This window comes from Burkholderia sp. ABCPW 111 (assembly GCF_000773065.1).
GTDB classification, from domain to species: Bacteria; Pseudomonadota; Gammaproteobacteria; order Burkholderiales; family Burkholderiaceae; genus Burkholderia; species Burkholderia savannae.
Genome location: NZ_JPWT01000001.1, coordinates 115,343 through 230,685, shown reverse-complemented (window position 1 = coordinate 230,685; position 115,343 = coordinate 115,343). Strand labels below are relative to the sequence as shown.

Annotated in this window: 84 protein-coding genes, 2 pseudogenes and 3 riboswitches (2 of these 89 running past the window's edge); of the genes and pseudogenes, 54 read left to right on the top strand and 32 right to left on the bottom strand. The window is 71.0% G+C overall.

From position 1 onward, the window contains the following. From X946_RS00860 to X946_RS00815, 10 genes are all read left to right on the top strand, one after another. Positions 1–713: the 3' portion of an AAA family ATPase gene (locus X946_RS00860; protein WP_038743095.1), read on the top strand. 523 nt of this gene lie to the left of the window's left edge; only the last 713 of its 1,236 coding nucleotides appear in the window; its start codon lies off the left edge, out of view; the stop codon is at positions 711–713. After that, entirely contained in the window at positions 713–2,296 is a 1,584-nt protein-coding gene (locus tag X946_RS00855) for a CpaF family protein (RefSeq protein WP_038743327.1), read from the top strand. Before X946_RS00860 ends, X946_RS00855 begins: the two co-directional genes overlap by 1 nt. Next, the gene (locus tag X946_RS00850; RefSeq protein WP_038743094.1) at positions 2,293–3,279 is read left to right on the top strand and encodes a type II secretion system F family protein; all 987 of its coding nucleotides are present in this window, start codon (positions 2,293–2,295) and stop codon (positions 3,277–3,279) included. The genes X946_RS00855 and X946_RS00850 overlap by 4 nt, the downstream gene beginning before the upstream one ends. Next, a complete protein-coding gene (locus X946_RS00845) occupies positions 3,276–4,223 on the top strand; it encodes a type II secretion system F family protein (protein WP_038743093.1) in 948 nt (315 codons plus the stop codon). The genes X946_RS00850 and X946_RS00845 overlap by 4 nt, the downstream gene beginning before the upstream one ends. Then, positions 4,220–5,332 (top strand): tetratricopeptide repeat protein, encoded by a 1,113-nt coding sequence (locus X946_RS00840; protein WP_038743092.1) that lies wholly within the window; start codon positions 4,220–4,222, stop codon positions 5,330–5,332. Before X946_RS00845 ends, X946_RS00840 begins: the two co-directional genes overlap by 4 nt. Beyond that, positions 5,329–5,757 carry a TadE/TadG family type IV pilus assembly protein gene (locus X946_RS00835; protein WP_038743091.1) on the top strand — a complete coding sequence of 143 codons (429 nt, stop codon included), beginning with the start codon at positions 5,329–5,331 and terminating at the stop codon, positions 5,755–5,757. The genes X946_RS00840 and X946_RS00835 overlap by 4 nt, the downstream gene beginning before the upstream one ends. Continuing rightward, the gene (locus X946_RS00830) at positions 5,750–6,778 is read left to right on the top strand and encodes a pilus assembly protein TadG-related protein (protein ID WP_038743090.1); all 1,029 of its coding nucleotides are present in this window, start codon (positions 5,750–5,752) and stop codon (positions 6,776–6,778) included. Before X946_RS00835 ends, X946_RS00830 begins: the two co-directional genes overlap by 8 nt. Positions 6,779–7,064: 286 nt before the next feature. Next, positions 7,065–7,880: an ABC transporter substrate-binding protein gene (locus X946_RS00825; protein WP_038743089.1), complete on the top strand. Its 816-nt coding sequence runs from the start codon at positions 7,065–7,067 to the stop codon at positions 7,878–7,880. Between the two features lie 216 nt (positions 7,881–8,096). Beyond that, entirely contained in the window at positions 8,097–8,822 is a 726-nt protein-coding gene (locus X946_RS00820; protein WP_038743326.1) for an amino acid ABC transporter permease, read from the top strand. Between the two features lie 2 nt (positions 8,823–8,824). Beyond that, positions 8,825–9,568, top strand: coding sequence for an amino acid ABC transporter permease (locus X946_RS00815; RefSeq protein ID WP_038743088.1), 744 nt, complete (start codon positions 8,825–8,827; stop codon positions 9,566–9,568). 394 nt (positions 9,569–9,962) lie between these two features. Here the strand turns inward: X946_RS00815 and X946_RS00810 are convergent, their stop codons facing one another. Further along, positions 9,963–11,321 carry a M23 family metallopeptidase gene (locus tag X946_RS00810; RefSeq protein WP_038743087.1) on the bottom strand — a complete coding sequence of 453 codons (1,359 nt, stop codon included), beginning with the start codon at positions 11,319–11,321 and terminating at the stop codon, positions 9,963–9,965. 320 nt (positions 11,322–11,641) lie between these two features. Then, entirely contained in the window at positions 11,642–12,301 is a 660-nt protein-coding gene (locus tag X946_RS00805; protein ID WP_038743086.1) for a TetR family transcriptional regulator, read from the bottom strand. 149 nt (positions 12,302–12,450) lie between these two features. Between X946_RS00805 and X946_RS00800 the strand changes: the two genes are divergently transcribed. The 7 genes from X946_RS00800 (at position 12,451) to X946_RS00765 (ending at position 24,884) form a co-directional block, all read left to right on the top strand. Continuing rightward, positions 12,451–13,650, top strand: coding sequence for a MexX/AxyX family multidrug efflux RND transporter periplasmic adaptor subunit (locus tag X946_RS00800; RefSeq protein WP_038743085.1), 1,200 nt, complete (start codon positions 12,451–12,453; stop codon positions 13,648–13,650). Positions 13,651–13,666: 16 nt separating this feature from the next. Next, entirely contained in the window at positions 13,667–16,798 is a 3,132-nt protein-coding gene (locus tag X946_RS00795; protein ID WP_038743084.1) for a multidrug efflux RND transporter permease subunit, read from the top strand. 5 nt (positions 16,799–16,803) lie between these two features. Further along, a complete protein-coding gene (locus tag X946_RS00790; protein WP_038743324.1) occupies positions 16,804–18,402 on the top strand; it encodes an efflux transporter outer membrane subunit in 1,599 nt (532 codons plus the stop codon). Between the two features lie 1,521 nt (positions 18,403–19,923). Further along, complete coding sequence (locus tag X946_RS00780) at positions 19,924–20,436, top strand: fimbrial protein (RefSeq protein ID WP_038743082.1); 513 nt, start codon at positions 19,924–19,926, stop codon at positions 20,434–20,436. Positions 20,437–20,585: 149 nt separating this feature from the next. Beyond that, complete coding sequence (locus X946_RS00775; RefSeq protein ID WP_197419479.1) at positions 20,586–23,027, top strand: fimbria/pilus outer membrane usher protein; 2,442 nt, start codon at positions 20,586–20,588, stop codon at positions 23,025–23,027. A gap of 85 nt (positions 23,028–23,112) precedes the next feature. Next, on the top strand, positions 23,113–23,862 hold the full coding sequence (locus X946_RS00770; protein WP_038743080.1) for a fimbrial biogenesis chaperone: 750 nt from the start codon (positions 23,113–23,115) through the stop codon (positions 23,860–23,862). Then, positions 23,859–24,884 (top strand): fimbrial protein, encoded by a 1,026-nt coding sequence (locus X946_RS00765; protein ID WP_038743079.1) that lies wholly within the window; start codon positions 23,859–23,861, stop codon positions 24,882–24,884. The genes X946_RS00770 and X946_RS00765 overlap by 4 nt, the downstream gene beginning before the upstream one ends. 36 nt (positions 24,885–24,920) lie before the next feature. Here the strand turns inward: X946_RS00765 and X946_RS00760 are convergent, their stop codons facing one another. The 4 genes from X946_RS00760 to capA all read right to left on the bottom strand — a co-directional run bounded on the left by X946_RS00760 (position 24,921) and on the right by capA (position 29,435). Further along, positions 24,921–26,675, bottom strand: a complete 1,755-nt coding sequence (locus X946_RS00760; RefSeq protein ID WP_038743078.1) for an ATP-binding cassette domain-containing protein — start codon at positions 26,673–26,675, stop codon at positions 24,921–24,923. A gap of 160 nt (positions 26,676–26,835) precedes the next feature. Further along, complete coding sequence (locus X946_RS00755; RefSeq protein WP_038743077.1) at positions 26,836–28,584, bottom strand: lasso peptide isopeptide bond-forming cyclase; 1,749 nt, start codon at positions 28,582–28,584, stop codon at positions 26,836–26,838. Continuing rightward, positions 28,520–29,239, bottom strand: a complete 720-nt coding sequence (locus X946_RS00750) for a lasso peptide biosynthesis B2 protein (protein ID WP_038743076.1) — start codon at positions 29,237–29,239, stop codon at positions 28,520–28,522. The genes X946_RS00755 and X946_RS00750 overlap by 65 nt, the downstream gene beginning before the upstream one ends. A gap of 52 nt (positions 29,240–29,291) precedes the next feature. Then, on the bottom strand, positions 29,292–29,435 hold the full coding sequence (capA, locus tag X946_RS32940) for a capistruin family lasso peptide (protein WP_145986771.1): 144 nt from the start codon (positions 29,433–29,435) through the stop codon (positions 29,292–29,294). 573 nt (positions 29,436–30,008) lie between these two features. On the opposite strand from capA, the gene X946_RS00745 reads away from it, so the two are divergent. The 7 genes from X946_RS00745 to X946_RS00710 all read left to right on the top strand — a co-directional run bounded on the left by X946_RS00745 (position 30,009) and on the right by X946_RS00710 (position 38,482). Continuing rightward, on the top strand, positions 30,009–30,998 hold the full coding sequence (locus X946_RS00745; protein ID WP_038743075.1) for an AraC family transcriptional regulator: 990 nt from the start codon (positions 30,009–30,011) through the stop codon (positions 30,996–30,998). 99 nt (positions 30,999–31,097) lie between these two features. After that, positions 31,098–32,048: a substrate-binding domain-containing protein gene (locus X946_RS00740; protein ID WP_038743074.1), complete on the top strand. Its 951-nt coding sequence runs from the start codon at positions 31,098–31,100 to the stop codon at positions 32,046–32,048. Next, a complete protein-coding gene (locus X946_RS00735) occupies positions 32,042–33,703 on the top strand; it encodes a sugar ABC transporter ATP-binding protein (RefSeq protein WP_442854582.1) in 1,662 nt (553 codons plus the stop codon). The genes X946_RS00740 and X946_RS00735 overlap by 7 nt, the downstream gene beginning before the upstream one ends. Further along, complete coding sequence (locus tag X946_RS00730; protein ID WP_038743073.1) at positions 33,696–34,739, top strand: ABC transporter permease; 1,044 nt, start codon at positions 33,696–33,698, stop codon at positions 34,737–34,739. Before X946_RS00735 ends, X946_RS00730 begins: the two co-directional genes overlap by 8 nt. Positions 34,740–35,070: 331 nt before the next feature. Then, positions 35,071–36,162 carry an alcohol dehydrogenase catalytic domain-containing protein gene (locus tag X946_RS00720; RefSeq protein ID WP_038743071.1) on the top strand — a complete coding sequence of 364 codons (1,092 nt, stop codon included), beginning with the start codon at positions 35,071–35,073 and terminating at the stop codon, positions 36,160–36,162. Positions 36,163–36,194: 32 nt separating this feature from the next. Then, positions 36,195–37,739, top strand: coding sequence for an FGGY-family carbohydrate kinase (locus X946_RS00715; RefSeq protein ID WP_038743070.1), 1,545 nt, complete (start codon positions 36,195–36,197; stop codon positions 37,737–37,739). Beyond that, positions 37,736–38,482, top strand: a complete 747-nt coding sequence (locus X946_RS00710) for an SDR family oxidoreductase (RefSeq protein WP_038743069.1) — start codon at positions 37,736–37,738, stop codon at positions 38,480–38,482. Before X946_RS00715 ends, X946_RS00710 begins: the two co-directional genes overlap by 4 nt. 138 nt (positions 38,483–38,620) lie before the next feature. On the opposite strand, the gene X946_RS00705 is transcribed toward X946_RS00710, so the two are convergent. Continuing rightward, entirely contained in the window at positions 38,621–39,268 is a 648-nt protein-coding gene (locus tag X946_RS00705; protein ID WP_038743068.1) for an aspartate/glutamate racemase family protein, read from the bottom strand. 201 nt (positions 39,269–39,469) lie between these two features. On the opposite strand from X946_RS00705, the gene X946_RS00700 reads away from it, so the two are divergent. The 7 genes from X946_RS00700 to X946_RS00670 all read left to right on the top strand — a co-directional run bounded on the left by X946_RS00700 (position 39,470) and on the right by X946_RS00670 (position 46,519). Further along, complete coding sequence (locus tag X946_RS00700) at positions 39,470–40,117, top strand: RNA polymerase factor sigma-70 (protein ID WP_038743067.1); 648 nt, start codon at positions 39,470–39,472, stop codon at positions 40,115–40,117. An 87-nt stretch (positions 40,118–40,204) separates the two neighbouring features. Continuing rightward, positions 40,205–40,447, top strand: a complete 243-nt coding sequence (locus X946_RS00695) for an MbtH family protein (protein WP_038743066.1) — start codon at positions 40,205–40,207, stop codon at positions 40,445–40,447. 40 nt (positions 40,448–40,487) lie between these two features. Continuing rightward, positions 40,488–41,504, top strand: coding sequence for a TauD/TfdA family dioxygenase (locus X946_RS00690; RefSeq protein WP_038743065.1), 1,017 nt, complete (start codon positions 40,488–40,490; stop codon positions 41,502–41,504). Between the two features lie 14 nt (positions 41,505–41,518). Beyond that, complete coding sequence (locus X946_RS00685; RefSeq protein ID WP_038743064.1) at positions 41,519–42,466, top strand: ABC transporter ATP-binding protein; 948 nt, start codon at positions 41,519–41,521, stop codon at positions 42,464–42,466. Then, positions 42,463–44,574: a Fe(3+)-hydroxamate ABC transporter permease FhuB gene (gene fhuB, locus X946_RS00680; RefSeq protein ID WP_038743063.1), complete on the top strand. Its 2,112-nt coding sequence runs from the start codon at positions 42,463–42,465 to the stop codon at positions 44,572–44,574. Before X946_RS00685 ends, fhuB begins: the two co-directional genes overlap by 4 nt. After that, complete coding sequence (gene fhuF / locus X946_RS00675) at positions 44,571–45,377, top strand: siderophore-iron reductase FhuF (protein ID WP_038743062.1); 807 nt, start codon at positions 44,571–44,573, stop codon at positions 45,375–45,377. The genes fhuB and fhuF overlap by 4 nt, the downstream gene beginning before the upstream one ends. 56 nt (positions 45,378–45,433) lie before the next feature. After that, positions 45,434–46,519: an ABC transporter substrate-binding protein gene (locus X946_RS00670; RefSeq protein ID WP_081989266.1), complete on the top strand. Its 1,086-nt coding sequence runs from the start codon at positions 45,434–45,436 to the stop codon at positions 46,517–46,519. 312 nt (positions 46,520–46,831) lie between these two features. Here the strand turns inward: X946_RS00670 and X946_RS00665 are convergent, their stop codons facing one another. After that, a complete protein-coding gene (locus X946_RS00665; protein WP_038743060.1) occupies positions 46,832–48,589 on the bottom strand; it encodes a cyclic peptide export ABC transporter in 1,758 nt (585 codons plus the stop codon). A gap of 393 nt (positions 48,590–48,982) precedes the next feature. Between X946_RS00665 and X946_RS00660 the strand changes: the two genes are divergently transcribed. The 8 genes and pseudogenes from X946_RS00660 (at position 48,983) to X946_RS00630 (ending at position 71,260) form a co-directional block, all read left to right on the top strand. Next, positions 48,983–58,924 carry a non-ribosomal peptide synthetase gene (locus X946_RS00660; protein WP_038743059.1) on the top strand — a complete coding sequence of 3,314 codons (9,942 nt, stop codon included), beginning with the start codon at positions 48,983–48,985 and terminating at the stop codon, positions 58,922–58,924. 9 nt (positions 58,925–58,933) lie between these two features. After that, a pseudogene (locus X946_RS00655) lies at positions 58,934–63,887 on the top strand (amino acid adenylation domain-containing protein); the annotation flags it as partial. A 92-nt stretch (positions 63,888–63,979) separates the two neighbouring features. Then, positions 63,980–64,252 (top strand): annotated as a pseudogene (locus X946_RS36785) (phosphopantetheine-binding protein); the annotation flags it as partial. A 125-nt stretch (positions 64,253–64,377) separates the two neighbouring features. Continuing rightward, entirely contained in the window at positions 64,378–65,799 is a 1,422-nt protein-coding gene (locus X946_RS00650; protein WP_038743057.1) for a lysine N(6)-hydroxylase/L-ornithine N(5)-oxygenase family protein, read from the top strand. 46 nt (positions 65,800–65,845) lie between these two features. Continuing rightward, positions 65,846–68,062: a TonB-dependent siderophore receptor gene (locus X946_RS00645; protein ID WP_038743056.1), complete on the top strand. Its 2,217-nt coding sequence runs from the start codon at positions 65,846–65,848 to the stop codon at positions 68,060–68,062. A 64-nt stretch (positions 68,063–68,126) separates the two neighbouring features. Then, positions 68,127–68,966: a formyltransferase family protein gene (locus tag X946_RS00640; protein WP_038743055.1), complete on the top strand. Its 840-nt coding sequence runs from the start codon at positions 68,127–68,129 to the stop codon at positions 68,964–68,966. A gap of 291 nt (positions 68,967–69,257) precedes the next feature. Next, positions 69,258–69,950 carry a class I SAM-dependent methyltransferase gene (locus X946_RS00635; protein ID WP_052144962.1) on the top strand — a complete coding sequence of 231 codons (693 nt, stop codon included), beginning with the start codon at positions 69,258–69,260 and terminating at the stop codon, positions 69,948–69,950. Then, on the top strand, positions 69,947–71,260 hold the full coding sequence (locus X946_RS00630; protein ID WP_038743054.1) for a galactosyl transferase GMA12/MNN10 domain protein: 1,314 nt from the start codon (positions 69,947–69,949) through the stop codon (positions 71,258–71,260). The genes X946_RS00635 and X946_RS00630 overlap by 4 nt, the downstream gene beginning before the upstream one ends. 225 nt (positions 71,261–71,485) lie before the next feature. On the opposite strand, the gene X946_RS00625 is transcribed toward X946_RS00630, so the two are convergent. The 3 genes from X946_RS00625 to X946_RS00615 are packed head-to-tail and all read right to left on the bottom strand — an operon-like array spanning position 71,486 to position 74,102. Continuing rightward, entirely contained in the window at positions 71,486–73,033 is a 1,548-nt protein-coding gene (locus X946_RS00625; RefSeq protein ID WP_038743053.1) for a cobyrinate a,c-diamide synthase, read from the bottom strand. A gap of 4 nt (positions 73,034–73,037) precedes the next feature. Continuing rightward, the gene (gene cobO / locus X946_RS00620) at positions 73,038–73,640 is read right to left on the bottom strand and encodes a cob(I)yrinic acid a,c-diamide adenosyltransferase (protein WP_038743052.1); all 603 of its coding nucleotides are present in this window, start codon (positions 73,638–73,640) and stop codon (positions 73,038–73,040) included. A 51-nt stretch (positions 73,641–73,691) separates the two neighbouring features. Then, a complete protein-coding gene (locus tag X946_RS00615; protein WP_038743051.1) occupies positions 73,692–74,102 on the bottom strand; it encodes a cobalamin biosynthesis protein in 411 nt (136 codons plus the stop codon). Positions 74,103–74,267: 165 nt separating this feature from the next. After that, a riboswitch (cobalamin riboswitch) is annotated at positions 74,268–74,500 on the bottom strand. A gap of 500 nt (positions 74,501–75,000) precedes the next feature. Continuing rightward, positions 75,001–75,260, top strand: a riboswitch (cobalamin riboswitch). Between the two features lie 350 nt (positions 75,261–75,610). On the opposite strand from X946_RS00615, the gene X946_RS00605 reads away from it, so the two are divergent. From X946_RS00605 to X946_RS00580, 6 genes are all read left to right on the top strand, one after another. Further along, the gene (locus tag X946_RS00605) at positions 75,611–76,672 is read left to right on the top strand and encodes a HoxN/HupN/NixA family nickel/cobalt transporter (protein WP_038743049.1); all 1,062 of its coding nucleotides are present in this window, start codon (positions 75,611–75,613) and stop codon (positions 76,670–76,672) included. 65 nt (positions 76,673–76,737) lie between these two features. Then, complete coding sequence (gene cobW, locus X946_RS00600) at positions 76,738–77,811, top strand: cobalamin biosynthesis protein CobW (RefSeq protein WP_038743048.1); 1,074 nt, start codon at positions 76,738–76,740, stop codon at positions 77,809–77,811. Between the two features lie 24 nt (positions 77,812–77,835). Then, a complete protein-coding gene (gene cobN / locus X946_RS00595) occupies positions 77,836–82,101 on the top strand; it encodes a cobaltochelatase subunit CobN (RefSeq protein ID WP_038743047.1) in 4,266 nt (1,421 codons plus the stop codon). A 208-nt stretch (positions 82,102–82,309) separates the two neighbouring features. Then, entirely contained in the window at positions 82,310–83,548 is a 1,239-nt protein-coding gene (locus X946_RS00590) for an ATP-binding protein (protein WP_038743319.1), read from the top strand. Positions 83,549–83,619: 71 nt separating this feature from the next. After that, on the top strand, positions 83,620–84,234 hold the full coding sequence (locus X946_RS00585; RefSeq protein WP_038743045.1) for a vWA domain-containing protein: 615 nt from the start codon (positions 83,620–83,622) through the stop codon (positions 84,232–84,234). Positions 84,235–84,371: 137 nt separating this feature from the next. Then, positions 84,372–85,058 carry an alpha/beta hydrolase gene (locus X946_RS00580; RefSeq protein ID WP_038743043.1) on the top strand — a complete coding sequence of 229 codons (687 nt, stop codon included), beginning with the start codon at positions 84,372–84,374 and terminating at the stop codon, positions 85,056–85,058. A 403-nt stretch (positions 85,059–85,461) separates the two neighbouring features. Here X946_RS00580 and X946_RS00570 read toward each other — a convergent pair whose 3' ends face one another. Further along, positions 85,462–85,716: a hypothetical protein gene (locus X946_RS00570; protein ID WP_038743039.1), complete on the bottom strand. Its 255-nt coding sequence runs from the start codon at positions 85,714–85,716 to the stop codon at positions 85,462–85,464. Here X946_RS00570 and X946_RS36520 point away from each other — a divergent pair. After that, the gene (locus tag X946_RS36520) at positions 85,715–85,849 is read left to right on the top strand and encodes a hypothetical protein (RefSeq protein WP_257789108.1); all 135 of its coding nucleotides are present in this window, start codon (positions 85,715–85,717) and stop codon (positions 85,847–85,849) included. The genes X946_RS00570 and X946_RS36520 overlap by 2 nt on opposite strands. A 335-nt stretch (positions 85,850–86,184) precedes the next feature. Here the strand turns inward: X946_RS36520 and X946_RS00565 are convergent, their stop codons facing one another. Next, the gene (locus X946_RS00565) at positions 86,185–87,546 is read right to left on the bottom strand and encodes a chitinase (RefSeq protein ID WP_038743037.1); all 1,362 of its coding nucleotides are present in this window, start codon (positions 87,544–87,546) and stop codon (positions 86,185–86,187) included. On the opposite strand from X946_RS00565, the gene X946_RS35575 reads away from it, so the two are divergent. Continuing rightward, positions 87,533–87,673 (top strand): hypothetical protein, encoded by a 141-nt coding sequence (locus X946_RS35575; protein WP_162836166.1) that lies wholly within the window; start codon positions 87,533–87,535, stop codon positions 87,671–87,673. The genes X946_RS00565 and X946_RS35575 overlap by 14 nt on opposite strands. Positions 87,674–87,848: 175 nt before the next feature. Here the strand turns inward: X946_RS35575 and cobJ are convergent, their stop codons facing one another. The 4 genes from cobJ to cobG are packed head-to-tail and all read right to left on the bottom strand — an operon-like array spanning position 87,849 to position 92,440. Beyond that, positions 87,849–89,678, bottom strand: coding sequence for a precorrin-3B C(17)-methyltransferase (gene cobJ, locus X946_RS00560; RefSeq protein ID WP_038743035.1), 1,830 nt, complete (start codon positions 89,676–89,678; stop codon positions 87,849–87,851). After that, complete coding sequence (locus X946_RS00555; protein ID WP_038743034.1) at positions 89,675–90,409, bottom strand: precorrin-2 C(20)-methyltransferase; 735 nt, start codon at positions 90,407–90,409, stop codon at positions 89,675–89,677. Before X946_RS00555 ends, cobJ begins: the two co-directional genes overlap by 4 nt. Further along, the gene (locus X946_RS00550) at positions 90,406–91,032 is read right to left on the bottom strand and encodes a precorrin-8X methylmutase (protein ID WP_038743032.1); all 627 of its coding nucleotides are present in this window, start codon (positions 91,030–91,032) and stop codon (positions 90,406–90,408) included. Before X946_RS00550 ends, X946_RS00555 begins: the two co-directional genes overlap by 4 nt. Next, positions 91,025–92,440 carry a precorrin-3B synthase gene (gene cobG, locus X946_RS00545; protein ID WP_038743030.1) on the bottom strand — a complete coding sequence of 472 codons (1,416 nt, stop codon included), beginning with the start codon at positions 92,438–92,440 and terminating at the stop codon, positions 91,025–91,027. Before cobG ends, X946_RS00550 begins: the two co-directional genes overlap by 8 nt. A 108-nt stretch (positions 92,441–92,548) precedes the next feature. Further along, a riboswitch (cobalamin riboswitch) is annotated at positions 92,549–92,756 on the bottom strand. A gap of 85 nt (positions 92,757–92,841) precedes the next feature. Between cobG and X946_RS00540 the strand changes: the two genes are divergently transcribed. From X946_RS00540 to cobM, 4 genes are all read left to right on the top strand, one after another. Continuing rightward, on the top strand, positions 92,842–94,077 hold the full coding sequence (locus tag X946_RS00540; RefSeq protein WP_038743028.1) for a bifunctional cobalt-precorrin-7 (C(5))-methyltransferase/cobalt-precorrin-6B (C(15))-methyltransferase: 1,236 nt from the start codon (positions 92,842–92,844) through the stop codon (positions 94,075–94,077). Next, on the top strand, positions 94,077–95,168 hold the full coding sequence (locus X946_RS00535; RefSeq protein WP_081989241.1) for a cobalt-precorrin-5B (C(1))-methyltransferase: 1,092 nt from the start codon (positions 94,077–94,079) through the stop codon (positions 95,166–95,168). Before X946_RS00540 ends, X946_RS00535 begins: the two co-directional genes overlap by 1 nt. Then, the gene (locus X946_RS00530; RefSeq protein WP_038743022.1) at positions 95,165–95,908 is read left to right on the top strand and encodes a cobalt-precorrin-6A reductase; all 744 of its coding nucleotides are present in this window, start codon (positions 95,165–95,167) and stop codon (positions 95,906–95,908) included. The genes X946_RS00535 and X946_RS00530 overlap by 4 nt, the downstream gene beginning before the upstream one ends. Positions 95,909–96,205: 297 nt before the next feature. Next, complete coding sequence (gene cobM, locus X946_RS00525; RefSeq protein ID WP_038743020.1) at positions 96,206–96,931, top strand: precorrin-4 C(11)-methyltransferase; 726 nt, start codon at positions 96,206–96,208, stop codon at positions 96,929–96,931. Positions 96,932–97,279: 348 nt separating this feature from the next. Here the strand turns inward: cobM and X946_RS00520 are convergent, their stop codons facing one another. The 3 genes from X946_RS00520 to X946_RS00505 all read right to left on the bottom strand — a co-directional run bounded on the left by X946_RS00520 (position 97,280) and on the right by X946_RS00505 (position 100,664). Further along, positions 97,280–98,845, bottom strand: a complete 1,566-nt coding sequence (locus tag X946_RS00520; protein ID WP_038743018.1) for a glycoside hydrolase family 10 protein — start codon at positions 98,843–98,845, stop codon at positions 97,280–97,282. Then, positions 98,842–99,153 carry a hypothetical protein gene (locus X946_RS32925; RefSeq protein WP_145986770.1) on the bottom strand — a complete coding sequence of 104 codons (312 nt, stop codon included), beginning with the start codon at positions 99,151–99,153 and terminating at the stop codon, positions 98,842–98,844. Before X946_RS32925 ends, X946_RS00520 begins: the two co-directional genes overlap by 4 nt. Before the next feature lie 338 nt (positions 99,154–99,491). Next, positions 99,492–100,664, bottom strand: a complete 1,173-nt coding sequence (locus tag X946_RS00505) for an MFS transporter (protein WP_038743013.1) — start codon at positions 100,662–100,664, stop codon at positions 99,492–99,494. A gap of 123 nt (positions 100,665–100,787) precedes the next feature. Between X946_RS00505 and X946_RS00500 the strand changes: the two genes are divergently transcribed. Next, positions 100,788–101,279 (top strand): MarR family winged helix-turn-helix transcriptional regulator, encoded by a 492-nt coding sequence (locus X946_RS00500; protein ID WP_038743011.1) that lies wholly within the window; start codon positions 100,788–100,790, stop codon positions 101,277–101,279. A 487-nt stretch (positions 101,280–101,766) separates the two neighbouring features. Here the strand turns inward: X946_RS00500 and X946_RS00495 are convergent, their stop codons facing one another. Both X946_RS00495 and X946_RS00490 read right to left on the bottom strand, forming a co-directional pair. Further along, positions 101,767–102,471, bottom strand: a complete 705-nt coding sequence (locus X946_RS00495) for a glutathione S-transferase C-terminal domain-containing protein (RefSeq protein WP_038743008.1) — start codon at positions 102,469–102,471, stop codon at positions 101,767–101,769. Positions 102,472–102,763: 292 nt separating this feature from the next. Continuing rightward, complete coding sequence (locus tag X946_RS00490) at positions 102,764–103,684, bottom strand: LysR family transcriptional regulator (RefSeq protein WP_038743007.1); 921 nt, start codon at positions 103,682–103,684, stop codon at positions 102,764–102,766. Between the two features lie 97 nt (positions 103,685–103,781). Between X946_RS00490 and X946_RS00485 the strand changes: the two genes are divergently transcribed. Both X946_RS00485 and X946_RS00480 read left to right on the top strand, forming a co-directional pair. Beyond that, positions 103,782–104,231, top strand: a complete 450-nt coding sequence (locus X946_RS00485) for a GlcG/HbpS family heme-binding protein (RefSeq protein WP_038743005.1) — start codon at positions 103,782–103,784, stop codon at positions 104,229–104,231. After that, a complete protein-coding gene (locus X946_RS00480) occupies positions 104,228–105,022 on the top strand; it encodes an SDR family oxidoreductase (protein ID WP_038743003.1) in 795 nt (264 codons plus the stop codon). The genes X946_RS00485 and X946_RS00480 overlap by 4 nt, the downstream gene beginning before the upstream one ends. Before the next feature lie 225 nt (positions 105,023–105,247). Here the strand turns inward: X946_RS00480 and arcC are convergent, their stop codons facing one another. The 10 genes from arcC to osmF form a co-directional block, all read right to left on the bottom strand. Further along, complete coding sequence (arcC, locus tag X946_RS00475) at positions 105,248–106,186, bottom strand: carbamate kinase (RefSeq protein ID WP_038743001.1); 939 nt, start codon at positions 106,184–106,186, stop codon at positions 105,248–105,250. 76 nt (positions 106,187–106,262) lie between these two features. Then, positions 106,263–107,273: an ornithine carbamoyltransferase gene (locus X946_RS00470; RefSeq protein WP_038742999.1), complete on the bottom strand. Its 1,011-nt coding sequence runs from the start codon at positions 107,271–107,273 to the stop codon at positions 106,263–106,265. Between the two features lie 66 nt (positions 107,274–107,339). Then, positions 107,340–108,596, bottom strand: coding sequence for an arginine deiminase (gene arcA / locus X946_RS00465; protein WP_038742997.1), 1,257 nt, complete (start codon positions 108,594–108,596; stop codon positions 107,340–107,342). Positions 108,597–108,613: 17 nt separating this feature from the next. Continuing rightward, positions 108,614–110,068: an arginine-ornithine antiporter gene (gene arcD, locus X946_RS00460; RefSeq protein ID WP_052144961.1), complete on the bottom strand. Its 1,455-nt coding sequence runs from the start codon at positions 110,066–110,068 to the stop codon at positions 108,614–108,616. Positions 110,069–110,225: 157 nt separating this feature from the next. After that, on the bottom strand, positions 110,226–110,558 hold the full coding sequence (locus X946_RS00455; protein ID WP_038743315.1) for an RNA-binding protein: 333 nt from the start codon (positions 110,556–110,558) through the stop codon (positions 110,226–110,228). A 219-nt stretch (positions 110,559–110,777) separates the two neighbouring features. Further along, positions 110,778–111,116 (bottom strand): hypothetical protein, encoded by a 339-nt coding sequence (locus X946_RS32920; protein ID WP_152611592.1) that lies wholly within the window; start codon positions 111,114–111,116, stop codon positions 110,778–110,780. 422 nt (positions 111,117–111,538) lie between these two features. After that, complete coding sequence (locus tag X946_RS00445; protein WP_038742993.1) at positions 111,539–112,366, bottom strand: ABC transporter permease; 828 nt, start codon at positions 112,364–112,366, stop codon at positions 111,539–111,541. After that, positions 112,363–113,325 (bottom strand): ABC transporter ATP-binding protein, encoded by a 963-nt coding sequence (locus tag X946_RS00440; protein ID WP_038742991.1) that lies wholly within the window; start codon positions 113,323–113,325, stop codon positions 112,363–112,365. Before X946_RS00440 ends, X946_RS00445 begins: the two co-directional genes overlap by 4 nt. Beyond that, complete coding sequence (locus X946_RS00435; protein WP_038742988.1) at positions 113,322–114,542, bottom strand: ABC transporter permease; 1,221 nt, start codon at positions 114,540–114,542, stop codon at positions 113,322–113,324. The genes X946_RS00440 and X946_RS00435 overlap by 4 nt, the downstream gene beginning before the upstream one ends. Next, positions 114,539–115,343, bottom strand: partial view of a glycine betaine ABC transporter substrate-binding protein OsmF gene (osmF, locus tag X946_RS00430; RefSeq protein WP_038742985.1) — the 3' portion only. Its footprint extends 140 nt past the window's final position; 805 of the gene's 945 nt are visible here — the last part of the coding sequence; the start codon falls outside the window, past its right edge; its stop codon occupies positions 114,539–114,541. Before osmF ends, X946_RS00435 begins: the two co-directional genes overlap by 4 nt.

The following is a 115,343-nucleotide window of genomic DNA, read 5'->3' as shown; positions in this document are numbered from 1 at the left end:
TCGCGGAGCGCACGCGCCGCCGCGTCGCGTATGTCGATCTCGACTGCCACGGCGGCGCGGCGTGCTCGATGTTCGGCGTCGTCAGCAACCAGGGGCTCGTCGAGCTGCTGCAGAATCCGCAGCGGCTCGATGCGCAACTGATCAACCAGGCGATGGTCGCGCAGAGCGACCGGCTGTTCGTGCTGTCGGCCGAGCTGCCGTACGACAGCGAGCCGCCGCTGCGCGCGGGCGCGATCGCGGGGCTCGTCGGCGCGCTCAGGCATCAGTTCCATTACGTGCTGCTCGACCTGCCGGAACGCGCGGGGCGGCTCGTCGACGACGCGCTCGCCGCGTGCGCGAACGTCTACATCGTCGCCGACCGCTCGGTGCATGCGGCGCGCGAGGCGGCCCGGCTGTTGCGCCATGCGGAGGCCCGCGACGGCGGCGCGCACGCGTCGCTGATTCTCAACAACGCGCAGCAACCGGTGCGCGGTCGCGTCGAGGCGGCCGATTTCGCGCGCGCGGTCGGGCGCGCGTCGATGCTCGAGCTGCCGTACGAGCCGCAGACGCTCGCCGTCGCGGAGAACCTCGGCGCGGCGCTCGACGCGGCGCGCGGCGGTGCGTTCGCGGCCGGCATCGTCGCGCTCGCGCAAGGGCTGACGGGCGCGGATGCGGCGCCCGCCGAACGCCGGCCGTGGTACGCGCGGCTCGCCGGCGCGCGCGGGAGGCGGTGATGTTCGGCCGGCGCGTTTCGTCTTCGTTCGTTCCCGGCGCGGGCCGCGACGCGCGCGAGTTCGCGGACGCCGCCGCGCCCGGCGCCTGGGCCGACGCGACGACGGCCGACGCCGGCGGCCGGTCGCACGCACAAGACGAGGCCCGCGCGCCGCGCGCGAATTCGCCCGCCGACGCGCGGCAGGGAAGCGGCGCGCCGCCCGCGGCCCCGCCTGCGCCGCGTGACGATCGCGGCAATGCCGGCAATGTCGACCATCGCGACCATCGCGACGATCACGACGATCACGACGATCGCGACGGTCACGCGCAAGACCGCCACGAGGCGCTGATCCGCTCGGAGACGTTCAAGACGATCCGCGCGGTCGTGTTCTCGTCGATGAACATGTCGGCCGCGCTGATGATGTCGCGCGCGGAGGTGCGCGAAGGCATCGAGCAGACGGCCGCCGACGTGATCGCGCGCGAGCGCCTCACCGTGACGCTCGCCGAGCAGGCGCTCATCGTCGACGAGATCCTCAACGACATGTTCGGCGTCGGCCCGATCGAGCCGCTCCTCGCGGACGAGCGCGTGACCGACATTCTCGTGAACGGGCCCGATCAGGTGTACGTCGAGCGCGCGGGCAAGCTCGAGCTCACGCCGCTCAAGTTTCGCGACAACGCACACGTGATCAACGTCGCGCAGCGCATCGCCGCGGCGGTCGGGCGGCGCGTCGACGAGAGCAGCCCGATGGTCGACGCGCGGCTCGCGGACGGCAGCCGCGTGAACGTCGTGCTGCCGCCGATCGCGATTCGCGGCGCGTCGATCTCGATCCGCAAGTTCGCGAAGCGCAACATCACGCTCGCGCGGATGGCGCAGCAGGGCAACCTGTCGCAGCCGATGGTCGAGGTGCTGAAGATCGCGAGCGCGTGCCGCCTCAACATCGTGATCTCGGGCGGAACGGGCTCGGGCAAGACGACGCTGCTCAACGCGCTGTCGCACTTCATCGATTCGCACGAGCGCATCGTGACGATCGAGGACGCGGCCGAGCTGCAGTTGCAGCAGCCGCACGTCGTGAGCCTCGAGACCCGCCCGGAAAACAGCGAGGGGCTGGGCGGCGTGTCGCAGCGCGATCTCGTGCGCAACGCGCTGCGCATGCGCCCCGACCGGATCATCCTCGGCGAGACGCGCGGCCCCGAGGCGTTCGACGTGCTGCAGGCGATGAACACGGGCCACGACGGCTCGATGACGACGATCCACGCGAACACGCCGCGCGACGCGATCACGCGCCTCGAAAGCATGGTGATGATGGCCAACGGCAACCTGCCGCTCATGTCGATCCGCCGCCAGATCGCGAGCGCGGTGCACATGATCCTGCAGATCGAGCGGATGCGCGACGGCGTGCGGCGCGTCACGCGCGTGACCGAGATCGCCGGGATGGAGGGCGACGTCGTGATCACGCAGGATCTGTTCGCGTTCCGCTACGACGCGAGCGCGTTCCAGGAGCAGGTGCACGGCATGTTCGAATCGTCGTCGCTGCGTCCGGCGTTCGCGCAGCGCGCCGCGTATTACGGGCTCGAGGGCGCGCTGCTCGGCGCGTTGCAGCCGTGAGCGCGGCGGACGTCGTCGCCGTCGGCGCGTTCTTCGCGATCGTCGTCGCGGGCTTCATCGCGCGCGCGCTGCGCGATCTCGCGCGCCGGCGGCCCGCCGCGCGCGTGCGCTCGCGCGTCGACGCGCTGCGCGATCCGCGCGCAGCGGCGCGGCCCGCGCAGGCGGCGCGCGTCGGCTTGCAGCTGTTCACCCGCACCCACGGCGACGGCGATGACGGCGTGTTGCGCGCGTGGCTGCGCGCGCGCGGCGAGCGCGTGCGCACCGCGGCGGGCAGCGGCGGCATGCGCGCGATCGCGATCGCGGCCGCGCTCGCGGCGCTCGCCGGCTTCATCGGCGCGTCGCTCGCGGGCGCCGCGCCGTGGCTGCGCGTCGCGATCGCGGCGTCGCTCGCGGCCGGCGCGGCGCGCGCCGTCTACCGAATCCTGATCGCGCGCTTCAAGCAGCGTTTCCTCGCGGTGTTTCCGGACACGCTCGATCTCATCATCCGCGCGGTGCGCGCGGGCATTCCGGTCGCGCAGGCGATCGGCACCGCGGGCCGCGAAAGCGAGGAGCCCGTGCGCGCGACGTTCCGCGCGATGGGCGATGCGCTGCACGTCGGCGCGGATCTGAAGGATGTGCTCGAGCGGCAGGCCGAGCGCCTGCAGCTCGCCGACTTTTCGTTCTTCGGCGTGTGCCTCGTGCTGCAGCGCGAGACGGGCGGCAACCTGACGGAGACGCTCGAGAACCTGTCCGGCATCATCCGCACGCGCCGCGACATCCGGATGAAGACGCGCGCGCTGACGGCGGAAGGGCGCATCGCGAGCAAGATCATCGCGGCCGTGCCGTTCGCGATCGCCGCGTTCCTGTTCGTCGTCAATCGGCCGTACGTCGCATTGCTGTTCGACACGCGCGCGGGGCACAAGATGCTGATCCTCGCCGCCGTGCTGCTCACGATCGGTCTCGCGATGATTCGCAAGATCGCCAACCTGGATACGTCGCGATGAACCCCGCCGCGCTGTCGATCGCCGTCCTCGTTGCGCTCGCCGCCGCCGCGGCGCTGCTCGCGTGGCTGCTCGCGCGCGACGTCGCGATGCGCAGGCGCGTCGCGCAGCGCGCGCGCTCGAGCGCCGCGCGCGCGTCGGCCGTCTACGCGAGCGCCGGCGACGGCGCGCGCAGCGTGCCGCGGCGCGTCGCGCAACGGGTCGCGTCGCTCGGCGAGCGCGTGCCCGTCGTCGATGCGACGCAGCGGATGAAGCTCGCCGCGCGGCTCGCGAACGCGGGGTTTCGCGAACGCCGCGCGGTGTCGGTGATGGCGGGGCTCAAGCTCGTCGTCGGCGCGAGCGCGGGGCTCGCCGCGCTCGTCGTCGGCGCGCACGTGCCGCGCGTCGGCGACTACTTCGTGCTGCGCGCGCTGATGATGGCGGGCGCGTTCGTGATCGGCATGATGCTGCCCGAGCATGCGCTCGGCTTCGCGGTTGCGCGCCGCCAGAAGACGATCGCCGCGTATCTGCCCGACGCGCTCGATCTGCTCGTGATCTGCACGAACGCGGGCAACAGCCTCGCGGTCGCGGTGCGGCGCGTCGCATCCGAGCTGAAGGCGATCTGCCCGCCGCTCGCCGACGAATTCTCGGTTTGCGCGGACGAGCTGCAGATCGGCGGCGACGCGGCGTTCGCGCTCAACGCGATGGCCGCGCGGATCGGCCTGCCGTCGATGCGCGCGCTCGTGACGACGCTCGTGCAGTCGCAGCAGTACGGCACGCCGATCACGCAGTCGCTGCGGATGCTGTCGCGCACGGAGCGCGCGATGCAGATGATCGCGCTCGAGGAAAAGGCGGCGAAGCTCGCGCCGAAGATGACGCTGCCGATGATGCTGTTCGTGATGCCGACCGTCGCATTGATCGCGGCGGGGCCGGCGGTGATTCGACTGATAGCGGTGTTCCACAAATGAACGAGCGACATTTCGACGACGCATGCGATCGCGCATGCACGGCGCCGCGCATCGGGCGCGGACGGCACGGAAAGCGTGGGGAGCTTGAGGGGCCTGAGGGGACTAAGGGGCGCGGCGCGCACATGGGGCGCGCGGGCCGCATCCGCCGCGCGATGCCGCTCGTGCTCTTTTGCGCGGCGCTGCTCGCGGGCTGCGCGAGCCATGGCGCGTTACAGCCGCGGCCGCTGATGTCGCAGCGCGGCACGCTCGGCGACAGCGATCTGACGGTCGCCGAGAGCGCGCTCGCGGCCGGCAACACGGAGCTCGCGGCGACGCTCTTCGAGCGCGCGCTGAAGGCCGACCCGCGTTCGCTGCCCGCGCAGGTCGGGCTCGGCGACGCGATGTACCAGACGGGCGACTTCGCGCGCGCCGGCGTGCTGTACGCGGGTGCCGCCGCAGCCGCGCCGGACGATCCGCGCGCGCAGCTCGGCTTGGCGCGCGTCGCGCTGCGCGAGCGCCGTCTCGACGACGCGCTCGCGCGCTACGCGAAGCTCCACGGCGCGCATCCGGAGAACATCGCGGCAGCCGCCGGCCTCGGCACGGTGCTGGATCTGCAGGGGCGGCACGACGACGCGCAGCGCGTCTATCGCGCGACGCTCGCGCGCCATCCGGACGCGCAGGCGCTCAGGACCGATCTCGGCCTGTCGCTCGTGCTCGCGAATCGCGCGCGCGAAGGCGCGAACGTGCTGCTCGACGTCGCGGGGCTGCCGAACGCGCCCGCGCAGGCGCGCGAGGATCTCGCACTCGCGTACGGGATGCTCGGCAACGACGCGGCCGCGAAGCGCATTCTCGTTCACGATTTGCCGGCGGCGTCGGCGGAGGACAACTTGCGCTTCTATCGCAACGTGCGCGAGCGGCGCGCGGCAGCCGCGACGACCGGGGCTACGGGGGCTACAGGGGCTACGGGGGCTACAGCGGCAGGCACAGACGCGGCGGCGACAGCGGCGACCGGCGAAGCCGGCGCGACCGCCGCTGCGCGGGCGACCGGCGGCGCCCGCGCAAACGGCGCGGCTGCCGACGCAGTCGCCGACGCCGGGCGCGCGCCCGTTCGCGCGGAGGCCGTCAAATGACACGCGTGGCCCGCCTCGCGCACGACGAGCGCGGCGTGGTGTCGCTCGAATTCGTGCTGGCGTTTCCGTTCATGATGCTCGTGCTGTTCGGCATCGTCGACACGAGCCTGCTTCTCTGCGACAAGGCGGTGATCACCAACGCGAGCCGCGAGGCCGCGCGCGCGGGCGTCGTCGTGCGCGTGCCGCAGCTGGCCGCGGCCGACATCGAGAACGTCGCGCTGTCGTACGCGCAAGGCAGTCTCGTGAGCGGCGGCACGGTCGGCGCGCCCGTCGTCGCCGTCGACCAGTCGGCCGGCACGTCGCCCGGCAGCCCGCTGAAAGTGACCGTGAGCTACACGTATCAGGGCCTCGTGCTCGGCTCGGCGCTGAGCTCGCTGACGGGCCCGATCACGCTGACGGCCGTGACGGTGATGAACTATGAATGAGCGTCGCGCCGCCGCGCGCCGCCGCGAGCGCGGTTCCGTCGTGCTGTGGTTCCTGCTGTTCCTGCCGGTGCTGCTGCTCTTCGGCGCGTTCGCGATCGACTTGCCGCGCGTCGCCGCCGCGCGCAACGAACTGCAGAACGCGGCGGACGCGGCCGCGCTCGCCGGCGCCGCGTCGCTCTCGTCGAGCCCGGGCGCGCCCGCATGGGCCGCCGCCGCGAGCGCGGCGAGCGCGGCGCTGCCGCTGAACGCCGCCGACGGCGCGACGCTGTCGGTCGGCGTCGTGCAGACGGGCTACTGGAACCTGACGGGCACGCCCGCCGGCCTCGAGCCCACGACGCTCGTGCCCGGCGCGTACGACGCGCCGGCCGTGCAGACGACCGTCACGCGCGCGGCGGACCAGAACGGCGGGCCGCTCGCGCTGCTGATGGGCGGCTTCCTCGGCCTCGTCGGCACGCCCGCCGCGGCGACGGCGGTCGCGGTCGCCGCAGCGCCGTCGACGGTCGGCGCGGGCGGACTCTTTCCGATGGTCATCGACCGGTGCGTGCTCGATCAGTACTGGAACGCGCAGACGGGCGCGCCGAGCGTCGATCCGACGACGGGCGCGCCGTACGAGTTCCAGGTCGGCAACGGCCAGACATACGGCGGCACCTGCTATGCCGGGCAGTGGACGTCGTTTCTCGTCAACGCGAACGACGTGCCGACCGTTCGCGCACTGATGGCGAACGGCAATCCGACGCCGCTTTCGATCGGCGACGCCATCTGGATCGAGCCCGGCGTGAAGACCGCGCTCTATTACGACGTGCCGGTCGGCGCGACGGTCGTCGTGCCGGTGGCCACGCAGATCAGCAGCAAGACTTACGTGCCCGTCGTCGCGTTCGCCGCGTTCCACATCGACGCGTCGGACGGCGCGAACATCAAGGCGGTGACCGGCCACTTCGTCGGCGGCTACCGGATTCCGGCGAGCGCGGGCGGCGTCGGGCCCGCGTACGGCGCGTACGTCGCGCCGCGTCTCGCGTATTGAGCGCGGCGCGGGCCGGCCCGCGGATTGGTGCGCGGGTGGGCGCGCGGATTGGCGTGATCGAGCGGCCACGCCTGTCGCCGCGCCGCGCGGGCCCGGCGCGAACGCGCCGCCTCGGATGTCGCGTGCGCATGCGATAGCACGAAAACTGCTGAGTTCAGCAGCATTTCTTGGTTCGAAAATGGTGCATGCACTGATACGGTGACGAACTCGCAGCGCGTCGCGCTGCGTCGCTCATCCGGCCGGACGCGTCGCGCCGGCACCTTCCTAGAACAAGAGAAACGCGCCAATGAAACTCAAGCCACTCGCTACCTGGCTCATCGGTTTGTCGCTCGTCGCCGCGCATGCGGCCGCGCACGCGGACCGTCTCGACGACATCAAGAAAGCCGGCGTGCTGCGCGTCGCGACGTTCGACAGCAACCCGCCGTTCGGCTTCGTCGATCCGAAGACGAACCGGATCGTCGGCCTCGACGTCGACTACGCGCAGGCGCTCGCCGACAAGCTCGGCGTCAAGCTGAAACTGCAGCCGACCAATCCCGCGAATCGCATTCCGTTCCTGACGTCGGGCAAGGTCGATCTCGTGCTCGCGAACTTCACGATCACCGACGAGCGCGCGAAGCAGGTCGACTTCAGCATTCCGTATTTCGCGTCGGGCCAGCAGTTCCTCGCGAAGAAGGGCGCGCTGAAATCGGCCGACCAGTTGAGCAGCCTGCGCATCGGCGCGGACAAGGGCACGACGAACGAAGTCACGCTGCGCGAGAAGTATCCGAAGGCGACGATCGTCGCGTACGACGACACGCCGTTCGCGTTCGCCGCGCTGCGCGCGGGCAACGTGCAGGCGATCACGCAGGACGGCCCGAAGCTGATCGGCCTGCTCGCGAACGTGCCGGACAAGCAGAACTATGAGATTCCGGCGTTTACGATCTCGAACGACTACATGGGCGTCGGCGTGCCGAAGGGCGAGACGCGGCTCGTCGCGTTCGTCAACGGCGCGCTGAAGGACCTCGAGGCGAACGGTCGCGCGGGCCGGATCTACGACGCATGGTTCGGGCCGGGCACGAAGACGCCGCTCACGCGGATCTTCAAGATCGGCGACAAGAGCTGAGCGCGCGCGCGATCCGCGCCCGACGCTCTCGCGCGCGAAGCCGGGCGTGCGCAAGACGCGCGCATCCGGCGTCGCGCGGAGCCCGGCGCGGGCCGCATGCAAACCGCACGCGGCCCGCAATCGAATCGTGCATGATCCGTGCGCGATCGCGCGCGGCCGGCGCCTCACCCGACACGCAACATGCGGCCGCCTCGCCGGCGGCCCGAAGCAGACAAGATGGACGCCTGGCTCGCTCCGAAGTATCTGATGTGGTTGTGGCAGGGTTTCCTGCTGACGCTCGGCCTGTCGCTCGCGGCGGCGGTCACGGCGACGTTCGCGGGCTTCGCGCTCGCGATCGCGCGGCATGCGAGGCGCGCGTGGCCGCGGCGCGCGGCGGCCGCTTACGTCGTCGCGTTTCGCAACACGCCGCTCGTCGTGCAATTGCTGTTCTGGTATTTCGGCGTCGCGTCGCTGCTGCCGGAGCCGCTGATGGCCTGGCTGAACGCGCGCCACGCGATCGCGGCGGGCGGCGTGGAGCTGCGTTGGCCGTCGTTCGAATTCGTCGCCGGCTGGGTCGGCCTCAGTTGCTACACGAGCGCGTTCGTCGCCGAGGAGTTTCATGCGGGGCTGCGCGGCGTGCCCGCCGGGCAGTATCACGCGGCGAGCGCGCTCGGCCTTTCGCCGCTGCAGACGTTGCGCTTCGTCGTGCTGCCGCAGGCGGTGCGAATCGCGCTGCCGCCGCTCTTCGGGCAATACATGAACCTCATCAAGAACTCGTCGCTGACGATGGCGATCGGCGTCGCCGAGCTGTCGTACGCGTCGCGGCAGGTCGAGACCGAGACCTTCCGGACGTTCGCCGCGTTCGGCGTGTCGACCGTGCTGTACGTCGCGGCGATCGCGGCCGTCGAAGCGTTCGCGCAGTGGATGGTCCGGCGTCGCGATCGCACGTTCACGGGGCGCTGACGATGGATCTGTCGATACTCGCGAACAATCTGCCGTACCTGCTCGTCGGCGCGTTTCCGGACGGCCCGCTCGGCGGCGCGGCGCTGTCGCTCGCGCTCGCGCTCGCATCGGCGCTCGCGTCGGCCGTGCTCGGCGTCGCGGGGGGCGTCGCGCTCGCGCTCGCGACGGGCGCGCTGCGCGGCGTGCTCGTCGTCGTGATCGGCTTTTTCCGCGCGATTCCGGTGCTGATGCTGATTTTCTGGACGTACTTCCTGCTGCCCGTGTTGCTGCACGCCGACGTGCCGGGGCTCGCGGCCGTCGTGTGCGCGCTGTCGCTCGTCGGCGGTGCATATCTCGCGCACTCGGTGCACGCGGGCATTCGCGCGGCGGGCGACGGGCAGTGGCAGGCGGGGCTGTCGCTCGGGCTCACGCGCTGGCAAACGGTGCGCCACGTGCTGCTGCCGCAGGCGGCGCAGATCATGACGCCGTCGTTCGTCAACCAGTGGGTGTCGCTCGTGAAGGACACGTCGCTCGCCTACATCGTCGGCGTGCCGGAGCTGTCGTTCGTCGCGACGCAGGTCAACAACCGGCTGATGGTGTATCCCGCGCAGATCTTCCTGTTCGTCGGCGTCATCTATCTGATTCTCTGCACCGCGCTCGACGTCGCGGCGACGTGGCTGCTCGCGCGCAACCGGCGCGCTTCGCCGCGCGGCGGCGAAGCGCCGCATGCGGGCGCCGCGCAGCCGGCATCGAGCGGGCCGAGGTAGCGTCGCGGCTGCGCCGCAGCTCGACGAAAGGCGCGGGAGGGCAGGGGCGCGTCGTCTTGGCGAGCGGCGCGATGGAGCTCGACGCATGCACGTATGCATCCATTCGACCCATTCGACGCATTCGACCCATTCGACCCATTCGACCCATTCGACCCATTCGACGCATTCGACGCGCGCGGCGTGTCCGGCGTAGGCGCCGCCAGCGACGCATCGAGCTCGATGCGTCGACATCGACGGCGCGTGCGACGCCCACGACGCCGGTCACGGCGACGCATGCGCCTGGCGACGAGCTTTTCGCGGCGGCCGCGAGGCGTAGCCGAATGCGTCGCGTCGCGCCGCGCGAATCGAGATCCCGCGTGCCGGCGCACGCGGGGTTTTGCACGCTACCGCATCGTCACGACGACGCGTAATGCGTGTTGAAGATCGCGCGCAGCGTCGACGAATCGGTCGCGAACTCGGCCCACAGCGGCGCGTCGATCTGCGCGAAGCCGAGCGGCCGCGCGTCGCTCGACGCGAGCCGGAAGCGCGCCTCGCTCGCGACGCGGCGGAACGCGTCGAGCTGCATCGCCGACAGCGTGTTCTGCGCGTCGGCGAGCGCGACGAGCGGATCGACCGGCTGATTGTCGACGCGCACCTCGAAGTGCAGATGCGGGCCCGTCGCCGCGCCCGTCGCGCCGACCGCGCCGATTCGCTGGCCCTGCGCGACCGTCATCCCGGCCTCGAGCCCCGGCGCGAACGCCGACAGGTGCGCGTAGTAGGTCGACGTGCGATCCGGATGATCGATCACGACGTACTTGCCGTAGCCGCCCGGATCGTAGCCGACGAACGACACGACGCCCGCCGACGCGGCGTTCACGCGCGTACCGGCCGGCGCGGCGAGATCGACGCCCGTGTGCATCTGCAGGATGTGCGACAACGGATGGATGCGCTCGCCGAAGTACGAGCTGATGCGCGTGCTGACGACGGGTATCGTGAGCGCGGGCGCGTCGAGCGGCGCGCCGTCGAACGCGTAGTACGCGCCGCTCGCCGCGCCGGGCGCCTTGAACCAGACCGCGCCGAAGCGGCGGCCCGCGACGCGCAGCTCGAGCGCCGTCACGCGCGGCTTGGCCGATGCGGGGTCGAACGCGATCCGGTAGCGGTCGCCCGGCTGCGCGTTCGCGTGCGACTGCACGCGGTCGGCGATCAGGTCGCCGATCTGTATCCGCACTTCGGGCGGGATGTCGATCCGATTGAGGGTGTCGGCGAGCGACTGCTCGATCGGCCCGGCGCGCACGCCGCTGTCGATCGGCGCGAGCACCGAATCGGCGAGCGAGAACGCGCGGCTGCCGTAGCCGAGCAGCTCGTTGCGGTGCTCGGCGAGCGGCGCGAAGAGGCCGGGCGGCGCTTGGCCGGGCATCGGGGCGGCGGCCGACGCAGCGGTTTGCGCGGCGAGCGTTCGCAGCGGCGCGTCGGGCGGGCTTTGCTCGCCGATCACGCGTTCGAGCTCGCCCGTGACGAAGCGCTGCGCGCTCGGAAACGGCGCGTCGGCGAACACGCGCTGCGGCGCGCGCGCGGCGTTCGCGGTCGACGAATCGGGCGGCTTCGACACGGCGGGCAGCGCCGCGAGACCGAACGCGATCAGCGCGCCGAGCGCGCTCGCCGTGGGCAGCTTGCGTCTGAGCGATCGGGCAGAGGCGGCTTGCGCCGGCGATCCGGCGACGGACGCGGGATCGTCGGAAGAAACGAAAACGGTATGCGCGATTGGCTTGGCCAAGGGTGTCCACATCCTTGAAAAAGGCAGTTCGAACGAAAGGGTGTGGGCGGCGGCTGCGGCGAGGCACGCGTCGGGGCGGGCCGGCAGCGCCAGGGCGTTCAACGCAGCGGGGCGCGATCACGACCGGACCGCGCCCCGCTGCGCGCCGCTCGGCCCAACGACGCGGACCATGTCCGCTCCGAACGGCGATTCGAATTCCGAGGGTTCAAACCCATATGAAGAATCGACACCAGCTAGAGTGACCGCCGCGCGCGCGCAATTGTTCCGCAGTCTTGACGACTTTATAAAGGGGCCCGACTGTCGATGCGCGGCATGCACGCTCAGCGCGCGGCCGTGCGCGCCATGCAATCTTCGGCGACGCGCAGCGCGGGCGACACGCGCAGCGCGTCGACGCCCGCGTCGAGCATCGCTTCGGCATCGTCCCAGCGGTCGCCGCGCAGCCGCGTCGTCCAGATCATCGAGCCGAAGATGCCTTCGAGCAGCGACAGCAAATAGACGCCCGCGAGATGCACGTCGAGCGACGCGTCGAGTTCGCCCGCGCCGACCGCGCGGCGCAGCAGCGCCTTCGTGATCCGCAGCGCCTGCAATTCGTAGAGCGCGCGCCGGCGCAGCAGCGGCGCATTTTCCTCGCTCTGCTCGCACTTCATGTAGAGGATCTCGAGCACGCGCTGCATCGAGCCCGGCTCGCCGCATTGATGCAGGTAGTGCGACGCGGCGAAGCGCAGCGTCGCGAGCGCGGGCCGCTCGTCGGACAGCTCGAAGCCCTCGACCGCGCGCGAGAACGCGCGGTCGCACATCGCGACGCACACCTCGGTCTTGCCTTTGAAGTGCCCGTAGACGGCGCCGCGCGACATCCCGGCCGCCTCCGCGATGTCGGCCATCGCGGTCTGGCCGACGCCTTTCTCGAGCAGCACGAGCTCGGCGGCGTCGAGGATTCGGTTCTTCGTGTTCAACGATTCTTCGCGCGTCTTGCGGGCCATGTGGGTCGATTCTCCCTTTCTTTCGATTGTTTGTCGCTTTATTACGACATCCTATCAAGCGACATTATTTAATCAGTCGTGACTGATTATAATCGATCGCCCTGACCGGCCCCGATTTGTCCCGGGCCGAGCGAATCGCGAGGAAAACAATGACATACGAATGGGCACGCACGCGTCGCAGGTGGGCGGCGCTCGCCGCCGCGGCGTTCATCGCGGCCGGCTGCGGCAAGCGCGAAAGCGGCGACGAGGCAGCCGCGCCGCGCGAGGCGAGCGTCGTCACGGTGAAGAAGACGTCGGTGCCGCTCACGGTCGAATTGCCGGGCCGGCTCGACGCATACCGGCAGGCGGAGGTGCGCGCGCGCGTCGCGGGCATCGTGACCGCGCGCACGTATGAAGAAGGGCAGGAAGTGAAGCGCGGCGCGGTGCTCTTCAAGATCGATCCCGCGCCGTTCAAGGCGGCGCGCGACGCGGCCGCGGGCGCGCTCGACAAGGCGCAGGCCGCGCATCTCGCGGCGCTCGACAAGCGCCGCCGCTACGACGAGCTCGTGCGCGACCGCGCGGTGAGCGAGCGCGACCACACCGAGGCGCTCGCCGACGAGCGGCAGGCGAAGGCCGCCGTCGCGTCGGCGCGCGCGGAGCTCGCGCGCGCGCAGCTCGAGCTCGACTACGCGACCGTCACGTCGCCGATCGACGGCCGCGCGCGCCGCGCGCTCGTCACGGAAGGCGCGCTCGTCGGCCAGGATCAGGCGACGCCGCTCACGACCGTCGAGCAGCTCGATCCGATCTACGTGAACTTCTCGCAGCCGGCCGCCGACGTGGAATCGCTGCGGCGCGCGGTGAGGAGCGGGCGCGCGGCGGGCATCGCGCAGCGCGACGTCGAGGTGACGCTCGTGCGCCCGGACGGCAGCGCGTATGCGCGCAAGGGCAAGCTGCTGTTCGCGGATCTCGCGGTCGATCCGTCCACCGACACGGTGGCGATGCGCGCGCTCTTCCCGAATCCGGAGCGCGAGCTGCTGCCGGGCGCGTACGTGCGGATCACGCTCGATCGCGCGATCGCGCGCGACGCGATCCTCGTGCCGCGCGACGCGCTCCTGCGCGCGGCCGACAGCGCGACCGTCAAGGTGGTCGGCGACAACGGAAAGATACGCGACGTGACGGTCGAGGCCGAGCAGATGAAAGGCCGCGACTGGATCGTCACGCGCGGGCTCGCGGGCGGCGAGCGCGTCGTCGTCGACGACGCCGCGCAATTCGAAGCAGGCGCGACCGTGAAGGCGGTCGAGCGCGGCGCGCCCGCGCAACCGGCGTCGCAGCCGGCCGCGGCGGGCGCGCCCGCGAAGCGCCAAACCTGACAAGCACGACACGATCATGGCTCGTTTCTTCATCGATCGCCCGGTGTTCGCCTGGGTGATCTCGCTATTCATCATGATGGGCGGCGTCTTCGCGATCCGCGCGCTGCCCGTCGCGCAGTATCCGGACATCGCGCCGCCCGTCGTCAGCATTTACGCGACATATCCGGGCGCGTCCGCGCAGGTCGTCGAGGAATCGGTCACGGCCGTGATCGAGCGCGAGATGAACGGCGTGCCCGGCCTGCTGTATACGTCGGCGACGAGCAGCGCCGGCCAGGCGTCGCTGTACCTCACGTTCAAGCAGGGCGTGAGCGCCGATCTCGCGGCCGTCGACGTGCAGAACCGCCTGAAGACCGTCGAGGCGCGGCTGCCCGAGCCCGTGCGGCGCGACGGCATCTCGGTCGAGAAGGCGGCCGACAACATCCAGCTCGTCGTGTCGCTCACGTCGGAGGACGGGCGGCTGTCGGCGGTGCAGCTCGGCGAATACGCGTCGGCGAACGTCGTGCAGGCGCTGCGGCGCGTCGACGGCGTCGGCAAGGTGCAGTTCTGGGGCGCCGAATACGCGATGCGGATCTGGCCGGACCCGGTCAAGATGGCGGCGCTGAACCTGACGGCGTCGGACATCGCGGCCGCCGTGCGCGCGCACAACGCGCGCGTGACGATCGGCGACATCGGCCGCAGCGCGGTGCCCGACAGCGCGCCGATCGCGGCGACCGTGCTCGCCGACGCGCCGCTCGCGACGCCCGACGCGTTCGGCGCGATCGCGCTGCGCGCGCGCGCCGACGGCTCGACGCTCTTCCTGCGCGACGTCGCGCGCGTCGAGTTCGGCGGCAACGACTACAACTATCCGTCGTTCGTGAACGGCAAGACGGCGACCGGCATGGGCATCAAGCTCGCGCCGGGCTCGAACGCGGTCGCGACCGAGAAGCGCATCCGCGCGACGATGGACGAGCTGTCGACGTTCTTCCCGCCGGGCGTCAAGTATCAGATTCCGTACGAGACGTCGTCGTTCGTGCGCGTGTCGATGAGCAAGGTCGTGACGACGCTCGTCGAGGCGGGCGTGCTCGTGTTCGCGGTGATGTTCCTCTTCATGCAGAACCTGCGCGCGACGCTGATTCCGACGCTCGTCGTGCCCGTCGCGCTTCTCGGCACGTTCGGCGCGATGCTCGCCGCGGGCTTCTCGATCAACGTGCTGACGATGTTCGGGATGGTGCTCGCGATCGGCATCCTCGTCGACGACGCGATCGTCGTCGTCGAGAACGTCGAGCGGCTGATGGTCGAGGAAAAGCTGCCGCCGTACGAGGCGACCGTGAAGGCGATGAAGCAGATCAGCGGCGCGATCGTCGGGATCACCGTCGTGCTGACGTCGGTGTTCGTGCCGATGGCGTTCTTCGGCGGCGCGGTCGGCAACATCTACCGGCAGTTCGCGCTCGCGCTGGCGGTGTCGATCGGCTTCTCGGCGTTTCTCGCGCTGTCGCTCACGCCGGCGCTCTGCGCGACGCTGCTCAAGCCGGTGGCCGACGACCATCACGACAAGGGCGGCTTCTTCGGCTGGTTCAACCGCTTCGTCGCGCGCTCGACCGGCCGCTACACGCGGCGCGTCGGGCAGGTGCTCGAGCGCCCGCTGCGCTGGCTCGTCGTCTATGGCGCGCTGACGGCGCTCGCGGCGCTGCTGATCACGAAGCTGCCGACCGCGTTCCTGCCGGACGAGGACCAGGGCAATTTCATGGTGATGGTGGTGCGCCCGCAGGGCACGCCGCTCGCGGAGACGATGCAGAGCGTGCGGCGCGTCGAGGAATACGTGCGCGGCGAGGAGCCGAGCGCGTACACGTTCGCGCTCGGCGGCTTCAACCTGTACGGCGAGGGGCCGAACGGCGGGATGATCTTCGTCACGCTGAAGGACTGGAAGGAGCGCAAGCGCGCGCACGACCAGGTGCAGGCGATCGTCGCGCGGATCAACGAACGCTTCGCGGGCACGCCGAACACGACGGTGTTCGCGATGAATTCGCCCGCGTTGCCCGACCTCGGCTCGACGGGCGGCTTCGATTTCCGCTTGCAGGATCGCGGCGGGCTCGGCTACGCGGCGCTCGCCGCCGCGCGCGAGAAGCTGCTCGCCGACGGGCGCAAGAACCCCGTGCTCGCCGATCTGATGTTCGCCGGCACGCAGGACGCGCCGCAGTTGAAGCTCGACATCGATCGCGCGAAGGCGTCGGCGCTCGGCGTGTCGATGGACGAGATCAACGCGACGCTCGCGGTGATGTTCGGCTCCGACTACATCGGCGATTTCATGCACGGCGCGCAGGTGCGCCGCGTGATCGTGCAGGCCGACGGGCCGCACCGGCTCGATCCCGATGACGTGACGAAGCTGCGCGTGCGCAACGCACGCGGCGAGATGGTGCCGCTCGCGGCGTTCGCGACGCTGCAATGGACGATGGGCCCGCCGCAGCTGACGCGCTACAACGGCTTCCCGTCGTTTACGATCAACGGCTCGGCGGCGGCCGGGCACAGCAGCGGCGAGGCGATGGCGGCGATCGAGCGGATCGCGTCGGCGCTGCCCGCGGGCGTCGGCTATGCGTGGTCCGGGCAGTCGTACGAGGAGCGGCTGTCGGGCGCGCAGGCGCCGATGCTGTTCGCGCTGTCGGTGCTCGTCGTGTTTCTCGCGCTCGCGGCGCTGTACGAGAGCTGGTCGATTCCGTTCGCGGTGATGCTCGTCGTGCCGCTCGGCGTGATCGGCGCGGTGGCGGGCGTCACGCTGCGCGCAATGCCGAACGACATCTATTTCAAGGTGGGGCTGATCGCGACGATCGGGTTGTCCGCGAAGAACGCGATCCTGATCGTCGAGGTCGCGAAGGATCTGGTCGCGCAGGGGCGCTCGCTCGCCGACGCGGCGCTCGAAGCGGCGCGGCTGCGGCTGCGCCCGATCGTGATGACGTCGCTCGCGTTCGGCGTGGGCGTGCTGCCGCTCGCGTTCGCGACGGGCGCCGCGTCCGGCGCGCAGGTCGCGATCGGCACGGGCGTGCTCGGCGGCGTGATCAGCGCGACGCTGTTCGCGATCTTCCTCGTCCCGCTCTTTTTCGTGTGCGTCGGCCGCGTGTTCGACGTGAGCCCGCGCCGCCGCGGCGGCGCGAATGCGGCCCTGGAGATCAAGTGAAAGCGATGATGACACCTCTGTCCGTGCGAAACGGATCATGCCGTTCGGGGCGGCCGGGCGCGCCTCGGGCGTGGCCGATCGCGCTCGCGGCGGCGCTCGTCGCGGGCTGCACGCTCGCGCCGCGCTACGAGCGGCCGGCCGCGCCCGTGCCGGCGAGCTATGCGCGAACGGACGCGGCGGCGTCGCGCGATGCGGCGGCATCGGCGGCATCGGCGGCCGACGGCGGCGCGCGCGGCATGCCCGGCGCGCGTGACGCGGCGAACGCGAGCGGCGCGCACGAGCTGCATGAGCTGCAAGAGGTACACGACACGCACGACACGCGCCTCGACGACTGGCGCGCGTACTTCACCGATCCGTCGCTGCGCACGCTGATCGACGCGGCGCTCGCGAACAATCGCGACCTGCGGATCGCGACGCTGCGCATTCAGGAAGCGCGCGGCCTGTACGGCGTCGCGCGCGCGGACCGGCTGCCGTCGATCGACGGCAATCTCGGCTACGAGCGCACGCGCCAGTACGATCCGGTGCTGCGCGAGAGCGCGACGAGCACGCTGTATCGCGCGGGCGTCGGCGTGAGCGCGTTCGAGATCGATCTGTTCGGCCGCGTGAAGAGCCTGTCCGACGCGGCGCTCGCCGAATACTTCGCGACGGCCGAAGGGCGGCGCGCGGCGCACATCAGCCTGATCGCCGAGGTCGCGTCCGCTTACGTGGCCGAGCGCGCGCTCGTCGATCAACTGGCGCTCGCCGAGCGCACGCTCGCCGCGCGCGACGCGACGTACGCGCTCACGCAGCGCCGCTACGCGGCCGGCACGAGCACGGCGATCGAGCTGCGCACGGCCGAGATGCTCGTCGCGTCGGCGCGCGCGTCGAAGGCGGCGCTCGAGCGCGAGCATACGCAGGCGACGAGCGCGCTGAAGCTGCTCGCGGGCGATTTCACGACGACGTTGCCCGCCGGCGCGCCCGCGCTCGACGAGTTCGCCGTCGCGCCGGTGTCGCCGGGGCTGCCGTCGGATCTGCTCGAACAGCGGCCGGACATCCGGCAGGCCGAGCAGCGGCTCGTTGCGGCGAACGCGAACATCGGCGCCGCGCGCGCGGCGTTCTTCCCGCGCATCACGCTTACCACCGACGCCGGTTCGGTCAGCGATGCGTTCTCGGGGCTCTTCTCGGCCGGCTCGAGCGTGTGGACGTTCGCGCCGCGACTCACGCTGCCGATCTTCGCGGGCGGGCGCAATCGTGCGAACCTCGACGTCGCCGACGCGCGCAAGGACATCGCGGTGGCCGACTACGAGAAGACGATCCAGACGGCGTTTCGCGAAGTCGCCGACGCGCTCGCGGCCCGCGATCAGATCGATGCGCAGCTCGCCGCGCAGCAGGCGGCGTACGGCGCGGACGCCGAGCGGCTGCGGCTCGCGCAGCGGCGCTACGGCAGCGGCGTCGCGAGCTATCTCGAACTGCTCGACGCGCAGCGCAGCACGTTCGAATCCGGGCAGGAGCTGATTCGCCTGAAGCAGCTGCGGCTCACGAACGCGATCGCGCTGTATCGCGCGCTCGGCGGCGGCTGGTCGCGCGCCGCGTGCGGTGGCGGGGACATCTGTCCGCAAGCCTGAGCTAGCGTTCGAGCTGATCGGGCGCGCCGCGTGGCCTCGGCATGCGTGCCCGTCGGCTCAGGTAGTGCGCCGTGCGTGGCGTTGGCGCGTCGCAGCGTCGGATTCGTTGCGCGCCGGTGCGCCGCTTCTGGTTCGCTGAGCGCGAGGGCCGATCGTCCGGCCGTTGTGACGCTCGGCACGTCGATACGGAGGTCGATACGCACGTCGATACGCAGATTCGGCGCGGCAAGCGCCGCTAGTCGACCCGCGCGCGTCGCCGCGCGCGTGAATTCGCGAAGCATTCCCGCGACGCCGAACGCGTCGCTTCGCATCCGCGCCGCGGTTTTCAATTCTCGTCTTGTTGCCTCGCTGATTCCGCGTGGGCGACGCGCGCCCGCGAAATCCTATCCACTGCCTGCGCATTGCGCATCATCGCCCGGCTAACGGGCGCTCTCGCGCGTTAGCCGGGCCGGCCGCGTCGGCCGTGCGCGATCCGCATATTGGCGGCCTTCGCGATGCGCAACACGCGATGCGCACCCGTCGGCGAGCCGCACCGTTGCCGCTCGGCATCGTCGGCGAAGCGCCCGGCGCTCGCGCTCGGCGGGCGATCCGGCCGCTTCGCTTTCCGTTTCGCTTCCCGCTTTCCGCTTCGCTTCGCACGTCGCTTCCCATTGCACGCGTGACGCCGTTCGAACGTGCGTCGGCCGATCGTCTCGATCGGGGTAGCTCGCGCCAGCGCGCCGCCATCTCGCAACCCCGCGCGGCGCTCGATCGATTCGGGGCCCGCCGGCGCGTTGCGGATCGCATCCGGCAGCCGCCGAATCGCCGAATTGCCCCGATCCGCACGGCGGGGGAGGGCCGCCCCCGAGCGAATTCCACGGTCTTTTCGTTCGGCGACATCGGCAAACGTTTGAGCACGCGCACTCTCAATCGGCAAACGATTGCAAATGAATTAAGTCGCGAATCGACTTATCTCATAAATACAAATGTGCAATTTAATTGTCAAATAAATTCAAATTCATGAATATTGAAATGATTGCATAAAATGAAAACATGTGAGCCGTGAGATTTCATGGATTCGCAAACGATTGCGTCAATAATTTTTAATGAGATTGATATCTCATAATTGATTGAAAGGAATTTTTTGACGTTGCGATTTGACAACTCTTACAGAAAAGTCAAAAAGCAAACGTCTCTTCGGCACCTCGGGGCGGATCTGTCAGTGGCCTTCCAAACCTACGTCGACATGCCAGAGAAAAGCCAATATTTCCAATTAAAACAATGCATTAACATCAAACAATCGGTGTCGCCGCTTGGCGTAAAAGTGCGGCAAATCGCCGCATTTCAGAAATTCTCCGGCGCCACGAGCAAATCGTTTGTAAGGCAATGATCTGACAATGATTTACAAAGTACTTTCCAAATCATATTGATAATTCGGCCCGTCGCGACGAACCAGGCCAACGCATTGCGGCGCATTTCCTTGCATTGCGAACACGTCCGACAAATCGTCAAAACCTCATTAGTCACGTTACGGAATCAGCCATGAAAAAAGCACTCCTGTCCGCCGTCGCCTTCGCCGCCCTGTCCACGTCGGCGTTCGCCGCCGGCAACGGCATCATCAACTTCACGGGCGAGATCGTCGCGGGCGCATGCGGCATCGACGCGGGCTCGGTGGATCAGACCGTGCGTCTCGGCTTCGTCCCGACCAACAAGTTCAAGGCGGCGGGCGACAAGTCGACTCCGCAGAACTTCGACATCAACCTCGTCGACTGCGACACGAGCGTCGCGAAGAACGCGTACTTCACGTTCACGGGCACGTCGAACGCGACGCAGCCGAAGCTGATCGCCACTGTCGGCTCGGCGAAGAACGTCGGCATCCGCCTGCAATCGGCGTCGGGCGAAGATCTCGACAACGGCGTGGAGCAGAAGGGCCCGCTCGTGCTGAGCAACGGCACGAGCGTCGCGCGCTTCTCCGCGATGTACGAAGCGACCGCCGCGAGCGTCACGCCGGGCACGGCCGACGGCGTCGCGAATTTCACCGTCCGCTACCAGTAAGCCCGCGCGGCTCGACGAGCCGCCCAGCGAGGAAAGGGCGCGCGCCCCTTCCTCGCGCGAATCCTTCTCGCATTCCCGTTTTCCCCGCGATCCCCATCCCGTTACGGTTTCAGTCAGTCGGCGTGCGAATCAGACTTTTCTTCCTCTGCGTGTCCATGCTGGTCGCCGGCAGCCATGCCCGGGCGACGGAGTTCAATTCGTCGTTCCTGAGCATCGACGGCAAGAACGAAGTCGACCTGTCGCAGTTCGCGCAGGCGGACTACACGCTGCCGGGCACCTATCTGCTCGACGTGCAGGTGAACGACGTGTTCTACGGCCTGCGGCAGATCGAATTCGTCGGCGAGCGCGAAGGGGCGGGCGCGCGCGCGTGCATCACGCCCGAGCTCGTCGCGCAGTTCGGCCTGAAGAAGTCGCTCGTCAACGACATGCCGCGCGTGATGGGCGGGCGCTGCGCGGATCTTTCCGCGATCGAGGGCGTGACGATCCGCTACCAGAAGGGCGAAGGGCGCCTGAAAATCACGATTCCGCAAGCGGCGCTCGAATTCACCGACACGTCGTACCTGCCGCCCGAGCGCTGGAGCGACGGCGTGAGCGGCGCGATGCTCGACTATCGCGTGCTCGCGAACGCGAACCACGCGTTCGGCGGCGGCGCGCAGCAGAACAACTCGGTGCAGGCGTACGGCACGATCGGCGCGAACTGGGGCGCGTGGCGCTTTCGCGGCGACTATCAGGCGCAGACGAACGCGGGCGGCTCCGTCTACGCGGACCGCGCGTTCCGCTTCAACCAGCTCTACGCGTACCGCGCGCTGCCGTCGATCCAGTCGACGCTGTCGTTCGGCGAGATCTACGTCGATTCGGACATCTTCAGCACGTTCTCGATGTCGGGCGTTGCGCTGAAGAGCGACGACCGGATGCTGCCGCCGTCGATGCGCGGCTACGCGCCGCTCGTCACGGGCGTCGCGCGCACGAACGCGATCGTCAAGGTGATGCAGGACGGCCGCGTGCTGTACATGACGAAGGTGTCGCCGGGCGCGTTCGCGCTGTCGAACCTCAACACGAGCGTGCAGGGCACGCTCGACGTCGTCGTCGAGGAAGAGGACGGCTCGGTCCAGCGCTTCCAGGTCGCGACCGCGTCGGTGCCGTTTCTCGCGCGCGAAGGGCAACTGCGCTACAAGAGCGCGCTCGGCAAGCCGCGCACGTTCGGCGGCGCGGGCATCACGCCGTGGTTCGGCTTCGCCGAGGCCGCGTACGGGCTGCCGTTGGACGTGACCGTCTACGGCGGGCTCATCGCGGCGTCCGGCTACACGTCGGTCGCGTTCGGCGTCGGCCGCGATTTCGGCCGCTTCGGCGCGCTGTCGGCGGACATCACGCATGCGCGCGCGACGCTCTGGTGGAGCGGCCGGACGAAGCACGGCAACTCGTACCGGATCAACTATTCGAAGCACTTCGACGCGCTCGACGCCGATGTGCGCTTCTTCGGCTATCGCTTCTCCGAGCGCGACTACACGAACTTCCAGCAGTTCTCGGGCGACCCGAGCGCGTCGAGTCTCGCGAACAGCAAGCAGCGCTATTCGGCGATGCTGTCGAAGCGCTTCGGCGACACGTCGGCCTACTTCTCGTACGACCAGACGACCTACTGGGCGCGCCCGTCCGATCAACGCATCGGCGTGACGCTCACGCGCGCGTTCTCGCTCGGCGGCCTGAAGAGCGTGAACATGAGCTTCTCCGCGTTCCGCACGCAAGGCGCGGGCGGCGGCGGCAACCAGGTGTCGCTGACGGCGACGCTGCCGCTCGGCGAGCGCCAGACGCTCACGTCGAGCGTGTCGGCCGGCCAGGGCGGCACGAGCGTGAACGCGGGCTACATCTACGACGGCATGAACGGCCGCACCTATCAGCTATACGGCGGCACGACCGACGGCCGCGCGTCGGCCAACGCGAGCTTGCGGCAGCGCACGCCTTCCTACCAGCTCACCGCTCAGGCGTCCACGGTCGCGAATTCGTACGCGTCGGCGTCGCTCGAGCTCGACGGCTCGTTCGTCGCGACGCGCTACGGCGTGACCGCGCACGCGAACGGCAACGCGGGCGACACGCGCCTGCTCGTGTCGACCGACGGGGTGCCCGGCGTGCCGCTGTCCGGCACTTACGCCCGCACGAATGCGCGCGGCTTTGCGGTGATCGACGGCGTGTCGCCGTACAACGTGTACGACGCGGCCGTGAGCGTGGAGAAGCTCGGCCTCGACACCGACGTGACGAACCCGATCCAGCGCACCGTGCTGACGGACGGCGCGATCGGCTACCTCAAGTTCAACGCGGCGCGCGGGCGCAACGTGTTCGTCACGCTGACGGGCGACGGCGGCGCACCGGTGCCGTTCGGCGCATCGGTGCAGGACGCCGCGACCGGCAAGGAGCTCGGCATCGTCGGCGAGGCCGGTGCCGCGTACCTGACGCAGGTGCAGCCGCGCGCGAAGCTCGTCGTGCGCGCCGGCGCGAAGACGATCTGCACGCCCGCCGCGCTCCCCGACACGCTGCAGCTCGACGGCACGCCCGCGCCCGTCGCTTGCGAATCCGCGACGCAGCACGCGTCGCGCTGACCGATCCGAACGACCGAACGACCGAACGACCGAACGACCGAACGACCCGAACGACCCGAACGACCCGAACGACCCGAACGACCCGATGACGACCATGACCCCACGACTCCTTTCCGTTTCGAACGCGCGGCGCGTGGCCGCCGCGCTCCTCGCCGCGCTCGCGGGCGCCGCGCACGCGGCGATCGTGCCGGACCGCACGCGCGTGATTCTCAACGAAGGCGAGCAGGCCGCGATCGTGACGATCTCGAACAAGAGCGACGCGTATCCGTACCTCGTGCAGTCGTGGCTCGAGGACGAGCACGGCAACAAGATCACGACGCCGCTGATGGTCGTGCCGCCGCTGCAGCGCGTCGAGCCGAAGGAGCGCAACGTGCTGCGGATCGCGCGCATGCCGGGCGCGGCGCTGCCCGCCGATCGCGAATCGGTGTTCTATCTGAACATCCGCGAGGTGCCGCCGAAGACCGACACGCCGAACGCGCTGCAGATCGCGCTGCACACGCAGATGAAGCTGTTCTACCGGCCGGCCGGCGTGCAGCCCGCGCGCGACGAGGACCCGACGCTGCCGATGACGCTGCGCGTCGATGCGGCCGCGCGCCGGCTCGTGCTCGACAATCCGACGCCGTATCACATCACGGTCGTCGCGCTCGCGGCGGGCGCGAACAAGGCGCCGCTGCCGCTCGATCCGGTGATGGTGAATCCGAAGAGCGCGGCGAGCGTGCCGTTCTCGGCGTCGGCGGCGGGCGGCATCGCCGTTACGCACGTCGACGACTACGGCGGCCAGGTCACGGTCGAATACGCGTGCGACGGCAACGCATGCCGGAGCGTGAAGCAATGAGCGCGCGCCTGCGTTTTCCGCCGCGGCGCATGCCCGGCTGGCTCGCATGGATGTGCGCGGCGCTGCTCGTCGCGCTCGCGCAGCCCGCGTGGGCCGTGCGGTGCCTGACGAACAGCGGCCAGAGCTCGCTCACCGAGCCGATCGGCAACGTCGCGTCGTATCCGACCGACGCGCCCGACGGCTACGTGATCTGGATATCCGCGCCGCGCACGACGGACGGCTATTGCTACAAGGATCTCGGCGGCAAGGGCAATCTGGATATCGTCGACAACATCTACTTCTACGCGAATCCGGACGGCAAGAATCCGGCCGCGTGGGGGCTCGAGATCGGCATCCGCTATCAGGGCGTCGATCATTTCGGCGCGGGCAGCCGCCCCGGCACCGGCGTGCCGACGGGCTTCGCGGTGCCGCCGTGCCCGCAGGCGGACTTCAACGCGAAGCGCTGCCCGAAGATTCCGATCAGCATCACGTACCAGGTGGTCGTGCGCAAGAAGGGCGCGTGGGTGCAGCCGCCGAGCGACGTCTACACGGTGTTCCAGTTCGACGGCGAGAAGGGCTTGAACAACACGAACCCGAGCTTCCAGTACCGGCTGAGCGGCCTGCAGAACCTGAAGCCGACGCCGTGCATGGTCGACGTGACGGTCACGCCCGAGCCGGGGATCGTCAAGTTCGGGCAGATCCAGGCGTTGGGCAACGGCTTTTCGCCCGCCGTGCCGCGCAAGCAGTTCAGCCTCGCGCTCGCGAAGAAATGCAGCGTCCCGGTGCGCGTCGACGGTTACTTCGAGACCTCGCAGACCGTGCGCAACGGCCTGCTCGTGCCGCAGAGCGACAGCAACTTCGGCATCGGCATCGAGGACAGGAACGGCACGGCGATTCCGTTCAACCAGCAGTTCGTGCTCACGCAGATGCCGGGGAACGTGTCGTATCAGAACATCGTGCTCGACGCGGTGCTGAAGTCGTTCGGCGCGCCGAAGATCGGGCCGTTCGCCGGGACGGCGACGATTCGGCTGTTCATCTACTGAGCGCGGCCGCCGCCGCGCACCGATGCCCCCCGAGCGTCATGCGTTCGACACCGCCGGTTCGGGCTGGCGGCGCCAGAACGTGCGGTACTCGTCGCAGGTATCGATGAGGCGCCGATGCGGGCCCGCCGCGACGAGCCGCCCGGCCGACAGAAACAGCACCTGGTCGGCCGCCTCGACGTTCGCGATACGGTGGGTGATCAGCACGAGCGTCGTGCGTCCGCGAAGACGCTCGCGAAGCATCGCGATGCCGAGCGCGTCGCTGTGCGGATCGAGCCCCGAGGTCGTTTCATCGAGGACGATCGCGGGGACGTCGACGCCCATCAGCCTGACGAGCTCGACCTTCTGCACCTGGCCGCCCGACAGGCGCGCGCCGCCTTCGCCCACTTCGCCGTCGAGATCGATGCGCCGGCCGTCCTTGTGGAACGCGAGGCGTTCGAGCAGCCGGGTCGCGTCGTCGTCGGTGAGCGTCGACGGGTAGTAGCGCACGTTCTCCCGCAGCGGGCGGTTGAAAAGCGCGACGTCCTGCGGGACGTATAGCGCGAAGCCGCTGCGCGCGGCGTCGTCGACGCCGTACAGGTCGACGCCGTCGTATGCGACGACGCCGTCGTCGGGCGGCAGCAGCCCGGCGACGATCTTCGCGAGCGTGGACTTGCCCGAGCCGTTGTGGCCGACGATCGCCGTGTAGCTGCCCGCCGGCAGGTCGAACGACAGCGGTTCGATCGCGAAGCGATCCGCCCGGCGAAACGCCAGCCGGCGAACCGCGATGTGCGCGGCCGAGCCGCCCGGCTGCGCTCGGGCGGCGCCGGCAGCGGGCGCGCGGGGCGCGATCTCGAGCGCTTCGCGCACGTTCGCGAGCGCCGCGCCCGCCTGGCGGAGCACGAACCCGTACGCGCCGAGCGGCAGCGCGAACTGCAGCACGTAGGTCTGCAGCAGCATGAAATCGCCGAGCGTGATCCGCGCGGCCGCGATGTCGCGCACGCACAGCACGAACATCGCCGCCATGCCGAGCGCGATGATGCCGTACTGATAGACGGCCGCGCGCGTGAGCAGCCACGACCGCCGCCAGTTGACGTCGAGCCGCGCGCCGGCTCTCGCCGCGACGTAGTCGATCTCCCGCGGCACCGCGCCGTTGTAGACGACGCGCGGCGCATTCGCGAGCACGTCGCCGAGCGCGGCCGACAGCGCGCCGGCGGCCTCGTTCGTCGTCGCGGCGCTCTTCTCGTACTGCTCGGCCGACAAGTGGGAGAACAGGAAATAGGCGGCCAGCACCGCGAACAGGATCGCGGCGTACCGCAGCGGCATCAGCAGCGAGATCAGCGCGAACGCGACGGCGAGCTGGATCACGACGGGCGTGATCTTCCACAGCACGCCTTCGACGATCACCTGCAGGCTGTACGGCAGGCGTTCGAGGAGGCCCTGCACGTAGCCGCTGTCGGCGCACGCGCGGCCGGCGAGCGCGGGAAGCTGCGCGCGCAGCGCACGACGCAGCAGCGCGTTCGACGCGGCGTTGACGATCCGGCCGGTGTATGCGAGCAGGACGATCGACGAGATCGCGGACGCGGACCACAGCACGGCGAACAGCACGATGTCGACGGACGCCTTCACGGTGTCGAAATGCGGGCGCGACAGCTCGTCGACCGCGAGCTTCAACGTGACCGGGCCGAGCAGCATGAACGCCGACGTCAGCGCCTCGATCAGCACGCCGGCGACGATCAGCTTTCTCGCATTCGTTTCCTTGTCGAGCATCAGACGGACGACGTCCGCCAGCGAGCGTAGTGCGGCAAGTTTCATGTCGATTCGCAATCGTGCCGGAAAACCGGCGTTCGGGACGGGAGGGCGGGCATCTCGGCGCGCGGCGGCGCGATCCGCGGCCGCAACGGATGCGACGGATGCAACGGCCGCAACGGATGCAATGGCGAGGGCGTCATGCGGGGCGCGGCCAAACGCTTCGTCAGCATGCCACAACGCGCCGGTTCGCGACGAAATTCTGCCAGGATGCGCAAAAAACCTCCACGCACCCGACGAGCGCGAGGCTGATCGCGGCCGCATTCTGACCGACGCGCACCGCCTTGAGCGCGTGTTCGAGTTCGGCCTCGTCGATCCTGCCGCTTCGCATCAGCACGCCGTCGCGGATCAATGCGCGAAAAGCGTCGTCATGCGACACGATCCCTTTCACGAAGCCGATGCCGAACGACCCCTTGGTTCTGCGCCACAGCACGTCGACGGGCGTGTGCGCCGAGGCGATCTCGCGCAGCACGATCCGGTCGTTCCGGTGATCGAAGCTGTCGTAGCTCGGAAGGCCGAATGTCGCCTCGACGACCGGCTGCGCGAGATACGGATTGAGCCGGCTCGTATACGCGGCGTCGGTGACGGGCGTCATGATCGACACGAACCGGTCGAGCACCGAGATCGACTCGTCGGACGGCGCGTCCGCGCGCAGGTCCCGCCGCGTGCGGCCGCGCGCCTGCCGGGCCGCGGCGCGCGGCGCGAACAGCTTCGACATCGTCGGCTGCGACACCGACGCGTGCCGCCCGAACAGCCGCCTTCTCAGCGCGATCTTCGCCGCCATCAGCAGGATGCGCGGAATCGAGTCGTTGTGAAGCGTCGCGAGCTTCTCCGCCGTGCGAAGCGCGAACGACCATCCTTTGCCGCGAAGCGCGTCGAGCACCGCGTTCGCGTCCGGCACCGCCTTGAACAGCAGATCGCCGCCCTGGCCCTCGAGCAGCACCGACGAGGGGCCGATCGCGCTCGACACCGCCTTGTCGATGCCGAGAAACAGCATGTCCTGGCTCAGCGCGGCGGGCGGCGTTTGCACGATCCGTTCGGAGAACGGCAAATGGCAGTCGATGTCGATGCAGATGAGTTCCGCGCCGATCGAATCGGCCACGCGCGCCGCCATGTCGCGCTCGTAGAAATCGGGCGACGACGTGGAGAACAAGTGGACGGCCGCGAGCGGCGCGCCCGCGCCGAGCGCCTTGCGCAGCAAGATCGCGCCCGCGGACGAATCGACGCCGCCCGACAGCGCGGCGCACACGTTCGGATGGCTGCTCGCGATGCTCGAATAAACGCCGTCGAGCGCGGCCGCGCACGACGCGCGGACATCGTCGGCCGCGTGCGCGCGCGGAAGCCACGCGCGCTCGATCGTGCATTGCCCGTCGGCGTCGACGACGAGCGCGCATCCGGGCGGCACCGTGCGCACCGCCGCGAATGGCGTTTCGTCGAGCGGGCCGAACTGCGTGCACGCGAATTCGATCAGGTAGTCGAGGTTCCAGTCGATCGACGCGCCGTCGAGCAGGTTCGCCGCCTGCGGATCGACGTCGACGCGGCCGTTTTCGCCGGTCCGGTAATAGAGCCGGACCGAATGCAGCGGGTCGGGCAGGAACAGGCGGCGGCCACTCGCCGCTTCGTCGAGCACGGCGATGTACGCGCCCCAGACGAAGCGGGTGACGACCTCGCGCGCATCGGGCAGCGTGCGGGCGCGCGCGAGCGCGCGATCGAGGTTCGAGTGCGTGTCGCGCAGGTACGCGCGGCCGCGGCCGCCGGCTTCGAGCAGCGTGACGCCGATCGGCCGGTCGGGGCCGCCTTCGCCGGACAGCAGGCTGCGATAGCCGATTGCATCCGTCCACGCGCGCCGTTCAAGCCGCCAGCCCGAGCGGGGCGGCGCGTTCGTCGGGTCGGGGCGTTCGATAGATTTCGCCATAGCTCTTTTTCAGGTCCGGTTCGTCGCCGCACACGCGCCCGTCGACTTCGACCCAAGCATGGGCGACGAACGGCATCGGCCTCACGCCGATCACGAGTTGAGCGGGCACGTTCTCCCGCCTCAGATGCGTGGCGAGCGCGAGCGACATTTGCAGGCACGTGATGCGAAAGGGCGACCAGATCGACGCGCGCAGAAAGCGCTCGACCGTGTGCGACGCGTCGTTGCCGCGCGCCGGCGCGCCGTTCGCGGGGCGGGCGTCGAGCCGCTCGAGCACGGAAAGCGCGTGAAAGCCGCGCAGCTTGAGCGACGCCGCGCCGCGCACGATGCGCCAGAACGGCAGCCACTCGAAGCCGGACGCGTTGCGCTCGCCGAGCGCCCGGCTTGCCCAGATGCCCGAGTCGAACGTGTCGAAGCCCCACCCGCGGTAATCGGCGATGCGGCTTCGGGCGGGCGCCAGCGCTTCGGCGACGATAATTCGGTCGGATATCAACGGCCCCAATGCGCGCGGCGCATCGATTGGCTTGAAATCCAGATAATGGTCGGAAAAAGCCTTCGCACAGGCTTCGTCATAAAGAAAATAACGCGACCGTCGCATATCGAGTGCGACGATCGCTTGATCGAATACCGCAACATGACAACGGCGGGCTAGCATCATGGCTGTTTGTTCCGGTGGGGCGCGATGCCCCACCGGTTTCACGAATCGCTAATTAATTGAATCCGAAGCGCGAAATGACGCGATTGTCCGGCGTTTGGAAGCCCGGCGTGCCGTGCGTCGAGGAAACCGCGTCCAGGCTGACGCCGCTGGAGCCTTGGGCCGTGATACGGAGAAGCTTCGCCAAAAGTCGAACCATTTTAATCTCCTAAAAAGTATCGAATTCGCCAACCTCCTTACGTGTTAGTAAGGTGCCGGCGTTAGGTTTATAGCATCGCCCGGAAGGAAATTCAATCGGAATATTCTTTTCTTTTCGGAAGTAATTTTATATACGCGAATTCGATAATTTATCTCGTGCGGACGATTTATCTTTGATTGAAAATGGAAATCCGGATTTGTCGACTGAATTCCGGAATTTGGAAACAAAATAATATTCGCATTGCTTATCGGCGATCGCGCTTTCGCGATCACGGAGATCGGCGCGCCCGGCAGCGCCGGGCAATCCCGCCGAACTGCCGCGCCCGGCGATGCGTCAGCGCGCCGCCGGCCGCGCGCGAAGCCTGCTGCTTCGCACCAAATTTGACGCCCGCGCCCTCCGCATTCGTCCAATTTCAAAAAAATACCAGTCGGGTGTCTGATTTTTAGTGGCCCGCCGCACGGTCGGCGGCTATCGTTCGCACTACACAAGACGAACGGCGAAAGGCGCTGGCCCGATGCGCGCCGCACCGGAGACGCGCCCCGCGCGCCGTGGCCTGGAGAATAGGAGGAGCGAGTGCAGCCCGATCTCGAAGTCGTCGACGTGCGCCGCGGCGAGTCGTTCAAGGCGTGGTCGCATGGCTACCCGTACCGCACCGTGCGGTGGCACTTTCATCCGGAGTTCGAAGTGCATCTGATCGTCGAGACGACGGGCCAGATGTTCGTCGGCGATTACGTCGGCGGCTTCGGGCCCGGCAATCTCGTGCTGATGGGGCCGAACCTGCCGCACAACTGGGTCAGCGACGTGCCGGAAGGCAAGACGATCGCCGAGCGCAATCTCGTCGTGCAGTTCGGCCAGGCGTTCGCCGCGCGCTGCGCGGACAGTTTCACCGAGTGGCGGCACGTCGAGGGGCTGCTCGCCGACGCGCGGCGCGGCGTGCAGTTCGGCGCGCGCACGAGCGACGCGGTCAAGCCGCTCTTCGCCGAGCTGATCCACGCGCGCGGGCTGCGGCGCATCGTGCTGTTCCTGTCGATGCTGCAGCTCCTCGTCGACGCGCCCGATCGCGAGCTGCTCGCGAGCCCCGCGTATGAAGCCGATCCGTCGACCTTCGCGTCGACCCGCATCAACCACGTGCTCGCATACATCGGCAAGAACCTCGCGAACGAATTGCGCGAGACGGATCTCGCGCGGCTCGCCGGGCAGAGCGTGAGCGCGTTCTCGCATTACTTTCGCCGCCACACCGGCCTGCCGTTCGTCCAGTACGTGAACCGGATGCGCATCAATCTCGCGTGCCAGTTGCTGATGGACGGCGACGCGAGCGTCACCGACATCTGCTTCAGGAGCGGCTTCAACAACCTGTCGAACTTCAATCGCCAGTTCCTTGCGGTGAAGGGCATGTCGCCGTCGCGATTTCGCCGCTATCAGGCGCTGAACGATGCGAGCCGCGACGCGTCGGAGGCGGCCGCGCAGCGCGGCGCGGGCATCGCCGACGCGCCGGCGATCGTGCCCGCCGAGCAGGCGCGCGGCGGCGCCCGGCCGACTTCCGAAGTCCTGCTGTCCGGCTGAGCCGGGCCGCGTTCCCGAGCAACCCAGCAGTCACGCGTCTTCGGCGTGCCGCCCGAGCGGCGCGCGGGGCGCGCTCATGCCTAGAAAACGGAGACAACCATGATGCTTACCGCTTCCTCGACGCCGGCCGCCGGCAACCGGGCCGCGCGCGCGCTGCGCGCCACGGCGTTCGCAATCGCGCTCGCCGGCGGCGAGGGCGCCGCGCACGCGGCGCCGCTCAAGATCGGCATGACGTTCCAGGAGCTCAACAATCCGTACTTCGTGACGATGCAAAAGGCGCTCAACGAAGCGGCCGCGTCGATCGGCGCGCAGGTGATCGTCACCGACGCGCATCACGACGTCAGCAAGCAGGTGAGCGACGTCGAGGACATGCTGCAGAAGAAGATCGACATCCTGCTCGTGAATCCGACCGATTCGACGGGCATTCAGTCGGCCGTCGCAGCGGCGAAGAAGGCGGGCGCGGTCGTCGTCGCGGTCGACGCGAACGCGAACGGCCCGGTCGATTCGTTCGTCGGCTCGAAGAATTTCGACGCGGGCGCGATGTCGTGCGACTACCTCGCGAAGGCGATCGGCGGCAGCGGCGAGGTCGCGATCCTCGACGGCATTCCGGTCGTGCCGATCCTCGAGCGCGTGCGCGGCTGCCGCGCGGCGCTCGCGAAATTCCCGAACGTGAAGATCGTCGACGTGCAGAACGGCAAGCAGGAGCGCGCGAGCGCGCTCACCGTCACCGAGAACATGATCCAGGCGCGCCCGTTGCTGAAGGGCATCTTCAGCGTCAACGACGGCGGCTCGATGGGCGCGCTGTCCGCGATCGACGCGTCGGGCAGGGACATCAAGCTCACGAGCGTCGACGGCGCGCCCGAGGCGATCGCCGCGATACAGAAGCCGAACTCGAAGTTCATCGAAACGTCCGCGCAGTTTCCGCGCGACCAGATCCGCCTCGCGATCGGCATCGGGCTCGCGAAGAAGTGGGGCGCCAACGTGCCGAAGACGATTCCGGTCGACGTGAAGCTGATCGACAAGGACAACGCGAAGAGCTTCAGCTGGTGAGCGAGCGAAGCGACGAGGCCGACGGCATGGACGAAGCCATGGACGAAGCGGGCGACGCGCGCCGAGCCGCCGCGGCCGGCGCGCTCGCGCGGACGGACGGCAGGCGCGGCGCGGCGCGCGCGAGCGAGGATGCGATGGACACGATACTGGCGCTGACCGGCATCACGAAGCGGTTTCCGGGCGTCGTTGCGCTGCGGGGGATCGATCTGCGCGTCGCGCGCGGCGAAATTCACGCGCTGCTCGGCGAGAACGGCGCGGGCAAGTCGACGCTGATGAAGATCCTGTGCGGCATCTACGAGCCGGACGAAGGCACGATCACGATCGACGGCGCGCCGCGCCGCTTCGCGAACTATCACGACGCGATCGCGGCCGGCGTGGGCATCGTGTTCCAGGAGTTCAGCCTGATTCCGGATCTGAACGCGGTCGACAATCTGTTCCTCGGCCGCGAGTGGCGCAACCGGCTCGGGCTGCGAGACCGCGCGCGGATGCGCCGCGCGGCGGCGGACATTTTCGCGCGGCTCGGCGTCGCGATCGATCTGTCGGCGCCGGTGCGCGAGCTGTCGGTCGCGCAGCAGCAGTTCGTCGAGATCGGCAAGGCGCTGTCGCTCGACGCGCGGATTCTGATCCTCGACGAGCCGACCGCGACGCTCACGCCCGCCGAGGCCGCGCATCTGTTCGGCGTGATGCGCGAGCTCAAGCGCCAGGGCGTCGCGATGATCTTCATCTCGCATCATCTCGACGAGATCTTCGAGGTGTGCGACCGGATCACCGTGCTGCGCGACGGGCAGTACGTCGGCACGACGGAGTGCGCGCGCACCGACGTCGGCGCGCTCGTCGAGATGATGGTGGGCCGGCGGATCGACAACACCTTTGCGCCGAAGCCGCGCCTCGCGCGCGACGCCGCGCTCGTGCTCGAAGTCGACGCGCTGCAGGTGCGCGAGGACGGCCCCGTGAACCGCTTCGCGCTGCGCGAGGGCGAGATCCTCGGCTTCGCGGGCCTCGTCGGCTCGGGGCGCACGTCGAGCGCGCTCGCGCTGATCGGCGCGAAGCCCGCGCGCGTGCGGCAGATGCGCGTGCGCGGCCGCGCGGTGCGCTTGGCGGACCCCGCCGACGCGCTCGCCGCAGGCATCGGCATCCTGCCGGAGAGCCGCAAAACGGAAGGGCTCATCACCGCATTCTCGATCCGGCACAACGTGGCGATCAACAACCTCGGCAAGCACCGCAGCCTGCGCTGGTTCATCGACGCGGGAGCCGAGACGCGCGCGACGCGCGAGCTGATGAAGCGGCTCGGCGTGAAGGCGCCGACGCCCGAGACGCGCGTGGATACGCTCTCGGGCGGCAACCAGCAGAAGGTCGTGATCGCGCGCTGGCTGAACCACCACACGCGAATCCTGATCTTCGACGAGCCGACGCGCGGCATCGACATCGGCGCGAAGGCCGAGATCTATCAACTGATGCGCGAGCTGACCGCGCGCGGCTATTCGATCGTGCTGATCTCGAGCGAGCTGCCGGAGATCGTCGGGATGTGCGATCGCGTCGCGGTGTTCCGGCAGGGCCGCATCGAGGCGATCCTCGACGGCGACGCGATCGATCCGAACACGGTGATGACTTATGCGACTTCAGACGTACGCGGAGCGAATCATGAACATGCATGAGCGGACGACGCCGCCGTCGTCTTCCTCTTCCGCGCCCGCCGCCGCGGGCGCAGCGCCGGCCGCGGGCCCGGGCGCGCCGCCGCCCGCCGGCGTGCGCGCGCGGCGCGCGTTCGCCGCGCTCAGGCGCTCGACGACGTTTTATCCGCTCGTCGGGCTCGCCGTCGTGTGCGTCGCGATGATGTTCGCGAGCGAGAGCTTCCTGAGCGCCGCGAACCTCGAGAACGTGCTGCGGCAGGTGTCGATCAACGCGATCATCGGCGTGGGGATGACCTGCGTGATCCTGACGGGCGGCATCGACCTGTCGGTCGGCTCGGTGATGGCGCTGTCGGGCACGCTGACGGCGGGCCTGCTCGTCGCGGGCGTGAACGGCGCGTTGGCGCTCGCCGCGGGCGTCGGCGCCGGCGTCGCGCTCGGCGCGGCGAACGGCTTTTTCGTCGCGTTCGCCGGCATGCCGCCCATCATCGTCACGCTCGCGACGATGGGCATCGCGCGCGGCCTCGCGCTCATCTACACGGGCGGCTATCCGATCGACGGGTTGCCCGACTGGGTCCGCTTCTTCGGCAGCGGCAACGTGCTCGGCGTGCAGACGCCCGTCGTCGCGATGCTCGCCGTCTACGCGCTCGCGTGGCTCATGCTGGAGCGCATGCCGTTCGGCCGCTACGTGTACGCGATCGGCGGCAACGAACACGCGACGCGGCTCTCCGGCGTGCGCGTCGCGCGCGTGAAGCTCGTCGTCTACACGTTCGCGGGGCTCACGTCCGCGCTCGCCGCGCTCGTGCTGACGGGACGCCTGATGAGCGGGCAGCCGAACGCGGGCGTCGGCTTCGAGCTCGACGCGATCGCGGCCGTCGTGATGGGCGGCACGTCGATCGCGGGCGGGCGCGGCGCGATCGTCGGCACGCTCGTCGGCGCGTTGCTGCTCGGCGTGCTGAACAACGGCCTGAACATGATCGGCGTGAATCCGTACGTGCAGAACGTGATCAAGGGCGGAATCATCCTGCTCGCGATCTACATCGGCCGCGAGCGGCGCAAGTGATGCACTTGACGCAAGTGACGCACGCGATGCGCACGCTGCGCGCGGCGGCGACGCGTACGGCGCGCGTCGCGCACTTCATGCACTCAACGCACCCAATGCACCCAACGCGCGTCGCGCACCTCACGTGCGTCATGCACGTCACGCGCCGCGCCGCGTCGCGGCAAGCGGCGGCCGATGCGGCTTGCGCCGCGCGGGCCGCGCACGTGACGTACGCGGCGCGCGGAACGCCGAGCACGCGCGCCTCGCGCATCGGCCGCCCGGGCGTTGCCCGCTCGCCGGCCGTTTCATCCGGCATCCCTTTTCATTGAACCCAGCCAGACAAGCCCAGACCATGACGAATCGAGACAACGAAACCCGGCAGATGACGGCGATCGTCTGCCACGCCCCCGAGGACTACCGCGTCGAGCGCGTCGCGAAGCCGCGCGCGCGCACGCGCGAGCTCGTGATCCGCATCGGCGCGTGCGGGATCTGCGCGAGCGACTGCAAGTGCCATTCCGGCGCGAAGATGTTCTGGGGCGGCCCGAGCCCGTGGGTCAAGGCGCCCGTGATTCCCGGCCACGAGTTTTTCGGCTACGTCGAGGAACTGGGCGAGGGCGCGGCCGAGCACTTCGGCGTCGCGCTCGGCGATCGCGTGATCGCCGAGCAGATCGTGCCGTGCGGCAAGTGCCGCTATTGCAAGTCGGGCGAGTACTGGATGTGCGAGGTCCACCACATCTTCGGCTTTCAGCGCGAGGTAGCCGACGGCGGGATGGCCGAATACATGCGGATTCCGCCGAACGCGATCGTCCACAAGATCCCGCTCGGCATCTCGCTCGAGGATGCCGCGATCATCGAGCCGCTCGCGTGCGCGATCCACACCGTGAATCGCGGCGACATCCAGCTCGACGACGTCGTCGTGATCGCGGGCGCGGGGCCGCTCGGCCTGATGATGACGCAGGTCGCGAGGCTGAAGACGCCCAAGCGGCTCGTCGTGATCGATCTCGTCGCCGAGCGGCTCGCGCTCGCGCGCGAGTACGGCGCGGACGTGACGATCGATCCGGCGCGCGAGGATGCGCTCGCGATCATCCGCGACCTGACGGGCGGTTACGGCTGCGACGTCTACATCGAGACGACCGGCGTGCCCGCGGGCGTCACGCAAGGCATGGACCTCATCCGCAAGCTCGGCCGCTTCGTCGAGTTCTCGGTGTTCGGCAAGGACACGACGCTCGACTGGTCGATCATCGGCGATCGCAAGGAGCTCGACGTGCGCGGCGCGCATCTCGGCCCGTATTGCTATCCTGTCGCGATCGATCTGCTCGCGCGCGGGCTCGTCACGTCGACGGGCATGGTCACGCACGGCTTCTCGCTCGAAGAGTGGGACGAAGCGATCCGGGTCGCGAATTCGCTCGACTCGATCAAGGTGCTGATGAAGCCGCGCGGCTGACCGCGCGCCGCTCACCGAAACGCGGAGGCGACATGGAATGCGTGATTGGTGTCGACATCGGCACCCAGAGCACGAAGGCGATCTTGGCCGGCGTCGACGGCGCGATCGTCGCGCAGCACGCCGTGGCGTACCGGCCGGACACGCCGAAGCCGCTGTGGGCCGAGCAGTGGCCCGCCGTGTGGTTCGACGCGGTGCGCGAATGCATCGCGCGCGTGGCGGCCGACGCGCGCGCGGCGGGCATCGACGCGGCGTCGATCAAGGCGCTTTGCGTGAGCAGCCTGTACGGCGGCTCGGGCATTCCGGTCGATCGCGACATGCGGCCGCTCCATCCGTGCCTCATCTGGATGGACCGGCGCGCGACCGACGAAGTCGACTGGGTGCGCGCGCACGTCGACGTCGAGCGGCTCGGCGAGATCACGGGCAACGGCGTCGACAGCTACTACGGCTACACGAAGATGCTTTGGCTGCGGCACAAGCGGCCCGACGTGTGGGCGAACGTCCGCTACTTCGTGCCGCCGAACGCGTACGTCGCGTATCTGCTGACGGGCGAGCTCGCGGTCGACCACAGCGCGGCGGGCAACATCGGCGGCGTCTACGACCTGGGCCGCCGCGATTGGTCCGACGAGGCGCTCGACATGCTCGGCATCCCGGCGACGATGATGCCGGAGCGGCTCGTCGATTCCGACGCGGCGGTGGGCTGGCTGCTCGCGCGATGGGCAGACGAGCTCGGCCTCGCGGCCGGCACGCCCGTCATCGCGGGCGGCGTCGACGCGGCCGTCGCGACGTTCGCGGCGGGCGCCGCACGCCGAGGCCGGCACGTCGCGATGATCGGCACGAGCATGTGCTGGGGCTACATCGCCGAGACGACCGACGCGCGGCGCGGCCTCGTCAGCATGCCGCACGTGTTCGACGGCCGGCGCGACCTGTACGTGTTCGGCGGCGCGATCGCGGCGGGCGCGTCGGTGTCGTGGTTTCGCGAGCAGTTCTGCCACGCGGAGATCGAGGCCGCGCGCGCGAGCCCGGGCGGCGACGCACATCGCCTGCTCGAAGCCGCCGCCGCACAGGTGAGCGCGGGCAGCGACGGCGTGATGTTCCTGCCGTACCTGATGGGCGAGCGCAGCCCCGTGTGGGACGCGAAGGCGAGCGGCGCGTTCGTCGGCCTGTCGCTTTATCACACGCGCGCGCATCTGTATCGCGCGGTGCTCGAAGGCGTCACGTACGCGCTCAGGCACAACATCGCGGCGGGCGCGGCCGGCGCGCTCGCGCTCGACGAGCGGCTCGTCGTGGTCGGCGGCGCCGCGCATTCGGATCTGTGGATGCAGACCGTCGCGGACATCACGGGCTACCCGGTGTGGACGATCGCCGAGGACGTCGAAGCCGCGATGGGCGCGGCGCTGCTCGCGGCGCTCGGCGCGGGGCTCGTGTCGCGCGCCGCCGCGCGGCGCGGCTGGGTCACGCTCGCCGAGCGCGCGCGCCCTGACGCGCGGCGCACGGCGCTTCACGACGCGCGCTTCTCGCTCTACGCCGGGCTCTACCCGGCGCTCAAGCCCTTCATGCACGGATTGCAGACATCATGAGCGTCGCCTTCGATTTCAACGGCCGGTCGTTTCTCGTGACGGGCGCGTCGAGCGGGATCGGCCGCGCGACGGCGGTTGCGCTGCGCGGCTGCGGCGCGCGCGTCGTCGCGGCCGCGCGCAATCGGGGCGCGCTCGGGCGGCTCGCGGACGAGACCGGCTGCGAGCCGCTCGAGCTCGACGTCGGCGACGACGCATCGGTGAGCGCGGCGTTTTCCGGCGCGCGGGTGCGCGGCGCGTTCGACGGGCTCGTCAACTGCGCGGGCGTGACGAGCCTCGCCGCGGCGATCGACACGACGGCCGACGACTTCGACCGCGTGATGGCCGTCAACGCGCGCGGCGCGTTCGGGGTCGCGCGGCGCGTCGCGCGCGCGATGATCGGCGCGGGGCGCGGCGGCAGCATCGTCAACGTGTCGAGCCAGGCGGCGCTCGTCGCGCTGCCGTCGCATCTGAGCTATTGCGCGTCGAAGGCTGCGCTCGACGCGATGACGCGCGTGCTGTGCGTCGAGCTCGGGCCGCACGGCATCCGCGTGAACAGCGTGAATCCGACCGTCACGCTCACGCCGATGGCCGAGGCGGCGTGGAGCGATCCGGCGCTGAGCCGGCCGATGCTCGCGTCGATTCCGCTCGGGCGCTTCGCGAGCGAAGCGGACGTCGTGGCGCCGATCTTGTTCCTGTTGAGCGATGCGGCCGCGATGGTGAGCGGCGTCGCGCTGCCGGTCGACGGGGGCTACACGGCGCGGTAGCGCGGGCGGTTCGGCGCGTGGCGGGCAATGTGGGCAATGCGGGCGAAGAGGGCGAAGAGGGCGAGGCGCGCCGGACGCCTGGCGCGGGGGCCGCGCACGCCGGCGGGCCCGCTCGCGCCGCCGCGCATCACGAGCACGTCACGCGCGCAGAAGGCTCGCGAGCGCGGCCTGCGGCACCGTGAGCGGCGGCGGCCCGAGCGTCACGTCCGGCGCGGCGATCGCCATCGACGTCTGCGCGAACGCGACGACGTCGAAGCGCTGCGCGTACGCGGCGTCGGCCGCCTGCGCGAGGCGCGCGCGGTAGCCGGCCGCATCGCCCGCATGAAAGCGCGCCCATGCGTCCGGCACGATTCGCACCTCCACTTGCGCGCCCGCGCCGCGCGCCGCCGCTTCGAACAGCCGGCGAGTCGGCCCTTGCGTGCTCGGCGCCGCGCACAGCACGGCAATGCGCCGGCCGGCGCGCGCGCATGCGCGAGCGAGCGCCGCGTCGGCGCGCACGATCGGCGTCGGATGCGCGGCGAGCGCGTCGACGCTCGGCCCGAGCGTCGAGCACGTGAGGAGCGCCGCATCGGCCCCGCGCGCAAGCGCGACGAGCGCCGCGCGGGTCGGCCCGGCGACCGATTCGGGCAGGCCGGCGCCGGCCGCGGCCGCGCGCTCGGCGGCGGCGAGCAGGTCGGAGCGCACGCCGTGCATGAGCGATCCGGGCGCAAGACCGAGCGCGGCGGCCGCCTGTTCGAAGAGCGGCACGTTGCTGTCGGCGGTGTGCAGGCATGCGATGAGCGGCATCGAGGGAAGGGTCGCGACGGACGCGATGGAAAGGGCGGATGCCGCATCGTACCGTCATCGTTGCATCCGCAGCAATGATTGACGACCGAAGCGCCGCAATACGAGATATCCCGCGAGATTATCAGGTTATAAATAAATCAGATTGAGAACGATTCGCGTTTACGTTAGATTGCCGCCATTGGGCAAACATCTGGAGAATCCATGGCGGCAGTGCTCGCCCGGCCGGCGCCGGCAAAACCGTTACCGATCCCCGATTCGCACGCGGTGCTTCCGCCTGGCCCGCGCGTGGCGTCCGCTCCCGCGCACGGCGCGCTCGTGGACGTGCTCGTCGCGAACCGGCCGATGCTCGTCAAGCTCGCGCGCGGCTTCGTCGGCTGCGCGAGCCGGGCCGAGGACGTCGTGCACGACGTGTTCGTCAAGCTCGTCGATTTCCCGAACCAGGAGGCGATCCGGCAGCCGGTCGCATACGTGACGCGGATGGTGCGCAACGCGTCGATCGACGCGTGCCGCCGCCAGACGCTCGAGAACACCTACCACGCCGACGAGGACGACGGCCTCGACGTGCCTTCGCCGGAGCTGTCGCCCGAGGCGGCGCTCGTCGTGCGCGACACGCTGCGCCACGTGTACGACGCGCTCGCGCAACTGCCCGCGCGCAGCCGCGCCGCGTTCGAGATGGTGCGGCTGCGCGAGGAGACGCTGCAAAGCGCCGCGCGCGCGCTGAACGTATCGCAGACGCTCGTCCATTTCATGGTCCGCGACGCCGAGCGGCACTGCATGGCGTGCGTCGACGCGTCCGAGCGCGGGCTCGCATGCCCGGCGTTCTGCGGCGGCCGCGCGCGCGGCCGGTAAAAAAATGCGCGCGCGATTCGTCTATCGAGTAGACGCGGCGCACGCCGTGCGCCGTCCATCCAACTTTTCCAGCGAGCTTTCCCGATCATGACGCAAGCCCAGCCACCCGCGAGCGCGCCGGCCGACGCCGACGACGTCGTCTACGCGGTCGTCGTCAACGACGAAGAGCAGTACTCGATCTGGCCGACGTTCCGCGCGGTGCCGGCCGGCTGGCGCGAAGTCGGCGTGCGCGGCCCGAAGGCCGACTGCCTCGCGCATATCGAGGCCGTGTGGACCGACATGCGTCCCGCGAGCCTGCGCCGTCACCTGGACGCGGCGAACGCGTCGTAAACCGGCGCGCGTCGCGTCCGTATCGCAAGAGGATTCCCGGATGACTCAGCTTTCGATGCCGGCCGTAGCAGCCCGCCCGACGCTCGACGACCTGCGCGTCGAGCCCGGCCTGCCGACCGTCGTGTCGCCGCGCGATGGCGCGGACATCGCGCTGCACGAAGCCGCGCCGCTGTTGCGCGAGATCGCGAACGACGTCGTCGAGCGCGCGGGCGGCGTGCTCTTCACCGGCTTTCGCGTCGCGTCGATCGAGACGTTCCAGCGCTTCGCGGCCGATTTCGGCGATCCGCTGATCGGCTACGAGTTCGCGTCGACGCCGCGCAGCCAGGTGGAGGGCGCGGTCTACACGTCGACCGAATACCCGCCGCACCGCTCGATTCCGCTGCACAACGAGCAGTCGTACACGCGCGAATGGCCGCTGCGGATCTGGTTCCACTGCGCGCTCGCCGCGCGCACGGGCGGCGCGACGCCGATCGCCGACAGCCGCGCGGTTCTTCGCGCGCTCGATCCGGTGCTCGTCGCGCGCTTCGCGCAGCGCGAGCTGCTGTACGTGCGCAACTTCGGGCAAGGGCTCGATCTGCCGTGGCAGCAGGCGTTCGGCACCGGCGATCCGCGCGAAGTCGAGCGCATCTGCGCCGCGCGCGGCATCGACTGCGAATGGCGCGAAGGCGACGACGACGAGCCGCTGCTGCGCACGCGCGAGCGCTGCCAGGCGGTCGCGCGCCATCCGCGCACAGGCGAGCTCGTGTGGTTCAACCAGGCGAATCTCTTTCACCTGTCGGCGCTCGACGAGGACATGCAGGAGGCGCTCGTCGACGCGGTCGGCATCGAGAACGTGCCGCGCAACGTCTATTACGGCGACGGCGCGCCGCTCGAGGCGGACGCGCTCGCGCAGATCCGCGGCGTGCTCGACGGGCAGCGGATCGTGTTTCCGTGGCGGACGGGCGACGTGCTGATGCTCGACAACATGCTGAGCGCACATGCGCGCGATCCGTTCGAGGGGCCGCGCAAGGTCGTGGTCGCGATGGCGCGGAGCTACAGCGAAAAGAAGGGGAGTTAGCGGATGACGAAACAATGAAGAACGAAGCGGTGGCGGCACTCGCGGCGCGTGCGTTAAGTGTCGGCTACCGGGATCATCGGGTGCTCGACGGCCTCGATCTGTCGATCGCGGCGGGGCGCGTGACGGCGCTTTGCGGGCCGAACGGCTGCGGCAAGAGCACGCTGTTGCGCACGCTCGCCGGGCTGCAGCCCGCGCTGGCGGGCGCGGTCGAAGTCGATGGCGCGCCGCTCGGTTCGTACCGGCGGCGCGCGCTTGCGCGCACGCTGACGATGCTCGCGCAGTTCAACCAGATTCCCGCGGGGCTCACGGTGCGCGAGCTCGTCGCGTACGGCCGCTACGCGCACGGACGCTGGCTGCGCGGGCTATCGCGCGCCGATCGCGCCGCGATCGACGAAGCGCTCGCGGCGACGGGCCTCGAGGGGGACGCGGCGCGCGACGTCGCCGCGCTGTCGGGCGGCGAGCGGCAGCGCGCGTGGATCGCGATGGCGCTCGCGCAGCAGGCGCCCATCGTGCTGCTCGACGAGCCCACCACCTATCTCGACATCCATCACCAGCTCGACATCCTGCGCGAGTTGCGCCGGCTCAATCGCACGCGCGGCCTCACGATCGTCTGGGTGCTGCACGACCTCAACCAGGCGGCCGCGTACAGCGACGAGATCGTGCTGATGCGCGCGGGCCGGATCGTCGCGCAGGGCACGCCCGACGCGATGCTCGAGCCGCATCATCTGCAGACGGCGTTCGGCGTGACGATGCTGAAGACGTCGCACCCGCTCACGGGCGCGCCGATGTGCGTGCCCGCATACGAGGGCGTGCTCGACGCCGATCCGGCCGCGGGCGTCGGCGAAATCGGCGGCGACGGTGAAGGCGACGCGCGCGGCGAAGACGAGGGGGCCGGGGAATCCGGGGAATCCGCCGCGCGTCGCGCCGACGCGCGTGCGCCGCAACGGGATCTCGCCGCATGACGACGCTCGCCGTCCGCAAGCGCCTGCGCGGCGGCGCGCGCGCGCGCGAAGCGTCGCGCGCGGCGCCGGCGAGCCGCGTCCGCGCGATTGCCGGCGCGCTCATCGCGCTCATCGTCGCCACCGCCGGGATGCGGCTCGCGCCCGAGCTGCGCGCGTGGCTCGCCGCGCCGGCCGGCAGCGACGCCGCGCAGCTCGCGCACATCATGCTGTTCGAGCTCGCCGCGCCGCGCGTCGCCGCGGCGCTCGTCGCGGGCGGCTGCCTCGCGGTCGCGGGCGCGCTGTTCCAGTCGCTCACGCGCAACCCGCTTGCCGCGCCCGATCTGCTCGGCATCACGGGCGGCGCGCAGCTCGGCCTGGTCGCCGCGATGCTCGTGCCGGCGCTGGCCGCTCATGCGTCGGTGCCGCTGCTGTTCGTCTGCGGGCTCGCCGCCGCCGGCTGCGTCGCGGCCGCCGCGGGCGGCTGGCGCGCGACGCCGTTGCGGCTCATTCTCGCGGGCAGCGTGTGCATGCTGCTGTTCTCGGCGATCACGACGCTGTTGCTCGCGTTCTTCGAGGAAACGGTCGCCGGCGCGTCGCTGTGGGCGAGCGGCAGCCTGTATCAACCGGGCGCGGCCGGGCTGCGCGACGCGCTGCTGTGGCTCGTCGCGCCGCTCGTCGCGCTGCCGCTCGTGATCCGGCCGCTCGATCCGCTCGCGCTCGGCGACGACGCGGCGGCCGCGGCCGGCGTGCGCGTCGATGCGACGCGGCTCGCGGCGACGCTCGTGGCGGTCGGCTTCGCGAGCGTGGCGGTCAGCATCGCGGGGCCGCTATCGTACGTCGGCCTGATCGCGCCGAACCTGATGCGGCAGGTGCGCGGCGCGAAAGCGTCGAAGCTCGGTGCGCTCGTGCCGCTTGCCGTGCTCGCGGGCGGCGCGCTCGTGCTCGTCACCGACAGCGCGGTGCTCGCGTTCGGCCTCGATTCGACGCTGTCGACGGGTGTCGCGATCGCGTTCGTCGGCACGCCGCTGATGCTCGCGATGATCCGGCGCAGCGCGGCGTGGTCGGGCGCGGCGCAGCAGGCGGCTCACGCGCAGGCGAGCACGCGAGGCGGCGCGCGCGTCGTCCGCGCGCTCGCCGCGCTGCCGTGGCCCGCCGTCGCGGCGCTGCTGCTGTTGACGGGCGCTGCGGCGCTCGCGGCGGGCGCCTCGTTCGGTCCGGTGTGGATCGGCCCGGGGCGCTGGATCGCGGCGCTCGCGCAGCGCGACGACGTCGCGCGAATGATGCTCGAGCTGCGCGTGCCGCGGCTGCTTTGCGCGCTGCTCGCGGGCGCGCTGCTCGGCGCGTCCGGCGTGCTGATGCAGAGCGTCGTGCGCAATCCGCTCGCCGGGCCGGAAGTGCTCGGCGTCACGCAGGGCGCGGGGTTCGCGACGCTCGCCACGCTCGTCGCGTGGCCGCTCGCCGCGCACGGCACGCTCGTCGCCGCGTCGCTCGCGGGCGGCGGCGCCACGCTCGCGCTCACGCTCGCGCTCAATCGCCGGCATCGCTATGCGCCGCTCGCCGTCGCGCTGTCGGGCATCGTGATCGGCACGCTGTGGACGACGCTCGCGCAATGGCTGATCACGCAGGAGAGCGTGCAGCCCGCGCGCTTCGTCGTATGGCTCGTCGGCGGCACGTACGGGCGCAGCTGGGGCGAGGTTGTCGCGCTGCTGCCGTGGTGCGCGCTCGCGCTGCCGGCGCTCGCGCTGCTCGCGAAGCCGCTCGATCTGCTCGCGCTCGGCGACGACCAAGCGGCCGCGCTCGGCTTGCCGATCGCCGCGCTGCGCCCGCTCGTGCTGACGATCGCGACGCTCGCCGCCTGCGCCGCGGTCGCGGCGGTCGGCCCGGTCGGCTTCATCGGGCTGATGGCGCCGCATCTCGCGGCGATGCTCGGCGCGCGCGCGCATGCGACGCGTCTCTGGGTGGCCGCCGCGTGCGGCGCGCTTGTGCTCGCGGCGGCCGACATCGTCGCGCGCACGCTGCTCGCGCCGCGCGAGATTCCGGCCGGCGTGCTGACGGCGCTGATCGGCGCGCCGTATCTGCTCGCGTTGCTGATCGCCGAAGCGCGGCGCGAGCGGCGGGGCGGACGGTGACGGCGCGCGTTCGCGCGACGCGCTTTTCGACGTTCGCGCCGGCATCGATCGCGCACTACCTCGAGCATGTGTGGCTCGGCGCGCCTGACGCGGGCGACGAGCCCGCGCTCGCCGCCGACGGGGGCGAACCGCCGGAGCTGATTCCGGCCGCGGCGCTCGCCGGACGGCGCGACGCGCTCGTCGCCGCGATGGTCGCGCTGTACGGCGGCGACGCGTGCGCGCATGCGCGCGCGCTGCTGTCGCAATGGAGCAAGTACTACTTCAACCTGGCCGCGTCGGCGGGCTTCGCCGCCGCGCTGCTGCTCGGGCGGCCGCTCGACATGACGCCGCAGCGGATGCGCGTCGTGCTGCGCGCCGGCATGCCGAGCGCGCTGATCTTCGACGCCGACGCGCTGTGGCCCGCGCAAGCCGAGCCTGCGCCGCGCTACGCGGCGCTTGTCGACCACCTGCGCGCGACGATCGATTCGCTCGCCGCGCTCGCGAAGCTGTCGCCGCGCGTGCTGTGGGCGAACGCGGGCAACCTGCTCGACTACCTGTTCGAGCAATGCGCGCACGCGCCGCGCGCGGCGGCCGACGCCGCGTGGCTGTTCGGCCCCGTCGACGCGCGCGGCGAAGCGAATCCGCTGCGGTTGCCGGTGCGCCGCGTGCAGCCGTACTCGGCGCGGCTGCCCGATCCGTTCCGCGCGCGACGCGTGTGCTGCCTGCGCAATGAAATTCCTGGGGAAGACCAACTGTGTGGAAGCTGTCCGCTGTTGTTGACGATGTGCGACGACGAGCTCGCGAAGCAGGACGCCGCGCATTGACGGCGCGGGCGCGGCGCTCGCCGGCCGGCGAGCGCGCGGCATCGTTCGTTCGGGCGATGCCGGTCGCGGGTGCGACGCTCGCGACGCGCGCGTGGCGAGCGCCGCCGTCAATCGGAGCGGCGGGCGGTGCGCGAGGAGCGCGACTGCGGACCGCCGCCGTCGCGACGCTCACCGTCGTCGCGCTCGCATTCGCACCGCTCGCATACGCCGGCGAGCCGCCCGCCGCCTGCCGGCCGCTTGCCGGCGATCCGACCGTGTCGCAGTTCAGCCGCGCGTTGCCGGTGCGGCCGATGCGCATCATCGTGCTCGAATTCATGTTCGCCGAGGATCTCGCCGCGCTCGGCATCACGCCGGTCGGCATGGCCGATCCCGCGTACTACCCGATCTGGATCGGCTATGACGACGCGCGGCTCGCGCGCGTGCCGGACGTCGGCACGCGGCAGGAGCCGAGCCTGGAGGCGATCGCGGCCGCGAAGCCGGACCTGATCCTGGGCGTCGGGCTGCGGCATGCGCCGATCTTCGACGCGCTGTCGCGAATCGCGCCGACCGTGCTGTTCAAGTACAGCCCGAACTACGTCGAGGACGGCCGGCAGGTCACGCAATTCGACTGGGCGCGCGCGATTCTGCGCACGATCGGCTGCCTGACGGGGCGCGAGCAGCAGGCGCGCGAGGTGTTGGCGCGGGTCGACGCGGGGCTCGCGCGCGACGCCCGGCGGATCGCCGCGGCGGGGCGCGCGGGCGAGCGCGTCGCATGGCTGCAGGAGCTGGGCTTGCCGGATCGCTACTGGGCGTTCACGGGCAACAGCGCGTCGGCGGGCATCGCGCGCGCGCTCGGCCTCGATCCGTGGCCGGGCGAGCCGACGCGCGAGGGCACCGCGTACGTGACCTCGGAGGATCTGCTGAAGCAGCCGGACCTCGCCGTGCTGTTCGTCAGCGCGACGCAGCCGGGCCTGCCGCTCGACGCCAAGCTCGACTCGAAGATCTGGCGGTTCGTGCCGGCGCGCAAGGCGGGCAGGGTCGCGCTCGTCGAGCGGAACATCTGGGGGTTCGGCGGGCCGATGTCGGCGTTGCGGCTCGCCGACGAGATGACGGAGCGGTTGCTGGCGTTGCCGAAACCGGATTCGCGCGCGCAAACGCGGTGACGCTTGCTGTCATCGTCAACGACCAACAGCCAACGGCCAACAGCCAACGGCTAACGGCCAATGGCCAATGGCTAACTGCTAATGGCAATGGCCGGGGGCCGACAGCGACGGGCTGTGCGACAAGCGCGCTTGCGGATACTCCGTCCCCGGCCGAGGCCCGCTAGGGCGGTAGATTCGGGCGATTCATTTCAAGCTGTCTCCTTTCGGGAGGGGAACCCGAAAAAGACGCCCGCCCGGCGAACCGGGAGGGCGTCTTGAAACGGCTTCGATTCCGTGGGCCGCGTCACCGACCGACGACGACGCGCCGCGCGCTCACGCTACCGTCGCGTTCGCGTTCGCGTTCGCGAGCGCCGCGTGTCGCGCGCCGTATGTCTCGCTGACGATCTTGCCGTTGTCGAGCTTGAGCACCCGGTCCGCGATCGGGAAGTACCGGTCGTCGTGGCTGATCACGACCACCGTCTTGCCGCGCGCGCGCAGCTCCGGCAGCAGTTGCTCGTAGAACACCGCCTTGAACGCCGGGTCCTGATCCGCCGCCCATTCGTCGAACAGATACAGCGGCCGATCCTCGAGATACGCGACGACGAGCGCCAGCCGCTTGCGCTGCCCGGTCGACAGCGCGCGCGTCGAGAACGCGCCGTCGACGACCTGCACCTTGTGGTCGAGCGCGAGTTTCGCGACGAGCGCGTTCGCGCGCGCGTCGGCCTGCGCGCGCGCCGCGTCGTTCGGATCGACGATGCCGAGCAGCGCGTCGAACAGATGGAAATCGTTGAACACGGCCGAGAAGCGCTCGCGGTACGCGGCGCGCTCGGGCAGGCCAACCGGCTTGCCGTCGAGCTCGATCGCGCCGCTTTCCGGCTCGTAGAGGCCCGTGAGCACCTTCGCGAGCGTCGTCTTGCCGCTGCCGTTGCCGCCGACGATGAACACCAGCTCGCCCGGCTTCAGCGTGAGATCGATCGGGCCGACGCGGAACATCCGCTCGTCGCGCTCGTGGAAGTACGAGTGCGTGACGCCGCGCAGCGCGAGCGTATCGAACGGCGCGTGCGACGCGGATTCGTCGGGCGGCGGGGCCGTGCGCAGCGCGCCGAACTGCGCCATCAGCTTCTCGATGCGCTCGAGCGACACGCGCGCCGCGTTCAGGGTCGGCACGTTGTTGAGCAGCCCGTCGAGCGGCAGCAGCATGAACAGGAACACGACGACGTAGCCGGACGCAGCGGGTGCGTCGCCGCGCACGCCGAGCGCCGGCCAGAACGCCGCGACGCCGAGGAACACGTAGAACAGGAACACGATCCAGCCGACGCCGATCGCGTATGCGCTGAACGCGCGGCGCCGGTGGTCGCGCACTTCGGCGATCGCGGCGCCCAGTTGGCCGTCGACGAACTGGCGCGAGCGCGCCTGGTGCAGCTTCAGCTCCTTCGCGCCCGAAAAGAGCGCGCCGAGATAGCCGAACAGCTTGTCCTGCGAGCGGCCGGCGTCCTCGAGCCACGCGATCGCGCGCTTGTCGCCCGCGTGGTAGCCGAGCGAGCCGACGACGATCGCCGCGACGGCGAGCAGGCACACGGGCCACGACAGCCACGCGAGGTAGCCGAGGCAGCCGAACACGATCGAGCCGTGCATCACGAGGTTCGGCAGCGCGAAGAACAGCATCGACACGTTGGTCGCGTCGTCGGTCAGCACCGACTGGACGGGCGCCGCGCCGATCCGCTCGACGTCCTGCAGTTCGGCCGCCGCGACGCGCCGCGCGACGTGCTCGCGCAGCTGCGCCATCGTGTCCTGCGACAGGCGCGCGAACAGCACGCCCGTCACGATCCGGGTCACGAGCGCGATCACCGCGCACAGGCCGAAGCGCCACGCGAGCATCGCGTCGGCCGCCTGCGGCTCGGACAGCGCGCGGCTCAGCGTCGCGACGAGCAGCACGCTCGACGCGCCGTTCAGCACGCACGCGGCGAGCGCGATCCCGAACGTGCCGCGGGAGCGGTTCAGGAGCGCGAGAATCAGGCGCCGCGCGTACTTCGCGGCGGGTTGGGAATCGGTCGAGGGCGGGGCGTCGAGGCGCCCGGTGGCATCGGTCATCGGCGGAGCACTGGTCAAGAGGAGTCGGGGCGGCGCTTCGGCGCGGCGAAGCGAACGGCGAGGCGTGAGCGCGCCTCTCTGACTGCTAGACGAACGGGCGAGCGCAATCTTTACCCGCGCGGCGTTACCCGCGCGATGCGCCGGCGAACGGCGCAGGCGGCGCCGCTGCCCGCGGGCTCGGGAAGCGAGGCCGACGTGCCGCGCATCGGGCGTCGCGCCCGGCACGCGGGCGAGTGCGGGCGGGCGCGGGCGAGGCAGGGCGAGGCAGGGCGAGGTAAACAACTCGGTAAAAAATTTCGCGCGTGATTCGTCTCACTGTTGAAGCGGCCCTCTCGCGGCCGGCGACATGAACGAAGCGGCCGAAGCGGCCGGACCCAACGGACTTCACGCCCTATGACGAGCTTTCCGACTGCGCTGCATCATCGAATCCACGCGCTCGCGCGACTCGCCCCCGACGCGCCCGCGCTCGCGTCGTTTGCGCCCGACACCGTGCGCCTCACGCGCGGTGAACTCGACGACCGCGCGGCGCGCCTCGCCGCGAAGCTGCGCGCGGCGGGCGTGACGACGGAGGTGCGCGTCGGCGTGTGCGTCGCGCGCTCGTGCGATCTGTTCGTCGCGCTTCTCGCGGTGATGAAGGCGGGCGGCGTGTTCGTCGCGCTCGATCCGCGCCATCCGGCCGCGCGCCTCGACTGGGTCGCGCAGGACGCGGGGCTCGCGCACGGCATCGTCGACGCGTCGGCCGACGCCGCGATGCGCGCGCGCTTCGCGCAGTGCTTCGATGTCGCGAGCGTCGCCGGGGCGGCCCCGTCCGAGCCGCGCGTGCACGGCGACGAGGCGGGCGGCGCGGTCCATCCGCGCGCGGCCGCCTACATGATCTACACGTCCGGCTCGACGGGCACGCCGAAGGCAGTCGTCGTCGAGCACGGCCCGCTCGCCGCGCACGGCGATGCGCTCGCCGACTCGCTGCCGATCGGCCCCGACGACCGCGTGCTGCATTTCGCGTCGGTGAATTTCGACGTCGCGATCGAGGCGTGGCTCGTGCCGCTCGCGGTGGGCGGCAGCGTCGTCATCAGCGATCCGCCGCCGTTTCCGCCCGACGCCGCGCATGCGCTGATCCTGCGCGAGCGCGTGACGAACACGACGCTGCCGCCCGCGTACCTGCGCGAGTTCGCGGCGGTGTGCGCGCGCGAAGGCGTGCCGCCGTCGCTGCGCGTGCTGCTGTTCGGCGGCGAAGCGATGTCGCAGGACGCGTTCGACGAGATCCGCCGCGTGTTTCCGTCGATCCGGCTCGTGAACGGCTACGGGCCGACCGAAACCGTGATCTCGCCGATGCTCTGGCCGGTCGATCCGGGCACTGCGCCCGCGCTCGACGACGGCAACGGCTACGCGTCGCTGCCGATCGGCTGGCCGATCGGCCGGCGCGTCGCGCGCGTCGAGCAGGCGAACGGTCCGGTCGCGCGCGGCGACGCGGGCGAGCTCCTGCTCGGCGGCGCGTGTCTCGCGCGCGGCTATCACGGCCGCCCCGCGCTGACGGCCGAACGCTTCCTGCCGGACCCGACCGGCGAGCCGGGCGCGCGGATCTACCGGACGGGCGACCTTGCGCGCGAACGCGCGGACGGCTCGTTCGACTATCTCGGCCGCATCGACGATCAGGTGCAGGTGCGCGGCGTGCGCGTCGAGCCGGGCGAGATCGCCGCGTGCCTGCTCACGCACGCAGGCGTGCGCGACGCGGGCGTGCTCGCCGAGACGGCGGGCGGGCGCACGCAACTGATCGCGTGCGTGGCGCTCGCGAGCCGTCGGGGCGACGCGCCCGCCGGCGCCGGCGATTCCCGGTCGAACGCGCAGCCGGACGACGACGCGCTGCGCGCGCACATCGCCGCGCACCTGCCCGCCGCATGGCTGCCGCACCGGTTCGTGCGTTTCGACACGCTGCCGTACACGCTGAACGGCAAGCTCGACCGCGCGGCGCTGCGCGACGCGGTCGCGGCGCAGCCGATCGAGGCCGCCGCCGATTTCGACGCGCCGCGCACCGACACCGAGCGCCGCGTCGCCGCGCTGTGGCGGCGCCTGTTGAACGATCCCGCGCCGATCGGCCGCGTCGACCGCTTTTTCGTGCGCGGCGGCGATTCGCTTGCCGCGATGCAACTGCAGGCGACGATCCGGCTCGAATGGCGCGTGAACGTGCGGCTCGACGCGATTTTCGACGACGCGCCGCTCGCCGAGCTCGCCGCGCGCATCGACGGCGCGCAGCCCGAGATGGACAGGCCGGCGGCGAGCGCCATGCCGGCGATGCGCGCCGCGACGGCCGACGCGGCCCAAGCGGGCGGCACCGTCGAGCGCCCCGCGTCGTTCGCGCAGCAGCGCTTCTGGGTGCTCGCGCGCACGCAGGACGCGGGCGCCGCGTATCACGTGTCGTTCCATTGGGACGTCGACGGCGCGCTCGACATCGATACGCTGCAGCGCGCGCTCGACGCGCTGATCGCGCGCCACGAGGCATGGCGCACGACGCTCGTCGAGAACGACGACGGCATCGTCGTCCAGCGAATCCACGCGGCGCTGCCGGTGCGGATCGCCGCCGTCGATCTGCGCAGCGAGCTCGAATCGTCGCGCGCCGCGCGCCTGGCCGAGCTGACCGAGCGCCACACGAGCGCGCCGTTCGATTTGTCCGACGGCCCGCTCGTGCGTGCGCTGCTCGTGACGCTCGCCGACGGCGCGCAGCGCTTGCTGTTGACGACGCACCACGCGGTCAGCGACGGCTGGAGCTCGCGCTGCGCGTTCGACGAGCTGACGCGCGCGTATGCGGCGTTCGCCGGCGGCCGCGCGCCCGAGCTGCCGGCGCTGCCGATCCAGTATGCGGACTATGCGCAATGGCAGCGCGACGCGCTCGACGCGGACGAGACCGCGCGCCAGCTCGCCTACTGGCGCGGCGCGCTCGCCGACGCGCCCGCGCCGCTCGCGCTGCCGCTCGACCGGCCGCGCGCGGCCGAGCGCGACTATCGCGGCGGGCGGCTCGCGCGGCGTCTTTCGCCCGCGGCGTCCGGCGCGGTGCGCGACGCCGCGCGCCGGCTGCACGCGTCGCCGTTCACCGTGCTGCTCGCCGCGTTCGACGCGTGGCTCTTTCGCGTCACGGGCGAGCGCGACGTCGTCGTCGCCGCGCCGATCGCGCAGCGCGCGCGCCCGGAAACCGCGCCGCTCGTCGGCCTGTTCCTCAACACGCTCGCGCTGCGCGCGCGCGTGTCGCCCGAGCAGTCGTTCGAGTCGCTCGTCGCGTCGGTGCGCGACGCCGCGTTCGGCGCGTTCGCGCATCAGGACGTGCCGTACGACAAGGTGATCGACGCGGCGAAGCCGCCCGTGCGGCGCGGCGACGAGTGGCTGCGGGTCAAGTTCGCGCAGCAGTTCGATCTCGAGCTGTCCGCAACGCTGCCGGGCGCGGCCGTGCGCATGGCGCCGGGGCTCGATCCGGCCGCGCGCTTCGATTACGCGCTCGATTTCACCGACGACGCGCGCGGCATCGAATTCGTCGCCGCGTACGCGCAGGACGGGATCGACGAAGCGACCGCGCACGCTTGGCTCGACAGCTTCGCCGCGCTCGTCGAGGACGCGGTGCGTCACCCGCGCCGCGCGATCGCCGAGCTCGCGATCGCGCACGGCGGCGCGCCGCGCGCGTGGCTCACGGGCCGGCCGCTCGCGACCGCGTCCGACGTGCTCGCGCTCTTCGCGCGCGAGGCGGCCGAGCATCCGCATCGCGTCGCGCTCGCGGACTCCGACGCGCAGCTCACGTTCGCCGAGCTCGACGACGCGTCGAACCGCGTCGCGCTCGCGCTGCGCCGCGACGGCGCGCGCGCGGAGACGCCGGTGGCGATCTGCATCGAGCGCTCGGCGCGCTTCGCGGCCGCGTTCGTCGGCGTGCTGAAATCCGGCGCGTACGCGGTGCCGCTCGATCCGGCGTCGCCGCGCGAGCGGATTGCCGCCGCGCTCGCCGCGTGCGGCGCGCGCCGCATGCTCGCGGCGGGCGATCTCGACGCGCTCGGCGCGTTCGACGGCGTCGCCGTGCAGGACGTCGACGCGTGCGCGCGCGACGCGTCGCTCGCGCACGCCGCCGCGCCGCGCGTGCCGCCGCTGCCCGAGCAGGCCGCCTATCTGATTTTCACGTCGGGCTCGACGGGCGAGCCGAAGGGCGTCGTCGTGCCGCATCGCGCGCTCGCCGACTACGTCGCCGGGATGCTCGACGAGCTCGCGTTCGCGCCCGGCGCGTCGATGGCGATGGTGTCGACGGTCGCGGCCGATCTCGGCCATACGACGCTGTTCGGCGCGCTGTGCTCGGGCCGCACGCTGCATCTGCTGCCCGCGCACGCGGCGTTCGATCCGGACCGCTTCGCGCACGAGATGGTGACGCGCGACGTCAGCGTGCTGAAGATCGTGCCGAGCCATCTGCACGCGCTCCTCGACGCGCAGCGCGCGGCCGACGTGCTGCCCGCGCACGCGCTCGTGACGGGCGGCGAGGCGCTGCCGTGGGCGCTCGTCGAGCGGATCGAGGCGCTCAAGCCCGGCTGCCGCGTGATCAATCACTACGGGCCGACCGAGGCGACCGTCGGCGCGCTCGTGTGCGACACGTCCGCGCCCGAGCAGGCGGATCTGCGCGCGACGGCGGCGGGCGCGAACGGCGTGGCGACGCCCGTTGAGGTGACGCCCGATGCCTCGGCGCGCGGCGTGCCGCTCGGCCGGCCGCTGCCGAACGCGCACGCGTGCGTGCTCGACGCGCACGGCGCGAGCGTGCCCGTCGGCGCGATCGGCGAGCTGTACCTGGGCGGCCCCGGCGTCGCGCGCGGCTATCTGGGCCGCGCGGGCGCGACCGCCGAGCGCTTCGTCCCGCATCCGCACGAGGCTGGCGCGCGCGTCTACCGGACGGGCGACCGCGTGCGGCTGCGCGCGGACGGCCGGCTCGACTTCCTCGGGCGTCTGGACGATCAGGTGAAGATCCGCGGCTACCGCGTCGAGCCGGGCGAGGTGAGCGCCGCGCTGCGCGCGCTGCCCGGCGTCGCGCAGGCGCAGACGCTCGCGATCGAGCAGGACGCGCGGCTGCGCCTCGTCGCGTTCGCGACGCCCGCATCCGGCGCGCGCATTGCGGGCGAAGCGTTGCGCGACGCGCTCGCCGCGCGCCTGCCCGACTACATGGTGCCCGCCGCGCTCGTCGTGCTCGACGCGCTGCCCGTGACCGCGAACGGCAAGGTCGATCGCGCGGCGCTGCGCGCGCTCGCGGCGACGCCCGCCGCCGCGAGCGCCGCCGACGAGGACGCGCCGCAAGGCCACGTCGAAGAAACCCTCGCGGCCGTCTGGCGCGACGTGCTGAAAGCGCCGCGCGTCGGCCGTCGTGACAACTTCTTCGAGCTCGGCGGCGATTCGATCCTCGTGCTGCAGGTGATCGCTCGCTCGCGCAAGCGCGGCGTCAAGTTCACGCCGAAGCAGCTGTTCGACGGCCCGACGGTTGCCGAGCTCGCGCGCGTCGCGGCGGAAATCGACGCCGTCGCGCCGAAGGACGGCGCGACGGCCGCCGCGCGGCAGGCTTCCGCCGCCGTGCCGGACGAAGCGCGGCTCACGCCCGCGCAGCTGCATTTCTTCGCGCTCGACATTCCGCGCCGCGGACACTGGAACCAGTCGATCGAGCTCGACGTCGCCGGCGCGTTCGATTTCGACGCATTCGCCCGCGCGTTCGACGCGTTGCTGACCCACCATCCGGTGTTCCGCGAGCGCTTCGTGCAAACGGGCGCGAGCGGCGCGTGGCGGCTTCGCGTCGCGCCGCGCGCGTTCGACGCGCTGCCGCTCGCGGCCGCCGCCGCGCGCGACGAGGCGGACGCGCTCGCGCAATTCGACGCGCTGCAAAGCACGCTCGACGTGACGCACGGCCCGCTCGCGTGCGCGTTCGCGGCGGCGCTGCCGAATCGGGCAGCGGGAACAGCGGGAACAACGGCGGGCGCGACGAAGCTCTATCTGGCGATCCATCACGCGATCGTCGACGGCGTGTCGTGGCGCGTGCTGCTCGACGATCTCGACGCGGCGTACCGCGCCGCATGCGAGCGCCGCGCGGTGCGGCTCGGGCCGACGGGCGCGAGCGCGTCCGAATGGGCGGCCCGGCTCGCGCGCGCGGCCCGCGATCCGGCGGGGCCGTTCGCGGCCGAGCTGCCGTACTGGGCGGCGCTCGCCGCGCCGCACGACGACCTGCGGCTCGACCGCCCCGACGCCGCGGCGACCAACGCGCACGCCGACGTCGTGATCCAGACGCTCGATCCGGCGCTCACGCGCGACGTGCTGACCGAGGCGAACGCCGCGTACCGCACGCACGCGGTCGAGCTGCTGATCGCGGCGCTCGTCGCCGCGCTCGGCGGGCATGCGGGCGCGGCGTCGTGCCGGCTCGAACTCGAAGGGCACGGCCGCGAGGCGCTCTTCGACGACGTCGACGCGAGCCGCACGCTCGGCTGGCTGACGAGCCACTATCCGGTTGCGTTCGCCGTCGAGCCGACGCCGGCCGCCACGCTCGCCGGCGTGAAGGACGCGCTGCGCGCGGTGCCGAACAAGGGGCTCGGCTTCGGCGTGCTGCGCCACTACGGCGACGACGCGACACGCGCGGCGCTCGCCGCGGTGGAGCGGCCGCGCGTGACGTTCAACTACCTCGGCCAGTTCGACACGCCGCGCGACGCCGCGCTCGTGCCGCGCTTCGGCGGCGCGGGCCGCGAGCGCGACCCGGCTGGGCCGCTCGGCAACGCGCTCGCGATCCACGCGTACGTCGACGCGAACGATGGCCGTGCGCTGAAAGTGCATTGGGTGTACGGCGCGACGCAGTTCGAGCGCGCGACGATCGAGACGCTCGCCGCGCGATTCGACGCCGCGCTGCGCGAGCTCGCCGCCGCGTGCGCGGCGCGCGTCGCCGAGCGCGGCGCGGGCGCGACGCCCGGCGACTATCCGCTCGCACGCGCGGGCGGCCTCACGCAGGAAGCGCTCGAGCGCCTGCCGTTCGACGCGCGCGCGATCGACGACATCTATCCGCTGTCGCCGATGCAGCAGGGGATTTTGTTTCATTCGCTGTTCGCGCCGGAGCGCGCGACGTACGTGAACCAGCTCGTCGCGACGCTCGTCGCGCCGGACGTCGAGCGGCTGCGCGCCGCGTTCGACGCGGCCGTTCCGCGCCACGACATCCTGCGCACCGGCTTCGCCGCGCACGAGGCCGCGCCGATGCAGATCGTCCATCGCCACGCGCGGATGCCGGTCGAGATCGTCGACTGGCGCGGCGCGCACGCGAGCGCCGAGCGGCTCGATGCGGCGCTCGACGCGTGGCTCGCCGCCGACCGCGCGCGCGGCTTCGATCTCGCGACGCCGCCGCTGATGCGCATGACGCTGATTCAGACGGGCGAGACCGAATGGCGTCTTGTCTGGACCCGCCATCATCTGCTGCTCGACGGCTGGAGCACCGCGCGACTCTTCGCGGACGTGCTGCGCGATTACATCGAGCCGCCGCGCGCGAATCCATTCGCCGCGCCTGCGCGCACGCGCTATCGCGATTTCATCGCGTGGCTCGCGCGCCGCGACGCCGATGCCGACCGCGCGTTCTGGCTCGAACGCCTCGCGCGGCTCGACGAGCCGACGCACGTCGCCGAGCGCGAACATGGCGCGCACGATGCCGCGCGCGGCGGCGACGCGGCCCGCCGCGCGAACTGGCGCGCGGCGCTGCCCGCCGCCGACACCGCGCGCGTGGCCGAAGCGGCGCGCCGCCTGAAAGTGACCGTCAACACGATCGTGCAAGGCGCCTGGGCGCTCGCGCTGCAGCGCACGACGCACCGCGCGGCGGTCGCGTTCGGCGCGACGGTCGCGGGGCGCCCGGACGCGCTGCCCGACGTCGATACCGTGCTCGGCCTTTTCATCAACACCGTGCCGGTGATCGCCGCGCCGCTGCCGCAGCTCGCCGCGCGCGACTGGCTCTCGAGCCTGCAGCGCGAGAACGCGGCGGCGCTCGAGCACGCACACACGCCACTCTACGAAATCCAGCAATGGGCGGGCGCGGGCGGCGCGCTCTTCGACACGCTCGTCGTGTTCGAGAACTACCCGGTCGACGAAGCGTGGCAGGGGCGCGATCCGCGCGCGCTGCACAAGCGCGATCTGCGCAACATCGAGGCGACCGACTTCGCGCTGACGCTCGTGGTCGAGGCGGGCGACGCGCTCGCGATCGACTACGGCTACGATCCCGCGCGGATCGGGCAGGCGCGGGTCGAGGCGCTGCACCGCGCGTTCGCCGCGTGCATCGACGGGCTGATCTCGAACCCGGACGCGCCGCTCGGCGCGATCTCGTGCGCCGGCGCCGACGATCTCGCGCTGATCGCGCGCAGCAACGCGACGAGCGTGAACTGGCCCGACGCACAGCGCGCGCCGCTCTTCACGCAATTCGAAGCGGCCGCACGCGCTCGGCCCGATGCGATCGCGCTCGAATTCGCCGACGCGGCCGACGGCGGCGACGGTGCGCTCGCGCGGATGCGCTACGCCGAGCTCGACGCGAAGGCCGACCGCGTCGCCGCGGCGCTCGTCGCATCCGGCGTGCGGCCCGATTCGGTCGTCGCGCTGTGCGTCGAGCGCTCGTTCGACATGGTCGTCGCGCTCCTCGGCGCGATGAAGGCGGGCGCCGCGTATCTGCCCGTCGATCCGGACTATCCGGCCGAGCGGATCGCCCACCTGCTCGGCGACGCGAAGCCGCCCGTCGTGATCACGCAAGCGCATCTGCGCGCGCGCGTCGACGCGGCGCTGTCGGGCGGAGCCGCCGCCGCCGTCGTGACCGTCGACGCGCTGCTCGAGCGCGCGCCGGCCGCGCGTCCCGGCGGGGCGGCCGAAGGGGCTGAAGGGGCCGAAGGGGCTGAAGCGGCAGAGCTCGCCGAAACCGCTGAGTGCGCCGCTGCGCGGGCCGCCGCGCCCGGCCAGCTCGCCTACCTGATCTACACGTCGGGCTCGACCGGCAAGCCGAAGGGCGCGGGCAACACGCACGCCGCGCTCGCGAACCGGATCGCATGGATGCAGCATGCGTATCGCCTCACGCCCGACGACGTCGTGCTGCACAAGACGCCGTTCGGCTTCGACGTGTCGGTGTGGGAGTTCGTGTGGCCGCTCGCGGTCGGCGCGAAGCTCGCGATCGCGGCGCCCGGCGACCATCGCGATCCGGCGCGCCTCGTCGCCGCGATCGAAACGCACCGCGTGACGACGCTGCATTTCGTGCCGTCGATGCTCGCCGCGTTCGTCGCGCATCTCGACGATTTCGGCGCGGCCGCGCGCTGCGCGAGCGTGAGAACGATCATCGCGAGCGGCGAGGCGCTCGCGCCCGAGCTCGTCGCGCGCGTCGCCGCGCTGCTGCCGCACGCAAGGCTGCACAACCTGTACGGCCCGACCGAAGCCGCGATCGACGTGTCGCACTGGAGCTGCACCGCGGACGACGCGTCAGCGGCCGCGGTGCCGATCGGCCATCCGATCGCGAACGTGCAACTCCATGTGCTCGACGCGGCGCTGCAACCGGCGCCCGTCGGCGCGGCGGGCGAGCTGTACCTCGGCGGCGCGGGGCTCGCGCGCGGCTATCTCGGCCGCGCGGCGCTCACGGCCGAGCGCTTCGTGCCCGATCCGTTCGCACCGGGCGCACGCCTCTACCGGACGGGCGACCTCGCGCGACGGCGCGCCGACGGCGCGCTCGACTATCTCGGCCGGATCGACACGCAGGTGAAGCTGCGCGGCCAGCGAATCGAGCTGGGCGAGATCGAGGCGCTGCTGCGCGCGGCCCACGGCGTGCGCGACGCGGTCGTGATCGTGCGCGACGAGCGGCTCGTCGGCTACGTCGCATGCGCGGCGCCCGCCGAATTCGACGCCGCCGCGCAGATCGAGCGGCTGCGCGCGCAGTTGCCCGCGTACATGGTGCCCGCGCAGCTCGTCGCGCTCGCCGTGCTGCCCGTGACGCCGAACGGCAAGTGCGATCGCCGCGCGCTGCCCGAGCCCGCGTTCGACGAGCGCGTCGTCGACGCGCCGCAAACCGACACCGAGCGCGCGCTCGCGGCGATCTGGCAGCGCGTGCTGAAGCTCTCCGACATCGGCCGCGACGACGATTTCTTCGCGCTCGGCGGCCATTCGCTGCTCGCCGCGCAGGCGAACGCGCAGGCGAACCTGCAGTGGTCGCTGACGCTGCCGCTGCGCGTGATCTTCGACGAACGCACGCTCGCGCGCTGCGCGGCGGCGATCGACCGCGCGTGCGACGCCGGCCGCGACCACCACGCCGCGAGCGCGATCGACGCGCTGCTCGGCGAGCTCGAAGCCCAGTAAGGAGCCCGCATGACCACACCCGATCTGCTGTCGCTCGCCGCGCGCTTCGCGCGGTTGCCCGACACGCAGCGCAAGCAGTTCCTCGCGAAGCTCGGCGACGCGGGGATCGATTTCCGGATGCTGCCGATTCCGCCGCGCGAAGACCGCGCGGCGAGCGTGCCGGCGTCGTTCGCGCAAACGCGCCTCTGGCTGCACGCGCGCTTGCTCGGCGAATCGGCCGCGTATCACATCACCGAGCGGCTGCGCCTCGACGGCGCGCTCGACGCGAACGCGCTGCGGCTGTCGTGCGACGCGCTGATCGCGCGCCACGAGGCGCTGCGCACGACGTTCGCCGAAGGCGCCGACGGCGTGCTGCAGACGGTGCACGCGCCGATGCGCTGCCCGTGGCGCTACACGGATCTCGCCGACGCCGATGCCGATGCGGCCGACACGCCCGCCGCGCCGCGCGACGCGCGCGCCGCGGCCGTCGCCGCGCGGGAGGAGGCGCAGGCGTTCGACCTCGCGCGCGGCCCGCTCGTGCGCGCGCACCTGATCCGGCTCGACGCGGCGACGCACTGGCTCGTGCTGACGACGCACCACATCGTGTCCGACGGCTGGTCGGCCGACGTGATGCTCGCGGAGCTGTCGTCGTTCTACCGGTCGTTCGCGACGGGCGAGGCGGTGTCGCTCGCGCCGCTGCCGATCCAGTACGCCGACTACGCGCTGTGGCAGCGCCGCTGGCTCGACGCGGGCGAGGGCGAGCGGCAGCTCGCGCACTGGCGCGCGGCGCTCGACGCGAGCCGCGACGCGCTGCTTTTGCCGGGCGCGGCGACGCGCCCCGCGCAGCGCAGCGCGAGCGGCGCGCGCCACGCGTTCGACGTGCCCGCCGCGCTCGCGCGGCGCGTGCGCGCGCTCGCGCAGGCGCGCCGCGCGACGCCGTTCGCGGTGCTGCTCGCCGCGCTCGCGACGCTGCTCGCGCGCGCGTCGGGCGAGCCCGAGATCCGGATCGGCGTGCCGTCGGCGAACCGCGAGCGCGGCGAGACCGTCGGGCTGATCGGCTTTTTCGTCAACACGCTGACGCTCGCGGCGCAAACGGGCGCGACGCGCGCGTTCGACGCGCTCGTCGACGCGACACAGCGCGGCCTCGTCGATGCGCAGTCGCATCAGGACGTGCCGTTCGATCAGGTGGTGGACGCGCTCGGCGTCGCGCGCAGCGCGAGCCACCATCCGCTCTTTCAGGTGATGGCCGCGTACGGCGCGCGGCGCGCGCTGCCGTCGTTCGCCGACGTGCGCGCAACCGAATTGCCCTCGGGCATGCCGTACGCGAAATTCGATCTCGCGCTCAGCTTCGACGAGCGTGACGACGGCGGGCTCGACGCGCGCTTCGTGTACGCGACCGACATCTTCGGCGCCGACGCGATCGAGCGCTTCGCCGCGCGCTACGTCGAGCTGCTCTCGCACGCGCTGGAGGCGCCCGGCGCGGCGCTCGGCGATCTGCAATGGCTGCCCGAGGCGGAGCGCCGCCAGCTCGCCGCGTGGAACGGGCAGACGCACGATTTCACGGATCGCGAGCGCGGCGGCGCGGCGTCGGCGCGCGTTGTCGTCGAGACGCCGGGCGAGCGGGCCGGCAGGCCCGTCGACGCAACTTTCGGCGAGCTTGCCGGCACGCCTTCGGGCGCGGCTTTCGATGAACCGTTCGTGTCGGTCCACGACCGGATCGCGGAACACGCGCGGCGTCGCCCGGATGCGCGCGGCGCCGCCGACGTCGAGCGCGCGCTCACGCGCGGCGAGGTCGAGCAGCGCGCGACGCGGCTCGCGAAGCGGCTCGTCGCGGCGGGCGTGCGCGCGGAGACGCGCGTCGGCGTCGCGCTGTCGCGCTCCGTCGATCTGCTCGTCGGCCTGATCGCCGTGCTCAAGTCGGGCGGCGCGTTCGTGCCGCTCGATCCGAGCCACCCGCGCGAGCGGCTCGCGCAGATGCTGGACGACGCGCAGATCGCGCACGTGATCACCGAGCGCGGCAGCATCGACGCGCTGCCGCTCTCGGGCGCCGCGCACGCGTGGCTCGTCGACGACGCGATCGCCGACGCCGGGATCGACGGCGTCGCGCTGCCGGAGGTGTCGCCGCACCAGGCCGCGTACGTGATCTACACGTCGGGCTCGACGGGCAAGCCGAAGGGCGTCGTCGTCGATCACGGCGCGTTTGCACGCCATTGCGAGGCGATCGCCGCGCGCTACGGGGCGACCGAGCGCGACGTGTTCATGTTGTTCCAGTCGGTCAATTTCGACGGCGCGCACGAGGGCTGGTTTTCGCAATACATGTCGGGCGCGGCCGTCGCGGTGACGGCCGACACGCTGTGGCCGCCCGCGCGAACCTGCGCGCTGATCGCGCGCGAGGGCGTGACGATGACGTACGTGCCGCCCGGCTGCGCGACGCAGCTCGCCGAATGGGCGCTCGAGCACGGCGCGCCGCCGTCGCTGCGCTCGATCACGGTGGGCGGCGAGGCGACGTCGCGCGAGGCGTTCGCGCTGATGCGCCGCGCGTTTCCGAACGCGCGCGTCGTCAACGGCTACGGGCCGACCGAAACGGTGATCACGCCGATGCTGTGGATGTTCGAGCCGGGCGACGATCCGGCAAAGCTCGCCGACGCGGCGTATCTGCCGATCGGCACGCTGGTCGGCGCGCGCACCGCGCACGTGCTCGACGCGCGCCTGAATCCGCTGCCCGTCGGCGTGATCGGCGAGCTGTATCTGGGCGGCGAGGGGATCGGGCTCGCGCGCGGCTATCTGGGCCGCGCCGCGCTCACGGCCGAGCGCTTCGTGCCCGATCCGTACGGCGCGCCGGGCGCGCGCCTGTATCGCACGGGCGACCTCGTGCGCCGCCGCGCGGACGGCGTGTTCGATTTCCTCGGCCGCATCGACCATCAGGTGAAGCTGCGCGGGCTGCGCATCGAGCTGGGTGAAATCGAGGCGCAGCTCGCCGCGCACGGCGACGTGCGCGAGGCGGTGGCGGTGGTGTTCGGCAAGGGCGCGCAGGCGCGGCTCGTCGCGTTCGTCGAACTGACGGGCGACGCGCGCGAGCGCGCGGCGCGCGCCGACGCGGCCGAGCTCGACGCGCACCTGCGCCGCACGCTGCCCGACTACATGGTGCCCGCGCACATCGTCGTGCTCGACGCGCTGCCGCGCAACGCGAACAGCAAGGTCGACCGCGCGGCGCTGCCCGAGCCCGCGCACGCCGCGCGCGCGTACGAAGCGCCCGTGAACGACATCGAGGCGGCGCTCGCCGAGATCTGGCGCGAAGTGCTCGGCGCCGAGCGGATCGGCCGCGCCGATCACTTCTTCGAGCTGGGCGGCCATTCGCTCGCCGCGGTGCGCGTCGCGACGCGCGTCGCCGAGCGGCTCGCGCGCGACGTGCCGGTGCGCGCGCTCTTCGAGGCGCCGATTCTCGCGCCGTACGCGCTGCGCGTCGCGGCCGCCGCGCAGGTGGAAGCGGCGCACGGCGCGGGCGATGCGCCCGCCGCGCCGTACGCGCGGGACGCCGACGGCGTGCTGCCGCTGTCCGCCGCGCAGCGCGGGCTGTGGTTCCTGTGGCGCGCGCAGCCGGACAGCGCCGCGTACAACATTCCGGTCGCGCTGCGGCTGCGGGGCGCGCTCGACGCCGACGCGCTCGCCGATGCGTTCTCGCATGCGGACGCCCGCCATCCGGCGTTGCGCACGCGGATCGTCGCGCGCGCGGACGGCGCGCCGGGGCAGCGGATCGCGCCCGCGCGGCGCGTCGAATGGCCGATCGTCGATCTGCGCGCGGCCTCGGGCGCGGCGGACGACGACGCGCGGCTCGCCGCCGCCGTCGCGCTGACCGACGAGGACGCGCTCACGCCGTTCGATCTCGCCGCCGACGCGCCGCTCTGGCGCGCGCGCGTGATCCGGCTCGGCGCTGACGATCACGTGCTGTCGCTCGTCGTCCATCACATCGTGTCGGACGGCCAGTCGATCGAACTGTGGCTCGACGAGGTCCGCTCGGCGTACGTCGCGCGGCGCGTGGGCGGCGGGCAAGCGGCCGCGGAGCCATCCACGGCGTCCGGCGCGCCGGCGGAATCGCTTGCGGAAAAGCGCTCGGCCGCGCCGCCGGCAACGCTTGGCGAAACAGTTGCCCAAACGCGCGCGGATTCGCTCGACATCGACACGCCGGTGCTGCCCGCCGCCGCGCCGCACGCGCGCCTCGCGTTCTGGCGCGAGGCGCTCGCGGGCGCGCCGTCGCACGCGCTGCCGCCGCCGCGCGCGGGCCGCGCGGCGGCGCCGCGCTGGGACGCGGGCCGTCTCGCGTTCGAGCTCGACGGCGCGCTCACGCGCCGCGCGCGCGCGATGGCGCTCGACGCGCACGCGACGCTGCCGATGCTGCTGCACGCGGCGTTCAACGCCGCGTTCTACCGCACGACGGGCGCGACCGACCAGCCGGTCGGCGTGCTCGCGTCGACGCGCGAGCTGACGGGCGAGCCCGCCGAGCGCGCGCTCGGGCTCTTCATCAACGCAGTCGTCGTGCGCACGCGCATGACGAGCGCCGATACGCCCGCGACGCTCGTCGCCGCGGTGCGCGACGCGGCGCTCGCCGCGTATGCGCACGCGGACGCGCCGTTCGGCGACGTCGTGGCCGCGCTGCGCACGCCGCGCGCGGTCAACGGCAATCCGCTGTTCCAGGTGATGTTCAACTACCTGCGGCCAGCGGGCGCCGCCGCGCGCGACTGGGCGGGGCTTGCCGTCGAGGCATTCAACGACGTCAGGCACCGCGTGGTGTTCGAGCTGGAGCTCGACCTCGTCGAGCATCCGGACGGCCGCGTGACGGGCGCGTTCTCGTACGCGACGGAACGCGTCGACGGCACGTTCGTCGCCGCGCTCGCGGCCGATTATCTCGACGTCGTGCGCGGCTTCGTCGACGCGCCCGCGCGCGCGCTCGGCGCATCCGCCGCGCGTTTTCCGCTCGACGCGCACGACGTGCACGACCCACGCGACGTGTGCGACGTGTGCGACGCGCTCGCCGCACGGTCGTCGTCGTCATCGCGCGCGGCGGGCGGCGACGAGCGCGCGCGCGAGGCGGGCGGCCGCGCGCACGCGCTCGCCGACGTATGGCGCGCGTGCTTCGGGCGCGCCGCGCCCGCGCCGGAGCACGACCTGTTCGAAGCGGGCGCGACGTCGTTCGACGTCGTGCGCTTCGTCGACGCGGCGCGCTCGGCCGGCTTCGCGCTCGCGATCGCCGACGTGTTCGCCGCGCCGAGCTTCGCGGCGCTCGCCGCGCTCGGGGCGCACCCGGCCCGCGCGGCCGGCCAGCCCGCCACCGAGGCGCGCGATGCCGATTGAGCGCCGCCTGCCGCCGTCACGCCCGGCCCGGATCGGCCGCGTCGCCGATGCGCGCGATCCGCGTCACGTTTTTGTCCAGCCGGCGCCGTCAGCGCGCCGGCCACACCGTTAAGGGAATCAGAGACATGCAGAGAGATACCGTATTCGACCTGATCGGCGTCGGTTTCGGACCGTCGAACCTCGCGCTCGCCGTGCGCCTCGCGGAAGCGGGCGACGCGGCCGCGTTCACGCATTGCCATGTCGAGCGCCAGCCGGCCTTCGGCTGGCACCGCGGGATGCTGCTCGACGACTGCCGGATGCAGATTTCCTTCCTGAAGGATCTCGTCACGCTGCGCGATCCGAAGAGCCGCTTCACGTTCGTCAATTACCTGTACGAGCACGGACGCCTGAGCGAATTCGTCAACCTGAAGAACTTCTATCCGACGCGCGTCGAGTTCCACGATTACCTGAGCTGGGTCGCGAACGCGTTCGACGATCGCGTCCACTACGGCGAGACGGTGACGGCGATCGAGCCCGTCGCCGCGCCGGGCGCGAGCGGCGAGATCGACGCGCTGCGCGTGTTCTCGAAGGACGCCGACGGCCGCGAGCGGCAGCGCGTCGCGCGCGCGCTGTCGGTCGGCGTCGGCGGCGCGCCGAGCGTGCCCGACGCGTTCGCCGCGCTCGGGCCCGATCTCGTCGTCCATTCGTCGAACTACTTGACGTCGATCGACCGGCTCGTCGGCGCGCCGGACGCCCGTACGCCGGACGCCCGTTCGAAGAAACGCGTCGCGGTGATCGGCGCGGGGCAGAGCGCGGCGGAGGTGTTCGTCGATCTCGCGCGGCGCTTTCCGCACGTGGAGGCGAGCCTCGTGATCCGCTCGGGCGCGCTCAAGCCGGCGGACGACAGCCCGTTCGTCAACGAGATCTTCAATCCGGCGTTCACGGACGTCGTCTACGCGCAGCCGGCGAGCGGCCGGCGCTCGCTGATCGAGCGCTTTCGCGACACGAACTACGCGGTCGTCGACCGGCCGCTCATCGAGCAGATCTACGAAATGCTCTACCTGCAGCGCATCGCCGACGCGAAGGGCGATGCGCCGCGCCACCGGCTGCTCGCGAACGCCGCGATCGAATCGGCCGCGCGCACCGCGAACGGGCAGGCTGAACTCGTGCTGCGCGACCGCCTGACGGGCGACGCGCGCACCGAGCGCTTCGACGCGCTCGTGCTCGCGACGGGCTATCGCCGCGACACGCATCTCGCGCTTCTCGACGGACTCGCGCCGCATCTCGGCGACGCGCTCGCGGCGGGCGACGTCGCGCGCGACTACCGGCTCGCGACGCCCGCGCACTTCAAGCCGCGCATTTATCTGCAAGGTTGCTGCGAGGACAGTCATGGGCTGTCCGATACGCTGCTGTCGGTGCTCGCGCGCCGCGCCGACGAAATCGCCGCGTCGCTCGCCGAGCGCGCGCACGGGGCAGAACACGAAGAAGCCGCCCGGCCCGAAGGCCGCGCGCGGCCACGACACGATAACAACGGGGTGAGCGGCGGCCGGCTGGCCATCGCTCTTTGATGAAGGCGCGGCCTCGCGGCCGCTTTGCAACTTGGAGCAACGGAAGATGGAGTGGGCAACCAGCACGCGCGTGCGTGCGATCGCGGCTGCGGCGGGCGTGGCGTTTTACGCGGCGGCGAGTCATGCGCAGGCACAGGCGGTGCAGCCGGGGGGAGACGCGCGGCAGCCGGGCAGTCAGGTGAATGGGGATACCGCGTCGGGCGGCACGTTGCCCGCGATATCGGTGTCGGCGGATGCGCCGCGCGACGCGACCATCGGTCTCGTCGCGCGGCGCAGCACGAGCGGCACGAAAACGGATACGCCGATCGTCGAGATCCCGCAGACGATCAACATCGTCACCGCGCAGCAGATCGAGGCGACAGGGGCAACCGACATCAATCAGGCGTTCCGCTACATTCCGGGCTTTTCGAGCTACGGATCGGACAACCGCTCGGACTGGTACGCGGCGCTGCGCGGCTTCACGCCGACCGTGTTCGTCGACGGGCTGCAGGTGCCGAACACGCTGAACCTGTCGAGCTGGCGCGTCGATCCGTACATGGTCGACAGCATCGCCGTGCTGCGCGGCCCGACGTCGGTGCTGTACGGGCAGGGCGACCCCGGCGCGATCGTCGACGTGCAGAGCAAGCTCGCGAACGGCGAGCGGATTCGCGAAGTCGGCGTGCAGGTGGGCAACTACGCGCGCAAGCAACTGATGTTCGACGTCGGCGACAAGATCGACAAGGACGGCACGCTGTCGTACCGGATCGTCGGCGTCGGCCGCGACGGCAACGCGCAGACGGGGCCGCTCGCCGATCAGCGCGTGTCGTTCGCGCCGTCGCTCAAGTGGCAGCCGAACGCGGACACGTCGCTCACGCTCGCCGCGACGTACCTGCAGGACTGGGGCGACACGTCGAGCAACTTCCTGCCCGCGCAGGGCACGGTGCTGCCGAACCCGAACGGCACGATCTCGGACGATCTGTATACGGCCGACGCGAATTTCGACCACTACCGGAAGAAGCAGTGGTCGCTCGGCTATCAGTTCGAGCACAAGCTGAACCCGGTATGGACGTTCCGTCAGAACCTGCGCTGGATGCACCTGTCGCTCGACGACGCGTCCGTCTATGGCGGCGGCCTCGACGGCGCGGACCCGACGATGGCGACGCTCACGCGCTACGCGGGCCTGTTCCAGTTCAACTACAGCCGCTTCGACGTCGACAACCAGGCGCAGGCGAAATTCACGACCGGCCCGCTTTCGCACACGCTGTTGTTCGGCTTCGACTACAACCGCCAGACGACGACGGACAGCGAATGGCTCGCGAAGGCGCCGAGCCTCAACCTGTACCGGCCGGTCTACACGCCGATCCCGGCCGACATCTTCAGCGGGCCGGGCGCGTATCCGCGCACCGACACGAAGACGACGCTCAACGTATTCGGCCTGTACGTGCAGGACCAGATCAAGTGGCAGCGCTGGGTGCTGACGCTGGGCGGCCGGCAGGACTGGACGCGCACGTTGCAGGACGACATCGCGAATTCGACGAGCTTCAAGCAGAACGATCACGCGTTCAGCGGGCGCGTGGGCCTGACCTATCTCGGCGACTACGGCCTCGCGCCGTACATCAGCTATTCGACGTCGTTCAATCCGCAAATCGGCCTGAAGCTCTCGGGCGGCGGGCTCGCGGTGCCGACCAAGGGCCGCCAGATCGAGGCCGGCCTGCGCTGGCAGCCGCCCGGCAAGAACCTGATGCTGAACGCGGCCGTGTATCAGATCAACCAGACCAACGTCGCGATGAGCAATCCGAACGATCCGACGAGCAGCACGTTCGTGCAGGTGGGCGAAGTGCGCTCGCGCGGCATCGAACTGAGCGCGGTCGGCAATCTGTCGCGCGAGCTGTCGGTGATCGCCGCGTATGTCTATCAGGACGTGAAGAACGTGCAGGCGAACGACAACACGCTGAACAAGTGGCCCATCGACGTTCCGCGTCCGCGCCAGATCGCGTCGCTGTGGGCCGACTGGACGTGGCGCAACGGGCCGCTCACGGGCTTCGGGATCGGCGCGGGCGTGCGCTACATGAGCGCGGCGGCGGGCGCGGCCGACAACTCGCTGACGGTGCCGAGCTACACGCTCTTCGACGCCGCGCTGCATTACGAAATGCGCAACTGGCGCTTCGCGGTCAATGCGACGAATCTGTTCAACCGGCGCTACGTGTCCGGCTGCCAGTCGGATTCGGTATGCATGTACGGCAACCAGCGCACCGTGATCGCGACGGCGAAATACAACTGGTAAGCGCGTCTCATCATCCCATGGGCGGCGCGGCGGCGCGCCGCCCGAACGAGAGGACAACACTGCGATGGCAAAGAAGAAACTCGTCTACATCTGGTCGCTCAGAAACGCCGCCGCCGACAAGGCGGGGCAGCAGGTCGACTACAGGGGCGGCAAGCGCTACATGAAATCGGTGCTCGAATCGCTCGTCGGGGCGTTGAACGACACCGAGCTCGGCGACGCGTACTCGCTCGAGCGCGTGATCTACGACGACGACGCGGGTTCGCCGCTCGACCGCGAAAAGCTTGCCGAATACGGCTTCGCGTACGAGCCCGGCAAGCGCTGGTTCTATCCGCCCGAGCTGCGCGTAGCGGGCCGGCTCGTCAACGACCTGCTGCTCGCGATTCCGTCCGAATACCGGCGCGAGCCGCTCGATTCGCCCGCGCGGCCGGCGGGCAAGCGCGCGTTCGAAGCGCATCTGCGCGACACGCTCGACGCGCTCGGCGCCGATCTCGTCGTGCTCGACGGGCTGCTCGTGATCCTCGACGAACTGGTGCGCCCGGGCGCGCCGTACTGCCGGCGGATCGTCAACATCCATCCGGGCATCACGCGCGCGGAGTCGCCGTACGAGCGACGCGGCGCATATGCGACGCTCGACGCGCTCTTCGGCGCGCGCGGGCAAAAGGTCGTCGACTGGAAGACGATGGAGACCGTGCCCGTCGAGCCGGTGAAGATGACGGGCGCATCGTTTCATTACGTCGACAACGGCGTCGATTCGGGCGAGGTGATCCACGACGTGCTGAACACCGAGATCGATCCCGGCGACACGATCCTCGAGCTGCGCTGGAACAATTTCAACCGCAGCCTCTTTCCGGCGTTGAACGAAGGGCTCGCGATCATGGCGGGGCTCGACGCGCGCGTCGAGTGAGCGGGCCGCGCAAGCAGCGGTTCTTTCGGCTCGGTAAATGAACGAAGCGGGTACGCCGTATCGGCGGCATGCCCGCTTCGTTGCGTGTCGTTTGCCGGCAAGGCGAGTGCGGCGCCATCGCGCACGCCGGCCGGGCCCGTCGAGCCGGCCGGCCACGCCGCGCCGTGCCGTCGATTTTGGCGTCGTATAATCCGATGCGCATCGCCAGTCCGACCGAAGCAGCCTTTCTTTTGCCACGACCCGGCAGGCGCTGACCGACCGCAATGCTTCGCGAAAGAAGGGGTGTGTGACATGGAAAACGACGCGTCGCAAGTATTCCAGAAGATCTACGACGAAAAAGGTTGGCATTCGCAGGAGAGCGTGTCCGGCTGGGGTTCCGAGCTGAAGAATGCGGCGCAGATCATTCGCGAATTGCCCGGGCTGCTGCGCCGCTTCGGCGTGAAGTCGATGCTCGACGTGCCGTGCGGCGATTTCAACTGGATGCGCCACGTCGATCTCACCGGCATCGACTATATCGGCGCCGACATCGTGCCGGATCTCGTCGCCGCCAACCAGCAGGCGTGGGCGGCGGCGAACCGCCGCTTCATGCATCTCGATCTCCTGCACGACGCGCTGCCGCAAGCCGATCTGATTCTGTGCCGCGACTGCCTGTTCCATTTTTCTCATGCCGACGTGTTCCGCGCGTTCGAACGTTTCGCGAACACGTCCGCACGCTTTCTGCTGACCACCACCTTCGTGTATCGCACGTATCCGCGCAACGCGGACATCGTCACCGGCCAGTGGACCCCCATCAATCTGGAGATGGCGCCTTACGATCTCGATGCTCCGCTGTCGCTGCTGATCGAGGGGAGTCACGAAAGCATCATCTACGGGCCCGACATCGGCGTGGTGCCGATGTCCGATCGCTGCCTCGGGCTATGGGACATGGACAGCGTGCGCAAGCGGGTCCGGCGCCGGGCCGAGGAGCTGCAGGCCACGCCATGATCGTGCTCAGCCATTTTTGCCATCCCGCGCCGGCCAGCCTCGCCAATCATCGGCAGTATGCGCGGCTGCACGGATATCGCCACGAGGTGATCGACGCCTGCGCGATGCCGCAAGCGCTTCCGCTGCGTGCGCTGTACCGCTACGAAGCGCTGCTCGACGCGTTGCGGCGCGCGCGGCCGGGCGAGCTCGTGCTGCTGCTGAGCGAAGACGCGGCGATCGTCGAGCCCGTTGCGATCGAGCGCCTGATGGCCGGTCGCGACATGCTGCTCGTGCGCACGTCCTCGCATGCGCTGCCGCAGGTCGACGTGCAGTTCTGGCGCAACACGCAAGCCGTGCGAGAGGCCGTGCTGCGGCTCGTGAAGCAATGCCGGCTCGGCGGCGAGGGCCCGCCGACGTCCGAAGCCGCGTTGCTCGCCGGTCTCGACACGCAGCACTACATGACGTTGATCGACGGGATCTGCGCCGTCATGCCGACGGGATACAACTACGATCCGCTCTGGAGCCGGGTGCCGACGTTCGCGGTCAGCATCGACGACGCGCCGGATTCGCCGGATCACAAAGGCGTGACGCCGCGCTTCCGGGACGTGCTCGTCGAGCACGTCAACCGGTGCCGCGCCGCCGCGCTGCCGATGTTTTCGTTTCCGCAGTATCCGGCCGCCGACGCCGCCGAGCGCAGCACGTACAATCCCGGCCGCGCGATCGCGCTCACGACGCTCTATACCTCCCACATCGAAAGTTATGCGCGAATCGCGGAAGGCAATTTCCGCCGCTACTGCGAAGCGCAGGGCTACACGCTCTACGTGCATCGCGACATTCCGCGCGAAATCGGCCTGGACGCAACCGGCAACTGGTTCAAGCCGTGGCTGCTGCAGAGCTACCTGCAACATCACGACTGGGTCGTCTGGCTCGACGCCGACGTGCTGATCGCCGACCCGCATCGCAAGCTCGAGCCGATGCTCGAAGGCCGCGACGTGCTGCTCGCGCGCGACGTCGGCCAGTGGCCGTTCAACTCGGGGGTGATGGGCTTTCGGCGCACGCCGCGCAACGACGCGATGCTGCGCGATCTCATGGCGACGATCGCCGCGATGCCCGACCGATCCGGCGTCTACGCCGGCGACGGCGACCAGCTCCAGTTCATCGAGGCGATGTCGAGGGCCGGCTTGCTTCAGGACGAAGCCGTCTTGGACATGATCGGCATCAACACGCCCTGGCTGTTTCGCCGCCCCGACAGCTTCATCGTGCATTACTACGGAATGTGGCACGACATGCGCACGCTGATGATGGCGCACGACGACACGCTGCTCGCTTGATGCCCGCGGCCGCCGCGGCGAGAGGCGCTTGCGGCGCGCGCCGCGCGCGGGCGAAGCGTCGCCGCCGAGCGTCGCGCCGGCCGGCTGCCGCGCGTGTGCGGAGCGGCTGCCGCGGCGCGAACGCGCGGCCTGCTGAAATTCAACCCCGCGTTGCAATTCCGCGTTGCCGCCCGGCGAGGCATGACGGCGGGCGCGACCCGGCTGCCCGAGCCGGGCGGCAACGCGTCAGAGCATGTCGCCCGCGAAAAGCGCCGCCGCCGCGCGCGGATTCGACGGCCAGTACGCATGCAGATAGGTCGCGACGATCGGGCCGTGCCGATACACGGCTTCGCCCGCCGCGCCGTCGTCCGGCCGCGTCGCGGCGGCGGCGGGCGCAAGCGGCGTCGCGAAGCGCGAATAGTGGAACGTATGGCCCGTCATCGCGCCGAAGCGCGTCGCGAGTGTCTGCATGCCGAGCGCGGCGAAGCGCCGCTGCATCGCCGCGTGGCCCGGCACGAGGCCGAGCATCGGCGTTTTCACGCCGTCGGCGTCCGTCAGCGAATCGCTCAGGTACAGCATGCCGCCGCATTCCGCGACGACGCGCCGGCCCGCCGCCACGTGCGCGGCGATCGAGCGCGCGGCCGTCGCGTTCGCCGCGAGCCGCGCCGCGTGCAGTTCCGGATAGCCGCCCGGCAGATAGAGCGCATCGGCGCCGTCCGGCACCGGCTCGTCGGCGAGCGGCGAGAAGAACGCGAGCTCGGCGCCGAGCGCCTCCAGTTGATCGAGGTTCGCCGGGTAGATGAACGAGAACGCCGCGTCGCGCGCGATCGCGATCCGTTTGCCGGCGAGGCGCGACGCGGCGTCGTTGGTCGCGCGGGCCGGCGCGGCGGACGCGGCGCTGTCGCCGTCGCCGTCCGAGTGATTGGCCGCCGCGATCGTTTCGCGCGCACGATCGGCGGCGTCCGCCTCATCCGCCTCATTGGCCTCGTTCGCCTCGGTGGCCGCATTCGCCGCCGCCGCGACATCGTCGCGATCGTCGGCGGCGCGGGGCGTCGAAGGCGCGCGATGGCGGGCGTGAGCGGCGCACGGCGTCGCGATGGTGCCGCCGCCGTCGCGGCCCGCTTCGAACGCGAATTCGACGACGGGCGGCAATTCCGCGAGCGCCGTGTGCGCGATCGCGTCGGCCGCGCGGTCGAGGCGCGCATCGAGATCGGCGACGTCGTCCGGCTGATGCAGCCCGAGATGCCGCTCCGGCAGCGCGATCTGCGCGTCACGCGGCAGATGGCCGAGCCAGCGGATCGAGGCGGGCAGCGCGCCGCGCAGCAGCTGCGCGTGACGCTCGGAGCCGACGCGGTTCGCGAACACGCCGTGAAACGGCACGCCGGGGCGGAAACGCGCGAGCCCGAACGCGAGCGCGGCGAAGGTCTGCGCCATCGACTGCGCGGAGATCACCGCGGCGACTGGCACGCCAAACGCCTGCGCGAGATCGGCGCTCGACGGCGTGCCGTCGAAGAGCCCCATCACGCCTTCGATCAGGATCACGTCCGCGTCGGCCGCCGCGCGCGCGAGCAGCGTGCGGCAGCCGCGCTCGCCGACCATCCCGAGATCGAGCGAATAGACGCTCGCGCCGCTCGCGCGCGCGAGCAGCATCGGATCGAGAAAATCCGGGCCGGTCTTGAACGCGCGCACGCGCCGCCCGAGCCGCCGGTGATGGCGCGCGAGCGCCGCCGTCACCGACGTCTTGCCCTGGCCGGACGCGGCGGCGCTCACGAAGAGCGCGGGGCAGGCGGGCATCGCGTCAGAACTCCACGCCGCGTTGCGCCTTCACGCCTTGCTCCTTGTACGGATGCTTGACGAGCCGCATCTCGGTGACGAGATCGGCCGCGTCGACGAGCGCGTCGGGCGCGTGCCGGCCCGTCACGACGACGTGCAGCGTCGGCGCGCGCGCGGCGAGCGTCGCGAGCACTTCGTCGAGCGGCAGGTATTCGTACTTGAGCACCGTGTTCAGCTCGTCGAGGATCACCATCCGGTAGTCGCCGCTTTCGATCATCCGGCGCGCCTCGTCCCAGCCGCGGCGCGCGGTCGCGATGTCGGCGTCGCGGTTCTGCGTGTTCCACGTGTAGCCGTCGCCCATCGTGACGAAATCGCACTGCGCGTTCGCGCCGAGAAAATCGCGCTCGGACGTATGCAGCGCGCCCTTGATGAACTGCACGACGCCGATCCGCATCCCGTGGCCGAGCATGCGCACGGCCATCCCGAACGCGGCCGTGCTCTTGCCCTTGCCGTTGCCCGTGTGGACGATCAAGAGGCCTTTCTCGGCGGTCGCGGCCGCCTGCTTTTTCTCGTGACCCGCGCGGCGGCGCTCGGCCATGCGTTGATGCGATTCGGAATCGGTTTTCATCGACTGGAGTCCTGTGAGTCGTGTCGTTCGTGGATCGGAAGAGGGCGCGCGTTACAGCGGGCCGGCGAGCGCCGCCGTCACGCCGTCGAGCGCGAGCTTGCGCACGACGAGCGCGCCGTTCGGCGCGGCGAGGAGCGCGCATGGCTCGCAGACGCCGTCGACGCCGAAGCGCGCGCGCGCGGCGAGCGACGGCGCGGCGCCGGCCGCGCGCCGCGCGTCGCGGGCGAAACGCGCGAGCTGCGCGGCGATCTCGTCGCGCGAAAACGCGGCGAGCGGCCAGCCGTTGCGCGCGCAGCATTCGACGAGGCCCGGCTCGCGCGCCTTCGCGTCGAGCGTGGCGACCACGCCGACGTCGGCGAGCGACGCATCCGGCAGTTGCGCGAGCGCGGCGCGAATCGCGGCCTCGATCGCATCGGCGGGCCGTCCCGCGCGGCAGCCGATGCCGAGCGCGACGCGCATCATCGGGCGGTGCGCGAGCGAGTCGCGCTCGCGCGGGTTCCGGCGGCTTGGAGCGAATGGAGTCATGCGGCCTCGGCCATCGACGGCCGGCTCGCGAGCCGGCGCGTCATGCTGCGTGGGTTGCGCGCCCGGTTCCGTCCCCCGCGAAACCGGGCGTTCGGCGAGCGCGGCTCGCCCCTTGCGTCGGCCGGTATCCGGGCTGGCCGCTTGCCATTCCGCCGCCTTCCCGTCCGTGGCGAGGACAGTGGCGCGATGGCGGAATGCGCGAACGCGGCGGGCGCGTCGCAGGCGGCGTACCGTTGCGGGGACAGCACAGGCTGCGCGGGCTCGCCGCTTCCTGTTTCCCGTTTGACTGAGCGCGCGGGTCGCGCGCTCGAGCACCGAACGCGCGCATACGATAGCACAGCGCCGAACACGCGAGGGCACGCCGCCGAAGGCGCGCGGCGGGCGGGCAGCGGGCGTCGGCGCTCGCGGCCGGCGAGGGCCGACGGCTCCGCCCGGATCGCGCCGGGCGGCCGGCGAGGGCCGACGGCTCCGCCCGGATCGCGCCGGGCGGGCGGCGCGGGCAGCGCGGCATGCGCAGGCGGCCGACCGGGCCGACCGCGCGGGGCGGCGCGAGCCGGCCGTCGGCGCGGCGTCCGGCTTGCGCGCGCGAGCGCCGTCTGCGCCCGCTCGCGCGCCGGGCAGCCGTGACACGCCGCATCCGGCGCGCGGTGTCGGCTGATCCGGCGCGGCTCCGATCGACGCGCCGCTTCGGCCGCGGCGCGGCGATCGACGCCGCTCGCGCGCCGGCCCGCCATCGGTCGTGACGTGTTCCAGCCGCCGTGCTGCGCGACACCCGCCGCGCCCGCGTCGTCCTTCCGCGCCTTTTGTCCGCCTTGACGCACCGCGCCCGCGCGCCTACACTCGCTCGCGTTTCGGTGCTCGCGTGCGGGTTCTTGTCGCACGCAGTCAAACGGGAAGCAGGGAGCGTCGCCGCGTCGCGGCTCGCCAACCTGCGCTGCCCCCGCAACGGTAAGCGAAGGCATCGCGCGAGCGATGCGGCGCCCGCTTCTCCGCATGCCCGCCGGCATGCGCGGCCAACCACTGGACGCATCGCGTCCGGGAAGGTGAAGCGGCGTTTTCGTCAGCCCGGATACCGGCCGAGACACGGGGCCCGTTCGCCGTTCGAGCGCATCCGCCGCCGCGACGGCGAGCGGCCCCAGGGTTCAGCGCCGCGGGGATGCGGCGCGTCGTCCACGGCTTCATCGCGTCGCTCGACGCCGCCTTGCCTGGCTCATCCCCGTCCGGTGCCGCGTGCTTCGGCCCGCGCCGCGCGAGTCGCATCTGCGCGAGCGGCCGGCGCGCACGTTGCATATGCGCATGTCGCAAACGCGCGCGTTGCAAATGCGCAGCGGCGCGCAGTGCGCGCGGACGGACGACGAACCGGGCGCGGCGGCACGCGCATCGCGCGCGATGTCGCGCGTGTTGGCATTCGTCTTGTTTGTCGACCGGTTCGCAAAGGGAGCGCCATGCTCAAATCGTTTCTCCGTCTCTTCAACGACAGCCCCGCCGAGCTCCGCAGCAAGATCGTCGGCATCTACGCGCTGCTGATCGCGTTCAACGTCGGCGCGTGGATCTGGGCGTTCGCCGCGTTCCACGGCCAGCCGGTGCTGCTCGGCACGGCGCTCCTCGCCTATACGTTCGGGCTGCGCCATGCGGTCGACGCCGACCACATCGCCGCGATCGACAACGTCACGCGCAAGCTGATGCACGAGAAAAAGAATCCGCTCGGCGCGGGGCTCTTCTTCTCGCTCGGCCACTCGACGGTCGTGATCCTGATGACGGTCGCCGTCGCCTTGACGGCCGCGACGCTCGCCGAGCGCTTCGAAGGGATGAAGGCGTGGGGCGGCGTGATCGGCACGAGCGTGTCGGCGTTTTTCCTGCTCGTGCTCGCGTTCGCGAACCTGCTGATCCTGATCTCCGTGCACCGGACGTTCCGCGCGGTGCGGCGCGGCGAGCCGCTCGTCGAGCAGGATCTCGACCTGCTGCTCAACCGGCGCGGCTTCTTCGCGCGGATCTTCCGGCCGCTGTTCGCGATCGTGTCGCGCAGCTGGCACCTGTATCCGATCGGCTTCCTGTTCGGCCTGGGCTTCGACACAGCGACCGAGATCGCGCTGTTCGGCATCTCGGCCACGCAGGCGCACGGCGGGCTGTCGTTCTGGTCCGTGATGGCGCTGCCCGTTCTCTTCACCGCGGGCATGACGCTCGTCGACACGACGGACGGCATCATGATGATGGGCGCGTACCGCTGGGCGTTCGTGCGGCCGATCCGCAAGATCTACTACAACATGACGATCACGTTCGTGTCGGTGCTCGTGGCGGTCGTGATCGGCGGCATCGAGGCGCTCGCCCTCGTCGGCGACAAGCTCGCGCTCAAGGGCGGCCTCTGGGACTTCGTCGCGATGGCGGCCGAGCACTTCGGCGTGCTCGGCTATTTCGTGATCGGACTGTTCGTCGCGAGCTGGGCCGTCTCGGCGCTCATCTACCGGATCAGGCGCTACGACGACATCGACGTGACGATCTCCGCATGAGCCGCGCGTTCGCGGCCGCCTTGACATCGAACCGATTCGAACCGATACCGACCAACGGAACCACCATGCAAATGCGCAAAATTCCCGTGACGATCGTCACGGGCTTTCTCGGCAGCGGCAAGACGACGCTCTTGCGCCACATCCTCCAGAACGCGGGCGGCCGCCGCATCGTCGTGATCGTCAACGAGTTCGGCGAGCTCGGCATCGACGGCGAGATCCTGAAGGGCTGCGGCTTCGGCTGCGACGAAGCGGGCCGCGCAGCCGACGGCCAGCTCTACGAGCTCGCGAACGGGTGCCTCTGCTGCACCGTGCAGGAAGAGTTCTATCCGGTGATGGAAAAGCTCGTCGAGCGCCGAGCCGGCATCGACCACGTGCTGATCGAGACGTCCGGCCTCGCGCTGCCGAAGCCGCTCGTGCAGGCGTTCAACTGGCCGTCGATCAAGAACAGCTTCACCGTCGACGCGGTGCTGACCGTGGTCGACGCGCCCGCCGCGGCGCTCGGCCAGTTCGCCGAGAACCCGGTCGCCGTCGACGCGCAGCGCCGCGCGGACCCGAACCTCGATCACGAATCGCCGCTGCACGAGCTGTTCGCCGATCAGTTGTCGTCGGCCGATCTCGTGATCGTCAACAAGACCGATTTGCTCGACGACGGCGCGCTCGCGTCGGTCGAGACGACGATCCGCGACGAGATTGCGCCGCAGGTGAAGATCGTGCGCGCGCAGCGCGGCGAGCTCGATCTCGCGACGCTGCTCGGCCTGAACGCCGCGTCCGAGGAGACGATTCACCTGCGCCACGATCACCACGGCTCGGCCGACGATCCCGATCATCACCACGACGAGTTCGATTCGGTCGTCGTCGAGGCGCGCGTGAGCTCGCGCGAGGCCGCGCTCGCGGCGCTCGCGGCGCTCGTCGAGGCGCACACGATCTACCGCGTGAAGGGCTTCGCCGCGCTGCCGGGCGCGCCGATGCGGCTCGTCGTGCAGGGCGTCGGCCGGCGCTTCGACAGCTATTTCGACCGCCGCTGGCGCGACGGCGAAGCCGACCTGAGCCGCTTCGTGCTGATCGGCGAGGACCTCGACGCGGCCGCGCTGCAGCGCGCGTTCGACGCGGCGCTCGCGGCCCGCGCGCAGGCCGCGTGATGCCGCGCGGCGCGGAGTAGAGCGATGCATCTGTTGCGCACGACGCCGGGCGGCTTCGTCGACGATACGCAGGGCGTCGTCCGGATCGACCAGCGTCCGGCCGACATCGTGATCCTGAGCTCGGCCGACACGACGCTGTCGCTGCTCGCGAGCGTCGTGCCGACGCTCGGCGACGGCTTTCCGAGCGTGCGCCTCGCGAACGTGACGTTCCTGAGGCAGCCCGCGTCGGTCGATTTCTACGTCGACGACGTGCTGCGTCACGCGCGCGCCGTCGTGATCGACCACCTCGGCGGCGAGACATACTGGCCGTACGGGATCGAGCAGGCGGTCGCGCTCGCGGCGCACGCCGGGCAGCAGCTCGCGATGTTCTCGGGCGACCTGCAGGAAGACCCGAACCTGATCGCGAAGAGCACGGTCGCGCCCGAGCTGTGCCGGCTGTGGTGGCGCTATCTGCGCGAGGGCGGGCCCGCGAACGCCCGCGCGCTGCTGCGCAGCATCGCGCACCACGCGCTCGGCGTCGGCGACGAGCCCGAGCCGCCGCGCCCGCTGCCCGCCGCCGCGCTCTATCATCCGGCGCTCGCGAGCCCGAGCCTCGACGACTGGCGCGCGCGCTGGCGCGAGCATGCGCGCGTGGTCGCGATCCTGTTCTACAAGGCGCACTGGCAGGCCGCGAACACCGCAGTGTTCGACGCGCTTGCCGCCGCGCTCGAGCGAGAAGGGCTCAACCCTTTGCCGATCGCGGTGACGTCGCTCAAGGACGCGATGAGCCGCGCGGTCGTCGAGAAGCTGTGCGCGGACGCGAACGTGTCGCTCGTGCTGAACACGACCGCGTTCGCGGCGGGCGCGCTCGGCGCCGACGAGCCGGAGGTGCTCGCGGGCGACGCGCCCGTGCTGCAGGTGATCCTGTCGGGCGGCAATCGCGACGCATGGCTCGCCGATCCGCATGGCCTGAACGCGCGCGACATCGCGATGCACGTCGCGCTGCCGGAAGTCGACGGGCGGATCGTCACGCGCGCGGTGAGCTTCAAGGGGCTCGCGTACCGCTGCCCGCACACCGAGGTCGACGTCGTGCGCTATCAGCCGGACGACGAGCGGATCGCGTTCGTCGCCGAGCTGAGCCGCCGCTGGTGCCGGCTGCGCACGCTCGAGAACGCGGACAAGCGCGTCGCGCTCGTGCTCGCGAACTATCCGGCGAGCGAAGGGCGGATCGGCAACGGCGTCGGGCTCGATACGCCGGCGTCCGCGCTCGCGGTGCTCGCGATGCTGCGCGACCAAGACTATCGGATCGGCGAGCTCCCCGAAGACGGCGACGCGCTGCTCGCGCGGATCACCGAAGGCGTGACGAACGATCCGTCGACGCGCGCGCTGCGCCCGGCGTTCCAGAGCTACCCGCTCGACGATTACCTGCGCCGCTTCGCGCAATTGCCCCAAGCGGCGCGCGACGCGCTGAACGAGCGCTGGGGCCCGCCCGAAGCGGACCCGACGCTGCGGCAGCGGCGCTTCCCGATTTCCGGCTGGCGCGCGGGCCACGTGTTCGTCGGCGTGCAGCCGTCGCGCTCGCGCGGCGACGACGATTACGCGAACTACCACGACGCCGATCTCGTGCCGCCGCACGCGTATCTCGCGTTCTATTTCTGGCTGCGCGACGCGTTTCGCATCGACGCGCTCGTCCACGTCGGCAAGCACGGCAATCTCGAATGGCTGCCGGGCAAGAGCGTCGCGCTGTCGCCCGCGTGCTGGCCGGACCTGATCCTCGGGCCGATGCCGCACCTGTATCCGTTCATCGTCAACGATCCGGGCGAGGGCAGCCAGGCGAAGCGGCGCGCGCAGGCGGTGATCGTCGACCATCTGATGCCGCCGCTCACGCGCGCGGAAAACTACGGGCCGCTGCAGGATCTCGAGCGGCAGGTCGACGAATACTACGATGCGCTGATGGTCGACGCGCGCCGCGCGAAGGTGCTGCGCGAGACGATCCTCGAGACGATCGTCGAGCACAAGCTGCACGAGGAGCTGAGCATCGCGCCGCCCAGCGGGCGCGATGCCGAGGATGCGCTGCTCACGCGCGTCGACGCGTGGCTTTGCGAGCTGAAGGAGGCGCAGATCCGCGACGGGCTGCACACGTTCGGCAGCTCGCCGCGCGGCCGCCAGCGGCGCGATACGCTCGTCGCGCTCGCGCGCTTTCCGTCGGGCGACGGGCGCGGCGAGCACGCGGGGCTGATCGGCGCGCTCGCGCGCGATCTCGCGCTCGGCGAGCACTTCGATCCGCTCGCGTCCGACTGGGCCGCGCCGTGGACGGGGCCGCGGCCCGACGCGTTGCGTGCGGTGAGCGGCGAGCCGTGGCGTCACGCGGGCGACACGCGAGAGCGGCTCGAAGGGCTGGCGCGCCGGCTGATCGAGCGGATATGCGGGGAGGGCGGCGACGCGCCGGATTCCGCGCGCGGATCGACCGGCGCGCGCGACGACGGCAGCCATGCCGACGCGTGCGGCGGCGACGCGCCCGATCGCGCGCGTGGCCGGCACGGTGCGCGCGACGACGGCGAATACGCGGCCGACGCGTGCGTGGCGAATTCGCGCGACGTGCGCGGCGCGGAGCGCGATCCGAATGGCGCGGCGCGTTCGGCAACGCTTCGCGGCGCGCCCGCGAACGGCCGCGCGCCGCACGGCCGCCCGACGGAGCGCGGCATCCGCGCGGCGGACCGGCAGACGGCGGATCGCGCGTCGGCCGCCCACGCGGCGCAACCCACGCAGGCGAAGGACGGCGACGCGCCGACAGGCGTCGAGCCGCGCGCCGGGGGGCGGCCGGCCGCCCACGCCGCGCATGACGATTCCGCGGCAAGCCCCGCGTTCCCGAACGCCGCGCCGCGATCGAACGCAACGGACTTCGCCGATCCCGCATACGTCGCCGCGCACTGGCCGCACACGCACGCGGTGCTCGAGCGGATCGCGCGCGACGTGCTGCCGCGCCTCGACGCATGCGGCGACGAAGAGCTGCGCCAGTTGCGGCGCGGCCTCGAAGGCCGCTTCGTGCCGCCGGGGCCGAGCGGCTCGCCGTCGCGCGGGCGGCCGGACGTGCTGCCGACGGGCCGCAACTTCTATTCGGTCGACACGCGCGCGGTGCCGACGCAGGCCGCATGGACGATCGGCCTCAAATCCGCACAGCAGCTGATCGAGCGCCATCTGCAGGAACACGGCGACTACCCGCGCGCGGTCGGCCTGTCGGTGTGGGGCACGGCGACGATGCGCACGGGCGGCGACGACGTCGCGCAAGCGCTCGCGCTCCTCGGCGTGAGGCCGAAGTGGGCGCACGGCAGCCATCGCGTGACCGATTTCGAGATCCTGCCGATCGAGATCTTCGACCGGCCGCGGATCGACGTGACGCTGCGCGTGTCGGGCTTTTTTCGCGATGCGTTCGCGAACGTCATGCACCTGTTCGACGCGGCCGTGCAGGCGGTCGCCGAGCTCGACGAGCCCGAGCATCTGAACCCGGTTCGCGCGCGCGTGCGGCGCGAGACCGACGCGCTCGTCGCGCGCGGCGTGCCCGCCGACGAAGCGCGCCGGCGCGCGGGCTGGCGCGTGTTCGGCGCGCGGCCGGGCGGCTACGGCGCGGGGCTGCAGGCGCTGATCGACGGCCGCCGCTGGCAGACCGATGCCGATCTCGCGCACGCGTACCGCACCTGGGGCGGCTACGCGTATGCGCAGAACAGCGCGGGCGAGGCCGCGCACGACGCGTTCGGCGCGCGCCTCGCGACGATCGACGCCGTCGTGCAGAACCAGGACAGCCGCGAGCACGACATCCTCGATTCGAACGATTACTATCAGTTCCACGGCGGGATGGCGGCCGCTGTGCGCCACGCGTCGGGGCGGCAGCCGAGCCTCTATCACGGCGACCACAGCAATCCGGCCGCGCCGCGCATGAACACGCTGCGCGAGGAGATCGCGCGCGTGATCCGCTCGCGGGTCGTCAATCCGAAGTGGATCGACGGCGTGAAGCGGCACGGCTACAAGGGCGCGGCGGAGATCGCGGCGACCGTCGACTACCTGTACGGCTATGACGCGACCGCGCGCGTGATCGCCGATCATCAATACGCGCTCGTCGCCGACGCGTACCTGCACGACCCCGACACGCGCGCGTTCCTCGAGCGGCACAATCCGCACGCGCTGCACGGGATCTGCGAGCGCCTCGTCGAGGCGATGCAGCGCGGCCTGTGGCAAGCGCCGGGTGTGCACCGCGACGCGATCGAAGGCTATCTGCTCGACAGCGAGCAGCGGCTCGAAGGGGCGCGGCGATGAGCACCCGGGCGATTGCAGGCGGGCGCGCCGCGTGCGGCGCGACGGCAATGAACAAGGCGGCGCGATCGGCGCACGGCGCGCGCGCACCGGATGCGGCGAACGGCGCGACGGCGGCGCACGCACCCGCGCACGCGCCGCAAACCGCCCGGTCGATCCGAACCTCGCGCACGATGCGCGCCATGCAACCGTCACCATCACGGGAAGCCACGTGAACGACACGAACCCATCGCACGCGGCGGCCGCCGCATCCGACGAGCGCGCGCTGCCCGCCGCGTATCCGTTTTCCGCGCTGATCGGCGAGGAGGCGCTGCAGCAGGCGCTGCTGCTCGTCGCCGTCGATCCGGGCCTGGGCGGCGTGCTCGTCAGCGGCCCGCGCGGCACCGCGAAATCGACCGCCGCGCGCGCGCTCGCCGAGCTGCTGCCCGAAGGGCGCTTCGTCACGCTGCCGCTGTCGGCCACCGACGAGCAGGTGACGGGCTCGCTCGACCTCGCGAGCGTGCTCGCCGACAACGCGGTGCGCTTCTCGCCCGGCCTCATCGCGCGCGCGCATCTCGGCGTGCTGTACGTCGACGAGATCAACCTGCTGCCGGACGCGCTCGTCGACGCGCTGCTCGACGCCGCCGCGAGCGGCGTCAACACGGTGGAGCGCGACGGCATCTCGCACAGCCATGCGGCGCGCTTCGCGCTCGTCGGCACGATGAATCCGGAGGAGGGCGAGCTGCGGCCGCAACTGCTCGACCGCTTCGGGCTGATGGTCGAGCTCGCGAACTGCTACGACGCGGCGACGCGGCAACGGATCGTCAAGACGCGGCTCGCGTTCGACCTCGATCCGGACGCATTCCGCGCGCAACACCGCGACGCGCAAGCCGCGCTCGTCGCACGGATTCGCAGCGCACGCGCCGCGCTGCCGGCGCTCGCGTTCGGCGACGACGCGCACGCGCGCGTCGCCGAACGTTGCATCGACGCGGCCGTCGACGGCCTGCGCGGCGACCTCGTAATGCTGCGCGCGGCGCGGGCGCTGGCGGCGCTCGAAGGCGCGACGATCGTCGAGGCGGCGCATGTCGAGCGCGTCGCGGCCGACGTGCTGCGGCATCGGCGCACGCGGCCGGAGGATGAAGCGGGCGCGCGGGCCGGGCGGCGCGAGTCCGCGCGCGCCGGCGAAACCGACCGCGCGAGCGATTCGGCGCGGCTCGACGCGCCGCCGCGCGACGCCGCGGCTGACGCTCACGCAGACGACATGCGGCGTGCAAGCGGCGCCGGTTCGCCGCGCGAGCGATCGCCCGCCGCAACCGGCACCGCGCGGCACGCAGCCGGCAATCGCGATGCGGCACGCGAAAGCGGCCGCCCCCCGCAAACTGACGACGGCGACTGGGGCTACCTGCCGCCCGAGCCGGCGGGCATGACGCCAGTCAAGGGCGTGATCCCGTTGTCGCCAAAAAAACGCTGAGCCATCGGACGGATGCCGCCGCTGCCGTCGCGAACGCGCCGGGCAGCGGACTTCGATGGCTCGAACGAGGCATGCGCACGGACGACGCGCGGGGCCGCCCCGGCGCGCGCATCGCGTGGCGCGCGACACTCGCCGCGACGCGCGGCGCTGCGCTGCGCGCCGATCACCTGCGCTACCGGCCGCAGACGGGGGCGCCCGGCGCGCTCCACTGCTTCGTGCTCGACTGCTCGGCGTCGATGCTGACGGCCGAGCGGCTCGCGCGCGCGAAGGGGCTCGTCGTCGCGCTGTTCGATTGTCTGGCGCGCGAGCGCGCCGACGCGGCGCTCGTCTGCTTCGGCGGCGGCTCGGCCGACGTGCGCTTCGGGCCCGCCGTGCCGCGCTGGTGGAACGAGCGCTGGCTCGCCCCCGTCGGCGGCGGCGGCGGCACGCCGCTCGCGCAAGGCATCGACGCCGCGGCGCGGCTGCTCGCGCGCGCGGCGCGCCGGCGCCCGCAACAGCGGCGCTGGGTATGGCTGCTGTCGGACGGGCGCACGGCCGAAGCGCCCGCGCGGCCGGCGCTCGCCGAGCGGATCGTCGTCGTCGACTTCGACGACGCGGCCGTGCGGCTCGGCCGCTGCGAGCGGCTCGCGCATGCATGGGGCGCGACGCTCGCCACGCCCGATGAGCTCGCGCGCGGGATCGCTTGACGCTCGGGCGATCGCGGTGCCGGCGTACGCCGCGGCCGCGCCGGCCGTCCATACCGCGCGCGGCAGTCGATTGCCGCGGCGATATGCGATCATCGATGCGCTTTTCCCCATCCATCCCATCTCGCGGAGCCTCAGCCATGCTCGACGACCAGCCGACGATCGAAATCGAAACCGGCCCCAACCCCGCGTTCGCGGTGATCCTGATGCACGGCCTCGGCGCCGACGCGAACGATTTCGTGCCGCTCGTCCCCGAGCTGCGGATCGCGAACGGCCCGGCCGTGCGCTTCGTGTTCCCGAACGCGCCCGAGATCGCGGTCACCGCGAACAACGGCTATGTGATGCGCGCGTGGTACGACATCCTGTCGTTCGAGGGCGTGAACCGGCAGGTCGACGAAGCGGGAATCGACGCATCGTGCGCGACCGTGCGCGATCTGATCGACGAGCAGAACCGGCGCGGCATTCCGACATCGCGGATCTTCGTCGCGGGCTTCTCGCAGGGCGGCGCGATGACCTACACGGCGGGGCTCACGCATCGGGACGCGCTCGCGGGCCTGATCGTGCTGTCCGGCTACGTTCCGTCGCCGCGCTTCATCGACGAGCGGCTCGCCGACGCAAATCGCGCGACGCCGATCTTCGCCGCGCACGGCACCGACGACGACATCCTGCCGATCGCGCTCGGCGAGGCCGCGCGCGATTTTGCGCGCGGGAAGGGCGCGAGCGTCGACTGGCACGCGTATCCGATGCCGCATTCGGTGTGCATCGAAGAGATCGACGCGTTGCGCCAATGGCTGCATGCGCGGATCGCGGCGCTGCACGCGGCGTAATCGCTCCCTTTGCGCTGCGAAGCACGTGCGGCAGCAAGCGGCATGACGCGGCCGTCCACGTCATGCACCCGTCGCCGACGTGTTGCGCGGCGGGGCATGTCGCCGCGCGACGCATCCGATCGGCGGCCGGCGCTTGCAAGGTCGGGCTCGGGCGAATCGCGGAGCGTCCGGCGCAACTGCAAGATCGCGGCAGCAAGATCGCGAGTAAGCCGCCGGAGCTCGCACAACCGGGCGCATCGATGACATCCGCCGCGCCGCGCTCGCGCGAGACGTTCGAGCTCGAGCGCGCGTCAGGCGCGCTTGCGGCCGCCGTTGGCGCGAAGCCGCGGCCCGTCCGGGCGACGCCGTGACCGCGCCGATCGAACGGGCAGGCGCGCCATGAGCACCACGAGCGCCACGAACGTCACGGATGCGAATAGAAGCTGTCGCGCTGCGCGCTGCGGGCGCGGCGGTGCGTCCGGTGGTGCTTCTTGCGGTGCACGGAATGCCGATGCGGCTTGGCCTGATGCGTGCGCGCCTGAGCGGGTGCCGAGGCAGGCTGGGACGTGACGCCCGTCGGCGTCGTGCCGCCTTCGTCGAAGTGGTAGGTCTGTGTTTGGGCATGCGCGGCGGGTAGCGCGAAGCAGAAGGCGGCGACGCACGGCAGGAAGCGTTTCATGGCGACTCCGGAAAAAAGCGACGTGCCCAGCATACTGCAGCCGCGCGGCATCGTTCCATCGTCCGATCGTCATATTCGCGTCGCGCGCCCGCGCGTGTTGGCGATGCCGGAACGATGCCCGGCGACGTTTTGACGGACAGCGTCGGTCGCATGCCACGTGACACAAAGGTTCGCGCACAAGGATATGACGTCGTCAGCGAGAATCTGTTGCGGCAACGTGAACGCAGCGAATCGCGCCGCGAGTGCGACAAACCGGTCGCCCCCGCGCGTATCCGGCGGCAGAGCCGCCGTACGCCACGTGCTTCGCACCGCCGCCGCGTTCCCGAATTCCCGCATTCCGGGCGCCGAACGAGCCGAGCATCCTGCCCGGCGACGCGCATCGCCGGCCAGGCGGGAGCGGCCCGCACGAGCGCCGATCCCGCGCGGCGGCCGGCTAGCGCGCGTCGCCGCGCGGCCCGGCCGCCGCCGTCAGGCCTTCGCCCACGGTCCGCCCGCGGTCGGCACGTCGCCCTGCGTCCACCATTTCGCGCAGTACTTCGCACCCTGATACATCACGCACGCGCCGCCCGGATACGCGGTCGTCGCGGACCACGCGGGCGAGTTGCCGCCGACCGGCTTCCACACCGACGACTGCCCCGGAATGTCGCCCTGCGTCCACCATTGCGCCTGATAGGTCGTGCCCTGATACGTGACCGTCGCGCCTGCCGTGTAGACCTGCGTCGGCGACCACGGCGCGCCCGGCTGCGGCTTGCCGCCGCCATCCGAGCCGCCGCCGTAGTTCGGGTCCTGCGTGACGCCCGAGCCCCAGTGCGCGCCCAGTTGCTTGAAGATCGACGAGAACGCGTACGGCTGCTGCGCGACGCCCGAGCAGATCGGCGATGCATACTGCGAGCCGCCGTCGCACGGCTTGTCGCGCGTGATCGACCAGATGCCGACGAAGCCGTAGCTGTTGTTCGCGACCACCGTCTGCACGCTCTGCGCGTTCGCGAGCGTGAAGGTCTCGCCCTGCACGTCGTTCACGCCGATCATCGGCGTCACGCCGACGAGCTGCTTGAGTTGCGCGTCGGTCTGCGGCTGGCCGACCGATTTGTACGCGGTGTCGAGCTGCGAATAGAGGCCCTGCGCGGCGCTGATCGCGGCCGCGCCCATGTCGATGCCGGAGGGGCCGTAGTCCATCGTCATGATGTTCACCGCATCGAGCGCCACCTTGTTCGCGAGCGCCGCGTTCAGCACGTTCAGGCCGTCCTGGACGAGCCCCGTCGGCATCGCCGGCAGCGTGAGCGTCACGTGCAGCGGCTTGCCTTTCGCCGCGTAGTCGGCCTGCAATTGCGCGACCGCCTGGAAGTTGCGCGCGACGGCCGCCGAATCCTGCTGCGACGCGCCTTCGATGTCGAAGTCGACATGCGTGAGGCTGTACGTGTCGATCACGGTCTGATACGCGCTCTTCAGCGCGGCCACGCTCGAGCAGGCCTGCATCAGCGGCAGGCCGGCCGCGCCGCCGAACGACACCGCGACGTCGCCGCCCTTGGCGCGATAGTTCGACACCGACGTCGCGATCGTGTTGAGCAGGTCGCCCGTCGCGCCGTTGCCGATCGACTGCACGCCGCCCCACGACGGCGCGCACTGGTTGCCGCCCGATACGACGAAGGCGAGCATGAATTGCTGGATGCCTTGCTGCACGCCGATCTGGTCGACGAGCGGCGTCGGATAAAGCGTCACGTCGACGTACGGCGCGTAAGCGCTCGCCGCGTGCGACGCGCCCGCGGCCGCGAGAAGACAGCCCGCCGCGATCGCGCGCGGGACGATGCGTGACGACATGCTGAAGTTCATTGTTCTCTCCATGTTGATGGGTGGATATGCTGGCCTGCATATCGCCGTCGCGCCGCCGCGCTCGATGGGCGGTCGGCGTTTCGGCTCGCACATCATGGAGGAATCGTCCGCATTATGGAATCGTTAGTCGTTCTTTTTATTATTCGGATTCAAGGTTTGGCGAGCGACTTGATTCGCGATCCGAAATGATCGCGCGCATTGAGCGCAGCGATGCGATCGCGGCGCGGACTGCATGCGCGCCGCGCCCGGTTCGTCGCGCGCAGCGCGACACGCGATGCGCGCCGCTTCACTCCGCTTCGGGATCAGCGATACCAGCGCGGCGTGTACACCCATTCGCGCGCGCCGTCGCGCATGATGCGCCGCGTCGTCGACGAGCCGACGATCACCATCGTGCGCATGTCGACCTGCTGCGAGGACAGCGCGCCGAGCGTCGTCGTCGCGAGCGTCGCGCCGGGGCGGCCGATGTCGCGCCCGAGCACGACGACCGTGTCCGGCGCGCGATGCCGGCGCACGATGTCGAGCGCGCGATCGAACTGCACGGGCCGCGCGCGCGACACCGGGTTGTAGAACGCGAGCGCGAAATCGGCGGCGGCCGCGCAATCGATGCGTTTTTCGATGATCGCCCACGGCTTCAGGTTGTCCGACAGCGAGATCAGGCAGAAGTCGTGGCCGAGCGGCGCGCCCGCTTCGGCCGCCGTCGCGAGCGCGGCCGACACGCCGGGCACGACGTCGAGCTCGACGGCCGACCAGCGCACATCGTCCGATCCGTCGAGCGCTTCGAGCACGGCCGCCGCCATCGCGAACACGCCGGGGTCGCCCGACGACACGACCGCGACACGCCGGCCTTGCGCGGCGAGCTCGAACGCATGCCGCGCGCGCTGCAGCTCTTCTCGGTTGTCGGACAGGTGCAACTGCTGATCCGCGCGGAACGGGCCCGCCATGTTCACGTAGGTCGCGTAGCCGACGACGTCGGTCGCATCGGCGAGCGCCGCGCGTGCGGCGGGCGTCATCAGGTCGGCGCGGCCGGGGCCGAGGCCGAGCACCGTGAGGCGGCCGCGCGCGGTGCCGAGCGTGTCGGCGTCGACGGGCGCGTCGGCGACGGCGATCGCGACGCCGGGCGATGTCGAATCGGCGTGCGGCATGCTGACGCGGCGGCTCGCGAGCGAGGCGGGCAGCGCGGCGTCGAGCACGCCGGCGGCGTCCTGCGCGGCCGTCTCGACGAAGCGCAGCGGCACGCGCAGCGCGCGAGCCGCGTCGGTCAGCGCGGGATCGGCGATGCGACGCGCCGGCGCGACGACGGCCGCGAGCGCGAGCGGCGCGAAGTCGTGCGCGGCGAGCGTCGCGACGACGCGCGCGGCGAGCGGCGGCAGGCCCGGCGTCGCGGCGTGCGCGGTTGCGCCCGAGCGCGGTGCATCCGGGTGCGCCGTCGGGCTGCGATCCGACGCGCCGCATGCGCTGCCGTCGCCCGCGCAGCCCTCGTCGCCGAACGCGAAGACGACGCTGCGCGGATGAATCAGCAACTCGCGCGCATCGCCGCGCGGCGCATGCGGCGTGATCCGGATCACGCGCGCCGCGTGTGCGTCGCGCGGCAGCGCGACGCCGTCGAGCCACGTCGCGTCGCCGTCGACGCGCGTGCTTTCGCCCGCGAGCAGATCGGACACGAAGCGCTTGCCCGCGTCGAGATCGGCGAGCGCGTAGCCTTCGGGCGGATTCAGCACGCATGCGCCGAAGCGCAGCTCGCCGCTCGTCGTGATCGCGGCCGCAACGCCGAGCGCGCCGGCGATCTCGCGCGCGAGCACGTTCGCGCCCGCGAGGCCGCCCAGCAGCGGCACGACCGCGCTGCCGTCCTCGGCGACCGCGAGCACGGGCGGCTCCGCGCCCTTGTCGGCGAGGCACGGCGCGACGCAGCGAATCGCGATGCCGGCCGCGAAGAGCGCGACGATCGGCGCGCCGCGCGCATACAGCTCGCGCAGGTGCGGACCGAGCTCGGCGAACGCGACGTCGACATCGGCGCCGATGTCGAGCCGCCCCGCGAGCGCATGCACCCGCGCGCCGTCGCAGCGCGCCCGAATCCGGCGCGCGGTCTCGAGCGCGCCGGGCCCGAGTATCACGATCGCGGGCGCGGCCGTCATCCTTGCCATTTTTCCCCCGGCACGACGAGCAGCGAAAAATACGGCGACGCCATCGGATCGACGTCCGCGAGCGGCACGATCCGCTGCGCGGCCATCGTCGCGCGCTCGACGTACAGCGCGCGCCGCGCGAGCCCGAGCTCGTCGAGCACGCGGCGCACCTTGTCGAAGTTGCGGCCGAGCTTCATCACGACGGCCGCGTCGGCCTTCGCGAGGCGCTCGCGCAATTCGTCCTCGGGCAGCACGCCGGAGAGCACCGAGAGGCTCTGGTTGCGGTAGACGAGCGGCACGCCGAGCACCGCCGCGCCGCCGAGCATCGAGCACACGCCCGGCACGACTTCGGCGTCGTAGCGCGGCGCGAGGCGGTCGTGCAGGTACATGTAGGAGCCGTAGAAGAACGGATCGCCCTCGCAGATCACCGCGACGTCGCGGCCCGCGTCGAGATGCGCGGCGACGAGCGTGGCCGCCGTGTCGTAGAAATCGGCGATCACGCTTTCGTAGCAAAGGGGCGGCGGCAGCGCCTCGGTCGTCACCGGATAGACGAGCGGCAAATGCGTCTGCGCGTCGCTCAGATGCGTCTCGACGATGCCGAACGCGTTGCCTTTCTTGCCCTTCGCGACGAAATACGCGACGACGGGCGCGGCCCGCAGCACGCGCAGCGCCTTGATCGTCAGGAGTTCGGGGTCGCCCGGCCCGACGCCGAGCCCGTACAGGCGGCCGGTGTTGCGCGTCATTCGGCCTCCGAAGCGAGCGCGTTGACGGCGGCCGCGACCATCGCGCTGCCGCCGCGGCGGCCCGCGACCGCGACGAACGGCACGCCGCGGCTGTCGGCCGCGAGGAGCGCCTTCGATTCGGCCGCGCCGACGAAACCGACCGGAAAGCCGAGGATGAGGGCGGGGCGCGGCGCGCCCGCGTCGATCATGTCGAGCAGGTGAAAGAGCGCGGTCGGCGCGTTGCCGATCGCGACGATGCTGCCCGCGAGGTGCGCTCGCCACAGTTCGAGCGCGGCCGCCGAGCGCGTGTTGCCGAGCTCGCGCGCGAGCCGCGGCACGTCCGCTTCGCCGAGCGTGCAGATCACCGGGTTTGCCGCGGGCAGCCGCGCGCGCGTGATGCCTTCGGCCACCATCCGCGCGTCGCACAGAATCGGCGCGCCGGCCGCGAGCGCCGCGCGGCCCGCCGCGCCCGCGCCGTCGGAGAATCGCAGGTCGCGGACGATGTCGACCATTCCGCACGCGTGGATCACGCGCACCGCGAGTTTTTCGAGGTCGGGCGGCACGCCCGTCAAATCGGCTTCCGCGCGAATCGTCGCGAACGATTCGCGGTAGATCGCTTCGCCGTCGCGAAGGTAGTCAAGCATCCAAGTCATCCTGAGTGGGCCGCGCGCCGCGCGCGAGCGCGGCGGCGGCCTGGTCGATCGTCAGTTGGCGCGCGACGGCGCGGCCGAAGCCCGTCGCGCCGTCGCGCCGATAGAGGTCGTAGCGGCCCGCCGCGTTCGCGACGAGCGTGTGCTCGGCCGCGTGCGGCAACGCGCAGGAGCGCGCGCAGCCGCTCACGTGCACGTCGACGGGCGCGGCGAGCCGCCCGGCGAGCGCGAGCGCGTCGCCTTTGGTGTCGGCGGGCGAGCGCGCGCAGCCCGTCGAGCCCGCGCACGCGACCACGTGCGCGAGCGGCGCCGACGCGTCGCAGACGAAGCCGAGCGCGGCCAGGCGCGCCAGCGCGTCGCGCGCGGCGTCGCGCGCGACGCCGGGCAGCATCACGCCTTGCCATGGCGTGATGCGCAGCGTGCCGTCGCCGTGCGTGTCGGCGAGCGTCGCGAGCGCGTCGAGCGTGTCGGCGTCGAGCCGGCCGAGCGGCGGCTGCGCGCCGACGACGCGGCGCGCCGGGTCCCGCTCGGGGAGGATGCCGAAACGCAGCGACGCGTCGACGCGCGCGCGTCGCCAGCCGGCAAGTTCCGCGCCGCGCCGCAGCGCGAACGGCAAGCGTGCTTCGACATCCGAAAGGAACGCGTCGGGCGCGCACGTCGCGAGCAGATCGCGCATGCGCGCCGCGCCCGCCGGCGCGCGCTCGACGAAGCGCGTCACGAGCGCGCGCACGCATGCGAGCGCCTGCGCCGGCGCGACGGCGGCGAGCGCGCCGGCGTGCGGCGCGACGGGCTCGCCGTCGACGGGCGGGCAGCCGGCGAGGCCGAGCGCGAGCCATGTGTCTCCGTGTGCGTCGCGCAGCGCGGACAGCCAGATGTCGTGCGGGTGATCGAGCGCGGCGAGCCGCTCGCCGCCGTCGAGCAGCACCGAGAACTTCGGCGACAGCGCGGCGCAGCGCGGCTCGGTCTGCAGCATGTCGAGAAGGCGCGCGGCGAGCGCGGCGCTGTCGACGAGCGCGTGCGGATCGCGGCCGGCCGTCGGGCTCAGCATCACGTTACGCACGTCATCGCGCGCGGCGACGCATGCATCGAGCGACGCGGCGGGCAGGCCGTCCGCGAGCGGCCCGAGCCCCGCGTCGATCAGCGCGCGGCTCGCGCGCGCTTCGCTGCCCGCCTTCACGCCGCGCAACTGCAGGTTCGCGCGATTGGTCGCCTCGATCACGCCCGAGCCGAACGCGCGCGCGACGGCCGCCACCGCGCGCGCCTGCGCAGCGCGAAGCGCGCCGCCCGGCAGCTTGATCCGGCACAGGCCGCCGTCGCGCGCGGCGACGATGCGCACGAGCCCCGGGCACGCGCTCGCGGCGCGAGCGGCGTCGGAAGAAAAAACGGCGGCGGAAGGGTTCAACGGCGCTCCGGATCAGGCGTCGCGCGGCGGCCCGAGCCGGCCGGTCCGCGCGGGATGCGCACGGGCGGCGGGCTGCGGCATCGGTACACCCCGCCCGATGTTGGATGGCACGAACGAAACGTCCCGGCAGGTCTCCTGGCTGGCAGGTCGTCATCCGCAGCGGGCCTTCCCGGCGGCCGCGGGTGGGCGGCGTGACCAGTGGCGTGGATCGGATGCGGACTCGCTGCTCACAGTTGCGGGGGCAGCCGCAGCGGCGCGGCGCGCCCTGCGTTCCCTCTTGGGCCCCGTGGGGCGCCGGTCGACGGACGCTGTATTATGCCTTTTTTCGTGACGTCCGAGCGCGGGATGCGCTGCGCGGGCGACGCTTTCAGGATCGACAGGAACACGATGGAGTACGACGGATGACCGCGTGGCTGACGGTGGTGGGCATCGGCGACGACGGATACGCGGGGCTCGGCAGGAGCGCGCGGCGCGCGCTCGCCGAGGCGGCGGTGGTGATGGGCGGCGAGCGGCATCTGGCGATGCTGCCGGCGCGGCGTGGGGCCGAGCGCGCGCCGTGGCCGAAGCCGTTCGATCTCGCGCCGCTCCTCGCGCGGCGTCCGGCGCGCGTGTGCGTGCTCGCGAGCGGCGACCCGATGCTGTTCGGCGTCGGCGCGACGCTCGCGCGCGCGCTCGCGCCGCACGAATGGCGCGTGCTGCCCGCGCCGTCGTCGCTGTCGCTCGCGGCCGCGCGCGTCGGCTGGGCGTTGCAGGACGTCGACGCGGTGTCGCTCGTCGGCCGCCCGCTCGCGTCGCTCAATCGGCATTTGTATCCGGGCCGGCGTCTCATCGTGCTGAGCGCGGACGGCGCGACGCCCGCCGCGCTCGCGCTCGCGCTCGCCGCGCGCGGCTTCGGGCCGAGCGCGATGACCGTGTTCGAGCATCTCGGCGGCCCGCTCGAGCGGCGCATCGACGCGCGCGCCGACGCGTGGGGCGACGCGCGAACGGCGGCGCTCAACCTCGTCGCGATCGAATGCCGCGCATGCCCCGCGCGCGCCGACGCGCCGCGCCTCGCGCTCACGCCGGGCCTGCCCGACGACGCGTACCGCCACGACGGCCAGCTGACCAAGCGCGATCTGCGCGCGCTCGCGCTCGCACGGCTTGCGCCCGCGCCCGGCGAATTGCTGTGGGACGTCGGCGCGGGCTCAGGGTCGATCGGCATCGAATGGATGCGCGCGCATCCGAGCTGCCGGACGATCGCGATCGAAGCGCATCCGGAGCGGCAGCGCTTCATCGAGCACAACCGCGACGCGCTCGGCGTGCCGGCGCTCGAGCTCGTCGCGGGCCGCGCGCCTGACGCGCTCGCGGGCCTGCCCGCGCCCGACGCGGTGTTCGTCGGCGGCGGCGTGAGCCGCGACGGCGTGCTCGACGCGTGCTGGGCCGGCCTGAAGCCCGGCGGCCGTTTCGTCGCGCACGCGGTGACGCTGCAGGGCGAGGCGGCGCTCGTCGCGTGGCGCGAGCGGCACGGCGGCGCGCTCATGCGCGTATCGGTCGCGCACGCGCAGCCGCTCGGCGGCTTCGACGCGTGGCGGCAGGCGCTGCCCGTCACGCTGTACGACGCGCGCAAGCCGCGCGACGCGCAGCCGGAGCACGGGTGATGCGCGACGAAACGCCCGAGCAGCCGGCACCGCTGCGCTTCGGCTACACGACGGGCAGTTGCGCGACCGCAACGTCGCTCGCGGCCGCGCGCCTGTTGCTGAGCGCTCAGGCGAGCGACCTGGTCGAGATCGTGTTGCCGAAGGGGCAGCGCGTCGCGATGCGCCTCGAGTTCTGCCGCGTGACGGGTGACGGCGGCGCCGAGGCGGGCACGATCAAGGACGCGGGCGACGACCCGGACGTCACGCACGGCGCGCTCGTGTTCGCGCGCGTGAAGCTCGCCCACGAGCCGGGCGTGCGCTTTCACGCGGCGCCGGGCGTCGGCACGGTCACGCGCGCGGGGCTCACGATCCCGATCGGCGAACCGGCGATCAACCCGGTGCCGCGCCGGATGATGGCGGAGCACCTCGCCGCGCTCGCGGCCGAGCACGGTTACGCGGGCGGCTTCGACGTGTCGATCGGCGTCGAGAACGGCGAGGCGCTCGCATTGAAGACGATGAACCCGCGCCTCGGGATCGTCGGCGGCCTGTCGATCCTCGGCACGACGGGCATCGTGCGGCCGTTCTCGTGTTCCGCGTACATCGCGTCGATTCATCAGGGGATCGACGTCGCGCGCGCGAACGGCGTGTCGCACATCGCCGCGTGCACCGGCAACGCGAGCGAGGACGCGGTGCGCGCGCGCTACGGCCTGCCCGACATCGCGCTCATCGAAATGGGCGACTTCGCGGGCGCGGTGCTCAAGTATCTGCGCCGCGCGCGCGTCGCGCGGCTCACGCTGTGCGGCGGCTTCGGCAAGCTCAGCAAGCTCGCCGCGGGGCACCTCGATCTGCACAGCCGCCATTCGAGCATCGACTTGCCGCTCCTTGCCGAGTGGGCGGGCGAAGCGGGCGCGAGCGCCGTGCTGCAGCACGAGATCCGCGCGGCGAACACGAGCCAGCAGGCGTTGGCGCTCGCGCTCGCGCACCACGTGCCGCTCGGCGACATCGTGTGCGCGCACGCGCGCCGCGTCGCGCGCGATATCGTGCCCGACGAGGTCGACGTCGAAGTGCTCGCGATCGATCGAGCGGGCCGCATCGTCGGCGTCGCGCCATGAGCGCGCGCCGCGTGTTGCTGCTCGGCGGCACGGGCGACGCGCTGCGCGTCGCGCGCACGCTCGCGCCGCGCGACGTGTACAGCCTCGTGGGCCTCGGCAAGGTGCCGGACGATCTGGCGTGCGACGTGCGCGTCGGCGGCTTCGGCGGCGCCGACGGGCTCGCGCGCCATCTGCGCGAGCACGCGATCGCGCTCGTCGTCGACGCGACGCATCCGTTCGCCGCGCGAATCAGCGCGAACGCGGCCGCCGCGTGCCGCGCGGCGGGCGTGCGGTACTGGGCGCTGCGCCGTGCGCCGTGGCGGCCGCAGCCCGGCGACGACTGGCGCGGCGTCGCCGATTGGCACGGCGTCGCCGCCGCGATCGCGCCGTTCGCGCGGCCGCTGTTCACGCTCGGGCGCGAGCCGCTCGCGCATCTCGACGAGATTGCTCCGCATCAGCACTGGCTCGTGCGCTGCCTCGACGCGCATCCCGGCAACGCGCGCGCGCACGTGCTCGCCGCGCGCGGGCCGTTCTCGGCCGACGGCGAGCGCGTGCTCTTCGCGACAGCCGGAATCGACGTGGTCGTCAGCAAGAACAGCGGCGGCGCGGCGACCGAGGCGAAGCTCGACGTCGCCCGCGAGCGGGGCATTCCCGTCGTGATGGTCGAGCGGCCGGCGCTGCCCGACGCGGATCGCGAATTCGGCGACACGGCCGCGCTCGTCGACGCGTTGCGCACGTTTCGTGCAATTCGCGCGTCGTGACGGGCCGCGTGTGCGGTACGCTCGCGCGTCGACGCGGGGCCGGCATGATGATCGAAGACGGCGGGCCGGATGTCCCGCGGGCCGCACGCGCCGGGCCGAGTTGCGTGCGCGGCGAGGCGTCATCAAAGCGGGACAGGTCGCGTAGGCGAGAAGAGCGACGAAAGTGACGAAAGTGACGAAAGTGACGAAAGTGACGAAAGCGGGCTGCCCGAGCGATGCGCGCAATGCGCGAGAACGCGCCCCGCGGCGCGCGCATCGCATCCTCGAATCGAATCATCGAATGACGGAGTATCTTGAATGACGGTGTATTTCATCGGCGCGGGTCCGGGCGATCCCGAGCTGATCACGGTGAAGGGCCAGCGCCTCGTGCGCAGTTGCCCGGTGATCCTGTACGCGGGCTCGCTCGTGCCGGCCGCGGTGCTCGACGGCCATCGCGCCGAACTCGTCGTGAACACGGCGGAGCTCGATCTCGATGCGATCGTCGCGCTGCTCGCTCAGGCGCACGCGAACGGGCAGGACGTCGCGCGCGTGCATTCCGGCGATCCGTCGCTGTACGGCGCGATCGGCGAGCAGATGCGCCGGCTCGCCGCGCTCCGGATTCCTTACGAGATCGTGCCCGGCGTGACCGCGACGGCCGCGTGCGCGGCGGCGCTCGGCGTCGAGCTGACGCTGCCGGGCGTCGCGCAGACCGTGATCCTCACGCGCTACGCGGGCAAGACGACGATGCCCGAAGGCGAGTCGCTCGCGAGCCTCGCCGCGCACCGCGCGACGCTCGCGATCCATCTCGGCGTGCGGCATCTCGCGCGAATCGTCGACGACGCGCTGCCGCACTACGGCGCCGATTGTCCTGTGGCCGTGATCTACCGTGCGAGCTGGCCCGACGAGGAGCGCGTGACGGGCACGCTCGCCGACATCGTCGACAAGGTCGCCGGCACGCCAATCGAGCGCACCGCGCTGATCCTGATCGGGCGCGTGCTCGACGCGCAAGGGTTCGACGAGTCGACGCTCTACGCGAAAGGGTGAGGACGGCGGCGCTCGGCGCAGGTCAGCATATCGGCAAGCGCCGGCGTGCGCAGGCATGCGGCGATTGCGCGCGTCGAGCGCGCGAACGGGCATGCAAGAGGCAAGGCAAGCTTGGGGCGGCACGCGCATCGATGCCGAATCCGACATCGATTCCTGCATCGACTCCGCCCCCCGACGCCGATGCGACCGTCGCTGCGCGAAGCGCGGGCTCGAACGCGTCGGCGACACATCGCGATCCACGCGCGGCGTCCCGCATCGAACCGAGCGCGAAATATCAGATGCCGAAGCGCGGCGTCGCCCGTGTTCGCGTGAACGACGCTCCGCCGCCGGCGCATCCGCGCGAGCGCTTCAATGCGATCGCAAAGCCGGCGTCACGACGTCGACCGGCTCGCTTTCGTTCCAGAGACGATCGAGCGCGGTGACGACGTAGCGGTAGTCGCGATCGGCGTGCGCGGTGATGTCGACATAATCGGTTCCCCGAACCGTCGCGAGCAAATGGCGCGCGTCGTGGTCGTCGCACATGTCTTGCCGTCCCGTCTCGTGGCGATAGACCGCGTAAGACGCCGCCGCATTCGAGCGCGGCTTCCATCGCAGCCGCACGCCGTCCGGCGTGCGTTGCGCACGGAGATCCTCAGCGGGCGGCGGCGGCGCTCCGTCGAGCGGGCGCATCGCCGGCACGAGCGCCGGCCGCGAATACCAGGTGCGGTTCACGCGCGTCGTCGCGCCGAGCCGGTCCGCGCGCACGTCCTTCGCGGAAAAGTAGACGTCGCCCTTCACCTCGGGCACGGTGAGATTGAACGCCAGATGATTGCTCAGCTCGGCCGGATCGGACCAGCCCGGCGATTGATTCGACGTGCCGACCTTGTACGCCGCCTGCCCGATGTACAAGTGCACGTCGCGGCCGCGCGCCTCGTTCGCCCACCACGACACCACCTTGTCGTAGTCGGCGGGTGCGAAGCCTTGCGCCCAGTACACCTGCGGGACGACGTAATCGATCCAGCGCTCGCGCAGCCATCGGCGCGTATCCGCATACAGGTCGTCATAGGTCTGCACGGCAGCCGACGTCTGCGAGCCCTGCGGATCGGTGGCCGCGTTGCGCCAGACCGCGAACGGCGAGATTCCGAACTTCACCCACGGCTTCGCGGCCTTGATGCGATGCGCGAGCGCTTCGACGAGCCGATCGACGTTGTCGCGGCGCCAGTCGGCGAGCGTCGGGAAGCCCGCGCCGTATCGAGCGTAGGCCGACGCATCGTCGAACGTCTCGCCCGCGACCGGATACGGGTAGAAATAGTCGTCGAGATGCACGCCGTCGATATCGTAGCGGCCGACGGCGTCCATGATCGCGTCGACGACGAACGCGCGCGCGGCCGGCACGCCCGGGTTGTAGTACAGTTTCCCGCCGTAGCGAACGACCCAGTCCGGGTGCTGGCGGGCCGGATGCGTCGCGACGAGCGCGTCGATGCGCTCGTCCATCGCGATGCGATACGGATTGAACCATGCGTGCAGCTCGAGATTGCGCCGATGCGCTTCGGCAACCGCGAACGCGAGCGGATCGTAGCCGGGGTCGCCGCCTTGCGCGCCCGTCAGATATTTCGACCACGGCTCGAACGGCGACGGCCAGAATGCGTCCGCGGTCGGGCGAACCTGGAGGATCACGGCATTTCGATTCATGCGGGCCGCGTCGTCGAGCCACGCGCGCAGCTCGGCCTCCTGGTCGGCGACGGACAGGCCCGGGCGGGACGGCCAGTCGATGTTGATCACCGATGCGATCCACGTACCGCGGAACTGCCGCTTCGGCATCGTCTCGTCGGGCCGGCACGCGACGTCGGGCGCGGCGCTCGCCGGCGCCGCGAACGCGCCGGCGGACACCACGAGCGCGGCCGCGGCGAAATGACGGAATCGAGTCGACATCATGGGCATTTCCTTGGCCGGATCGGCGCGTTGGGGTCGTGACGTTCAATAGGGACCGTGGCGTGCCGTACGAGTTCCGGCTCGGGCAAAGCGCGATCCGTGCGGCCGATGCGCGGGCGCGCTCGGGATCGGGCCGGCGGCAGCTCGAGCATGAACAGGCACGCGCGCTTCGCGGCGAAGATGTGCGCGGCCGATTTGAGGAGGGCGCATCGCAGGCGTTCGCCGCCGTGCGATCGGGCCGCGCGACGCGACATGGCCGCATTCGCGCATGTCAGCATGCGTAGTTCATCGGCGCGACGAACGCGCGCCATGCGTCGATTCGTAGTTTCGTCGTCGACACGCCGTCGAAACGTTGCGTCTTCGACGCGAGACGCAAATCGGCGCGCGCCATGCCGCCCCGAAGCGACGCCCGCGCATCGGCGATCGGGTAGCCGCCGCGCGCGCGTCGCGTCGCGTCGGCGGCGCGCCGGCATCCGAGCGAGCGGGGATTCCTCCGGCCGCACCCATGCGGCGATACCGGCGAGCGGCGCTGCCGATACGACCGCAACGCAAGCAACCCACACCACGAATGCAACGCGACATCGCGCAAACGCCAGACGATACGCGTCGCGCGCCGCCATGCGTCACTCACTCGCCGCTGACTCGCCCCTCACGCGCCGTTTCGCGCGACGGCGAGCCGCAGCGGCGCGAAGCGCGCGGCCATCGCCGCCATCGCGACGCACACGGCGGCCATGAAGCCCCATGCCGGCGACAGATCGGCGACGTTCTGCCGGATCACGCCCGCGACGAACGGGAAAAGGCCCGCGATCAGATAGCCGATTCCCAGGACGAATCCGGTAAGCGCGCCGGCCTCGGCCGCGCTCGGCGCGTGATCGAGCGCAACGATCAGCGACAGCGGAAACAGCGCGCCGATGCCGAGGCCGAGCAGCAGCGACGCGGGCAGCGCGAAATCGATCGGCGCCGCGATCAGCACGATCAAGCCGACGAACAGCGAAGCGATCGCGGCGAAGAGCGCGGGACGGCGATCCGTCAGGCGGTCGATGGACGCCGACACGGTGAGCCCCGCGGCGACCTCGGCGAGCGTCACGCCGCCGAGCAGCCCGCCCGCCGCTTCGGGCGACCATCCGAGCGCCACGTAATACGGCGGCAGCCACGCGAGCACGAGCGTGTACGCGCCCGTGCCGAGGCCGAAGAACGCGGCGAGCAACCATGCGCGCGCGCCGCTCGTGCGCCGCGTGGCCGAGCGCGCCTGCGCGTCGCGGGCCGCCGCGCGCGTCGCGAGCGGCCACAGCAGCGCGGCGGCGACGGCGGGCAGCGTCCAGCCGGCCAGCGCGAGCGGCCAGCCGAGCGCGTGCGACGCAAACGGCGTCGCGACGCTCGCGAACACGGCGCCGCCCATGATCGACGTCGAATAGAAGCCCATCACGCTGCCCGCGCGCGCGGCGAACTCGGCCTTGATGAAGGCGGGCAGGAGCGCCTGCACGGCCGCGATGCCGAGCCCCGCGCACAGCGCGGACGCGAGCAGCACGGCGGGTGCGCTCGCCGCGACGCGCGCCGCGCATGCGAGCCCGATCAGCGCGACGCCGAGCCATACGCCCGCGCGCACGCCGGCGCGGCGCGCGAGCCACGGCGCGCTCAGCGCCCCCGCGCCCATCAGCAGGATCGGGACGGTCGTCAGCAGGCTCGCCGCGCTGTCGGACAAGCCGGTCGCGCGCTGGATCGTATCGAGGAGCGGCCCGACCGACGCGAGCACCGGACGCAGGTTGAGGCCGACGAGGACGATGGCGGCGAGCCGCCAAGCAGGAGAAAGAAGCATGTGCATAGGAATGGAAGCGGCGCGCGTCCGGACGGCTGCCGGGTACGCGCATTGCGTATAATTGTCTCGACATCAAGATAGATTCGATCTATCTCGACGTCAAGATAACTTGGACGAACAGGAGGGGTAATGGATCGCGCAGCACATGCGGTCGAGCAATGGTGTCGCGAGCGCCCGGATCTCGACCCGTCGTCGATGATCGTGCTCGGCAGGCTGCAGGAGGCGGCGCTCGTCATCGCGCGGGACAGGCTCAACCCGCTCTTCGCGCGCTACGGCTTGCAGCCCGGCGAGTTCGACGTGCTCGCGACGCTGCGTCGCAGCGGCGCGCCGTACGCGCTGACGCCGACCGCGCTTTACGACGCCGCGATGATCTCGTCGGGCAGCATGACGAACCGGATCGATCGCATCGAAAAGGCGGGGTGGGTCGAGCGCCGCCCGAATCCGGCGGACGGGCGCGGCACGCTCGTCGCGCTGACGCCCGCGGGGCTCGCGTTGATCGACGACGCCGTCGTCGCGCACATCGACAACCAGCGGCGCGTGCTGGCCGCGCTGAGCGACACGGAGCAGCGCCGGCTCGCGAAGCTGCTCGGCAAGCTGCTGCAAGGGCAGGCCGACGGCTGACTGCACGTTGATGGGCCCGGCGGCGCGGGCGAGCCGATACGGACCGGCGCGGATCGCCGCGAATCGGCGCGAATCGGCGCGAATCGGCGCGAAATCGCCACGAAATCGCTCGAAACAGCGCGGCGCTCGATGCGCCGCTCGCGGAATGATTCGCACCACTTCGCGTTTGGCGCATCGTGAACGGATGCATGTGGCGCGCGGATGCCGGACGGAGGCGACGCAAATGCCGGACGTCGAAGGCGCATGCGATTCGGCGAGAGGAAGGAGGCAAGAAGGAGGCGAGATTGAAACGTTGAAGCGGCGTGACTGGTGACTTTTCGCGTATGCCGTCGCATTTGCGATGGCGTTCGTTGCGAGCGCGAAAAGGAGAAGCGGAAGCGGGCAGAGGATCGAGGAGGCCGGCGACGCGGCGAGCCGCGCGTGCGTCCGGCCGCCCGTCGGCGCAAGGCGTCGCACCGCACGGACGCGGCGCGACGCCGGCACGCGGTTACGGCCGCGCCGGAATGTTCAGCCCGCGCGCGACCGCCGGCCGTGCGAGAAACGCGTCGAGCACGCGCGCGACGTTCGGAAAGCGCTCGAATTCGACGAGCTCGCGCGCCTCGTAGAAGCCGATCAGGTTGCGCACCCACGGGAACGTCGCGATGTCGGCGATCGTATAGGCGTCGCCCATGATCCACTGGCGATCCGCGAGGCGGTCCTCGAGCACCGCGAGCAGGCGCTTCGCTTCGCCGACGTAGCGATCGCGCGGGCGCTTGTCCTCGTAGTCGCGGCCCGCGAACTTGTGAAAGAAGCCGACCTGGCCGAACATCGGCCCGATGCCGCCCATCTGGAACATCAGCCACTGGATCGTCTCGTAGCGGCGCGCGGGATCGGCCGGAATGAACCGGGCCGTCTTGTCGGCGAGATAGAGCAGGATCGCGCCCGATTCGAACAGCGCGAGCGGCTTGCCGCCCGGGCCGTGCGGATCGATGATCGCCGGGATCTTGTTGTTCGGGTTCAGCGACAGGAACTCGGGCGACATCTGGTCGTTCGTGTCGAAGCGCACGACGTGCGCCTCGTACGGCAGCCCCGTTTCCTCCAGCAGGATCGACACCTTGACGCCGTTCGGCGTCGGCAGCGAATAGAGCTGGATGCGCTCCGGATGCTGCGCGGGCCATTTCTTCGTGATCGGAAACTCGGAAAGATCGGACATGGATGAACTCGGTCGATGAATCGATGAAGAAGTCGCCACGCGCCCGCCCGTGATCCGCGCGGGCGGCGCGGTCCGCACAATGTAGCCGATCCCGCGCATCGTTGCTGGCGGCGGCGCGACTTCGTGATATCGCGAAATCATGCAAGCGCATTGCGCCGCGCCGGCGCTTTTGCATGGGGCGGCGGACCAGGCCGTCGCCGGACGCGGACGAAGCACGAGAGCGACGCACAAAAACGACGCACAAGCGCGCGGCACGAGGCGGCATCGCGCCGCAACGGCGAACGCGAAGCCGTCAGCGCCGCGCGTCGGCCGCCGCGTGCTCGCGCAGCACCGCGATGAACGCGCGCAGCTTCGGCGGCACGTGCTTACGGTTCGCGTAGTAGAGCCACATCGGCGGCAACGTCCGGCATGCGCCCGGCAGCACCTCGCGCAGCGTGCCGCGGCGCAGGTCGTCCTCGATCCGCTCGCGCATGAACACGAACGCGATGCCCGCGCCCGCGCGCGCGGCGTCGATCACGGCGCCCGTATCGGTGCTGACGAAGCGGCCCGCGACGTCGAGCTCGATGTCGCGGCGGCCGTCGCGCAGCGGCCATTTGTGCAGGCGCCCGCTCTTCGGAAAGCGAAAGCGGATGCACATGTGCCGCGCGAGGTCGGCGACCTTCGCCGGCGTGCCGTGCTGCGCGAGATAGCCGGGCGTCGCGACGAGCGCGCACGTGAGCGCGGGCGCGATCTTCACGCCGACCATACCGGGCTGCAGCCGGTCGGCCAAGCGTATCCCGGCGTCGAGCCGTTCCTTCACGATGTCGACGAGATGATCCTCGTAGCGGATCTCGACGCTCACTTTCGGGTAGCGGCGGAAGAATTCGGCGAGCACGTCGGCCGTGACGACCGATTTCGCGAGATGCAGCGCGCTGATCCGCAACAGGCCCTCGGGCTCGTCGCGCGCGTCGTTCAGCGCGTCGCGTGCGTCGGCGACCTGCCGGTACGGCTGCGCGGTCGCGTCGTAATAGCGCTGGCCGGCTTCCGTCAGGCTCACGCCGCGCGTGCTGCGGCTGAACAATTTGACTTTCAGCTCGCTTTCGAGCTGCCCGATCGCGAGGCTCACCGCCGCGGGCGTGAGGCCGAGCGCGGCCGCCGCGCGCGTGAAGTTGCCGTGCGTGACGACGCTGATGAACACATGCAGGCCGCCGAGCGGATCGCGTCGCAGAGTCATTAGAAAAACTTGATACGTTTGTGAGCGGAACACTGATTCTCGCAGATACCGCCGATCCTTACACTGGCTCCCAGTCGAATCGCACAAGGAGCCGCCGATGTCCACCGAACTCACGCTCGAACGCGCGCGGCGCGTCGTCGACGCCGGCGTCGCGAACGCCGCGCATCTGAACGCGGCGGGCGTCGCCGTCGCGATCGCCGTCGTCGACGCCGGCGCGCATCTCGTCGCGTTCGCGCGGATGGACGACGCGTTCATCGGCGCGATCGATCTCGCGACGCGCAAGGCCGGCACGGCCGCGCGCTTCCGGATGCCGAGCGCGTCGCTCGGCGTGTTGTCGGCCGGCGACGGGCCGATCCGCAGCATCGAGCACAGCAACGGCGGGCTCGTCACGTTCGGCGGCGGCCTGCCGCTTCTCGACGCAAACGGAAGCTGCGTCGGCGCGGTCGGCGTGTCGGGCGGCACGGTCGACGACGACGGCGCGATCGCACAGGCGTGCGTCGATGCTTTCGCCACTCTTCTCAACGCAGGACAAGGAGCAAGGACATGACTCGGAAACGCATTCTGGTGACGGGCGCAGGCTCGGGTTTCGGCCGCGAGGCCGCGCTGCGGCTCGCCGCGAAAGGCCATCACGTGATCGCGGGCGTGCAGATCGTGCCGCAGATCACCGAACTGAACGCCGAGGCCGCGCGGCGCGGGGTCGCGCTCGACGCCGTGAAGCTCGACGTGACCTCGGCGCGCGACCGCGCGCAGGCCGCGCGCTGGGACGTCGACGTGCTGCTGAACAACGCCGGCGTGGGCGAGGCGGGCGCGCTCGTCGATCTGCCCGTCGACATCGTTCGCGAGCTGTTCGAGGCCAACGTGTTCGGCCCGCTCGAGCTCACGCAGCAGGTCGCGCGCGGGATGATCGCGCGCGGGCGCGGCAAGATCGTGTTCGTGTCGTCGATCGCCGGGCTCATCACGGGCGCGTACACGGGCGCGTATTGCGCGTCGAAGCACGCGGTCGAATCGATCGCCGAGGCGATGCACGCGGAGCTCGACGCGCACGGCATCCAGATCGCGGTCGTCAATCCGGGCCCTTACAGCACGGGCTTCAACGACCGGATGATGGAGACGCCGCGCCGCTGGCTCGATCCCGCGCGCGACGCGGCGACGCCCGAGAAGCTGACGTTCCCGTTCGAGCAGTTCGACCCGCAGGAGATGGTCGAGAAGATGGTCGAAGTGACGGAAAGCGACGGCGGGCTGTTCCGCAACCTGCTGCCCGCCGCCGTCGAGCAGTTCGTGCGCGACGAGCAGACGCATGCGTGGACGCGCCGTCAGAACGACAAGCGCGGCGCGTGAGCGGACGAAGAGCGCGGCGGGCGGCGCGCTCGCCGGTGCGGGACGTCGATGCTGCGGATCAACGCTGCGGATTGCATCGGCGGTGCGATACGCGAGGGCTCGAAGCGCGCCGCGGCCGCACTGGCCGCGGCCGCACTGGCCGCGGCGCGCGCGACGACAGCCGCCCCTCGCCGCCGGCGCGCGTCGCGCGGCGGCGGATCGCCATGCCGCTCGCCGCCGTCTCGCTCAGTGCGGCTTGCGGTAACGAATCCCGTCGACCTTCGTGCTGACGCGCGTGCCCGCGCGGCCCTCGGCGATCGCGACGATATCCGCGAGCGAGCCGATCACCGCATCGTGTCCGGTCTGCCGTGCGAACTCGATCGCCGCCTGCACCTTCGGCCCCATCGAGCCGGCCGCGAAACCGAGCCGTTCGAGCTCGTCCGGATGCGCGGCCTCGATCTGCGCTTGCGTCGGCTTGCCCCAGTCGACGTACGCGCCGTCGACGTCGGTCGCGATCACGAGCAGATCCGCGCTCAATTCGCGCGCGAGCAGCGACGCGCACAGATCCTTGTCGATCACCGCCTCGACGCCCGAGAGCTTGCCGCTCGCGTCGTAGCGCGTCGGAATGCCGCCGCCGCCCGCGCAGATCACGATCGTGCCTTTCTCGAGCAGCCACTTGACCGGCCGGATCTCGAAGATGCGCCGCGGCCGCGGGCTCGCCACCACGCGGCGGAACTGGTCGCCGTCGGGCGCGATGCGCCAGCCTTTTTCCTGCGCGAGCCGCTCGGCGTCCTCGCGCGAATAGACGGGGCCGATCGGCTTGGTCGGATGCTCGAACGCCGGATCGGCCGGATCGACCTCCACTTGCGTCAGGAGCGTCGCGAACGGCGCGTCGGGCGGCAGCAGGTTGCCCATTTCCTGTTCGATCAGATAGCCGATCATCCCTTCCGTCTGCGCGCCGAGCACGTCGAGCGGATAGGGCGCGACTTCGGTATATGCCGCGCCCTGCAGCGCGAGGAGCCCGACCTGCGGCCCGTTGCCGTGCGCGATCACGAGTTCGTTGCCGGGCGCGATCTGCGCGATCTGCGCGACCGCGATCTTCACGTTCTCCCGCTGCTGGGCCTCGGTCATCGGCTGATTGCGCTGCAAGAGCGCGTTGCCGCCCAATGCGATGACGATACGCATCGTGTTTCTCCTTGAAGATGCGCGCGGCGCGGCGCCCGATGATGCATGGCGCCGCACGGTCGCGCGCGTGGGTTCGTCAGATGCCGCCGAGCGTCGATACGAGAACCGCCTTGATCGTGTGCATGCGGTTCTCCGCCTGCTCGAACGCGATGCAGCGCGGCGATTCGAACACTTCGTCGGTCACTTCGATGCCGTCCTTCAGACGCGGATAGCGCTCGGCGATCTGCTTGCCGACCTTCGTCTCGCAATTGTGGAACGCCGGCAGGCAATGCATGAAGCGCGTGCGCGGATTGCCCGTCGATTCGATCAGCTTGCGGTTCACCTGATACGGCAGCAGCGCCTTGATCCGTTCGTCCCATGCCTCGACGGGCTCTCCCATCGACACCCATACGTCGGTGTGGATGAAGTCGACGCCCTTGACCGCCTCATGCGGATCTTCGCTCAACATGATCCGCGCGCCGCTTTCGGCCGCGAACGCCTCGCATTGCGCGATGAACTCCGCAGCGGGCCAGAGCGCCTTCGGCGCGCCGATGCGCACGTCCATCCCGAGCTTCGCGCCGATGAGCAGCAGCGAGTTGCCCATGTTGTTGCGCGCGTCGCCGAGATACGCGTAGCTGATGTCGTGCAGCGGCTTGTCGCTGTGCTCGCGCATCGTCATCACGTCGGCGAGCATTTGCGTCGGGTGGTATTCGTCGGTGAGGCCGTTGAAGACGGGCACGCCCGCATGATGCGCGAGCTCCTCGACGATCTCCTGGCTGAAGCCGCGGTACTCGATCGCGTCGTACATCCGGCCGAGCACGCGCGCGGTGTCCTTCATGCTCTCCTTGTGGCCGATCTGCGACGACGCCGGATCGATGTACGTGACGTTCGCGCCCTGGTCGTACGCGGCGACTTCGAACGCGCAGCGCGTGCGGGTCGACGTCTTCTCGAAGATCAGCGCGATGTTCTTGCGCAGCAAACGCGGCTGCTCGGTGCCGCTGTACTTCGCGCGCTTGAGATCCCGCGCGAGATCGAGCAGGTAGCGCAGCTCGCGCGCGTTGTGATGCATCAGGCTCAGCAGATTGCGGTTGTGCAGGTTGAAGCTCATCTGGATTCTCCGTTGGGTGTCAGGCAGCGGCGCCAAAGCGCCGCGACGCTCGCTTCGGTGTTCGCCTCAGTAGTCGACCGGATCGCGCAGCACCGGGCAGGTCATGCAGTGGCCGCCGCCCCGGCCGCGGCCGAGCTCGCTCGAGCCGATCGTGATCACCTCGACGCCCGCCTTGCGCAGCAGCGTGTTCGTATACGTGTTGCGGTCGTAGCCGACGACGACGCCCGGCTCGACGCAGACCATGTTGTTGCCGTCGTCCCATTGCTCGCGCTCGGCCGCGAAATCGTTGCCGCCCGTCTCGACGACGCGCAGCGCCCTGAGGCCGAGCGCCTGCGCGACGACGTCGACGAACGGCTTGTCCTCGCGCTCGATCTCGATGCCGTAACGCGCGTCGCCGCCCGGGCGCAGCGAGAACGGCACGATCCGGCTCACGACGTCGGGGAAGACCGTCACGAGATCGCGGTCGCAGAAGCTGAACACGGTGTCGAGGTGCATCGACGCGCGCGAGTTCGGCAGGCCCGCGACGATCACGCGCTCGGCCGCACCCTTTTGGAACAGCGCTTGCGCGAGCTGGCCGATCGCCTGGCGCGAGGTGCGCTCGCCCATTCCGACGAGCACGACGCCGCGGCCGATCGGCATCACGTCGCCGCCTTCGAGCGTCGCCATTCCGTGATCGCGGTCGGGATCGCCGTACCAGATGTCGAACTTCGCGTCGGCGAACGCCGGATGGAATCTGTAGATCGCGGCGACGAGGAGCGTTTCCTGCCGGCGCGCGGGCCAGTGCATCGGATTGAGCGTGACGCCGCCGTAGATCCAGCATGACGTGTCGCGCGTGAACATCATGTTCGGCAGCGGCGGCAGCACGAACGACGATTTGCCGAGATAGTCGCGGAACAGCGTGAGCACCTTCGAGCGCTCGGCGCCCGGGATGTCGCTCGCCGCGACGCCGCCGATCAGGAACTCGGCGAGCGTGCGCGGCTCGAGGCCCTCGAGCCACGCGCGCACTTCGTCGACGAGGCCGATGCCGACGCTGTCGGGCGTGATCTTGCGGTCCAGTATCCACTTGAGCGCGGCCGGATTCTTCACGGTCTCGGTCAACAGGTTGTGCATCTCGAGCACTTCGACGCCGCGCTCGCGCATCTTCGACACGAAGTCGAAATGGTCGCGCTTCGCCTGGTTCACCCACATCACGTCGTCGAACAGCAGCTCGTCGCAATTGCTCGGCGTGAGCCGCTGATGCGCGAGCCCCGGCGAGCAGACGAGCACCTTGCGCAGTTTGCCGACTTCGGAGTGGACACCGACTTGAGGGATGGCGTTGGTCATGTTGGTTACCTCTTCGATCAAAGGGTGATGAGCCCGCTATGGAGCGCGTAGGCCGCGAACACCGCGGCGGCGGACGCCGCCGCGAAGATCAGCTTTTCGACGGCGGTGAAGACCGGCTTGCCGAGCTCGCGCTTCGCCTTCGCGAAGAAGAGCGCGCCCGGCGCATAGAGAAGGGCGGACAGCAGCAGATACTTGGCGCCGCCCGCGTACAGCAGCCACACTGCGTAGAGCACGGCGAGCGCGGCGACGAAGCCGTCCGTGCGGCGCGCGCGGGCGTCGTTCTCGTAGGTCTCGCCGCGCACGGCGAGAAGGAGCGCGTAGGCGGCCGACCAGAAGTACGGGATCAGGATCATCGACGTCGCGAGATAGATCAGCGACAGATAGGTGCTTTGCGAGAACAGCGTGATCAGCAGGAACACCTGGACGAGCGCGTTCGTGAGCCAGAGCGCGTTGGCGGGCACGTGGTTCGCGTTCTCCTTGCGCAGGAACGCGGGCATCGTGTGGTCCTTCGCGGCCGAGAACATGATCTCCGCGCAAAGCAGCACCCACGACAGCAGCGCGCCGGCGAGCGACACGACGAGGCCGACGCTGATGAGCACGGCGCCCCAGTGGCCGACGACGTGCTCGAGCACGGCCGCCATCGACGGGTTCTGCAGCTTCGCGAGCTGCGGCTGCGTCATGATGCCGAGCGACAGCACGTTGACGAGCACGAGCACGAGCAGCACGCCGACGAAGCCGATCACGGTCGCGCGCCCGACGTCGCTGCGCTTCTCCGCGCGCGCCGAGAAGATGCTCGCGCCCTCGATGCCGATGAAGACCCAGACCGTCACGAGCATCATGCTGCGGACCTGGTTCATCACCGAGCCGAGCGACGGGTTCGCGCGGCCCCAGATGTCGGCCCTGAACACGTCCAGCTTGAACGCGAAGAAGCAGATCAGGATGAATACCGCGAGCGGGACGATCTTCGCGACGGTCGTGACGAGGTTGATGAACGCCGCTTGCCGGATGCCGCGCAGCACGAGAAAGTGCACGGCCCACAGCAGCACCGACGCGCCGGCGATCGAGGCGGGCGTGTTGCCTTCGCCGAACACCGGAAAGAAGTAGCCGAGCGTCGAGAACAGCAGCACGAAGTAGCCGACGTTGCCGAGCCACGCGCTGATCCAGTAGCCCCACGCGGACGAGAAGCCCATGTAGTCGCCGAAGCCCGCCTGCGCGTATGCGTACACGCCGCCGTCGAGCTGCGGCTTGCGGTTCGCGAGCGTCTGGAACACGAACGCGAGCGTGAGCATGCCGACCGCGGTGATCGCCCAGCCGATCAGGATCGCGCCGGCTTCGGCCGTGGCGGCCATGTTTTGCGGCAGCGAGAAGATGCCGCCGCCGATCATCGATCCGACGACGAGCGCGGTCAGCGCGCCGAGTCGCAGCTTGCTCGCGGCGGGTTTCGCCGCGACGTCTTGAATCACTTCAGCCATGATGTTTCCTCGCAGTCGCGTTGTTGCAAAATCGCGGCGCGCACGCGGCCATCGCGCTTCCGCCGGGGCGAAAGCGCGCGGCGGTCTGCCGCTGGCATGCGCGTATCCGGCGGAACGCGCGTCGTTAGAAATCCGAAAGTGCGTGCTCGATCGAGCGTTATCGGCGGAGTGTCGTCATCGGTCCGCTCCCGGGTTGTTGCGCGCGGGCTTCGCGTTGACGCCGCGCCTCGGCGGCGTCGCTGCGGTCCCAGAACGAAAAGAGCCAGACGCCGATCCGGCGCCGCTTCCAGTACATGCCGTGCAGGCGGCGACGAATTTCGGCGAGCGCACCCCAATTGGCGCTGTCCATGTCGATCAGCGCGCTCGGCCGCGGGCCCGATTGCCCGATGAATTGAATGTCGGTGAATTTCTTTCCGGTGTATTTGAATAGAAAAGCCTGCAGCTCTTCTCGCGTGACTCCCGGTTGAATATTTTCGATACAGATTCTCATCATGCTTCCTGCTTTTAGGTTCGAATCCGCTCTCGATCGCTTTTGGCGGTCGAATTTCCGCGTGTGCCTGAATCGGACGGTCTATCCGGATTCACACACCCGAAACGAGCCGATCGAAGCCATTCAAAATCCGTCAAATTCGGTATTTGAATTTGCTTTCGTCGATTCAATTCTTCCCGATTGCATAACAATTGAAAACAATTTAAACGGCACTTTATGTCATGGATCAAAAAACGTCGGAAGGCCTCCGGACAGTGTGCAAATGGTGCTGGGAACGGAGTGCATGTCGCTGTCTTTCATGCTCTCGATGAGCGCTTGATCGCCGGCGCCAGTCGCGATTACCTTCATTCGACGCAATTCCATCTTGCTGAAATCGTAATTGACCGCAGGTCGCCGGAAGCGCGCGCGCGAACGCGTGCGCGCCGTGCGCTGGCGCGCGATCGCATGTGGTGCGTGCGCGCCGAGCGGGACGCTTTCGGGAGCGAATCGTGACGAATATGTGACGATGAAGACGCGCGCGTATGTCGTCACGCAATGAAAGCGACGCGCGCAATGCATTCATCGTTTTTTTCTCGGCGCCTTGCGGCTGACGAGTAGCGACGCGCGCGGCGGCAATCGCCCGAGCGGCAAGTCGAATTGCGCGACCGGCGCAGTGCCGCTCGAACGGAATGCGTAATCGAATTCAACACACCGAATTCAACGCGCCGAATTCAACGCGCCGAATTCAACGAGGGTATGACGTGTCGGCGTCCGATGACGTCGGCGCGGCGTGCGGTCCGATGCGGCGACGCGTACGCGCCCCTATGCGTGCGATATCGTTCATGCGTTTCGCCGCTCGGAAACGGCGAAGCGGCGAAGCGGCGAAGCGGCATCGGCCGGCGAACAGTCACGCATCGCTCGACGCGGCGCGGTGCGCATTCGCGCATCACGCCCGGCCGGCCGTCGTATGCGCCGCTCGACACGCCGACTTACGCGTGAACTCACGCGCCACCTTCGCGCCGCGCCGCGCCCGCAGGCGCGATCCATTGCCCGATCACGCCGAGCGCGTCGTAGATCAGCACCGCGAGCAGTGCGACGACGACGCCGCCTTGCAGCACGAACGCGGTATTCGATGTTTGCAGCCCTGCGATGATCACGTCGCCGAGCCCCTTGGCCGCGACGGTCGAGCCGATCGTCGCGGTGCCGAGATTGATGACGACGGCGAGCCGGATGCCGTTCAGGATCACCGGAAACGCGAGCGGCAGCTCGACCCACGCGAGCCGCTGCAGCGCGCTCATGCCCATCCCGCGCGCGGCGTCGACGGCGTCGGCGGGCACGTCCTGAAGGCCCGCGATCGTGCTTTCGAAGATGGGCAGCAGCCCGTACAGGATCAGCGCGATCAGCACGGGCTTCACGCCGAAGCCGACCGCGGGCACCGCGAGCGCGAGCACCGCGACGGGCGGGAAGGTCTGCCCGATGTGCACGACGCTGCGCGCCACCGGCAGGAATTCGGCGCCCGCGCGCCGCGTGACGAAGATTCCGGCGGCGAGCGCGCATATCGCGCCCGCCGCGCTCGCGACCGCGACGATCGCGAGATGCGAGAGCGTCAGGTCGAAAAGGCTTGCGCGCCGGTAAATCGCGGGGGCGCCGTTGTCGGCGAACGGCGCGAACAGCGGCTCGAGCCAGTCGGGCCGGGCGAGCAGCACGGCGAGCGCCGCGAGCGCGGCGATGCGGGCGAGCGCGAGGCCGACGCGGCGGCTCGCGGCGCCGATCGCGCACGCCGCGCCGGTCTTGCCGGTTGCTTTGGCGGCGTTCATCGTGCGCCTCATGCCGGCCGCTTCGCCTGCGCGACGATCGCGGCGAGCGTGATGCGCGTCGTCACGGTGCCGTCGGCGCTCGACACGGGCAGCGCGGGAACGCCGCGCCACAGCAGCTCGGAGATCGCGTCGCGCAGCGTGAGCGCGCCGGAGATCGGCTCGCCGGGCGCCGCGCCCGGCTCGGCGAGCGCGTCGACGCGCGTGAGCGCGAGAAGCCGCAGCGGCCGGTCGAGGCCCGCGACGAGCCGCTCGACGACGCCCGGCTGCGGCCTGCCGAGAATCTCGGCGGGCGGGCCTGCCTGCAGAATGCGCCCCGCGTCCATCACCGCGATCTGATCGCCGAGCCGCAGCGCCTCGTCGATGTCGTGCGTGACGATCACGATCGTGATCCTGAGCCTGCGCTGCAGCGCGACGAGATCATCCTGCGCCTTGCCGCGGATGATCGGATCGAGCGCGCCGAACGGTTCGTCCATCAGCAGGATGGCGGGCTCGGCGGCAAGCGCGCGCGCGACGCCGACGCGCTGCTGCTGGCCGCCCGACAGCTGATGCGGCAGCTTGCGCGCGTACGCGTCGTAATCGAGCTCGAACAGCTCGAGCAGCTCGCGCACCCGAGCGTCGATGCGCGCCGCGCGCCAGCCGAGCAGGCGCGGCACCGTCGCGACGTTGCGCGCGACCGTCCAGTGCGGAAACAGGCCGTGCCCCTGGATCACGTAGCCGATGCCGCGCCGCAGCGTCTCGGCGGGCACGCTCGCGGTATCGACGCCGCCGACGCGAATCGTCCCGCTCGTCGGCGCGATCAGCCGGTTGATCATCCGCAGCAGCGTCGACTTGCCGCTGCCCGACGCGCCGACGAGCGCCGTCACCGTGCCGCGCGCGACCGCGAGCGACACGTCGTCGACCGCGACGACGGGCGGCACGCCCCGCGAGGCGGCATCGCCGAAAAGCCGGCTCACGCGTTCGATCTCGATCATCGGCGCGCTCCTTTCGCGATCTCGGTCGCGGCCTCGAACAGCACGGCGGTGACGAGCGCGAGCGCGATCGTCGGCAGCGCGCCGAGCAGCACGAGATCGGTCGCCGACTGGCCGATGCCCTGGAAGATGAACGTGCCGAAGCCGCCGCCGCCGATCAGCGCGGCGACGGCGGCCAAGCCGATGTTCTGCACGAGCACGATGCGCACGCCGGACAGCACGACGGGCAGCGCGAGCGGCAGCTCGACCGCGACGAGCCGCTCGCGGCCCGTCATTCCCATCGCCTGCGCGGCCTCGACGACGGCGGCGCTCACTTGCGCGAAGCCGACGACGACGCTCGACACGATCGGCAGCAGCGCGTACAGGAAGAGGGCGATCAGCGCGGGCGCGACGCCGATGCCGCTCACGCCGAGGCGGGCGGCGAGCGGCACGCGCGCGGCGAGGATCGCGAGCGGCGCCATCAGCAGGCCATACAGCGCGATGCTCGGGATCGTCTGCACGACGTTCAGGAGCGGCATCAGCGCGCCGCGCAGCGCGGCCGAGCGCGTGCAGCCGATGCCGAGCGGCACGCCCGCCGCGACGGCCGCCGCGACCGAGCCGGCGACGAGCGCGAGGTGGCGGGCCGCCTCGCTGCGGAACGTGTCGGCGCGCACCGCGTATTCCTGCATCACCGACAGCCCGTCCCAGAAGCCGCCATGGATGAACGCCGCGAGCGCCGCGATGGCGGCCGCGAGCGCGACGAGGCGCGTGCCCGGCGCGAGCGCGATGCGGGCGAGCGCGTCGGCGATCAGCACCGCGAACGCGAACAGCAGCAGCCATGCGCCCGATGCGGGCGACACGCGCGCGAGCGGCGTGTCCGGCGTGACGAGATGCGCGGGCGCGTCGCCGACGGCCACGCACAGCGCGAGCACGAGCGCCGCGCCGACGGCGGCGCGCAGCGTCGCGCGGCTGCGCACGAGCGCGAAGAGCGCGCCCGCCGCCCACAGCGCGTCGAGCGCGCCGGCCTCGAGTGACGGAAACACCGCGCCGGGCGCGAGCCCCGCGCCCGCCGCGATGCGGTTCGCGCGCAGCGTGACGAATGGCTCGACGAACGCCGCGTACGCGACGAGCGCGGCGATCAGCACGCCGACCTTGTCGATGCGCGCGGCCCACGCCGGCAGCGCGCGCGGGCGCGGCGCGGGGGCGGACGCGCCGGCCCCGCGCGCCGTGCGCGCCGTCATTTGACGAAGCCCTTCGCTTTCAGATAACTCGCCGCGACGCTCGCGGCCGGCTCGCCGTTGATCTGGATTCGCGCGTTGAGCGTCTGCAGGGTCTTCAGATCGAGGCTCGCGAAGACCGGCTTCAGATAGTCGGCGATCTGCGGATGCGCCTTCAGCACCGCCTCGCGGACGATCGGCGTCGGCGCGTAGACGGGCTGCACGTGCTTGTCGTCGTCGAGGACGGTGAGCCCCGCGGCCGCGATGCCGCCGTCGGTGCCGTAGACCATCGCGGCGTTCACGCCGTCCGTCTGCTGCGCGGCGGCCTTGATCGTCGCGGCGGTGTCGCCGCCCGACAGCACGAGCATCTGCTCCGGCTTCAGCTTGAAGCCGTACGCCTTCTCGAACGACGGCAGCGCGGACGCGCTGTTGACGAACTCGGCCGACGCGGCGAGCTTCACCTTGCCGCCCGCGCCGACCCACTTGCCGAAGTCGCCGAACGTCTTCAGATGCTGCGACTGCGCGACCGAGCTCAGCACCGCGACGCCCCACGTATTGTTCGCCGGCGCGGGCGCGAGCCAGACGATCCGGTTCGCCGCGTAGTCGAGCCGCTTCGCGAGCGCGTAGCCTTGCGCGGCGTTCTTCCACGCGGGATCGTCGGCCTTGTTGAAGAAGAACGCCGCGTTGCCGGTGTATTCCGGATAGATGTCGATTTCACCCGTGGTCAGCGCCTTTCTGACGATCGGCGTCGCGCCGAGCCCGATCTTGTCGACGACGGCGATGCCGTGCGCCTTCAGCACCTGCGCGATCACGCTGCCGAGCAGG

Excerpts from the sequence above, each read along its gene's own strand:
- X946_RS00605 (WP_038743049.1), top strand. The coding sequence starts at position 75,611 with ATGCTCAAATCGTTTCTCCGTCTCTTCAACGACAGCCCCGCCGAGCTC.
- X946_RS00720 (WP_038743071.1), top strand. The coding sequence starts at position 35,071 with ATGACGAATCGAGACAACGAAACCCGGCAGATGACGGCGATCGTCTGC.
- X946_RS00435 (WP_038742988.1), bottom strand. The coding sequence starts at position 114,542 with ATGACGGCGCGCACGGCGCGCGGGGCCGGCGCGTCCGCCCCCGCGCCG.
- X946_RS00685 (WP_038743064.1), top strand. The coding sequence starts at position 41,519 with ATGAAGAACGAAGCGGTGGCGGCACTCGCGGCGCGTGCGTTAAGTGTC.
- X946_RS00455 (WP_038743315.1), bottom strand. The coding sequence starts at position 110,558 with ATGAGAATCTGTATCGAAAATATTCAACCGGGAGTCACGCGAGAAGAG.
- X946_RS00805 (WP_038743086.1), bottom strand. The coding sequence starts at position 12,301 with ATGGCCCGCAAGACGCGCGAAGAATCGTTGAACACGAAGAACCGAATC.
- cobN (WP_038743047.1), top strand. The coding sequence starts at position 77,836 with ATGCATCTGTTGCGCACGACGCCGGGCGGCTTCGTCGACGATACGCAG.
- X946_RS00500 (WP_038743011.1), top strand. The coding sequence starts at position 100,788 with ATGGATCGCGCAGCACATGCGGTCGAGCAATGGTGTCGCGAGCGCCCG.
- X946_RS32920 (WP_152611592.1), bottom strand. The coding sequence starts at position 111,116 with ATGCATTGCGCGCGTCGCTTTCATTGCGTGACGACATACGCGCGCGTC.
- X946_RS00825 (WP_038743089.1), top strand. The coding sequence starts at position 7,065 with ATGAAACTCAAGCCACTCGCTACCTGGCTCATCGGTTTGTCGCTCGTC.
- X946_RS00535 (WP_081989241.1), top strand. The coding sequence starts at position 94,077 with ATGCGCGACGAAACGCCCGAGCAGCCGGCACCGCTGCGCTTCGGCTAC.
- X946_RS00760 (WP_038743078.1), bottom strand. The coding sequence starts at position 26,675 with ATGAAACTTGCCGCACTACGCTCGCTGGCGGACGTCGTCCGTCTGATG.
- X946_RS00650 (WP_038743057.1), top strand. The coding sequence starts at position 64,378 with ATGCAGAGAGATACCGTATTCGACCTGATCGGCGTCGGTTTCGGACCG.
- X946_RS00780 (WP_038743082.1), top strand. The coding sequence starts at position 19,924 with ATGAAAAAAGCACTCCTGTCCGCCGTCGCCTTCGCCGCCCTGTCCACG.
- X946_RS00670 (WP_081989266.1), top strand. The coding sequence starts at position 45,434 with ATGCCGGTCGCGGGTGCGACGCTCGCGACGCGCGCGTGGCGAGCGCCG.
- X946_RS00640 (WP_038743055.1), top strand. The coding sequence starts at position 68,127 with ATGGCAAAGAAGAAACTCGTCTACATCTGGTCGCTCAGAAACGCCGCC.
- X946_RS00700 (WP_038743067.1), top strand. The coding sequence starts at position 39,470 with ATGGCGGCAGTGCTCGCCCGGCCGGCGCCGGCAAAACCGTTACCGATC.
- X946_RS00585 (WP_038743045.1), top strand. The coding sequence starts at position 83,620 with ATGCGCACGGACGACGCGCGGGGCCGCCCCGGCGCGCGCATCGCGTGG.
- X946_RS00855 (WP_038743327.1), top strand. The coding sequence starts at position 713 with ATGTTCGGCCGGCGCGTTTCGTCTTCGTTCGTTCCCGGCGCGGGCCGC.
- capA (WP_145986771.1), bottom strand. The coding sequence starts at position 29,435 with ATGGTTCGACTTTTGGCGAAGCTTCTCCGTATCACGGCCCAAGGCTCC.
- X946_RS00730 (WP_038743073.1), top strand. The coding sequence starts at position 33,696 with ATGCATGAGCGGACGACGCCGCCGTCGTCTTCCTCTTCCGCGCCCGCC.
- X946_RS00840 (WP_038743092.1), top strand. The coding sequence starts at position 4,220 with ATGAACGAGCGACATTTCGACGACGCATGCGATCGCGCATGCACGGCG.
- X946_RS00800 (WP_038743085.1), top strand. The coding sequence starts at position 12,451 with ATGACATACGAATGGGCACGCACGCGTCGCAGGTGGGCGGCGCTCGCC.
- X946_RS00550 (WP_038743032.1), bottom strand. The coding sequence starts at position 91,032 with ATGCTTGACTACCTTCGCGACGGCGAAGCGATCTACCGCGAATCGTTC.
- cobW (WP_038743048.1), top strand. The coding sequence starts at position 76,738 with ATGCAAATGCGCAAAATTCCCGTGACGATCGTCACGGGCTTTCTCGGC.
- X946_RS00705 (WP_038743068.1), bottom strand. The coding sequence starts at position 39,268 with ATGCCGCTCATCGCATGCCTGCACACCGCCGACAGCAACGTGCCGCTC.
- X946_RS00625 (WP_038743053.1), bottom strand. The coding sequence starts at position 73,033 with ATGCCCGCCTGCCCCGCGCTCTTCGTGAGCGCCGCCGCGTCCGGCCAG.
- X946_RS00830 (WP_038743090.1), top strand. The coding sequence starts at position 5,750 with ATGAATGAGCGTCGCGCCGCCGCGCGCCGCCGCGAGCGCGGTTCCGTC.
- X946_RS00630 (WP_038743054.1), top strand. The coding sequence starts at position 69,947 with ATGATCGTGCTCAGCCATTTTTGCCATCCCGCGCCGGCCAGCCTCGCC.
- X946_RS00570 (WP_038743039.1), bottom strand. The coding sequence starts at position 85,716 with ATGAAACGCTTCCTGCCGTGCGTCGCCGCCTTCTGCTTCGCGCTACCC.
- X946_RS00440 (WP_038742991.1), bottom strand. The coding sequence starts at position 113,325 with ATGATCGAGATCGAACGCGTGAGCCGGCTTTTCGGCGATGCCGCCTCG.
- X946_RS00765 (WP_038743079.1), top strand. The coding sequence starts at position 23,859 with ATGAGCGCGCGCCTGCGTTTTCCGCCGCGGCGCATGCCCGGCTGGCTC.
- X946_RS00485 (WP_038743005.1), top strand. The coding sequence starts at position 103,782 with ATGTCCACCGAACTCACGCTCGAACGCGCGCGGCGCGTCGTCGACGCC.
- X946_RS00740 (WP_038743074.1), top strand. The coding sequence starts at position 31,098 with ATGATGCTTACCGCTTCCTCGACGCCGGCCGCCGGCAACCGGGCCGCG.
- X946_RS00565 (WP_038743037.1), bottom strand. The coding sequence starts at position 87,546 with ATGAACTTCAGCATGTCGTCACGCATCGTCCCGCGCGCGATCGCGGCG.
- X946_RS00750 (WP_038743076.1), bottom strand. The coding sequence starts at position 29,239 with ATGATGCTAGCCCGCCGTTGTCATGTTGCGGTATTCGATCAAGCGATC.
- fhuB (WP_038743063.1), top strand. The coding sequence starts at position 42,463 with ATGACGACGCTCGCCGTCCGCAAGCGCCTGCGCGGCGGCGCGCGCGCG.
- X946_RS00470 (WP_038742999.1), bottom strand. The coding sequence starts at position 107,273 with ATGAGCTTCAACCTGCACAACCGCAATCTGCTGAGCCTGATGCATCAC.
- X946_RS00540 (WP_038743028.1), top strand. The coding sequence starts at position 92,842 with ATGACCGCGTGGCTGACGGTGGTGGGCATCGGCGACGACGGATACGCG.
- X946_RS00495 (WP_038743008.1), bottom strand. The coding sequence starts at position 102,471 with ATGTCCGATCTTTCCGAGTTTCCGATCACGAAGAAATGGCCCGCGCAG.
- X946_RS00715 (WP_038743070.1), top strand. The coding sequence starts at position 36,195 with ATGGAATGCGTGATTGGTGTCGACATCGGCACCCAGAGCACGAAGGCG.
- X946_RS00490 (WP_038743007.1), bottom strand. The coding sequence starts at position 103,684 with ATGACTCTGCGACGCGATCCGCTCGGCGGCCTGCATGTGTTCATCAGC.
- X946_RS00580 (WP_038743043.1), top strand. The coding sequence starts at position 84,372 with ATGCTCGACGACCAGCCGACGATCGAAATCGAAACCGGCCCCAACCCC.
- X946_RS32925 (WP_145986770.1), bottom strand. The coding sequence starts at position 99,153 with ATGGCGCGCGTTCGTCGCGCCGATGAACTACGCATGCTGACATGCGCG.
- X946_RS00615 (WP_038743051.1), bottom strand. The coding sequence starts at position 74,102 with ATGATGCGCGTCGCGCTCGGCATCGGCTGCCGCGCGGGACGGCCCGCC.
- X946_RS00555 (WP_038743034.1), bottom strand. The coding sequence starts at position 90,409 with ATGACGCGCAACACCGGCCGCCTGTACGGGCTCGGCGTCGGGCCGGGC.
- X946_RS00660 (WP_038743059.1), top strand. The coding sequence starts at position 48,983 with ATGACGAGCTTTCCGACTGCGCTGCATCATCGAATCCACGCGCTCGCG.
- X946_RS00520 (WP_038743018.1), bottom strand. The coding sequence starts at position 98,845 with ATGATGTCGACTCGATTCCGTCATTTCGCCGCGGCCGCGCTCGTGGTG.
- X946_RS00835 (WP_038743091.1), top strand. The coding sequence starts at position 5,329 with ATGACACGCGTGGCCCGCCTCGCGCACGACGAGCGCGGCGTGGTGTCG.
- X946_RS00795 (WP_038743084.1), top strand. The coding sequence starts at position 13,667 with ATGGCTCGTTTCTTCATCGATCGCCCGGTGTTCGCCTGGGTGATCTCG.
- X946_RS00815 (WP_038743088.1), top strand. The coding sequence starts at position 8,825 with ATGGATCTGTCGATACTCGCGAACAATCTGCCGTACCTGCTCGTCGGC.
- X946_RS36520 (WP_257789108.1), top strand. The coding sequence starts at position 85,715 with ATGGCGACTCCGGAAAAAAGCGACGTGCCCAGCATACTGCAGCCGCGC.
- X946_RS00770 (WP_038743080.1), top strand. The coding sequence starts at position 23,113 with ATGACGACCATGACCCCACGACTCCTTTCCGTTTCGAACGCGCGGCGC.
- X946_RS00645 (WP_038743056.1), top strand. The coding sequence starts at position 65,846 with ATGGAGTGGGCAACCAGCACGCGCGTGCGTGCGATCGCGGCTGCGGCG.
- X946_RS35575 (WP_162836166.1), top strand. The coding sequence starts at position 87,533 with ATGCTGAAGTTCATTGTTCTCTCCATGTTGATGGGTGGATATGCTGGC.
- X946_RS00690 (WP_038743065.1), top strand. The coding sequence starts at position 40,488 with ATGACTCAGCTTTCGATGCCGGCCGTAGCAGCCCGCCCGACGCTCGAC.
- X946_RS00695 (WP_038743066.1), top strand. The coding sequence starts at position 40,205 with ATGACGCAAGCCCAGCCACCCGCGAGCGCGCCGGCCGACGCCGACGAC.
- cobO (WP_038743052.1), bottom strand. The coding sequence starts at position 73,640 with ATGAAAACCGATTCCGAATCGCATCAACGCATGGCCGAGCGCCGCCGC.
- X946_RS00665 (WP_038743060.1), bottom strand. The coding sequence starts at position 48,589 with ATGACCGATGCCACCGGGCGCCTCGACGCCCCGCCCTCGACCGATTCC.
- X946_RS00635 (WP_052144962.1), top strand. The coding sequence starts at position 69,258 with ATGGAAAACGACGCGTCGCAAGTATTCCAGAAGATCTACGACGAAAAA.
- X946_RS00445 (WP_038742993.1), bottom strand. The coding sequence starts at position 112,366 with ATGAGGCGCACGATGAACGCCGCCAAAGCAACCGGCAAGACCGGCGCG.
- X946_RS00790 (WP_038743324.1), top strand. The coding sequence starts at position 16,804 with ATGATGACACCTCTGTCCGTGCGAAACGGATCATGCCGTTCGGGGCGG.
- arcA (WP_038742997.1), bottom strand. The coding sequence starts at position 108,596 with ATGACCAACGCCATCCCTCAAGTCGGTGTCCACTCCGAAGTCGGCAAA.
- cobM (WP_038743020.1), top strand. The coding sequence starts at position 96,206 with ATGACGGTGTATTTCATCGGCGCGGGTCCGGGCGATCCCGAGCTGATC.
- X946_RS00755 (WP_038743077.1), bottom strand. The coding sequence starts at position 28,584 with ATGGCGAAATCTATCGAACGCCCCGACCCGACGAACGCGCCGCCCCGC.
- X946_RS00505 (WP_038743013.1), bottom strand. The coding sequence starts at position 100,664 with ATGCACATGCTTCTTTCTCCTGCTTGGCGGCTCGCCGCCATCGTCCTC.
- cobJ (WP_038743035.1), bottom strand. The coding sequence starts at position 89,678 with ATGACGGCCGCGCCCGCGATCGTGATACTCGGGCCCGGCGCGCTCGAG.
- X946_RS00480 (WP_038743003.1), top strand. The coding sequence starts at position 104,228 with ATGACTCGGAAACGCATTCTGGTGACGGGCGCAGGCTCGGGTTTCGGC.
- arcD (WP_052144961.1), bottom strand. The coding sequence starts at position 110,068 with ATGGCTGAAGTGATTCAAGACGTCGCGGCGAAACCCGCCGCGAGCAAG.
- X946_RS00530 (WP_038743022.1), top strand. The coding sequence starts at position 95,165 with ATGAGCGCGCGCCGCGTGTTGCTGCTCGGCGGCACGGGCGACGCGCTG.
- X946_RS00845 (WP_038743093.1), top strand. The coding sequence starts at position 3,276 with ATGAACCCCGCCGCGCTGTCGATCGCCGTCCTCGTTGCGCTCGCCGCC.
- X946_RS00710 (WP_038743069.1), top strand. The coding sequence starts at position 37,736 with ATGAGCGTCGCCTTCGATTTCAACGGCCGGTCGTTTCTCGTGACGGGC.
- X946_RS00820 (WP_038743326.1), top strand. The coding sequence starts at position 8,097 with ATGGACGCCTGGCTCGCTCCGAAGTATCTGATGTGGTTGTGGCAGGGT.
- arcC (WP_038743001.1), bottom strand. The coding sequence starts at position 106,186 with ATGCGTATCGTCATCGCATTGGGCGGCAACGCGCTCTTGCAGCGCAAT.